Raw genomic sequence first — 115,343 nt, forward strand, 5'->3', positions numbered from 1 at the left:
GCTGCAAAGAGCGGAGCATCCCGACAACCCCATGCCGATTGACCGGCAAATCGAAGATTTTATTGAACGGGAAGCCAAGCAATTTGTGCAAAGTCTGGTCAATGGCCTGAGCCAAGCCGAGCAGCTCCATTTAAAAAAAGTATTGGACAGGATCAGAAAGATGGAAGGGGAAATCGGGAGAAAAGTGATTGAAAGAAAATTGTCCGAGACCAATAGAGACAGGCAGTTGTTAAGCAAAAAATTAAATATCTCCATGAGGACGCTCCGATATATTCTAAATGAGAAGTAACGAAAGCCTCAATGCGATTGTTCTATTTTGAACAAGATGAAACACCCGATCTGTTCCATTTCTATGCAAAGCGATATAAGCGCTTACAAAAAAAGCTGGCACAGCCGTTTATTTTCCATTGGCACGACTTTTGCTCTAGTTTTTATTGTCAAAAAATCAATGGATATAAGGAGGCTGTACAAATGATTTATGCACAACCGGGGCAAGCCGGCTCCAAAGTTACTTTTAAAAAGCGCTACGACAATTATATCGGGGGAAAATGGGTTGCGCCTGTCAAAGGGGAATATTTTGAGAACATCACGCCGGTAACAGGCCAGACTTTTTGCGAAGTGGCCCGTTCGACAGCGGAAGATATCGAATTGGCCCTGGATGCTGCCCATGCCGCCAAGGACGCCTGGGGACGCACATCGGCGGCCCAGCGCGCCTTGATTCTGCAAAAAATCGCCGACCGCATGGAAGCCAATCTGGAGCAGCTTGCCGTAGCCGAAACCTGGGATAACGGAAAGCCCGTCCGGGAAACGCTGGCTGCCGACCTTCCTTTGGCAATCGACCATTTCCGGTATTTTGCGGGCTGCATTCGCGCCCAGGAAGGAACGCTCGGAGAAGTGGACGGCGATACGGTTGCCTATCATTTCCATGAACCGTTAGGCGTCGTCGGACAAATCATCCCATGGAATTTCCCGCTGTTGATGGCTACATGGAAGATTGCGCCGGCGCTCGCTGCGGGCAACTGCATCGTGCTGAAGCCAGCGGAGCAAACGCCTGCTTCCATCCTGGTCCTGGCGGAGCTGATCGGCGATTTGCTGCCTCCAGGAGTATTGAATATCGTCAACGGCTTCGGGCTGGAAGCAGGCAAGCCTCTTGCTTCAAACAACCGCATCGCCAAGATCGCTTTTACAGGAGAAACGACGACAGGCCGCTTAATTATGCAATACGCATCACAAAACATTATTCCGGTTACGCTGGAATTGGGCGGCAAGTCTCCCAATCTCTTTTTTGAAGACGTTTTCGCCAAAGACGACGCGTTCTTGAATAAGGCCATCGAAGGGTTTGTGCTGTTCGCTCTGAACCAAGGCGAGATTTGCACCTGCCCGTCCCGCGCCCTGATTCAGGAATCGATTTACGAACCGTTCATCGAACGGGCATTAAAGCGCGTGGCTGCGATCAAGCAGGGTAATCCGCTCGATACCGAAACGATGATCGGAGCTCAGGCATCTTCGGAACAGGTGGAGAAAATTTTGTCCTATATCAGCATTGGCAAGCAGGAAGGTGCGGAATGTCTGATCGGCGGAAACAGAGCGTCGTTGAAAGGCGACCTGGAAGGCGGGTATTATATTGAGCCGACCGTGTTCAAAGGGCACAACAAAATGCGGATTTTCCAAGAAGAGATTTTCGGGCCGGTCGTTTCCGTAACGACGTTCAAAGATCAGGAGGAAGCGTTATCCATCGCCAATGACACCCTGTACGGGTTGGGGGCAGGGGTATGGACCCGCGATATCAATACAGCTTACCGTTTCGGAAGAGGCATACAGGCCGGCCGCGTATGGACCAACTGCTACCACGCTTATCCGGCGCACGCGGCATTCGGGGGCTACAAGGTTTCCGGGATTGGCCGTGAAACGCACAAAATGATGCTTTCCCATTACCAGCAGACGAAAAACCTGCTTGTCAGCTACAGCCCTGACGCTTTAGGATTCTTCTAAGAAGGTCATCGTCATGGAAGAAGTCCGAAAAGTTCTGGCCACTGACGCCGCTCTGGAACTGATCGAGTTTTTGAAAGCCAAATACGGTCCTGTCATGTTCCATCAATCGGGAGGGTGCTGCGATGGCAGCTCTCCGATGTGCTACCGCGAAGGCGAATTTCTGATCGGCGAATATGACGTGTTATTGGGGGAAATCGGCGGAGCCCGCTTTTATATGAGCCGGGCCCAATATGAATACTGGAAGTTTACGCAGTTAATCATTGATGTCGTTCCCGGCAGGGGAGGCATGTTCTCGCTGGAGGGACCGGAAGGACGCCGGTTCCTGACACGCTCCCGCGTTTTCACGGACGAAGAATTGAAGGCGCTTCAATTATAAGCAGGGGTAAATACAATACTATAGTCTAATGGCCATTTGAGGCAATGAATAGGGTACGCAAGGGGCAGGGGGATTTTCCTCCTGCCCCTTGCGTCGCTATTTTACATGCATAGTACAAGTTAAGAAACGAATACATTATGATGTCATGCGCGAAGGGAGAGATTCCAAATGATCAACCGACAGGAGGCCAAAACATATCGCTTGAATATTTTTTATGGCGAATCGGATTTGAATCGGATCATTGATGATTTGGCCAAACAAACGGTCCGGAAAAACGCGGGGGATTTTGTCTGCCGGGGAGTAAAAAAAAGCCGGGCGTTTAGACGAGCTGTGTAGTGGATGACGGGAAGAGGAGTATCATTCACCGGCCTTTTCCGGTTCGCTCCGAGAAATCCGTTTGATATATTCTGGAGGTCCGTAATGAGGGTTGCGAATGAGAAAGGAAATAAGACGGCCATTTACGTGAGGGTCAGTACGACGAAGGAAAGCCAAAAAGACAGTCCCGAGCATCAAGAAGCCGTTTGCCGGGAAAAAGCGCGTCAAATGGAATTGGAAGTTTTGGAACAATTCATCTATGAAGACAGGGATACGGGTACGACTATTGTTCATCGCCCTGCCATACAACAACTGATCCTGGATGCGAAAAGAGGGGAATTTCGAAATGTCATTTTTGCCTCATTATCGCGTTTTTCAAGAGATTCCCTGGATTCCTTATCGCTTAAACGAATATTGGTCGATACGCTTGGGATCAGATTGATTTCACTGGATGAAGGATTCGATTCTCTTATCGACTTGGACGAGTTAAAATTTCAGATCCTATCCGCAGTCAATCAGAAATTAAGCGAACAAATCAGCTTCAGCTCCCGTCGGGGAATAAGACAGTCCGCTCTGAAAGGAAATTTTATCGGAAGCGTGGCTCCTTATGGATATAAAAAAGTGATGATAGATAATAAGAAGACATTAATACCGGACGATCAGACCAAAGGAATTGTCCAATTAATATTTCAACTATACACCGCTCATAAAATGGGAGAGAAACAAATCGTTAAATATCTGAACGAAGAGAAGAAAATTGCTTCACCCAAAGGCGGTGTTTGGGGGCTTTCTTCCGTGCAGCGGATATTACAAAATGAAGCCTATACAGGAGTTAACGTATTCGGCAAGTATGAGTCCAAACTGATTTATAATAATACGGAGGATCTCTCGGACAGAACAAAGAAACTGGTCAAACGGGATCAAGAAAAATGGGAACGGGCAATTCATCCTGTGACTCATGAAGCGATCATCGATACAGAGCTGTTCAAACTGGCTCAAGAGATCCGGCTGCAGCGCGGTGGCGGGAAACGTGGCGGAATACGAAACAATAAAAATTTGTTTGCAGGTATTATACAATGCTCCCACTGCGGGGCGGCCATGGTCACCCTGCGGTCAAAAGGCCGGCAAACCCATCGCGAAGGCAAAGAATATCGATACTTGATTTGTTCCAAACGGAGGAGGCAAGGAGCTGCAGGATGCCATAATGATTATTGGCTTCCTTATCATCCGTTTAAAAAGGATTTGCTTGACATCATCTCCGATCATGTTGCGCAAAGCAGCTTGGCAGAAGATTTATTTGAAAAATATAAAGACTTATTGAACATCAATAATGACGATAGCGGTAAACAAATCCAATATGCTGAAAAGCAGCTTGAAAATCAACGCAAGCTATTATTTAAACTTCGAAAAGAAAAAATGCAGGGGACTTTGGACGAAAAGCAATATGAATTTGAGAAACAGCAATACGAAGCCGATATCTTTGCATTGGAAAAAAGGCTGGAAGAACTCAGGAATAACCATGAAAAGAAAAACAACTTGAATGAGTTATATGAGGAAGTCATGGATTCATTGGACGATTTGGTGACATTGAATTTCGATGACGAAGATGAATTTGAAGAACTCCGGTTGATTATTTTGAAATTAATTGAGCGGATTACCGTTGACCGCAAAGGAAACATTTCTGTTAAGACAACATTCGGACCCCAATGGAAAGATCTTGCTGCTCAGGAGGATGAAGCTGCCGGTGGGAAGCACTCATACTAAATGATGCCACTTTCAAACCACATCACGAATGTAATGCAAAAACTCAACGTAAAGGGACGTTCGCAGGCGGTTGTCGAGCTGATCAAGCTTGGGGAGTTACAGATCTGAAAAATTTCATTGACCCTAACAAAGCCTTCTTTTTGCGGTTCCTCTGCATAGAGGATCGTGAGACGAGGGCTTTTTGGTTTGGGGGAGAAAATTTGATATAAATACTTCAACATCTTACCCATTATGTGATATATTAGTACAGGACTAAAGTTCTAAAATATGCCAGCAGGAAAACCTGACGAAAGTAAGGAGGAACCAGATTTAGACTATTTTTGAGAACCCTTTATATAGATATGTATAGTAAGAAATGCCTATTAAGCATGAGATAATAAAACAAATGTATCATGAGGTGTACTGAATGAAGCTTACGATTGGCAAAAAAATGTTGGGTGGATTTCTTAGTGTTTCTTTACTTCTTGGAATCATTAGTTTTATATCGTATTACAACATCAAGAAGGTAGACGAATCCTATTCCGATTTGGTTGAGCGCCGGGTCATCATTTTATCCAATGCCAAGGATATGCAAATCAGTGCTTCGCGGCAAATTTCCGGTATGCGAGGGGTGTTGATGCAAGAAGAAGGTTCATCGGAGATAGTAGCAACCGCTATTAATGATCTGAGCGAGAAGATCAATGCTACCATCCAAATAGTTCAACGTGAAGAACTCAAGGCTAAATTACAAAAGCTGCAAATATTGAATGCCGATTTCAAATCGCAATCCGATGCGATAATCGCTTCGGTGAGAAGCAATCCCGAACAAGCTGTACGTCAATCAAACCAAGTTTTATTTCCATTAGCTAGAGAAATAAGGGACATGTCAGACCAAATCGCCAATGAACAAGCAAAATTGATGGAAGAAGCAAGTGCGGCTAACCGTCAGTTAGTAGACTCGGTTGTGACTACCGTTCTTTTTCTGAGTGTTTTTGCTTGTATTTTGGCCGTATTGATAGGGGTATATATTACTCGAATCATCAAAAAACCTATTTTAACTATAGCCGCCAGTGCAAAGGAAATTTCATCAGGGATTCTTACCGGGGACGATATTAAGGTGAAAAACCGCGATGAAATTGCGGATCTGGCAAACTCCTTCAATCAAATGAAGATGAACCTCCGGCATTTGATTGGTCAGGTAAGTAATAATGCCAAGCAGGTTAGTGCCACTTCACACGATTTATTTGAAAGTGCTGAACAGACCAGCAAAGCTACGGAGCAAATATCGATTGCCATTCAAGAGGTGGCATTGGGCTCTGAAAAACAGGTTCACAGCGCCGCGGAAGCGAATCAGGCGGCCGCTGAAATTTTAAGAGGAATGAATCAGGCGGCCTTGTCCATTCAATCTGTTGCTGATCTGACTACAACAGCTAACGAAAAAGCAACCGCTGGAAATAAAGTGGTGACGCAGGCTATGGAACAAATGAATGTTATGCAGCGCTCAGTGGGACACACCGCAGAGGTGATGAATGCGCTTGGCGAAAAGTCAAAAGAAATCGGTCATATTGTTCAGTTGATTACCGAAATATCCAATCAAACCAACCTGTTAGCTCTTAATGCTGCGATAGAAGCTGCGCGGGCCGGGGAACATGGAAGAGGTTTTGCTGTAGTTGCCGATGAAGTACGAAAATTAGCAGAACAATCCGGAGACGCGGCGGGCCAAATTCGTCAACTGATCGGCGAGGTTCAAGCGGAAGCGGACAAGGCTGTTCAATCGATGGACGAAGGGGCTACTGTTATACTTGAGGGTATTCAAATGGTTCATCAAAGCGGTGAAGCTTTCAGAGACATCGTCAAGGCGATCGAACAAGTTGCTGCCGAATCTCAAGAGGTATCTGCTATCATAGAACAAGTGAATTCAAGCTCACAAAGTATGGCGGAAATGATGGAAGGCGTGGCACATATCGCTGAACAATCGGCAGGAAATACACAGAACGTGGCTGCTTCAGCAGAAGAACAAAATGCCTCCATGGAAGAAATATCAGCCTCTGCGGAATCCTTAAGCAAGATGGCTCAAGATCTGCAGGAAATGATAAGTAAATTCAAAGTGTAATATCTATGATTCCTCAAAAGCTTTCTTTTTACGCTGCCTCTAAGTGGAGGGATCGTAAGACGGGGGCTTTTTTTTTGTTAATCGTTGCCTTAAAAAGTCATTTCCCATGCATATTGCAAACCGAAAATCAACATATTATTGGTAAATGAATGGTCTTGGGAAGGAAGTTTGTTATGAAATTTTGGACTGGATGTATAGCGGTGATGCTGATTCTTGGTTCCGTCTTGGTTGCTGAAGCGCAAGAAATTGCAATTCCGACCAAACAGGCTGCTATTGTTATTGACGATTTTGGTAACAACATGTTCGGAACCAAAGAGATGATGAACCTGCCTTTTCCGATTACCGTTGCGGTTATGCCATTTTTGCCAACGACCAAAAGGGATGCGGAATGGGCGCACCAAGCCGGTCATGAAGTGATAGTCCATATGCCGATGGAGCCCAAGTCAGGGAACAAAGACAAATGGCTTGGACCCGGGGCGATTACGACCGACCTCGCCGAAGAGGAAATCAGGCGGCGTATTAACGCCGCGATTGATGATGTTCCCCATGCTGTCGGCATCAATAATCACATGGGTTCAAAAGTGACGGCCGATGCTCGCATCATTCGCATCATACTGGAAGAATGCCAAAAAAGAGGGATGTATTTTCTGGACAGCCATACGAATTACCGGAGCATTGTTTCCAAAACGGCGTCAAAAGTCGGAGTCCCTTGTATTGAAAACCATATTTTCCTGGATGATATCAACACGAGGGAGCATATTTACAAGCAAATTACATTGCTTCAGGAGCATTTGAAGGACCATGACCAATGCGTAGCGATAGGGCATGTTGGAACCCGAAAGAAAACGGCAGCGGTTTTGGGAGATGTCATCCCTAAATTAAAGAAGGAAATTCAATTTTTGCCTGTATCCGCACTGGTCAAAAAACAGCCGCCCTTATAAGCAGCAAGCCGAGGGTCATCCGCTTGTTGTCTGCTAGTGGATCAAACGGCGGGCACCCCAATAATGCGCATCATAATAAGGCGTACCGAAAAGGGGAGTGATTTTGACTTCTTTGGTCCCTCCGTAGGTGCTTGCATGGAGTATTTTATTGTTCCCAAGATAGATGGCCACGTGAGAAACTCCGCTGGTATAGGTTCCGTACAGAAATACCAGATCGCCTTTGCGAAGATCGGATTTATTTACAGGCGTCCCCATTTGGCTGATCAATGCTGCAGAATGAGGAAGGTTGAATCCGTTTTGATTAAAGGCATATTGGACAAATCCCGAGCAGTCAAAAGCAACATACGGCGTATCTCCGCCAAATACATACGGTGTTCCAAGCTGTTTCAACCCCGTTGCAATGACGGCATCGGCTTTGGCTTCCCAGCTCTGTTTTTGAGCGGTGGAGCGGGGAAGATGGATCACCACGCCTGCATAAATGTTTTGCGGGTCCAGGTTAGGGTTGGCCGCTACCAGATCGGACAGTTTAATATTCAGCTTTTGCGAAACGGTCCAGAGCGTATCAGAGTCCGTGGCTATGTATTGATTGGGAGCGGTTGCAGCAGCGACTCCGCTAAATAAAAAGGTTCCGGCCAATACGGATGAAACGATCATTTTTTTCATTTGTTACCTCCTGTATGTTATTCTAGTTGCACTAACCATTCTATCAAGGATGAAGAAATAGAATAAAGGGGTAAATTCTGGAATCGGAAAAAGGAAACAAATGAGCGTTTTCACACGGTTTGGATGAGATAATGGATTTCATTAGCAAAATTCTATATAATGAATGGATAAGGGTTAAGGAGGGATAACCATGCGTATCAAGAATAAAGGCATACGGTTGTTTTTTTTGCTGTTCATTCTGCTTGCGCTGGCAGTGGCTTCGGTCAGTCCCTTCATTACTATCGATCCTATATCCAGAGGGTTGTCGTCATCCTTGGGACATTCAACGTATTCCTCAGGTACGATGGTTTTCCAGCAGGTCATGATGACATACCTGATCGCAGCTTTTTCTCTGGCTTGCTGTCGGGACCTGCTGAAATTCTTGTTGTTCCGAATGCCGATCAATCGTTTTGATTGTACGGTTCCTAAGCGGATGAGGAAGGTTCTGCTGTACCCGATCAAGTTTACTTCACATTTTGTGGCGTTTTGAAGCCTGCATGTTTGATCGATACATTACAATAACCGATTCGGATACAAAGTGAGCTTTCAGGAGGTCATTGATTATGCCAAATATCAGAGAAATCGATTTGCCCGGCATCGGCCGCAAATTTCAACTTATTACCCGTGGAGGAGACAAACTGGTCATCATTATCCACGACGACGGAAGAAGAGAACTTTATCATTTTGAACATGAAGATCCGGATGACAGCATTTCTATGGTAACTCTCGACGACGACGAAGCACGCATCATAGGCAGCATCATCGGCGGAATGAATTATAAGCCCAAAGCGCTGGAGACCATTGAAGTGGAACTGGATGATTTGACCATTGAATGGTACAAGGTCGAGCCGAACTACAAATGTGTCGGCCTGTCCATCGGGCAGTTGGAAATCAGGCAAAAGACGGGCACCAGCATTATTGCGGTGGTTGAGAAAGATCACAGCAAGAAAATCAATCCGGGTCCGGATTACGTGTTTAAAGCCGATTCCATGCTGATTGTTGCCGGAGAACGGAAACATTTAAAACTCCTCAAACAGATTTTGGTTAGCGGGAGTGAATAAGCATGGATCATACCGTTCTGGAGGTAGGTCTTGCTATTTCACTCATTGCTATCGCGGGCTTGTTATCCGCTAAACTGCGCTTTTCCGTTATCCCGTTTTACATTTTGGTCGGTATGGCGGTAGGTCCTCACGCCCCCAAAATCGGATTTTTCGATTTCCGCTTCATTGAGAGCGCGCCATTGATCGAATTCATGGGCCGTCTCGGAGTTCTTTTCCTCCTCTTTTATCTGGGACTGGAATTCTCTGTCGGCCGTTTGATTAAATCAGGTAAATCCATCGCCGTCGGCGGCACGATATACATCGCGATTAACTTTACTTTGGGCCTTCTGCTCGGCTGGATGCTGGCCCTTCCTGTAAAGGAAATATTAGTCGTTGCAGGGATAACCACGATTTCTTCAAGTGCCATTGTCGCTAAGGTTTTGGTAGATTTAAAAAGAACAGCTAACCCCGAAACCGAGATGATTCTTGGCATTATCATGTTCGAAGACGTATTTCTGGCTGTCTATATCTCGATCCTCTCCGGACTTGTCCTAAGCGGCGCTTCCTCGCTTGGCGGCGTATTGCTTTCCGCTTTAATGGCTTTGGGATTCATGCTCTTCTTTATCATCCTTGGCCGAAAGGCCGTACCATTCTTAAACCGTGCATTAAATATTCGATCCAATGAACTCTTCGCGCTTGTGATTTTTGGCACTTTGTTTTTGATTGCAGGCATTGGTGAAACAATTCACGTTGCCGAGGCCATCGGCGCGCTGCTGACCGGGCTGGTTCTGGCGGAGACAGAGCATATGAAGCGGATCGAGCACCTCATCCTTCCTTTTCGGGACTTCTTCGGAGCCGTGTTCTTCTTCAGTTTCGGCTTGTCGATTGATCCGCTTACTTTAGGCGGAGCCGTGTGGTACTCTCTGGCGGCCGTCGTCGTTACATTGATCGGAAACTTCATTGCAGGCATGCTCGCGGGGAAATACGCCGGCTTGTCATCCAAAGCGTCGGCGAACATCGGGCTTACGATTGTGTCACGTGGCGAGTTTTCCATCATTATGGCGAACATCGGCAAAGCGGGCGGATTGCTTGCGATTCTGCAGCCGTTTGCTGCGCTCTATGTATTGATTCTGGCGATCCTGGGACCGCTGCTGACTAAAGAATCCAAGCGGGTCTACACCATGCTGAACCGCATTATTCCGCTTGAGAATACAAAAAAAGAGCAGAAGACTCCTGCTCGGCAGATCGATGAATCTTGAAAATAAAAATGCAGATGAAAGATAAAGGCAGGCATCCGTACCTGCACATGCTGCTCCGGTATGGCTTGTTCGCAGCCGGTATCGTTCTCGTATCCGTAGGATTGGAGCTGTTTCTGAGACCCAATTGGATCGTGCCTGGCGGTGTTCAAGGCCTCTCGATCATGCTGGCGTATATCACCGAAATGCATATGGGGTTGTTTCTTTTTCTGCTTCACCTTCCGTTTGTTCTTCTCACGGGAGTGAGGCGAAAGGACATTTCCGCCTGGATGGCTTGGATCGGCCTGCTGCTGCTTACTTTCGTTACGATGCTGCTGCACCCCGTACCGCCGGTGACCGAGCATCCGCTCGCTGCATCGGTTGCCGGAGGACTGATGCTCGGGATCGGTACCGGAATGATGGTCAAATATGGTGCGCACACGGACGGAGTAAGGGAAACGGCAGTATGGTTAAAGAAAAAAACGAGGCTTTCCACCGCTGAGCTCGTGACTCTGATTCATATCGGCATTCTGGCTTTGGCCGGGTTCCTCTTTGGTTGGGAACAAGCTTTGTACTCCATTATTTCTTATTTCCTGGCTTACTGCTCGCTGCAGTTCATGCTAAGGAACCATTTTGATCTGATGATGGTGTGGATCAGGACCAATCATGCATCCGCCGTGAAAGAAAAGGTGTCCGAGGCATACGGCGATCAAGCGGTATGGGTATCTTCACCGGCTTATTCCAACACATCCCCGAATGAACTGTTTCTCATCATACCGCGTGAACTTATGACCCGGATCCAGCCGGTTCTGTCGAGCGCGGACCCTGAGGTCTCCGTGATTTTCACTCCGATCAAACCATCGGAAGCGGCGGAATATACGCGGCGATAGCGACAAAGAGGCACCCTCATGGGATGCCTCTTTGTCATTTATTTCTTTTTGAAAACGTTCATATTTTTATCAAAAAGCAGCCATGACTTTCAGGCCGTATGAATTGACAACCCTTTGAAAAGAATATACGATTAATTTTATATGCCTAACTATAACTTTGCAGTACCGGGCTGAGACCGTTGAAAGGCGCGGATCGCGCTTTTTCCAAGGGTTTTCTGTTGTCAAATGGTTTTTTTTGTGAAAAACCTGCGTAATCTGCCGGAAACCTGAATGTTTTGGGCATTTTCGGTGTATAATGGAATTATATCAACCTATTATAGTAAAATATACTTATATGCCTGACTGCAAGGTATCCAAGGAGGAAATGGATATGGATAACATCACATCTCTGTCGGAATTGCTGGCAGAGCAGAAGGCGTCGTCGTATATAGAAATTCCAGGGGTCGTCTCCAGAACATTCGGCCAAACGACGCTTTCTACAACATTGCCCATGAGCAAGCTTTTCGCCATCTATGAAGTGGATTTGGAGGTTCAGCGCTCCATCGTCCCGCAAAACTTGTCCAAAATGATGGACTATATCATGCTCTATCTGGATCACGGACAAGGGATTTATTTTCCGGGGATTATTTTGTCTGCCCGCGGTGCCGGTGAATATGATCCGGATTCACGCTTGTACAGACTTCAAGCCATCGAGAAACTGTACGTGGTCGACGGGCAGCATCGCTTGGCGGCATTCCGGCGTTTGATGGAAACGCTGCAAAGCGCTATGGCGCGGGCCAAAGACCGCAGAGAGTACGATCGTATGGAGGAGATTTCGGCGAAGCTGAGCAAGCTGTACACGTTCCCGATGTCCACGATGATTTATCTTGATATCAATGCGCGTCAAGAGCGCCAGCTGTTCTCGGATATCAATAAGCTCCCGCGCAAGATCGGCGGGAATTTGGCGGTTTTGAGAGAGCAGCGCAGATTTTATCATGTCCTTGCTTCCCGTTTGGCACTGGAGACAGAGGTGATGAAACAAATTCCGGTCGATATGTTTACCGAGCGTGGCAAAGGGCCGGAGTACCTGTTCTCTTATCACCTGCTGATCGAGATAATGATTGGTTTGTTTGAAGGGCGTTTGAAGTCAGCCGCCCGGAACAACGGGTATTACTTCGAGGATCAACAGGTGGAGGAGCACATGAAGCTGGCCGTCCATTACTTTGAGAGCCTGCTGAAGTATTTGCCTGCGCCGGAAAAAGGCGAATTGTGCTGGTCGGAGAACCTGCAAATCGCTCTGTCCATGTTCTTCCATGATGAAGTGACCAAAACCGGCACGTTTAACAAATATGCGCTTGACTATGCGCTTAAAATTTTGCCTCACATCGATTGGGATGCCATTTACACTGGGGATGAGAAAGACCGTTTGCCCAGACGCTCCCGCATTATGAAAGCATACCAGTATATTAAAGATTTTTATCAGGAGCACCATATGTTCCTGATTCGTGAAGACTCGCTTGCTGAACAAGTTTTCCAAACGGATAACACTAAGGAGGACGTTGGCTAATGGACGGCTTAAACCTACAAATGACGATCCATCCGTTTTGTGATCGTTTCGGACTTGCAACGGTAGCCATTCAAGTACAGGATTTGTTGAACTATACAACGATCGACCCGATGGTGCAGAGGAAGCTGAGCGCCGGTCAGCGCCGCAAAATTGCGAACTATTTGCAAGAACGCGATCTTGACCGCGTGTTTTTTGGCCCGGTTACGCTCAGCCTGCGGGATGTCAGCAGCTTGGCTAAGGCGGATAACGGTTTGTTCCTGCGCCCGGGTTCCAAGCTGAGCATACTTGACGGACAGCACCGTATTCTTGCGCTGGGGTATGTAGGCGAGCAAATGCTCAAAGAAGCCCGCAGCCTGGAAAAGAAGGTTGCCGCTTTGAAGATCAAGCATCGCAAGACGCCGGACAATGCGGAAATTGCCGCCGAGCTGGAACAGCTTGAAGGGCAGGTAGAGCAGTTGGAGCGCCGCCGTCTGGAGCTTATGGAAAGCGAGCTGGCGGTTCAGATTTATATCGGCCTTAGCGAAGAAGAAGAAAAGCAGCTGTTTGGAGACATTAACTCCAAGGTGCAGCTGGTAAGCAAGGAGCTCGGCCATTCGTTCGACTCCATCGACCCGCTCAACGTTGTTATTCAGCAGGTAGTGGATCATAACGTGTTCTTGAAGGGCGCGGGCGTGGAACGCAGGGCCAACCTGACCGCATACAACAAAAATTTCACTTCGTTCAGCTGGTTGTATTCTACGGCCACCATGTTGTTTACCGGGAAGATGCAGCCGTCTTATGAGCTGGCGCGTAAGATCAAGCAGGATCCTTCCACGTATATCGAGATTTTGCACCAGTTCTTTACCACGCTCATTCCGTTGATGCCGGAACAGCCTGGTCTGCCTCAGTACAGTTCGTCTTCGCGTGCCATGCAGGAGAGTATCGCGCTTTATGCGAACCGTTATTTGTTTGCGGACGGCAAATATGTGAAAAACTGGACGACCTGTTTGAACATTTTTGAAGGCTTCGACTGGACCCATGAAAACGAGCAGCTGATCGAACGTTTCGGGCTGCTTGACAATGGGAAGCTGAACCTCATTCATGAGAAATCGCTGCGCAAACACGCCAAACTGGTTGAATTGTTCCAGGAGATGCATGGCGACCCGGTCAATGAAGATGAAGCATCAGCATAATCGAAAATGAGAAAAGCTCCACGGCGACCCATAGGTTTCTGTGGAGCTTTTTTGGTTTTCGGAGCGATGTAAACTTAAACGCCGGTCAGTTTGTTGATGACCATAATTGCCGCACCGGTGGCAAGCGCATCTTCCCCCAAGGAGCCCTGGCTGAACACGACCTGGTACTTCGGATAGTAGTAGGTTCTTTGGATGGCGACGCGAGTGGCGGTATGGAAAAAACCGGGATGGCTGCCGATCAAAGCACCGCCGAGAATGACTTTCTCGGGATGCAGAATATTGAGCAAATTGGATAATCCGATGCCAAAATAAGTGGCGGCCTGAGTGAACAATTCGACGGTTAGAGGATCATTCTCGCGCAAAGCCTGTCCCAGATGAGCAAACGTGATTTTCTCCGGATCCGGCTCCAAACGGAGCAATAGGCTGTCACGCCCTTGCTTAAGCCGGCGCTGAGCCTGCCGCTCCAGCGCATGAATGGAGGCGTACGATTCCCAGGCGCCGAAATTGCCTTCATCCCACAGCCGGGTCCCGTCGGTTTGAATAATCATCTGCCCGACGGCTCCTTCCATGTCCACTGCCCCGTAAACGACCTGCCCGTTCGTCATCATGGCCGAGCGCAGGCCGACGCCGACATGAATATACAGCAGATGCCGATAATCCCGCCCGCGGTCGGACCAGGACTCTCCGATCAGGGCGGTATTGGCCCCGTTGTCGAGGAGAACGGGAAACCCGAGCCTCTGCCCCAGAACGTCGGTCACGTGCACCTGGTTCCAGCCCTCGGAAGGGAAATATAAGGGTTCCAGGATGGTGCCCGAGGCTCGATCGACCGGTCCTACCGCCCCGACACCCATGCCAAGCACTTTATTTGAGGAAATGCCGCGCCCGGACATCATCTTCTGCGCCGTCAAGACAATCTCATCAAACAGTACATCCGGACTAAGGCTCTCGGTCATCACCCAGGTTTTCGACTCCAGCTTGTTCATTTGCAGGTCGAAGAGCATCAGCTTGGAGTACATTCTGGATATATCCAGTCCGAACACATAGGCATAGTTGGGATTAATGGTGTATAGAATCGGCCTTCTGCCGCCTGTCGATTCTCCAAAGCCCGCCTCCAGGATCAGCCCTTGCGCCGTTAGCTCTTCAAGGGTTCGGGTCAGGGTGCTGCCGGTCAGGCCGCTCTTATCGAGGAGGTCGATTTTGGATACGGTTCCCACTTTTCGTATTTGTTCAAAAATATCTTTTGCTTTCCGGCCGGAAATTCTTCGTTCCAGGCTATCATGTTCCATGATCTTCCTCCGATGCCAGAATCATTGCTGATTAAAATATAATTATACTATACTCGTGACGGGTCGGAAACAATAACGTGATTTTTGAGGCCGTGTTCTGGTAAAATAGGGTGTAGTTTGCGGTATTCAATCGGCTGTATGAGATATGCGGGAAGGGACGATGGAGAGATGGCGGAGTGGTTTGAAAAGAGCTTTGGACAAGATTATTTGTTGGTATATAAACATCGTGATTTACAAGGGGCTTATGAAGAGGTTCATCGGATGATGGACTGGCTGGAGCTGCCGGAAGGAGCGAGAGTGCTTGATTTATGCTGTGGAATGGGCCGCCATTCGATGGCGCTTCATGACTTTGGCTTTCAGGTCACGGGAGTCGACCTTTCTGAGGTGCTTTTGGCAGAGGCGAAGAAGCTGGACAGGAAGGGCGAAGTGCGATGGATTCGTGGAGATATGCGCAGCGTGCCTTTGACGGAGCAGTTTGATGCGGTTGTTAATTTGTTTACGTCCTTCGGTTATTTTACCGAGCCTTCTGACAATGAAAGGGTATTAAGGGAAATTCAAAGACTGCTTAAACCGGAAGGACGTTTCATTATCGACTATTTGAATCCGTCTTATGTGGCCGCTCACCTCGTCCCGCATTCGGTGCGTACGGAAGGCGGGATTACCATCGACGAACGGCGTCGGATCGAGGATGGGTTCGTCCGGAAAACGATTGTGCTGCAGGATGAAAAGAACCGGGAAGAACGGGTTTATGATGAGCAGGTGAGGCTAATTGATCGGGAAACCTTTCTTCAGATGCTGAGCAGGGCGGGATTGGCTGTAGATGCCGTGTACGGCGGCTACGATGCTTCTCCATATGAGCCCGATGACTCCCAACGGATGATTTTTGTAGGCAGGAGGGAAGCGTAGGATGTCAAGTCGATTGTCGTTATCCACTACGGTTACGGAGCACGGCGATGTTCTGCAGGTGAAAGTTCCGCTTCCGTTTCCTTTGCGCTTTGTCAACAGCTATCTGCTGCCCGGGCCCGGCGGCTGGACATTGATCGATCCGGGCCTCCGGACGGAAGCGGCCGAATTGCTGTGGGAGTCGGTGCTCGCCGAACGTGGGATTCGTTTTGACCACATCGAGCGAATCGCGCTCACTCATCATCATCCCGACCATTATGGCCTGGCAGGATGGTTTCAGGAACGCTCGGGCGGCGCTCCCGTCTTGATGTCGCGGACGGCCTGGGAGCAAACCCGTCTCCTGTGGGGCGAGGGTCAGCCTATGACGGAAAAGCTGATGGCGCTGTTTCGAACCAACGGGCTGCCCGCGGAGCTGGAGAAGGCGGTGCGGGAGAATATGGACAGCTTCGTACAGGCCGTATCGCCGCAGCCGCAAGTCACCATTATTGATGAAGCGCAAAAAGTAAGGCTGGGCAAGGACGACTACGAGCCTATACATACGCCGGGGCATGCTTCCGGGCACCTGATCTTTTATCGTGCGGAGACGGCAACGATGTTTTGCGGCGACCATGTGCTGCCGCAAATTTCGCCTAATGTCAGCTATTTGCCCGGTATCGACGAGAACCCGCTTGCAAGCTATATGGCGAGCTTGGAGCTGATCAGCCGCTACGAGGTGCGCCTGGCGTTTCCGGGCCACCGGGAGCCGTTCGCTCATTTGCAGCAGCGGGCGAAGGAACTGATCGCTCATCACCGTCAGAGGCTTGAATCGATGCGTGTTCTCCTGACGCAGCCGCGTACGGCTTATGACGTATGCCGCGCCGCCTTCGGAGAGAAGCTGAGCACGCACCAGCTCCGGTTCGCTCTGTCGGAGACGGTGGCGCACCTGATCTGGCTGCGCGAACAAGGGGCGGCGCGGTGTACAGAGCGGGACGGCATCATCCGCTATGAGCAGCAATAAGCCGAGTGTGCCTGTTCCGGCGCGATAAGCAAGATCTGGTGCTTTCTGCATATTTTACTGCAAAATGGGAAATATGAGACCAGTAAGAAATGCAGAGCTCTTGCTCTCTGCCATGCGCAAAGGAAGGGGAAGGCTCAATGACAAAAGACGGCTTGCCGCCGAAAGGCGCATCGCTCCGGCTGCTGCTTCCGGTCATCGCATGCCTTGTTGCGGCAACCGGCTGCAGGGCATCTGATAACGAATCGATGAGGCCGCTTCCGTACGAAGGGGCGCGGCTGACGATGGCCGGAGTTGACGATGGTCCGGGAGGACTGCGCGTAACGACTTCGGAGCACTTCGCCCGCTTGGCGGGCGGGAAGCTGCAGACTTATGCGGCGGCGGAGCCGCGCTCGCAATCCTTTGCCACCTTCGCGGACGCAGCTTGGCAGTGGGAACAAAAAGCGTCTCCGCAATTTATTGCCGTCGGTGAAGCCTGGGTGCGTACTCACGGCTTCCCGGCATCCTGGGCCAAGCAGCTGCAGCGGCTTGGTGTGAGGCAAGGACGCAAGCCCTTGCTTGCCGTTGTGGAAGGCTCGGCCGAGCGATGGGTGCGCAGCCCCGGCGGAGCGGAAGGCGGTATGGCGCTGCTCGGCCAAAGCGGCTGGGCCTTAGACACGCTGGGCGCCTATGATTCCCGGTATGGCGACGACCTTGTCCTGCCTTATCTGCCTGCGGAGGCGTTATCCCGGTCGGGCGAGGGCAGCCGGAAGACAGCTCCTCAGGCCCTGCTGTTTAAAAATCAAAAGCTTGTCACCGTGCTTTCCGCCGGTCAAAGCGAACTGCTTTCCTGCTTGCGGGGTAGCGATCTGTCTCGGCTTGTTTGGCCGGGGACGGATCAGGCAGAATCCGCCGCCGGCAGATCCACAACGCTTCGGCAGGTCTCCTGCAGGGCGGATATAGCCGCCAATGGCGATTTAAAGCAGCCGAAGCTGAGGGTGGTTTTGACGGTATCGGCACTTTCGGACGGACGGTCAACCGCCGGGCAGTGGAAAGAAAGGCTGAAGCAGAAGGGGGCGGAGCTTATCCGTTCTCTGCAGGAGCTTCGGACCGACCCGCTGCGTCTGGGGGAAGCCGTCCGTAAGCAGTACAGCGGCTTATGGACGCAAGAACGATGGAGAGAAGCGCTGTCTCGGGCGGAAATCAAATTGGACGTCGACGTCAATTTACATGGAGGTATGTAAACAATGAATGCACGATATCCGTGGAAACTGGGAACGGTATGGTTCTTTGCACTGCTCCTCGCGTCATCTCTGTTTGCCTTAACGGCCTGCCAGAAGGATCAGACTACGCCCCCGCAGGGGCAAAATCAAAATCAAGGAGACCAGGCTGCCAACCCGCCGGCGGCTCAGGTGCAGCTTGTGCCGATCAGCTACACGGAGGCGGACAAGGAGAATATTCGAAATACTGCCAAGTTCACCGGAGTCGCTTCCATTTATGTACCGCAAAAAGCGGTTCCCGATGACAAGATCGACCAAGTGCAGGGCAACGGGAAGGTGATGACGGTGAAATTTAAACATATGGCTGTCCTGGAGTCGCCTGAAGAGCTCAGGCCGCCGGGGCAGGAGTCCGAGAAAGAAGTGAAGCTAAGTATTGGTACAGCCGACTGGTTAACGGTAAACGGACAGCGCGCGCTCTATCTGAAGCAGGGGGACACGTTTATCGCCATCCAGCCCCTCCAAGGCACTGCTCCGGAAGCCATAGAAGCCATTGCCGAAACGCTGGCGCCGCTCGAATAAACAGCCTGACCTGTAAACAAAGAGGGCGATGCTTCTCATCCATGAGAGGCATCGCCCTTGTTTTTACGGAGCGGTATTACCGCATTCCTTTCTCTTTTTCTTCCTGTTTGCGGTGTGCAATCCGACTGCTGGCCGATGCGGCGATGGCTCCGACGATATCGTCCAAAAACGTATGCTTGCGCTCGCCGTTTTTATCGTTAAGTTCTTTTACAATACCCGGTTTGAGCTTGTCGATATAGCCGAAATTCGTCAGACCGATGCTGCCGTATACGTTAACGATGGAGAGCGCCAGGATTTCATCGCAGCCGTAAAGCCCTTCATCGTTCTCGATCATTTCCTGCAGAGGGGACATCAGTTTGCCCTGCTCCGACAAGATATCCAGCTGAATGCCTGTCAGAATGGCATTTTGCACTTCCCGCTTGGACAACACCTGTTCCACGCTGGACAGGCATTCTTCCATCGTCAGGTTATCATAATAATCTTTTTGCAGAAAATACGTCAGTTCTGCAATATCCTCAGTCCGGACCCCGCGTTTCATAAGCCATTCACGGGAGGCTTCAGCCACTTCCTTGCTGTTCAAAGTGTATTTCATGAGGACGCCTCCTTCGTATTTTCGATCTGGCGATTCGCTTCTTTTTGGGGAAACACATTTTTTATTATAGGCTTCCAAGGACAGGAAAATCAAGGATTCTTCCGCTCTAAGAGCTAGAAAGGCAGATCCGAATGCGGCAGATAAATTATTGTCATAAACTTGTCTCTGTCTCGTATACATAGAGTAAAAAAAGGACAACACCCCGACAATCAAGGAGGAAAAGCAATGAAACAGTACAAATGGACACGGTGGGCCGCCGTTACCGGCATTGTGGTGCTGCTGGCTTCCGGCTGCTCGGAAGCGACAAAGGAACAATCCCAGCCGATCGATCCTCCACAGACCGGGACGGATGCCGGGGCCGCGGGGGCCAAAGCCGTCTTGGCTGCCATTGCCAATCCGATGCAGATTACGGTATATGCAAAGGATGAGAAAGGTTTTGTCGCACCTATTGCCTTACAGGTCGAGAAGACAGAAGGCACAGCCAAGAGAGCTCTGGAATATATGGTGGAAGGCGGGCCGTCACAAGGCCGGCTTCCGGCGGGCTTCACGAGTCTGCTGCCCAAAGGAACCGAAATTAAAGGCATCAATATTAAAGATAAGCTCGCTATCGTAGATTTCTCCAATTCCTTCACAGATTATAACCTGCAGGACGAAAGGAAAATATTGGAGGGCATTACTTGGACTCTTACGAGCTTTCCGACCGTGGACAAAGTGCAAATTCGCGTAGAGGGTAAGGCGCTGAAAGAAATGCCCGTCGGCGAAACGCCGTTGGACGAAGCGCTGACTCGGGAGATGGGCATCAACCTGGAGAAATCCGAACACGTGGAATACGGGCAGACGACTCCTGTGACCCTTTATTTCCTGAATCAAAATCAGGAAGAATACAGCTACTATGTGCCGGTGACCCGATTGATCAAGCGGACCGACGAGGTCACTGAAGCGGTTGTGCAGCAGCTTATAGCCGGTCCGAATGAGAAGACAGGCTTGAGCGCCGTGATGACGCCCGGCGCGGAGCTGCTCAAGGTTAGCAAAGCGGAGGATATCATCACGGTCAATTTCTCCGACAAGATGCTCGGACCGGATCATAAAGCTCCGGCCGAAGCGTTGAGAGCCGTTGTGCTTTCCTTGACGGAGAATGCGGGAGCGGCCACCAAAGTGCAAATTTTGGTCAACGGGAAAGCGGATGTGAGCACGACGGACAACCAAAGCTACGCGAAGCCGGTGTCCAGACCGCAGGCGGTCAATCAGATCAAATTATAAGTCTTATACTCACGAATATTTCCCCCTTTATGCGGCGGTGTCCGATAAAGGGGGAATTTTAACCAATTCTATTGATGAACAAGGGCGTCCTTAACGGAAATCGGTGCCGGTTGGTTTTCCGGATTTGCTCTGGTACAATAAGGAGCGTCAGAGCAAAAGGAGGAAGAAGCACTTGATGAGAAGCGACGGCCGAAGAGCCGATGAAACCAGGCCGGTAAAAATCACGGCGAATTATAATAAACATGCGGAAGGCTCCGTGCTCATCGAAGTGGGCGATACCAAGGTGATCTGTACCGCTACGATAGAAGAGCGGGTGCCCCCGTTTATGAAAGGGCAGGGCAAGGGCTGGGTAACGGCGGAATATTCGATGCTGCCCCGCGCGACCTCGGTCCGAAACCAGAGGGAATCGGCCAGAGGCAAGCTGGGCGGCCGAACCATGGAAATTCAGCGGTTGATTGGCCGTGCGCTGCGTTCTGTCGTTCAACTGGATGCGCTTGGAGAACGGTCCGTCACACTCGACTGCGACGTGATTCAAGCGGATGGCGGAACCCGTACGACGTCGATCACGGGGGCGTTTGTAGCGATGGCCATTGCGATCGATAAACTGGCAACCGACAAAAAATTAAGCCGTTTTCCGATCATTGATTTTCTTGGCTCGGTCAGTGTGGGCGTTATCCAGGAACAAGCGCTTCTTGATTTGAATTACGACGAAGATTCCAAGGCCAAGGTGGATATGAATGTGGTAATGACCGGCAGCGGCAAATTTGTAGAGGTTCAAGGGACAGGAGAGGAATCGCCGTTCTCCCGCAAAGAGCTCGATGAGCTGCTGTTGTTAGCTGAGCTTGGCATCCAATCCATGATCAGTGAACAGGAAAAAGTGCTCGGAGTGATCTCTGAACGGATCAGGGGGGCTGCCCATGCTGCTTACCGGGTCTGAAATCCTTATTGCAACGAAGAACGCTGGAAAGGTAAAAGAGTTCGAATCCCTCTTTCGGGACAAAGGCTTGACGGTTCGCAGCCTGCGGGATTACCCGGACATTCCGGACATCCCGGAGGATGGGGAAACGTTCGCGGCCAACGCGCTGATTAAAGCGAGGGCGATCGCCCTGCGGTTCGGAGTCGCGGTCGCTGCCGACGATTCCGGATTATGCGTAGATCGGCTGGACGGCGCTCCCGGAGTGTATTCCGCGCGTTACGCCGGAGAGCCGCCGGATGATGCGGCGAACAACCGCAAGCTGCTGGATGAACTGGGTAAGCGCGCAGCGCCTGCTCAAGGCCCCGCGCCGGGCGGGCCTGTATATCTCAGCCCGGCCCGGTTCGTGTGCGCCATAGCGCTTGTGGACAAGCATGGCGAGCCTGTAGCCGAGGTTGAAGGGGAATGCGAAGGCGTCATCATCGATTCGCCGAGGGGAGAACGGGGCTTCGGATACGACCCCCTCTTCTATGTGCCGGAGCTTGGCCGTACGCTTGCCGAGCTTACGATGGAGGAGAAAAACGCCTTGAGCCACCGCGGCCGTGCGCTGCGAAAGCTGTGGGACATGCTTGACCGCAAATAAATGACGGGACAAGCCTGCACGGTGAAACATTCCGGCAGTTCGTCCCGTCATTTTATTTAGAGGCCGATTTCCGTACGCCGTCAGCGAATGCCCACTTTGTAGGCGCGAAGCCAGGTGTCCACTTGGGCAAGGTAGGCCAAGAGCTGGGGTCCTGTCATCAGCTGTCCGAACCAGGGAAGGTCGAACCGGCTGCCGTCGTCCTCGGCTAACGCGCGGATTTTGGCGACATCGATAAATTGCAGCAGCGGCGAGGAGGAATCGTGCAAAATGTCCAGAACCCAGGAACGGACAGCCGACAAGTAATTTGGATTGTGTGTTTTCGGATACGGGCTTTTTTTACGGGTCAGCACGTCGTCGGGCAAGGAGCCCTTGAGCGCTTTCCGCAAAATGCCTTTTTCACGGTCGCCCGCTGTCTTGACTTCCCAGGGAATGTTCCAGACGTATTCAACGAGCCGGTGATCGCAAAAAGGTACGCGAACCTCAAGTCCCACCGCCATGCTCATCCGGTCCTTCCGGTCGAGCAGGGTCGGCATGAACCGGGTGATATTGAGATACGACATCTCGCGCATCCGGTTTTGCTTCCGGTTCTCGCCGGCAAGCCGCGGAACTTCGGATAACGCCTGGCGGTACCGTTCCTGAACATACTGCTCCGGCTTCACCCAATCGACAAAATCAGGCGACAGCAAAGCGATGCGCTCCGGAGTGGCGAGCGACCAGGGGAAGGTTTGCGCGTTCAGGGCATCGTCACGATGAAACCAGGGATAGCCGCCGAATATTTCATCCGCGGCCTCGCCGGAAATCGCCACCGTAGCGCCCTTTTTGATTTCCCGGCAGAACAAGTACAGCGAGCCGTCGACATCGGCCATCCCCGGCAAATCACGGGCGTACACTACATTTTTCAGGGAGTCTACAAGCTCCGGCGTATCAAATTCCAGCGCGTGATGAACGGTGCCCAAGTAATCCGTCATCCGTTGGATCCAGGGCGCATCGGCGTTCGGCTGGAAGGCGCTCGTTTTGAAATGCTTGTCATTATCCACGTAATCGATCGAGTAGGTATGCAGTGTGCCGAGCCCTTGCGCATGATAATGACGGGAAGCAAAAGACGTAAGCGCGCTGGAATCCAGTCCGCCCGAGAGCAGTGTGCAGACCGGCACGTCGGAAGCAAGCTGGCGTTGAACCGTATCCTCCAGAAGCTCACGCACCTTCCCGGCAGTGGCCTCGACGGTATCCTCGTGAGGCTTGCTTTCCAGCTTCCAGTAAGCGCGGATGCGAATGCCGTTCGCATCCAGGACCATGCAGTGGCCGGGCTTCAGCTCGTGCATATTTTTGTATACGCCGTGCCCGGGGGTACGCGCCGGTCCTAAAGCGAAGATCTCGGCCAGCCCCTCCCCGCTGATTTGGGCGGGAAAATCGGGATGTGCGAGAATGGCTTTAGGCTCCGAACCGAACAGAAGCCGTCCGTCCGTGTAGGAATAAAAAAACGGCTTGACGCCGAGCCGGTCGCGGGCCGCGAACAGAGTTTGCTCTTCATCATCCCAAACGGCGAAAGCAAAAATGCCGTTAAACCGATCCACGCAGGCCCGGCCCCATTCGATAAACGCCACGAGGAGCACCTCGGTGTCGCATGCGGTTAGAAAACGGTGGCCGCACAGCTCCAGTTCCTTTTTCAGCTCGGGGGCATTATACAGCTCACCGTTGTATACAAGGCTGTACGTATTGTCGCCTGCTCTCCGCGTCATCGGCTGCACGCCGTTCTCCGGGTCCATGACGCTCAGACGGCGGTGGCCGAGGGCGCAACGGGGCGTGATCCAGGTGCCGGAAGCGTCCGGACCGCGGGGGGCCAGCGTATCCGTCATATTTTCAAGAATGGACGGATACTGCGTCAAGTCTTTGTGCCAATCAATCCATCCCGTAATTCCACACATAGTCTTCATCCTTTCTGATCTCTGGAATTCCTCCAGGCTAACAAGCCTATCCAAGGAGCGACAGCAAGATGTTAAAGGTTATGCGGGAAAAACGCGATTCATGTCTGTCCGTAGCGGGCGGACGGCTCATAAACTTGACGAATAATTGGACAAACGATCGAATAAAAGTTACACTAAAGCGTATAAAACCATTGGGTAAGTTCTGCCTTGCGCGGCCTATGAAACAAAAAAGCGGAGTTTTGGTTCCCTTTTTTCATCACGGCGCAGGACAGGAAGGCAGAGAATCAACATGAAAGGTGGTCATAAGTATGAAAAAGACTTTATCGGAGCAGCAAAAGGAATATAAAGAAGCCAAGGAGCATTTTGAGAAAGTCAACAAAGAGTTCGAGCAAAAGCTGGCTACCACGAAGAAGCTGGGTACCGTAAACCAGGAAGTCATGGAGCGGCTTGTTGAAGATACCGGATTGCACACGGCCCTGAACCGTCTCGGAGCGGCGGAAGCTGCGCTTTTGAACTGGTCTCACCAGATGATTCAAAATGAACGCGACTACTTGCAAAACAAGGAAGCTGTCGACAGAATGTACGCCTTCATCGACAAAAATCCGCACATCAAGGCTCAATTGATCCAAGCCGCCATGAAAATGGACTAAGATCTGCGGACGAATGTCAAACCCCATACCAACGTACCAGTTGAAATTACATGCAGCCCGGATGGATGCCATCAGGGGCTTTTTTGTGATCAGCAGCCGCAGCAGGCAAATTTTGCTTTCGGCTTCTTTTTCGGGTACACTGGCATTCATAAGAAAGTCGCTTAAGGAAAGGCGGTGTCACATGAACGGACAATCGAACGATAATGTAATTCTATTTCCCAAAACCGTCGAGTACTATCAATATGAACTGACCCGTCTTCTGGAGTCGGAACAATACGGCGAAGCGATCAGGCTGCTGCGTTTCCTCCTTGCCTGCCAGTCCGGCGACGCAAGGGCGAGGGAAGAATGGCAATCGCTTCTGGATTGGCTGTATATGATGTTTCCCGATCTCATATTCAAACCCGAAAGCGACTTGGAGCAGGATCTGAGCGAGACGGATTTGCTGCGCGAGCATCTGAGCGCAAAAGGTGAACAGAGCATGGAGTATGCCCAAAAGCTGCTGGAAAGCCTGAAGGAACACAAGGACGTGGACAAGCTGATGCTGGCGCTGGATCAGCTCGCTTTTTTGGATCATCCGGATATTGATCAAGCCCTGCTCGATTGGCTTACGCAGATGCCGCTTCATCCCATTGTTCAATTCAAAACGCTCCAAACGTTAAAAAAGCGCGGTGTCACCGGTGTTGTGGCGCTCCATAAGAACGGGGAAACGGCGGAGGTCGATATCGAGGATACGCCTGCGGGTTTCGACCAGTTCCCTTCGCAAATTCAAGATATTATCCATCGGGTGCAGGAAATCAGCGAAACGCAGCACCCGGCTTTATCCTATTTTGCAGGGGAAACCTGGAACGAATTCCTCGCGTTTATTTACGGCACCTCGTTTTATGACCAAATGCTGAAGCAGGAAACCGATTGCGTGGATGTTTGGGCCGCAGCGCTGCACTTGACGCTGTTGGAGCATCTGTTTGAGGGCGGAGACAAAGCGGAAATTCTGGAGCAGTACGGCATTACGTCCGAATTGGCGTTTCAATGGGAGCAGGCGTACCGGTTGATGCAGCAGTTTGCCTCGACTGTATTTACCCGAAGGGTTTGATCGGCGTCTCTATCGTTTTGCAACATTCATTTATACCTTGAAAACGTAACTCATTCTAGTTATAATATAATGGTTATATCGAGAGGCTTGTCCTCAGTTCGTTGCGGTAACAAATCATGGATGGAACATTTTTGGAAGGGGAAAGCATAAAATGAAAGCAAGCTGGGAAAAAATAGAGAAGAACGTAGCCGTTCTTGATATTGAAGTCGAAGCGGAACAGGTGGCCGCCGCCCTGGACAAGGCATTCAAGAAAGTCGTACAAAAGGTGAATGTCCCGGGTTTCCGCAAGGGCAAAGTGCCCCGCGCCATTTTTGAATCCAAATTCGGTGTGGAGAGCTTGTATCAGGACGCGCTTGATATTATTTTGCCGGACGCCTATGTTGCAGCCGTGCAAGAAACAGGCATCGAGCCCATAGACCGTCCTGAAGTAGACGTCGAGCAGTTCGGCAAAGGACAAAGTTTGAAGTTCAAAGCCAAGGTTGCCGTAAAGCCGGAAGTGGAGCTTGGCGAATACAAGGGCATCGAGCTCGAAGCGGAAGAAGCTTCCGTAACGGCGGAAGAAGTCAACGAAGAGCTGGAAAGACTGCAAAAGCGTCATGCGGAGCTGATTCCGGTGGAAGAAGGCGCTGCGCAAAACGGCGACATTGTCGTGATCGATTTCGAGGGCTTTGTAGACGGCGCTGCATTTGAAGGCGGCAAAGCCGAAAGATATTCCCTGGAGCTCGGATCGAACAGCTTTATTCCTGGTTTTGAAGAGCAGCTGGTCGGTTTGGAGAAAGGCGGCGAGAAGGACATTACGGTTACCTTCCCCGAAAACTACCAGGCGGAAGAGCTGCAGGGCAAAGAAGCCGTATTCAAAATCAAGCTGCACGATATCAAGCGCAAAAACCTGCCGGAGCTTGACGACGAATTCGCTAAAGACGTCAGCGAGTTCGAAACGCTTGAAGAGTTCAAGGCTGATCTCGAAAGTAAGCTGAAAGAGCGCAAGCAAAACGAGATCAACGCAAAGAGAGAAGCTCAAGTGGTGGAGAAAGCTGCTGCAGCGGCTGAAGTTGAAATTCCTGAAGTCATGATCAATGACGAGGCCGATCAAATGGTTAAAGAATTTGAAGCCCGTCTGCGTACGCAAGGCATGAACATCGAGATGTACTACCAGTTTACCGGACAAAGCGTCGAGGACCTGAAAGGTCAAATGCGCGCCGACGCCGAGAAGCGCGTACGGAATAACCTGGTGCTCGAAGCCATTGCCAAGGCTGAGAACCTGGAAGCAACAGAAGAGGAAATCAATGCCGAGCTGGAGAATTTGTCCAAATTGTATGGCCGTTCCGCAGACGAGATCCGCAGCATCTTCACGTCCAACGGAAACATGCCTTCCCTGGTTCAGGACATTGTGAACCGTAAAACGGTTAAATTCCTGCTCGACAACAGCAAAACGGCGTAACGAGTAACGCTCATACCGCGTCACATACATTCAAAGGCACGTGTACTTCCATGCGTGCCTTTGTTTTACCCAAAAATTGCGTTTCTGCCGGCTGATGAATGCACATAAGAATGACATAGCAGTACAATAAGAAGTACATAGCTTTGCCTACGCCGTACATATGAACGTTGCGTAGTTGCGTACATAGCGGTATTTAGCCGCAAACGTTTAAACCGACATAAGAACGGCTTTGCTTTTAGTACATAGTAAGCTCACGGAGAGCGCATAATGAGCAGTAGGCGGTTGCCGTCGTTCAGCATGGCGATGGAAACGGCCGTGATGGTTGCAGGCGTGAGATGAGGGCGGGTTATTTGCATGAGAATGACTTTAGCCATTAAACGTGCTACAATGATTTTGTAAGTTCTTTGTATTGCATTAACGAAGTAGAGGGGTTGAGACGATGACTCTGGTACCTATGGTTGTAGAACAGGAAGGCCGCGGCGAACGCTCTTACGATATTTACTCGCGTTTGTTAAAGGATCGCATTATTTTCTTGGGCAGTGCGATCGATGACGATGTCGCCAACCTGGTTATAGCCCAATTGTTATTTTTGGCTGCAACGGATTCCGAGAAGGATATCCACTTGTACATTAACTCCCCTGGCGGTTCCGTTACCGCAGGAATGGGTATATATGATACAATGCAATATATCAAGCCGGACGTTTCGACCATTTGCGTCGGGATGGCTGCAAGTATGGGCTCGTTATTGTTAACCGCCGGGGCGCCGGGCAAACGCTTTGCTTTGCCGAACAGCGAGGTTATGATTCATCAACCGCTTGGAGGAGTTCGCGGTCAGGCATCGGACATTAAAATTCATGCCGACTGGATTATCAAGACCAAGCAGAAGCTGAATCAAATCTATGTGGAACGTACAGGACAGCCATACGAAAAAATCGAACGCGACACAGACCGTGACAATTTCATGAGTGCGGAGGAAGCTAAAGCATACGGGCTCATTGATGCGGTTATCACTCGCAGTGATTTGACATAGAAAAGGAGTGATCCCATGTTTAAATTTAACGACGAAAAAGGCCAGCTGAAATGCTCCTTTTGCGGCAAATCGCAAGAGCAGGTGCGCAAGCTGGTTGCCGGACCGGGCGTTTATATATGCGATGAATGTATTGAGCTTTGTACGGAAATCGTTGAGGAAGAATTGGGCCATGAAGAAGAGCTCGATCTGAAGGATGTACCCAAGCCGATGGAAATCCGGGCTATTTTGGATTCCTATGTTATCGGGCAGGAGCAGGCCAAAAAATCGCTCTCCGTTGCGGTTTACAACCATTACAAACGGATCAATACGCAGCAGGGCAAGCTGGATGATGTGGAGCTGCAAAAATCCAATATTGCGCTAGTGGGTCCGACCGGGAGCGGAAAAACGCTGCTGGCGCAAACGCTGGCCAAAATATTGAATGTGCCGTTTGCGATAGCAGATGCCACTTCACTCACCGAAGCCGGGTATGTAGGGGAAGATGTGGAAAACATTCTTTTGAAGCTGATCCAGGCTGCGGATTACGACGTCGAAAAAGCCGAACGCGGCATTATCTATATCGACGAGATCGACAAAGTGGCGCGCAAATCCGAAAACCCGTCCATCACACGCGATGTATCGGGCGAGGGTGTTCAGCAGGCGCTCCTCAAAATTCTTGAGGGTACGGTCGCTTCCGTTCCGCCGCAGGGCGGGCGCAAGCATCCGCATCAGGAATTCATCCAAATCGACACAACGAATATCCTGTTCATTTGCGGAGGAGCGTTTGATGGTTTGGAACAGATTATTAAACGCCGGATCGGCAAAAAAGTCATCGGGTTTGGTACGGATGGACACAAAGTCGATCTGAAGCCGGGCGAGTATTTGTCGCTTGTGCTGCCTGAGGATTTGCTGAAGTTCGGTTTAATTCCAGAATTTGTAGGCCGTATTCCGGTTATCTCCACACTGGAGCCGCTCGATGAAGCGGCGTTGATCCGGATTTTGACTGAACCGAAGAATGCGCTCGTCAAACAATATCAAAAGCTGCTTGAGATGGATAATGTTACGCTCGAGTTCGAGGACGAGGCGTTGGAAGAGATTGCCAAAGAGGCGATCAAGCGCAACACCGGGGCACGGGGCTTAAGAGCCATCATTGAAGGCATTATGCTCGACGTGATGTATGAAGCGCCTTCCCGTACCGAATCGTCCAAATGCGTTGTAACGAAGGAAGTGGTCCAAGCCAAGATCGCTCCGCAGATTACAGCCCTCGACGGCCAAACGGTGAAGAAAAAAGAAGAAAGCGCGTAAGCGCAGGATAAACAATAAAATCAAACACCTCCAATCCGCTGCCGAAAATTCCTTGTTTCACCCGTTCAGGGGCCAAGGAACACGCGCTTCGGAGCGGAGGATGTTTGGTATCATGGGAGAGAAGAAAACAGATGTTTCATAGAACGGAAACAATTCCGGTCAAAGTTGGAAATCTGACCATTGGCGGCAGCAACGACGTGATCATCCAAAGCATGTGCACGACCAAGACGGCGGATGTGAAGGCGACGGTAGCGGAGATTCATCGGCTCGAGGAAGCCGGCTGCCAGATCGTGCGCGTGACAGTAAACAATAAAGAAGCGGCGGAAGCCATTAAAGAGATCAAAAAGCAAATCTCTATTCCGCTTGTAGCCGATATCCATTTCGACTATCGTCTGGCGCTGCTGGCGATTGAGAACGGTATTGATAAGGTGAGAATCAACCCGGGGAACATTGGCCGCCGCGAGAAAGTGGAAGCCGTGGTCAGGGCTTGCAAAGAGCGGGGAATTCCGATTCGCATCGGTGTGAATGCCGGATCCCTGGAGAATCATCTTTTAGAAAAATATGGCTACCCGACTCCTGAAGCCATGGTTGAGAGTGCCTTGTACCATATTCAAATTTTGGAAGAGCTTGATTTTCATGATATCATCGTATCTCTTAAAGCCTCCGATGTACCTATGGCCATAGCCGCTTACACGAAAGCGGCGGCTGCATTCCGCTACCCGCTGCATCTGGGTATCACGGAAGCAGGAACATTATTCTCCGGAACGGTAAAAAGTGCCGCGGGTCTAGGGGCGCTGCTCAGTATGGGGATCGGTTCCACCATCCGTATCTCGCTTAGCGCGGATCCGGTGGAAGAAGTCAAAGTATGTCGCGAGCTTCTCAAATCATTCGGTTTGATCACGAATGCGGCCACGCTTGTTTCTTGTCCGACTTGCGGACGTCTTGACATTGATCTTTTCTCCATTGCCAATGAAGTTGAAGAATATATTTCCAAGCTGAAGGTACCGATTAAAGTTTCCGTGCTGGGTTGCGCCGTCAATGGCCCCGGCGAAGCTCGGGAAGCCGATATCGGAATTGCCGGAGCCCGTGGAGAAGGCTTGCTGTTCCGCTACGGCGAAATGATCCGCAAAGTCCCTGAAGCCGAACTCCTTTCCGAACTGAAGAAGGAAATCGATCATATTGTCGATCATTTTAATAAAACCGGTGAAATTCCCGGCAGAAAGCATCATGCCAATGCATAACAACGGCTTTAAACGAGAATGCCTTGGATCTGTCTTTTGCGAGACGGATACGAGGCTTTTTTTGCACCCTGCTTACATAAACGTATAAAAACGGGGATAAAGACCAATAACAAAATAAACCAAAGTCTAGGAGGGATTGGATGACGTCTTTAAATATTGTTCCAGCCCTATGGCAATATGATCGGCGATGGCTTGCTGCCAATCCGGCCGGACCAGCATTTCGCGGTCTTGATGATTCGTAATAAAACCCATCTCCACAATAACGGTAGGTATCCGGCAGTGCTTAAGCAGATAGTAAGTCTTTCCGTAGAAGGGTTTTTCGTGAATGCCGTACAAATGATTCAGCGAATGCTGAAGATGCTGGGCCAGCTGTTTGCTCTGCTCATTTTTTTGATGAAGAAGAATGGCTCCTCTTTTGGACGAATTTCTGGCCGAATTGACGTGTAAGCTGATCATCGCCTTAGGTTTGATTTCATTGGCCAAATGACTCCGCTGCGCCAAATCCTTCAAATGTCTCGATCTGCTTCTCAACCACAGATTTTCGCCGCTGAGCGCATAGTCTCCCGAACGGTTGAGAAGAACAATATAGCCTTTTTTCCGTAAAGCCTCGTAGGTTTTTTCGGCAATGGCCAAATTAATGTCCTTCTCCAACAGCTCCCCATACGAAGTTCCGCCGTCGATTCCTCCATGGCCTGCATCGATAATGACATCCACATTCGATATAGCCGGATGTTCGCTTATTGCATTAGGCTGCAAAAAGGAATCGGGAGCTGATGCCTGCACCTGCTGCACCTGCACCAAAAGTCCTGGCAACTTGGGCATAAGTAAGATCGATAGCGCTAATCCGAGTGATGCCATACGTTTAATGATGATTCGTGTGGCCATAAAACTCACCCCTGTCGTCCAATGAAATGTGCTGCCTTCTTTAGCATCCCCCAAAAAGTTTCTCGAGCTTTAGCGATTAATGCTACCACGACTGGGCAATAATACCATATATGTTATCAATGAAACTGCAACTGACCCCGGAAATATCCGCAAACAAAGCCCGGTCAGCTGAAATCATATGGAGGTCAAAACGCTATGAACATCAGTGTAGTTTTAATGGTGATCCAGTTGTTTTTTGCCATTGTAATCGGGATGTACTTTTGGAATTTGCTGCGCAATCAGCAAACGAACCGTACGGCCGTAGACAAAGAATCCAAGAAGGAACTGGAGAAGCTGCGCAAGCTTCGTTCCATCTCGCTCAATAAGCCCCTTGTAGAGAAAACACGCCCGTCATCGATGGAAGATATCGTTGGACAAAAAGAAGGTCTGCGCGCGCTGAAGGCCGCTTTATGCGGGGCTAACCCGCAGCATGTCATCATTTACGGGCCGCCGGGAGTAGGAAAGACGGCAGCTGCCCGTGTAGTGCTGGAAGAAGCGAAGAAGAATCCGGAATCCCCGTTTCGTCCCGACGCCAAATTTACGGAAATCGATGCGACCACGGCAAGATTTGACGAACGCGGCATTGCCGATCCTTTGATCGGCTCCGTTCATGATCCGATTTATCAGGGAGCCGGAGCCATGGGGGTTGCCGGTATTCCCCAGCCCAAGCCGGGTGCGGTGACCAAGGCGCACGGAGGAATATTGTTCATAGATGAAATCGGGGAATTACATCCACATCAGATGAATAAATTATTAAAGGTACTTGAAGATCGTAAAGTATTTCTTGAGAGCGCATATTATAATTCGGAAGACACGAATGTGCCGAGCTACATTCATGACGTGTTTCAGAACGGGCTGCCGGCAGATTTTCGGCTTGTCGGTGCTACGACGCGCAATCCGCAGGAGCTTCCTCCCGCCATCCGTTCCCGCTGCATGGAAATTTATTTTCGCCCGCTGCTGCCCGATGAGATTGGCATGATTGCCGCCAAAGCGCTCAAAAAAATCGGGTTTCCCGAGAACAGCGCAGCGATCGATGTGGTGAAAAAGTATGCGACCAACGGACGGGAAGCCGTTAATGTGATTCAGTTGGCGGCGGGCATGGCATTGACGGAACAGCGCCGCGAAGTGTCGGCGGCCGATATTGAATGGGTGGTCAACAGTTCTCAGCTTTCTCCGCGTCCGGAGAAAAAAATTCATTCGCAGCCTGAAATCGGTTTGGTGAACGGATTGGCCGTCTATGGCCCCAATATGGGAACGCTAATGGACATCGAGGTAACGGCAATCCCCGCGGCACAGCCGGGCGGCGGACAATTTACGATTACGGGTGTCGTGGATGAGGAAGAGATGGGAGGGGGCGCGCGGACGCTGCGGCGCAAGAGTATGGCTCGCGGCTCCGTAGAGAATGTGCTAACCGTTCTTCGAAGACTCAACATCAGGCCGCATGATTTCGATCTGCACATCAATTTTCCGGGAGGCATTCCGATTGACGGACCCTCTGCGGGAATTTCGATGGCTGTTGCCATCACATCGGCCATTAAACAAATTCCGGTGGACAACCATATCGCCATGACTGGCGAAATCAGCATTCACGGGAAAATAAAGCCTGTGGGAGGGGTTATTGCCAAGGTGGAAGCCGCTTTCCAGGCAGGAGCAAACAGGGTCATCATTCCCAAGGAGAACTGGCAGGAAATTTTTGCAGGTTTAAACGGTCTGGAGGTCATCCCCGTCGATTGCATTGAAGAGGCGCTGTATCATGCATTGGGCATGGAACTCCACGTTTCATCCGAATCCCTGGATTTGGTTCAGGAGCCCGCCTCTCCCGCTTCTGTAACAATACTGCACGCCGATGCGCTCGAATAGGGCGATTGGCGTCTCTTTTTGGATAAAGGCGCTGATTGGTGTTTTGAAAACAATTTTGATAAAATGTAAATCACAGCATGTATGTTAAGTCTGGAGGTGCTCGCCAATGGGACCGAGCAAACAGAAGGTGCGTCGTTTGCCGCTGCTTCCGCTGCGGGGATTGCTCGTCTATCCGAGCATGGTTCTACATTTGGACGTAGGCAGAGAGAAGTCGGTGCGTGCGCTCGAGAAAGCGATGGTCGAGGACAGCATGATCCTGCTGTGCTCGCAATCCGAAGTAAATATTGAAGAACCGAAGAACGAAGACATTTACCGGATCGGTACCATTGCCAAAGTACGTCAAATGCTCAAGCTACCCAACGGTACGATCAGGGTTCTTGTGGAAGGCGTCGTGCGCGCGGAAATCACCGAGTTTCTGGTCAATGACGAATATTATGAGGTTCACGTCAAGGAACTGCCCGAACAGGAAGTGTCCGATCCGGAAATCGATGCATTGATGCGTACCGTATTAAATCAATTCGAGCATTATATTAATCTTTCAAAGAAAGTGACCCCGGAGACGCTGGCCGCCGTCTCCGATATTGATGAGGCGGGAAGACTGGCGGACGTCATTTGCAGTCATCTATCTTTAAAAATTAAAGATAAACAAGAAATCCTGGAAACCGTGGATGTGCGTTTGCGGCTGGAAAAGCTGTTGAACATTCTGAACAACGAACGGGAAGTGCTGGAGCTCGAGCGCAAAATCAGCCAACGCGTCAAAAAACAAATGGAGAAGACGCAGAAGGAATATTACTTGCGCGAACAGATGAAGGCTATCCAGAAGGAGCTGGGGGACAAGGAAGGCCGCGCTGGTGAAGCGGAGGAGCTGCGCAGCCAGCTGGCGCAAAGCGAAGTGCCGGAGAAAGTAAAAGAGAAGATCGAAAAAGAAATCGATCGGCTTGAGAAAATGCCGGCTACATCGGCGGAAGGCTCGGTGATCCGCAATTACATCGATTGGCTGCTTGCCCTTCCCTGGTCGCATTCGACAGAAGACGATCTGGATATCCGCAAAGCGGAGGAAATCCTTAATCAGGACCATTATGGCTTGGAGAAGCCCAAGGAACGCGTTCTTGAATATTTGGCCGTACAGAAGCTGGTCAAAAAAATGAAAGGTCCGATTCTGTGTCTCGTAGGGCCTCCGGGCGTCGGGAAAACGTCGATTGCCCGCTCCATCGCACGCTCTTTGGAACGCGAATTCGTTCGAATTTCTTTGGGCGGAGTGCGGGACGAGGCTGAGATTCGGGGACACCGCCGTACTTATGTCGGCGCCATGCCGGGACGGATCATTCAGGGGATGAAAACGGCCGGGACCAACAACCCTGTTTTCCTGCTGGATGAAATCGACAAGATGGCGATGGATTTTCGCGGCGATCCGGCATCGGCGCTGCTGGAGGTCCTCGATCCGGAACAGAACAGCACGTTCAGCGATCACTATGTGGAAGTTCCTTTCGATCTATCCAAGGTGATGTTCATTACGACGGCCAATGGCGTGCACAATATTCCGAGACCGCTGCTGGACCGAATGGAAGTGCTGTATATCCCGGGCTATACCGAGATCGAGAAGCTGCATATCGCGCAAAATTATTTGCTTCCGAAGCAGCGGAAAGATCACGGGCTGACGGATGAGCAGCTGATCGTAGATGAAGCGGCGCTGATGAAAACGGTTCGCGAGTACACAAGGGAAGCCGGCGTCCGCAACCTGGAGCAGCAAATTTCATCGATTTGCCGAAAGGCCGCCAAGCAGGTCGTCGGCGGAACAGAAAGCGTGCACGTACAGGAGGACAATCTTAAAGAGTTCCTGGGTCAACCCAAATTCCGTTTTGGGATGGCGGAAGAAAAAGACCAAGTCGGAGCCGTCACGGGACTTGCCTGGACAGAAGTCGGCGGAGACACGCTGGTGATCGAAGTGACGGTCATGCCCGGCAACGGCAAGCTGACTTTGACGGGCAAGCTCGGCGATGTGATGAAAGAGTCCGCTCAGGCCGCATTCAGTTACACACGTTCGCGGGTTGAGCAGTTCCATATTCAAGCCGATTTTCATGAAAAATTTGATATTCATATACACATTCCGGAAGGAGCCATCCCGAAGGATGGGCCCTCTGCCGGAATTACGATGGGCACGGCGTTGGTCTCGGCGCTTACCGGTATACCTGTCTCCCGCCATGTGGCCATGACAGGAGAGATTACGCTTCGCGGCCGCGTGCTTCCGATCGGCGGATTGAAGGAAAAGTGCATGGCTGCCCACCGGGCAGGCATCCGTACGGTCATCTTGCCCAAAGATAATGAAAAGGACATTGAAGAAATACCCGAAAGTGTGCGCAGCGATTTGAACTTTATCCCTGTTTCCCACATGGACGAAGTTCTTGAACATGCTTTAGTCAAACCTGTAGGAGTCTAATATATATGCGCCGATTGAATCCGCTGCGCGGAGATCGGTTCGGATCAATCGGCATCCGTTAGAAATGAGTGAAATGGCATGAAAGTAAATCAGGCTGAATTTGTGATCAGTGCCGTCGGTCCAAGCCAATATCCTTCCGATGCCTTGCCGGAAATTGCTCTGGCAGGGCGTTCTAATGTCGGCAAATCTTCATTAATCAACCGTATGATCAACCGTAAAAATCTGGCCCGCACCAGCTCGAAGCCCGGCAAAACGCAGCAGCTTAACTATTACCGGATTAATACCGATTTATTTTTTGTCGATTTGCCCGGTTACGGCTATGCGCAGGTGTCCAAAACCGAACGGGAAAAGTGGGGGAAGTTCATCGAGGAGTACCTGCTGAAGCGGGAATATTTGCAGCTTGTGCTGCAGGTTATTGATCTTCGTCACCCGCCTTCGAAGGACGATCAGGCGATGTATGCCTGGCTCAAGCATAAAGGGGTTCCGGTGTGCCTCGTAGCCACGAAGGCGGACAAAATCCCGAAGGGCAAATGGCAGAAGCACATGAAGATCGTTAGAGAGACGCTGGGTGCGGACAAGTCCGACCCGCTTGTGCTGTTCTCTTCCGAAACGGGACTCGGTAAAGACGAGTTGTGGTCCGTCATCGAGCAGCGGATCGGAGACGGCGCAATATCGGAGCCTGAAGATGCAATAAATAACACCAAAGAAAATGAAAGCCGATAAAAGAAGAGCCCTGGTCTTGAACACAGGAAAGACTGCGGGCTGCTTCTTTTTGCCTTTTTACGGCATTGGTACGGGGAACTGCGAAACAAAGGGAGGGAGAAAGAGTTATTTACCCGTTCCCCCGGTCTTCTGAGGGGAAAAAGCGAATTTTTCTAATTTCCGGCGAAATACAAAACCTTGGGAGCAGGAATATTAAATAATTATGTAGTATAATGTATAGAGAACAACTGAAAATAGGCTCAAGCTTAGGTTCGAAAAAAATGAATCGAGGGATTTTTATGGCAAATAGGTTAGCGACTGAATACGTCAAAACCTGCCTAAAGTTAACGGAAGCCGAGATGACCCAATTCATTCAAATGTTTGTCGACCAGGGGGCTTCTTTGCAAGTCAAAGTTCTTGAAAATGGAAATCAAGAGGTTGTGCTGCAAGACGACGCTGGTGAAGAAATCGTCCTGCCGTTTGAGCGGCAAATGAATTTGTATGTATGTCAAGGCACTTGCCGGATGAAAAATAGAAATCTGGTTAACGCCATGCGAAAAGCAGTATCCGTCTTTAAAGGGGATGCTGTCGTTCACCGGATTTATCATGCTTACACCATGGTCTACACATATAAACAAGGCGCAGTCGTCAAGATTGTGGAGAAGGCGAAGAATGCCGAAAAAGTGGTTTATGAATTTAAGGATACGCTCGGTCAATTGGAGCATTTGTTCCATAAGAATGAGGTGGAGCAAGAGATCAGGTGGCTCAAGGAGCAAGTGAACAGCCTTCTTGACCTTCGCAATGAGATCACGGAAAATTACGTTCGCGACCAGATCGATGTCCGACTTCGCAAACTGACGCATCGTTTGTTTGTACTTGAAGCTTAAGATAATGCGTTTATTCATAGGAACTCTTTCCGGTTCGGCTTTGCTGTGCCGGGGAAGGGTTCCATTTGCATTTTTATACACCTTTGTTTATACCGGTTCCGGATATCGCCGTTACAGCCGCCAATGGGCTTGGGATGAAGGCCATCGTCAATTCACATGGGACATGTTTTGTACATATTTTGTTGTTGGGTGTTCACGGATGATAGGGAAAAACGAATTTGCAAAAAAAAGTATTGCATTTCTGGTCAATAGATGTTATTTTTATTTTCGTTGAAAAAATAATAGGAACCAGGATTCACTCAGGACATGTAATGTTGCGAGAGATTATTCCCTCGAGAAGTGAATGACGTAGGTCCTAGCGGATGAAATTTTCAAAACATTTTATTCCTAGGAAGGGGGAACCGGAAGATGGAATACTCAACTTTCGGAAGACACGTAGCTGTAGATACATGGGGAGTCGATTTCGAACTTCTCAATAATGCTGAATGGTTACAAGCACAAATGGTAGAAGCTGCCGAGGTTTGCGGGGCGACCGTTTTGTCGGTGCAGTCCAAGCAATTTGAACCACAAGGCGCAACGGTTCTTGTATTACTGTCAGAAAGTCATCTCTCCATTCATACGTATCCTGAGAAAGGCTTCGCAGCGCTCGATTGTTATACCTGTGGCGAGACGGTCGATCCTCAGCTAGCGATTGAACATATGCTCTCCGTTCTGAAGCCGGAGGTTGCACACGCTAAAAAACTGGTTCGCGGTGTGGGTGAACTGCAAGTCGAAACACCGGTATTGAAGCAAGCGGAATTGGTTAAATCATGAATTGAACATATCATAACCACGGAATCGTTTCCGTGGTTATTTCTTTTCATTCCCTCCCATACATATCAAGTAATTGCTTGGTTGAGAGGGGATTCGGCTGCATGCAGGCAGTCATCCGGAGGCCAAGAAAAAAATGAAGCCGGCAAGTATACGTCCCGGTATTCCGGAGGAAAATAGAAATGCGGTCTTGAACAAGAAAATTTTGAAAATAAGCCGTGAATGTGAAAAAAAGTTCATAAATTATGTCGAAGAAGCTCGGACAACTATGCTATAATAAATTCAATTTAAAAGGAGGAGGCAGGTGAACCAGATGCATATCGTCGTGGCAGGTTTAAATTATCGAACAGCGCCGGTATCGATCAGAGAAAAATTTGCATTCGCCGAGAAGGATTTGCCGCTGGCGCTGAAAGAGCTGAAGAACATCAAAAGCGTGATGGAATGCGTCATTGTGGCCACCTGCAACCGGACGGAATTATACGTTGTGGTTGACAGCCAGCATTTGTGCGGACATCTTTTACGGGGATTTATTGAAAAATGGTTCGATGTGCCGAAAGAGCAGTTCAATAAACATCTTTACGTTTTGGAGAATGAGAAAGCCATTGAGCATTTGTTCCGGGTGGCGAGCGGACTGGATTCGATGGTGATCGGTGAGACGCAAATTTTAGGCCAGGTTCGTGATGCTTTCCTTTTGGCACAGCAGGAGAAGACGACGGGTGTCTTGTTTAACACGCTGTTCAAGCAGGCTGTTACCATGGCTAAACGAGCGCACACCGAGACGGGAATCGGGGAAAATCCGGTATCTGTCAGCTATGCGGCGGTGGAACTCGGCAAACGCATCTTCGGGAGCTACCAGCGCAAGAAAGTGCTGATTATCGGCGCCGGGAAGATGAGCGAGCTGACGGTAAAGCATCTGTACGCCAACGGAGCGGATAAAGTCATCGTTGTGAACCGTACGCTAAGCCGGGCGCGGGAGCTTGCAGATAAGTTTAGCGGCGTCGCAAGCACGATGGACCGTTTGATGGCTCATCTCGAAGAGGCGGACATCGTCATCAGTTCCACAGGGGCGTCCGGTTATGTATTAACTGCCGGGCAGGTGTCTTCCATATTGCAGCGCCGCCGCTCCAGACCTCTGTTTATGATCGACATCGCCGTTCCGCGCGACCTGGATCCGCGTTTGGGTGAAATGCCGAATGTTTTCTTATATGACATTGACAATCTTCAATCCATCGTCAATTCCCATTTGGAAGAACGCCGGAAAGCGGCGGTACAGATTGAAGAGATGATAGGGATGGAGATCGCGGCTTTTGAACAGTGGACGAAGACGTTGGGTGTCAGTCCTGTTATTCAGGCGCTGCAAACGAAAGCGGCCTCCATTCATGAGGAAACCATGGACAGCTTGCTGAAGAAGCTGCCCGAATTGGATGAACGCGAATTGAAAGTGATTCGCAAATTAACCAAAAGCATTGTCAATCAAATACTGCGCGATCCCATTGTCCGTATTAAAGAAATGGCAGCCGAGCGTCATGGGGATGATGCGCTCGAAATGTTCACGAAAATTTTTGCCTTGGAAGAGCAGTTGGCCGAGCAAAAGCGGATGGAGCAAGCGGCGCAGAAGCAAGAAGAGGAAGCTGCGCAGGAGCGGATGAAAGAGGAGCTTCTTTCCAAGGTAAGGGCATCCGCCACGCCTGCTGATGTTCTGGCCAAAGCCTAACCGGAAAGGGAGGCCATGGTTACGCAAACTTGGTTGTATGATGCCATTATTTATATCTATGCCCTGAGCCTCCTGTTTTACTTCTCGGACTTTGTCGGTTCGAACCGAAGTGCAAAACGGATGGGAACAGGGTTGCTTTCTTTTGTATGGGTGTTGCAAACGGCATACTTGGTTTACAGCCTGGTAGAACATAGAAATTTATCGACCTTTTCGATGTTCGAAACGCTGTTTATTTTTTCTTGGCTGCTGGTGACTGTGTCCATTCTTATCAATCGTTTTTTTCGGATCGAATTGTTTGTCTTTTTGGTTAATGTGCTGGGATTTGCTGTGCTGGCGGCCAACTTTTTCAGCAGGCCGGGAATTTCTCCTACACTGTCGCATTGGAATATTAATGACGAGCTTTTATTCATTCATATTACGTTGGCGGTGGGAGGCTATGCAGCCTTCGTCGTCTCGGCGGTATTTTCCGGCATGTACTTGTTTTTACATCGCATGCTGAAGGAAAAGAAGTGGTCCCAGCAGATGCTGCGGCTTCCAAGCTTGGAGAAGACGGATCGCTATGCGTTTGTGGCTGCGGTGATCGGTGCTCCGCTGCTGCTGCTGAGCATTTCCCTTGGTATTGTATGGATTGCGCTTGAGGGTGATTTTACACTCTTTTTCGACTCTAAAGTAGTGAATTCATGGTTTGTTCTTTTGGCTTATGTTTTTTATTTATTTCAACGGATGCTGTTGAAAGCACCGGGCAACCGGCTGGCGCTTTGGAATTTGGCGGCATTCGTGATCACCCTGCTTAATTTCTTGCTGGCGAATTACTATTCCGGCTTTCACCAATGGTCGTAAGGGAGGAAGTGCGGATGGCGGCCAAATCCAATGGACCGGCTGCGGGACGGAAAGACGGAGCCAAAATATGGTACCCGGTGCTGCTTGATCTTGAGGACAAGCCGTGCCTTGTTGTCGGCGGCGGAAGGGTCGCCGAGCGTAAGGCTTGTACCCTCATGGAAGCCGGGGCGAGCGTGACAGTGGTCAGCCCGCGGCTTACCCCGCAATTGGAAGCGTGGGCGGAGCAAGGGCTTATACGGACGCAGCGTGAGGAATATACCGCCGGTCTTCCCGTACTGGCGCAGGCGTTTCTCGTGTTCGCCGCTACCGGCGATGCCGAGGTGAATGCGCAGGTATGTGCCGAAGCGGAAGCCCTCGGTAAGCTTGTGAATTCGGCCGATGATGCGGAGGCCGGAGGGTTTATTGTACCGGCGACCCTGAGGCGCGGCCGGTTGACGCTGGCGGTATCGACGGCAGGCGCAAGCCCATCGCTGGCCGCCAAAGTGCGCAGGCAGCTTGAAGACATGTTTGGAGAAGAGTACGCGCCGTATCTGGAGCTGATGCATGAACTGCGCATGACCGTCCAGACTGTCGTGTCCGATACGTCTGAACGCCAGGAGTTGTTTCGGGCCATGCTGGAGTGGAAGCTGCTTCCTTTGTTTAAGTCAGGGAGACTGCCATATGATCATCTCCGATCGGAGCTGCTGCGCCGCGTGGCGGAAGACCCGACAATCGACGGGATCTGCAGCATCGGAGATTGGTTGCTGAGTCTACAAAACGCTTGGAATGGGCATGAATGAAAAGAAAAAGAAGACCAGACGGATGGTTAAAATACTGTCTGATCACAAAGGGTTATTCAAGCGGGCTTCGCTCAGAAGCTTCTTAATTTATATCAGGTCATTAGCTATAAAGGCTGATTGAGTGGACAAGGGGTTGACCGAACGCATGCGTAAAATCGTTGTAGGTACCAGACAGAGCGCGCTCGCTCTGACACAAACCGGACAGGTGATCGATCATCTTAAGGAGTTGTGTGAGCGGAACGGCATCGAAGTGGAATTCGAATTGAAAAAAATCGTGACCAAAGGCGATCGGATTCTCGATGTAACGCTTTCCAAGGTAGGCGGTAAAGGCTTATTCGTTAAAGAAATTGAACAAGCGCTGCTCGATGGCGAAATCGATCTGGCGGTACATAGCATGAAGGACATGCCCTTCGAGCTTCCGGAAGGCTTGGTGATCGGCGCTATACCTGAACGGGAAGACCCTCGCGACGGGTTGATTACGATCGGGGGTCGGGGGTTGGACGACCTTCCCGAGGGGGCAAAGATCGGGACAAGCAGCTTGCGCCGCTCAAGCCAATTGCAAAACTATCGGCCGGACTTCCGGATCGAACCGGTAAGAGGCAACATCGATTCAAGGCTGGGCAAGCTGGAGACAGAAGGCTTCGACGCCATCGTGTTAGCCGCGGCCGGTTTGCGTCGTATTGGCTGGGAGGATCGGATCAGCGCATACCTGCCTCCCGAGTTGTGTCTCCCGGCCGTAGGACAGGGAGCGTTATGTATCGAGTGCCGCGGCGATAACGAATTCGTGCTGGATCTCCTGGCCGGGTACCGCCATGAGCCTACAGCGATTGCGGTAAGCGCGGAACGAAGCTTCCTGGGCCGCTTGAACGGCGGCTGCCAGGTTCCGATCGGGGCTTATGCCCAATTGGGCGAAGTGAACGCCGACGGTAAACCGGAAATCACGCTGACCGGTATGGTGGGATCGCCGGACGGCAAACGGATGTTAAAAGAAACAATGAACGGAACAGATCCGGAAAAGCTGGGATTAGCTTTAGCCGAGGCACTAATCGCCAAAGGAGCTGCAGAGCTGCTGTCCATAGCTGGGGAATAGGGGAGAAACGGTTGTGAATAAGGGTGTCGTTTATCTTGTCGGTGCCGGACCAGGGGATCCGAAGCTGATTACGTTGAGAGGCTTGGAGGCAATACAGCGGGCCGATGTGGTTGTTTACGACAGACTTGCCAGCCCGCGTCTACTGAAGCATATGAAGGCCGGTGCGGAGAAAATTTTTGTGGGCAAGCTGCCCGACAAGCATATGATGAAGCAGGAGGAAATTAACCGGCTGCTGGTCGACCTTGCGCTTCAAGGAAAGACCGTGACCCGGCTCAAGGGCGGAGATCCGAGCGTGTTCGGACGCGTGGGAGAGGAAGCGGAGCTGCTCGCGGACAACGGGATCAAGTTTGAAATTGTTCCCGGCATTACTTCCGCCATCGCCGTGCCGGCTTATGCCGGAATCCCGGTAACGCATCGCGATTTTACTTCTTCCTTTTCCATCGTGACGGGGCATGAATATAAAAATAAAACATACTCCAGCGTGAATTGGGATAACTTGTCGCAAGCGTCCGGCACACTTATTTTTTTAATGGGTGTGGCTAACCTAGAGCAAATATGCAACCGGCTGATTCATGGCGGCAAATCTCCGGAGACTCCTGTGGCGCTCATTCGATGGGGAACTTGGATGGAGCAGGAAACATTGACGGGAACATTGACGGATATCGCGGAAAAGGTGAGAGCAGCCAATTTTCAATCGCCGGCGGTTACGATCGTTGGCGAAGTCGTGAAGCTAAGAGACAAGCTCTCCTGGTTCGAGAAGAAGCCGCTCTTCGGACGGCGAATCCTGGTCACCCGTGCGCGCAGTCAAGCCAGTGATTTAGCCAACCAAATCGATGAACTGGGCGGAGAAGCGGTGGAGTTTCCGGTGATTCGTACACAGCAGACAACCGATCCCGCTGCTCAAGCGCTGCGGGATGACGCCATAAGCTCTGTGGAACAGTTTGACTGGATTATGTTTACAAGCGTAAACGGTGTGGAGTTTTTCTTTCAAAGAATGCGGGAGCTGCGTAAGGATATACGCTCTCTTGCGAAGGCGCGTATTGCGGCCGTCGGTCCGAAAACAGCGGAAGCGTTGGAGGAGCGAGGCCTGATGATTGAAACGATCCCTTCACGGTATCAAGGGGATGCGCTGCCCGAAGCATTGGCTGCCGAGCTGCAGCCGAATCAGCGTGTGCTTCTTCCTACAGCGAATATCGCCAGGGACGCGCTGCCTCATAAGCTCAAGGAACTCGGTTTGCATGTAACCAAAATCGATATGTATGAAACGGTGCTGGAAACCGATCACGGTGATGAAATCATCGAGCTGCTCAAGCAGGGTAAAATTCATATTGTCACGTTTACAAGCTCATCTACAGTAACAAATCTGCTTCGCGCATTAAAGGAGCTTGGCGAGCATGAGCCGGTTGAATTGCTCCGGGGCTGCAACATTGCTTGTATCGGTCCGTTAACCGCCCAAACTGCTTTGGATGCAGGACTGAATGTAGACTATATGGCCAAAGAAGCGACGGTTTCGTCGCTTGTGGCCAGCTTATATCAACAGGATAGCGGCGAATAAAGCCGACTAACCGCAGCTAGGAGGAGAACTTATGAGTTTCCCGCTCGTTCGAAATCGCAGACTGCGTACGTCCCACGCAATACGTAATCTGGTAAGAGAGCACGCTGTTTCCACGTATGATTTGATTTATCCGATATTTGTAACCCATGGTTCCGGAATTAAAGAAGAAATCAGCTCAATGCCGGGCGTATACCATCTGTCAATAGACCGGTTGGAAGAAGAAATTCGTGAAGTGACGGCTCTTGGTATTCAAGCCATTCTCTTGTTTGGCGTACCGGAGCATAAAGATGCTCACGGAAGCTCGGCTTATGACGCAAACGGCATCGTTCAGCAGGCTGCCCGCCGGATCAAAGAATGGAATCCCCAGCTTTTAGTCATTGCGGATACCTGTCTGTGCCAATTCACGGACCACGGCCACTGCGGCATCGTTCATTTTGATGAAGCCAAAGGGCGTGCCGAGGTGTTGAACGACCCTACGCTGGAGCTGCTCGTCAAAACGGCGGTGTCTCAAGCCGAAGCCGGTGCGGATATCATTGCACCGTCGAACATGATGGATGGTTTCGTGTATGCGATCCGTCAAGGGTTGGACGAAGCCGGCTATGAGCACGTGCCGATCATGTCTTATTCCGTCAAATATTCTTCTTCATTCTACGGACCGTTCCGTGATGCAGCCCATTCGGCGCCGCAGTTTGGCGACCGGAAGACGTATCAGATGGATCCCGCCAATTCCCGCGAAGCGCTGCGTGAAGCGGATGCCGATGTCGCGGAGGGCGCCGATTTTCTCATGGTGAAGCCGGCGCTCGCTTATATGGATATGATTCGGATGCTGCGCGACCGTTATGATCTTCCGATTGTCGCTTACAACGTCAGCGCGGAGTATTCCATGGTCAAAGCCGCGGCCGCACAGGGCTGGATCGATGAGAAGGCTATCGTGATGGAAACCATGGTCGGCTTTAAGCGGGCGGGCGCGGATCTGATCATTACTTATTTCGCCAAGGACATTGCCCGTTGGCTGAAAGAAGAATAACCGAATCGGTCTATCGTGTAATCAAACGTTTGTCTTCCAGCTCAGCTGCAGGACAAACGTTTTTTCATTAGATTTGCCGCCTTCATCGAAGGGGCCGGACGTTGGCCAATGGGATGACTGCCATGGCGGCTCTCCGTTCCCGGGATGAGCGAGATATTTTCCTTGAAATCAGCTGTCATACATTTGTCGGAAAACGGCGGCTGACATACGTTGTTACCTGCTTTCAAATAGGGCATAATGGAAAGTATACAACGGGAATGCGGAAAAGAGGAATCCAATATGAGCTATAATGATTTGTTTATCCGTGCTTGTAAAAAGCAGGAAGTGGATACGCTGCCGGTGTGGTATATGCGGCAGGCGGGACGGTATGACCCGGATTATCGCAAAATCAAGGAAAAATACAGCCTTCTTGAAATTTGCAGGCAGCCGGAGCTGGCGGCGGAAGTGACCATGATGCCGGTGAAAAAGCTTGGCGTCGATGCGGCGATTTTGTATTCGGATATCATGAATCCCGTCGCTTCGATCGGAATCGATTTTGATATTGTCAAAAATATCGGTCCGGTGATCCATAACCCGATTCGCACGTCTGCGGATGTGCAAAGGCTGAAGCCGATTCAGGTGGAGCAGGATTTATCACACGTCCTGAAGACGATTGAAATTCTGGTTGGAGAGCTGCAGGTTCCGCTCATTACGTTTGCGGGTGCGCCGTTTACCATTGCCAGCTATTTGATTGAAGGCAAGCCCTCCAAGAGCTACATCCGCACCAAAGGGCTGATGTACGGTGAACCGAAGATTTGGTTTGAGCTGATGGACAAATTGGGAGACATGGTCATTACATATCTGAAAGCCCATATCGCTTCCGGCGCCAAAGCGGTGCAATTGTTCGACAGCTGGGTCGGGGCGCTGTCTCCGGCCGATTATCAAACCTATGTGCTGCCGACGATCCGCCGTATTTTTGCCGAGATGGAATCTTATGAGGAGCCGAAAATTTATTTCCCGGGCGTCAGCTCCGGGGAGCTGCTGCCTTATCTACGGGATGTCCAGGCTGACGTTATCGGACTGGATTGGCGTGTTCCGATTGCAGAAGGACGTCGGCGCGTAGGCAGCCGGTTTGCGGTGCAGGGCAATTTGGACCCTTATGTGCTGACAGCTCCCATGTCCGTCATTGAGGCACAGGCTAAGGCCATTATCGATGAAGGCATTCAAAAGCCGGGGTACGTGTTCAATCTAGGGCACGGCTTGTTCCCGGAGGCTTCCTTGGAAAAGCTGAGGGAGCTCACAGCGTTTATCCATACGTACTCCCGTCAGGCGCTGAAAGCGCAGGGAACTTTCAAACAGGAAAGCGGTGTATAACATGAGTGCGACGGAGATCAAACGGATTGGTGTTCTTGTCTTGTCTTACGGAACGCCCAAAAGCATCGATGACATTGAAGCCTATTATACGCATATCCGGAGAGGGCATCCTCCGACGCCGGAGCAGCTGCAGGATTTGAAAAATCGCTATGAAGCGATTGTGGGAGGCGTATTTCCGCTTAGGGAGAACACCGACAAACAAGTGAAGGCTCTGGAGGACCGGTTGAACGAGAAATATCCGGACACCACGTTTATTTGCTATCAAGGCTTAAAGCACGCGGCCCCTTTTATAGAGGACGGCGTAGAGCAAATCGTTCAGGACGGACTTACGGAAGCGGTCGGCGTGGTGCTGGCTCCGCATTATTCCTCGATGAGCGTTGGGGGGTATATGAAACGGGCGCAAGCGAAGGCGGATGAGCTTGGTTTAAACATCCGGTTCGTTCGCAGCTACCATTTGCATCCCAAGCTGATCGAAGCTTTGGCGGAGCGGGTGGAAGAAGCCTTGAACCGATTCGAAGGGGTGGAGAAGGACCGGATCAAGGTGATTTTTACCGCACACAGCCTGCCGGAAAAAATACTCGAGATGAAAGATCCGTACCCTGAGCAGCTGCTGGAAACGTCCAGAGCGGTCGCCGCTAAGACGGGTCTGACGAATTGGCAGTTCGGCTGGCAGAGTGCGGGACAGACCGGAGAGCCATGGCTTGGTCCCGATGTCCTGGACGTGCTGCGCACCATCAAGCAGGAAAAGCAGGCGGAGCATGTACTGATCTGCCCGGTCGGATTTGTTTCCGATCATCTTGAAATTTTATACGACCTCGATATTGAAGCGCAGCTAACGGCTCGCGAGCTCGGACTGCATCTGGAACGTACCCGTTCCTTGAATACCGACCCGCTGTACATGGATGCGTTAAGCGACGTCGTTTACGCGCAGTTGGAGAGGAATTGATGGTATGGACGGCAATGCCAGACACGTCGTTATTGTTGGCGGAGGCATAACGGGGCTTAGCGCCGCTTATTATTTGAAGAAGAGTACGGCCGCCCCCTTGCGGATTACGGTGATGGAAAAAGGCGGGGCGTTCGGGGGGAAAATCGTCACATTAAAGCGGGACGGCTTCGTTATAGAGAAAGGCCCGGATTCGTTCCTGGCGCGAAAGCAGGCGATCATTGATTTAACCCGGGAGCTAGGGCTGGAGGACAAGCTGACCGGTACGAATCCCAACGCGAAAAAAACGTACATTCTATCGGGCGGGAAGCTTCACCGGATGCCTGACGGCCTTATGCTGGGAATTCCTACTCGGCTAGTTCCTTTCATGCGGACGGGTCTTCTGTCGCTGTCCGGCAAGGCGCGTGCCGCACTGGATTTGGCGCTGCCCAAACGAACATCGCCGGAAGACGAGTCGCTCGGGCACTTTTTAGAGCGGCGGCTGGGGGCGGAGGTGCTTGCGCAAATCGCCGAACCCCTGCTTGCCGGCATCTATGCAGGCGACACGTACAATTTGAGCTTAAGAGCGACCTTCCCGCAATTTCACTCGATTGAGCAGAAGCACCGCAGTCTGATCCTGGGCATGATGCAAAACCGGAAAGCGGGCGGCGAGGAAAGCCGGACGCTGCCCGAGGCCGCACGTAATACGATGTTCCTCACCTACAGGGATGGACTGGAGACACTGGTTGACGGGCTGCTGGAAGCGCTCGATGATGTGCGTCTTCTAAAGCATTGCGGTGTTTCGCGGGTGGAGAAGGCGGAGGAAGGTTACCGCGTCATTCGGGAAGACGGAGAGATAGAGGATGCGGCTGGTGTCATTATAGCGCTCCCTGCCTACGGCATAAGCGAAGTGCTCGGTTCCGGGGTTCCTGAAATACGGGAGCTGGACAGGATCGAATATGTCTCCGTCGCGAACGTTATCCTGGCATTCAATGCCGAGGACATGGTACGGGAGCTCGACGGTTCGGGATTTGTCGTGCCAAGGCGGGAAGGGCGGTTTATTACGGCTTGCACCTGGACGTCCAAGAAATGGCTGCATACCGCGCCTAGCGGCAAAGTGCTTCTGCGCTGCTATGTCGGACGTTTCGGAGACGACCGTTGGCTTCATATGACGGAGGACGAAGTTTTCCGTGAGGTACGTAAAGATTTGAGAGAAACGATGGGCATTACAGCCGAGCCGTTATTTATGGAAATGACGAAGCTGATGCGTTCGATGCCGCAATACCCTGTCGGCCATCTCGAGCTAATCGGCCGCGTTCGCCAAGGGTTGTCCGAGCGCATGCCCGGTGTGCTGGTGACGGGAGCGGCGTTCCAAGGCGTAGGGCTGCCGGATTGTATTCGTCAGGGAAAGGAAGCTGCGCAGCAAATGGCGGCACAGCTTCAGTAGCATTGGAAAAAGCCCGACCTCATCGGGCTTTACATTTTTTGATTAAAGGGAAGAAAAGATGTGGCGGCCTGCAATGGGAATGGTATAATGGCTGTGAGATTGTCCAGTTACCGGGATACCGGTTTTAAGATGGGTTTAAGTACAATTATAGAAAAAGGTGGGGCCTAAATGAACGAAAAGCGCAAACGTTCCGACACGCGTTCCGCTGAAGCTTTTGCGGAAGCCAAAAAATACATACCTGGCGGGGTGAACAGCCCGGTCCGCGCCTTCAAATCGGTCGGTCTCACACCGCTGTTTGTGGTTAAAGGAGCCGGTTCGCGTGTCTATGATGTGGACGGCAACGAGTTCATTGATTACATCGGATCCTGGGGTCCGCTTATTCTGGGACATGCTCATCCGGAAGTGATCGAGGCCGTAAAACGCACGGCGGAGCTCGGAACGAGCTTCGGAGCGCCAACAGAGCTGGAGACGGAAATGGCCAAGCTGGTGGTTGAACGGATTCCTTCGATCGAGGTTGTCCGGATGGTGAATTCCGGTACGGAGGCAACGATGAGCGCGCTTCGGCTGGCGAGAGGCTACACAGGCCGCAATAAAATCCTCAAGTTCGAGGGCTGCTACCACGGGCATGCGGACTCTCTGCTGATTAAGGCGGGTTCAGGAGTTGCCACGCTGAGCCTTCCGGATAGTCCGGGCGTACCGGAATCCGTAGCGGTCAATACGATAACGGTTCCATATAACGATCTGGCGTCGGTGCAGCTCGCGTTTGAAAAATTCGGTGAAGAAATCGCCGCGGTCATCGTCGAACCGGTAGCCGGTAACATGGGCGTCGTTCCGCCGCAGCCGGGCTTTCTTGAAGGTCTGCGTCAAACGACCTCCTCCTACGGCAGCCTGTTGATCTTCGACGAGGTCATGACCGGTTTTCGCGTCGGCTTACACAGCGCTCAAGGGCTCTACGGCATTACGCCGGATCTTACCTGTCTCGGCAAAATCATCGGCGGGGGTCTTCCGGTAGGCGCGTACGGCGGCAAACGGGAGATCATGGAGCATATTGCTCCGGCCGGACCGATTTATCAGGCGGGTACGCTGTCGGGTAATCCGCTTGCGATGGCAGCCGGCTACACGACGCTCAAGCTGCTGGGAGAGCCGGGCGTTTATGAGGAGCTGGAGCGGAAGTCCGCCAAATTGGAGCAGGGCTTCAGGAAAAACGCGGCCGAGCTGGGAATCCCGTCTACCATCAATCGCGTGGGCTCCATGGTATGTCCGTTTTTTACAGACACGAAAGTGATCAATTATGAGACGGCGAAACGTTCCGATCTGGACCGGTTTAACCGTTATTTTGCCTCACTGCTTGATGAAGGAGTCAGCATCGCCCCTTCGCAGTTCGAAGGGATGTTCGTGTCCGCCGCTCATACCGACGCGGATATCGATGCGACGATTGAAGCGCATTACCAGGCTTTGAAGCGCTTGTGAACCTTCAAACCGTTTTGGTCAAGAGACGCAACCCAATGAAGCCGCCCCGTATTCTTTCTGCATTGAGGAATACGGGGCGGCTTTGATTATCGTCAGCCTGGAACGGCTGCAGAGTTCGGCGGTTGCTGTTATTTTGCTGCAGGAACGGTTTCCGTCACGGTTCCGGCGGGAACTTTGCCGTTGGAGTCCCCGACAACAACAGGCGCCGGAGCCGGACCGGAAACCGGGGGAGGCCCGGTTTTGTCCACAGGGACGCCGCTGCCATCCGTGTTTTCCGTTTCTTTCTGTCCTGCAGGGGCAGGCGAGGGGGAGGAAGCGTCTCCCTCATGGGCACCGCTTTGCTTTGGCGGCGCCGTTCCGGCGGCGGTGCGGGTTTTGCCGCTGTCGTCCCGCTGATTTCCGCCCGCTGCGGGCTTGGTCTCTGCTGATGCGGACCCGCTTTTCGCTTTTTCACCGCCCGGGGATTTGGCAGGTACGGCAGCACGGGTTTGTTGTTGGCGCGCTTTCTTCTCCGCCTGTTCCCGCAAATATTCGGGATGGTCATGGGAGCCGCCCGGATCGATTTTATCGATGCCGTCCCAGACACGGTTGGCGACAACGGATGACGGATTGTCATAAACGAGAAACGCGGACGGCAGTCTGCGCTCGCCATAGCGGCTGGACGGATGGGTAATCAGCTCGCCCCCGACTACCATCTCGGAGGAGGCTCCGCCATCCAGATTTCCGGCGTTGACGGCCCCTTCGTTGAGAAGCAAATCTTGAACCTCCTTCAAGGTGGCTCCTACGCTGTTCGCCTGGCGGCCGTCGATGACGATGAAGATGACGGTTCCGTCGGTTCTTTGCCCGACGGCTGTCCGCGGCGCACGGCCCCATCCGCCGTCGCCGCTTGTAATAAGCGGCTTGCCGTTGGCAATCAGCCTTGGATAAAACGAAACGGCTTCGGATATCCCCATATCCCTCAGCTCGAAAATATTATATTTGCCGATGACTAGCTTCCCTTCCCTGGTAAAGCCGACAATATGCTGCGGAATACTTCCGTCTTGATCCGTGAAGACGATATCGCCGCCCGAAATGATGACACCGATGGCCGCAAAGCCGTTGCCCAGTCCCTCCGGATCATCGAAGCTACCTCCGTTGACGCCGGCTACAGCACCGGTACGGGTAACCATGGACGTGATTCGTTCCCCTTCCCCAGGCTTGGATGGGGTCATGACGCGGATCGATTTGGGATCGTATACGTACAACTTTTTTCCTTTCCATAACGGTCCCGAAATATCCTCTACTTTAATCAGTTCGTCTGCGGAGCGGCGGTTTCCGATGTTCACCATGCCCAGATCCTGCTTTTCCCTGGCGGCATCCTCAATCGCGTTCTGCATTTTTTGAACCAGTAAGTCCCGCCGCTCGGCTCCGACAAAAATCCAGGCCCAGCTCCGGTGCTGCGTGGTAATGACCGTTTCTGCGAGCCGTTCCCTTATTTCGCTTCCCGGCTTGGTCAAAAATAAAAAACTGGAGACCCCAAAGGCGAACAGAGCGACCCCAAACAGCGTTCTCTTCAGCCTGCCCCAGTTACGAATGGTCCGCAAGACAGTAACCAATCGAAGTCTCTCCTGTTATTGATGTAATGGAAAATGAACATAGGTCAAATCATATATTTTCCTCACATTCTATCATAATAAAGAAACCATGAATAGAGATTTGATATAGCAAAATAGAGGAAGTCCCGGAAGTATAACTGCTTTGAGAAAAAGCTGCGTTTTGGTAGAATTGACGATAGGTCAACGGATGGAGGAAGTTACGTGCTCTTGAAAAAATACAGTTTTTATGGAATTACCCTGGAAATGATTATCGTCATGGGGCTGTTCTTTGTCCTGCTTTTGGTCATCATGGCGGCGGCGGGGATGGAGCGGAAACGCCGCCGAAAGCATCTTGCTGCCGACGGTGCCAAGGAGGATTCCCCGAGATGAATGCGCGGCGCCGCAAAGGGGAGTGGCTTGAATGGACAGTCAAACGGGACGTGCATTCCATAGAAGATATCCGCGAGGAACTGGTTGAAACGATAGGCGGCCGATTTCTTACAAAGCTGAACCGTTCCGGCGGTATTCAATGGAAAGGACGCAGGGTGATGCTCCGCTTGTTTCCCGAGGAAACGCTCCAATATGAGCCGGAATGGGCGGACATCGAAGTGCTGTATGAGGACGATTTCAGCCTTGTGGTAAACAAGCCGCCGGGTATGAAGGTGCATCCTACGCGGGAGGGGGAGTCCGGTACGCTGCTTCACGCGCTGGGTTGGCATCTGGAATCGACGGGACAGCGCTGCCGTCCGCGACCTATTCACCGGCTGGACGAGGATACGACAGGACCGGTGCTGGCGGCCAAGAACGAATGGGCGCAATATCGGTTGGATGAAGCGATGCGGGACAAACGCGTAGAGCGGATATACGTCGCTCTGGTTCAAGGACATCCTTCCGACAACAGCGGCATGATCGACGCGCCGATCGGACGCGACAGGCACCATGCGACGAGAAGACGGGTATCCCGAACGGGGGATGCGGCAGTGACACGTTACGAGGTTTTGGAAAGGTTGCGTTCTGCCTCGCTTGTACGATTAAGGCTGGAGACGGGCAGAACGCACCAAATCCGCGTTCACATGAGCCATTTGGGACATCCCCTGTTGGGAGACCTGCTTTACGGCGGCCGGGCGGCGGGCATGGCCAGGCAAGCGCTGCACGGGGATGTGCTGATGTTTCCGGAGCCGCTCACGGGCGAAAGGGTGCAGGTGCGCGCGCCTTGGCCCGAAGACTTTGCGGCTCTTTATGAACAATTGAAAAAATAGTAGTCATGCTCCTCCCGCAGCAGCCATATAAATTGTAAAGACCAATGCGCTGACGATCTTTTCTTTTTTACGGAAAGGTGCAATAGGGAAGGGAGGAAGTTACTTTGACGAATCAGCATAACGGGATTAGGTTTGACATTTACGAGCGTGTGCATTTATCCGAAGGTGTGCTGGGTATCAAGGAACTGGAAGGGGTAGAGCTGACTCCTCACATTCAAGTGCTTCCACAAGGAGAACAAGCCGTGCTTCGCGGCAATTTGCTTTTGACGGGGACGTACGTCGATGAGCATGATCGGCCGGAACAGACGCTGCAGCATTTAATTCCGGTAGAAATTACGCTGCCGCTGAATCGTGTACAGCATGTCGAGGACATTGCCGTTGAAATCGAAAATTTCGACGTGGATTTGCTGTCGGAGCGAAGCTTGAATGTGACGGGAGTATTGTCGCTTGGAGGCATCGAGATCGTTTCGAGATCGGAATCCGAACCCTGGAGGGAAGCCGAAGAAGAGGTCGTGTTTATTCACGAGGTCTCGGAGCACCGTTCGGGAGTACAGGATGAATGGCCGTCGGCCATAAATTCCTCTGCAGAGGCCATCCCTCAAAGGGAACAAGCTCCGGCATCGGAGGTGCGGCAGGAGGCGGATGAGCCAATCAACCGGCACGAACCGGTTGCCAAAACCAGTGAACCGGTAAAGGAAGAAAAGCCGGTACAGGAGCCCAAAGCTGCGGAGACCGCCAAGCCGGAAGAAAAGCCGGTGCAGGATCTCAAAGCTGCGGAGGACGCCAAGACGGAAGACTTTGCCGCTGAAGCGGAGACCGATACGGATGAGAAAAAAGAATTGAAAGTCGCCGTGGGCAGCAAAAAAACGTCTGAAGCACCCGAATCCTCCACGGAGCCGGTCTACAAATCCTTTGGGCTGGCATCGCTGTTGAATTTTGCTTCCAAAAAATCGGATTCAAGGCCGCCGGAGGATGGACAGCCGACGCAGCAGGAGCTGTCGCCTTCCGAAAAAGCAGAATGGAAAAATTTGCTCCTTCATTCCGATCGCGAGCAGCAGCAATTCAAGAAGCTTCGGATGTGCATTGTGCAAAAGGAAGAAACGCTTGAAACGATTGCCAAACGCTATGATCTGAATCCGAGAGAAATCGCGCTCTACAACCGGCTCGGAGAAGGCGAATTAACGGAAGGACAAATTGTCTACATACCGAAATAAGGCTCAAAAATCCCCGATCCGGCCTAAACAGGCTTGAACGGGGATTTTTTTGGTTATACTTGTCTTAAGGCCAGTCTCAGAATAGGCGGGAGTAAAAACGGTTCTTGTATTGACTCTCACCTGATGATTGTTTATCATAGTACGCATAGATGCAGTAATAACGTTGAAAGGGAATAGTAGACAGCGAACCCTTCAGAGAGCGGAGCCGGCAAGAGGCTGGAAGGTTCCGCAGGACGTACCTGTTGAAGTCGCCCCGGAGTTGCCGAATTGAAAGCGAACCCTAGATTCGGCCGGTTACAGCCGTTATCTGTTTGAGTGCCGTATTTTGACCGGAGAGGACTCCGCGAGAATTTATGCCTAAGTACGGAATAAAGGTGGTACCACGGAAGCGAGAGCCTTTCGTCCTTTGCGGCGAAAGGTTTTTTGATGTGCTGCGGTGATGCGTTTATGCGAAAGATGCGTCCCTGCGACATATAGCCCCAACTGAATTCGAAAGCATATGGAGGTATTGCTGGTTATGGATGAAACAAAACAAGCGGCGGCGCCGGCTACGTCGATGCCGACAACGTACGATCCCAAAGAATCCGAGAAAAAATGGTATGATTACTGGCTGAAGGGCGGCTATTTTCAAGCGGGACAGCGTAAGGACGCGAAGCCTTACACGATCGTCATTCCGCCGCCGAACGTGACCGGTATGCTACATATCGGCCATGCGCTGGATTTTACGCTGCAGGACATCATGATTCGGACCAAACGGATGCAGGGCTATGACGCGTTATGGCTTCCGGGCTCCGATCATGCGGGAATCGCTACCCAAACGAAGGTGGAACAAAAGCTTCGCGAGGAAGGCGTGACGCGTTACGATCTCGGCCGGGAGAAATTCCTGGAGAAAGTATGGGAATGGAAGGAGCATTATGCCGGTACGATCCGTGAGCAGTGGGCCAAAATGGGCTTCTCGCTGGACTATTCCAGAGAACGGTTTACGCTGGACGCAGGATTGTCCAAGGCGGTGCGCGAAGTATTCGTGCGTCTATATGAAAAGGGCCTGATCTATCGCGGCAAATATATCATCAACTGGGACCCGGCCGCCCGTACGGCGCTATCGGATATTGAAGTGGAGTACAAAGAAGTGCAGGGTGCGCTCTACCATTTGAAATATCCGGTCAAAGACAGCGATGAATATATCGTCGTGGCGACGACGCGTCCGGAAACCATGCTGGGCGATACCGCGGTGGCGGTGCATCCGGAGGATGAGCGTTACAAGCACCTGATCGGAAAAACGCTTGTCCTGCCGATCATCGGAAGAGAAATTCCGATTATCGCCGACGAGTATGTGGAAAAAGAATTCGGAAGCGGCGCCGTCAAGATTACGCCGGCGCATGACCCGAACGATTTTGAGGTGGGCAAGCGCCACGATTTGCCGCAGGTGCTCGTGATGGACGAATCCGGCACCATGAATGCGAACGCGGGAAAATATCAGGGGCTCGACCGCTTCGATTGCCGCAAGCAAATCGTTGCCGATATGAAAGAGCTGGGTGTGCTGATCAAAATCGAAGAGCATGTGCATCAGGTCGGCCACAGCGAACGCAGCGGCGCCGTCGTGGAGCCATATTTGTCGACGCAGTGGTTTGTGAAAATGAAGCCGCTGGCGGAGCGTGCCGTAGAGGCCCAGAAATCCGCACAAGGCGTCCATTTTGTGCCGGACCGGTTTGAAAAAATCTATTTGCACTGGATCGAGAACGTGCGCGACTGGTGCATTTCGCGCCAACTTTGGTGGGGCCACCGGATTCCGGCGTGGTACTGCGGCGACTGCAGCGAGATCATCGTCTCCCGCGAAGATGCGACCGTGTGTCCGAAGTGCGGCGGCACACACCTAAAGCAGGATGAGGATGTGCTTGATACCTGGTTCAGCTCCGCGCTGTGGCCGTTTTCTACTCTCGGCTGGCCGGAACAAACGGAAGACATGAAGCGTTATTACCCGACGGACCTGCTGGTAACGGGCTACGATATTATTTATTTCTGGGTCGCCCGCATGATTTTCAGCGGACTGGAGTTCACGGACAGCATACCTTTCAAGGATGTGCTCATTCACGGTTTGGTGCGCGATGCGGAAGGGCGTAAAATGTCCAAATCGCTCGGCAACGGCGTTGACCCGCTTGAAGTCATTGAGAAATACGGCGCCGATGCGATGCGCTTTATGATTTCAACAGGCTCCACGCCGGGGCAGGATCTTCGCTTCCGTTGGGAGAAGGTAGAGCAGGCACGTAACTTTGCGAATAAAATTTGGAACGCATCGCGTTTTGCGCTGATGAATCTCGGAGATTTCAAAGTTTCCGATATCGATTTGAGCGGAGAACTGGGTACGGCGGACCGGTGGATACTGCACCGTTTGAACGAAACCGTGCGGGATGTGACGAGACTGATTGATGCGTATGAGTTCGGCGAAACGGGACGTCTGCTGTACAACTTCATTTGGGATGATCTGTGCGACTGGTATATCGAATTCAGCAAGCTGTCCTTGTACGGAAACGATGAGGCGGCCAAGAAGACGACGAAATCCGTACTCGCTTATGTGCTTGACCGGACTCAGCGCCTGATCCACCCGTTCATGCCGTTCATCAGCGAAGAGATCTGGCAGCATTTGCCGCATGAAGGCGAGACCATCACGCTGGCTGCCTGGCCGGCATTCGAAGCGCGCTTTGAGGCTCCGGAGGCTGTGCGCGAAATGGAGCTGCTGATGGATATCATCCGTACCGTCCGCAACATCCGCGCCGAAGTGAACGTGCCGATGAGCAAGAAGGTGGATTTGCTTGTGAAGCCGGCCGGCGCCGAATTCCTTGCTATCCTGCAGCGCAACGAAGAATATGTGCGCCGGTTCTGCAATACGTCATCTCTGGAAATCAATTTGGAGTTAACGTCTCCGGACAAAGCGATGACAGGAATTGTAACCGGAGCGGAGCTGTACTTGCCGCTGGCGGGCCTGATCGATATCGCTCAGGAAATCGCGCGGCTGGAAAAAGAACTCGGGACGCTTCATAACGAGGTGGCCCGCATCGAGAAAAAGCTGTCAAACCAAGGCTTTATAGCGAAGGCTCCGGCTAAAGTGATCGAAGAAGAAAAGGCAAAGCTTGCCGATTACGCCGATAAACGGGATAAAGTGAATGCCCGTCTGGCGGAGCTGAAAGGGTGAACTTGCGATGAGCGAAGACAGGCAATCTGCTCCGGCAGGATCGTTCCAGACGGCTAAAGAAGCGGTGGACTGGCTCGTAAGATACATTCCTCTGGCGGGCATCAAGCCGGGTTTGGAACGGATGGAGAAGCTCATGGAGCTGCTCGATTATCCGCATCGCCGGTTAAAATTTATCCATGTGGCCGGAACGAACGGCAAAGGCTCGGTATGCGCCTATCTGTCGGAAGTGATTCGCCAGTGCGGATACGATGTGGGGACCTTCACGTCCCCTTATATCGAGAGCTATAACGAGCGCATCCGAATCAATGGGCAGAACATATCCGACGAAGATCTGCTTCAGGTCATCAATAAAATCAAGCCCGTGGTCGACCAAGTGGCGGCAGAGTACGGGCAGCCCTCGATGTTCGAGATTTCCACCGTTGCGGCGATTGAATATTTTGCGCGTATGGCCTATCCCGATTTCGTCGTTTGGGAAACGGGCCTGGGCGGACGATTGGATTCGACCAATATCGTTACTCCGCTGGTTTCGGTGATCACCAACATCGGTTATGATCACATGGATTATTTGGGAGAAACGCTGGAACAAATCGCAGCGGAGAAAGCGGGCATCATCAAGTCCGGCGTTCCGGTCGTAAGTGCGGTGAAGCAGCCGGAGGTTGTGGATGTCATTGAGCGGAAGGCCAAAGAAAAGAACAGCAAGCTGTATTTGCTGGGGCGGGAATTCCGCTATGATACGGTCTCGTCAAAAGAAGATGAACAGACGTTTCACTTCCGGGGATTGTTCCGGGACATACCGGACGTGAAGATCTCTTTGAACGGGTTGCATCAAATCGAGAATGCATCCGTCACTCTGATGACGATTGAAGTCCTGCGTCAATATTATGCTTTCATTGTAGACGATGAGGATCTGTATCTCGCTATGAAACGGACGCAGTGGGCAGGACGTCTCGAAATGATATCTGCGAAACCGAGGATTTTGATCGACGGCGCGCACAATCCGGAGGGAGCCGAATCGCTGGCAAAAACGCTGAAAGAGACATATTCTTTTAAAAACCTCCATTTTGTCATGGGAATGCTCGATAACAAGAATCATTCCGGCTATTTTAGGCATATACTGCCAATAGTGGATACTCTCATCCTTACCGAGCCGGATTGGCATAAGAAGGCCTCGGCGGAATCGCTTGCCGGACTGGCTAGAGCTATGCTGCAAGAGCATGGCCGAAGTGACGTGGAAGTGATCGTGGAGCCTGACTGGAGGGCGGCGCTCGAGCGAGCCAAGGGCTTGGCGGAAGAGGACGACCTTACCGTCGTCTCGGGCACGTTATATTTGATAGGGGATGTTCGTTCCTGGATCAAGCATAAATCCGATTCTGAAAAAGGCTGGTGAGAACGCGAGTGAATACATCGGAGCACATCCATTTTATCGGCATCGGAGGCTACGGCATGAGCGCCATTGCCAAAGTGATGCTGGAAATGGGCTACCAAGTTTCGGGATCCGATTTGGCTCAGCAGGAGCTTACAGAGAAGCTGGCGGCCAAGGGGGCGCAGGTGTTCATTGGACACGAAGCGCAGAACGTGAAGGGAGCGGACGTCGTCGTATACTCTACGGCGCTGTCCAAAGATAACGTAGAAATGGTCGCGGCTGAAGAGCTGAACATCCCGATTTTGCACCGGGCTCAAATGCTGGCGAGACTGATGAATGCGAAGAAGGGCATTGCGGTAGCGGGAGCGCACGGAAAGACAACGACGTCATCCATGATTGCCCTGGTGCTGGAACGTTGCGGACAGGACCCGACCTTCATCATCGGCGGGGAAATCATGAACGTCGGAAGCAACGCCAAAGCGGGCAAGGGTGAATGGGTTGTCGCGGAAGCCGATGAAAGCGACGGTTCATTCCTGCAGTATCAGCCTTCCATCGCTTTGGTCAACAATATCGAGGCGGACCATCTTGAAAACTATGACGGCAACTTTGAAAATCTGAAATATGCCTATGCCCGGTTCTTAAGCCAGGTGAAGAAAGACGGCAAAGCGGTTGTTTGCAAGGATGATGTCTATTTGCGCGATATGATTCCGCAAATCAAGAGCAAGGTCATCACCTATGCGATCGAAACGGAAGCCGATGTGATGGCACGGAACATCTGTCTTGGCGACAGGAAGGTTACGTTTGAATTGGTGCGGGAGGGGAACGTGCTTGGTACGGTTCGTTTATCCGTGCCCGGCAAGCATAATGTGTATAATGCGATGGCTACGATCATTACCTGCATGGAAGCGGGTCTGACGTTCGAACAGGTAGCCGAAGCGATTACGGAATTCCGCGGAGCCAAGCGGCGGTTTCAGGTGCTTGGGGAAGTGGACGGCATTCTGGTCATCGATGATTATGCGCATCATCCAACTGAAATCGAAGCCACGATTCAAGCGGCCAAAGCGACGGGTAAACGCATTATCGCCGTTTTTCAGCCACAGAGATACACTCGTACGTATTTCCTGTTTGAGCAGTTCAGCCGGGCGTTCCCGGATGCCGACGAAGTGATCATCACGGACATCTATTCCCCGGCGGGGGAAAAGCAGATCGAAGGGATCAGCTCCGCCAATCTGGTGGAACTGATCCGTAAGAACAGCAACCCGAACGTGCGGTATATACCGACAAAGGAACAGGTGCAAAGCTATTTGTTCGATACCGTAAATCCGGGAGACCTGGTGCTGACCATGGGGGCAGGCGATATTTGGAAAGCGGCCGACGGTTTGGCCAAATCTCTTATGGAGCGTGCAAAGCAAAACTAAATTTGCAAAGCGAAGCCTTCGGTCCATCCTGCCGCGTGCAGGACGGTATGGTGCCGGAGGCTTCTTTATGTACAGTTCTATTTCCTCTTTAACTCTCATAGTCTAGTAATAAGATCATGGACAAGGGAGAGTTGACGCCGGTGAACAAAGCCAGGATGACGTTTCGTTTCAATGACCAAAAGCCGCGTGAGAAGCAGGAGCAAAGTGAACAGGGCGGTCGGCGCGATCAGCTTATGGAGCGGGAGAATAAGGAACAGGCAAAGGGGATTCCGATGAGTACAGAGGAATACCGTGTTATAGAAGAACGACCCGGGCAAGGGCCGGCAATGGGCAATGAGGAACGCAAACCTGTCGAGGTCAGACCTTTGAACGAATATACCACCGATTTTGGCGGCTGGCACAGCTCATTCGATACGGACACCTACCGGATTGAAGAGAGTATCCCGCCATCGGAGAAGTTGAGGGCCGATCCGGAATCGGGATACGTGGAACGGGAATGGAATCGGGGACGGGGGCAGACGCGGGAGTACAGGGCTTATAAGACCAAAGACTCATTCTACTATCCGAACCCGTCCGGCGGAAACTCATGGATGAAAATCGCCGCCTCGGTAACGGGGGCTGTCGTGACGGGCGTCGCTTTCGGTTTTTTGGTGCTCTCTATGTTCTCCGGAGACGTCTCCGACTACGGGAAGGTACAACCCGTGGGCGGGACGACAGCGCCGCAGCAGCAGGATAATGCCGCTGTACAGGATGGCAACAGCGGTGCAGCGAAAGCGCCGAATGCGGCCGTGAATGAAGCCGTGGCCGACTTGGCTGTCAACCTTCCTGCCAAAACATATTCTTTTCTGCAGGGAGGCGTCTTCAGTAGCTCCCAGAGTGCGGATTCGGCTGTAACCGATTTTCGCCAGAAGGGGCTTGCTGCGGTCAGCGATGCGGGGGAAAAGTTCCCTGTATACGTAGGCATGGCTCTGAGCCGGGATGAAGCGCTTGAGCTTACCCGGACGTTTCAGCAGAGACAGCTTGAGGTGATGATCAAGCCATTTGACATTCCGGCCGCAGCCAAAATCAAATGGAAAGGCAATCAGATCCATTTGTTTGAAAGCTATATGAGCCAGGGAAATGAGCTGGTACAGCAGATTGCATCGCAGACGGTCGTACAGCTGGGCAAAGAAAAACCGGAGGCGCTCGATCCGAAGGCGCTGCAGTCCATCAAAGCGACCCACCAGAGCTGGGCTGGCACGGCTTCGGCCGTCAGCGACGGTTTAGGGGAGGTTGGCCGGGCGTCGCTTCCCAAAATGAACAGCGCGCTCAATACCGCCGTAGTTTCGCTTGAGGAATATAATAAGAATCCGTCGCAGGCTCTCCTTTGGGAAGCTCAGTCCGCTTTAATGCAGTATCTCGTGGCCGAGAAGGCGCTGCTGAACAGCGCTTCGGTACAATAAAAAAAGCAAGCTCACCTCTGATTCGCCGTGACGAATGAAAGGTGAGCTTGTTTTATTCATGTACGATATGAAGAGCCGATTTACCGTCCGTTTTACCGTCAACCCCAAGCAGATACAAGGCACTGGCGTCCCTGATAGGGTTACTTGCGGCTTGCTATGTAGCGGTCGATCAGTGCGGCGGATTCGGCCCGTGTCATGGAGCGTTCAGGCTCAAATCGCTCTGCCGTTACACCGTCAATCCAGCCGGCCTGCTTCAACGCGGCTACCTCTCCCTCCGCCCAGTAACCTGCTGGTATGTCTTTGAACGGCCGCTGCGAGCCCGGCGCAAGCTCAATCAGCGGCAGCTTCGCGAGCCGCTGGAACAGCGCGGCCACCTCCGCCCGGGTCACGGGCTGGTCGGGCCGCAGCGTGCCGTCGGGGTAGCCCTCCAGCACGCCGGCCTTCACCGCCCTGTCCAGGTCGGCGAAGGCCCAATGCCCCGCGTTCACGTCGCGGAACGCGGCAGCCCCCTGCGCGGCGTCGCATCCGCCGTCGCGGTAGACGGCGCCGGCGACCGTGTCCTTGCCGCCGTCGCCGCAAGCGCCCCCTGCCGGCTTCGCCGCCGGCAGGTCGAATATGCGTCCGAGCAGCGTCATCCATTCCGCTCTCGTCAGCATGCGGTCCGGCTCGAAGTTCTTGCCGACGCCCTCCACCACGCCCTGCGCATTCAACCGCAGGATGGCTTCGCGCGCCCAGTGTCCCCGGGTGTCGGGGAACTGTATATTCGGCGGCAAATAAGCTTCAATGCCGCTGGCAATGCCCTGAGCCATGATTTGGCGCATCTGATTCGATGCCAGGAGAGCCGCATCCTCAGGGTTCGACAGGAACGCCGTCTCCACGAGGATGCTCGGAATGTTGCCCATACGTACGACATAGACCGCGCTCGGTACAATGCCCCGGTTTTCCAGCCCCGCCGTTTGGACGAGGGAGTTCAGCACCTTGGTCGCCAGCTCCCGGCTTTGAGGCGTAAGGGCCCTCATCTCGGGACTTGCAGGATAGCTCGATTGAGGATACGCATCGTCATAATAAAGCACCATCGCACCGCGCGTTCCGGGACTGGAGATCGAATTCGCGTGGATGGAAACAAACAAATCCGCATGCTGCGCCTTCGTAAAGTCGACCCGTTCCTTCAGGGTGAGATACACATCGGAATCCCTTGTCATCGTAACCTCGTATCCCCGCTGTATCAGGAGATCTCTCAGCTTGCGGGATATGTCCAGATTGACCGTTTTCTCCTGAAGACCGTTTACGCCAATGGCGCCGGGGTCACGGCCTCCGTGACCGGCATCGACGACAATTTTCGCGGCCATCGCCTGGCCGGGCAGCACCAGAAGACCCAGCGCCAAAATAGCGGTGCGCATCCACGGTTTTCGCAACGGCTTGCCTTTTTTTCTTACCATGATCCAAGTTCACCTTTTCTTCCGTAAGCAGATAGCATTCCTCATAATTCCTTTCCAGACAATACTCGTTCGTCGCCACGGACAAGTGTGATATAATAGCCAGTGGCATACATAGAAAATCAGATTAGTAATTTTTTCCCGAAAGAGGTATCCTACACTTGAAAAAGAATATGCTTACGCTCATTCTCTTCCTGATTGTCGGATTGGTTGCCGGAACGCTGGTCGGCCAGCTTCTTGCCCCATATCCGGGATTGTCGTTCCTGACCAAGTCGGTGCCGCTGAGCTGGCAGCCTAAAGCCGATCTGATTGTGATCCAATACGATCTGGATCTTCAGATCCGTCTGAATCTGATCAGCATTGCGGGCTTGGCGCTCGGATTCTGGGTGCATCGCAGGCTGTAGACAAGGAGCTGTCCGCTTCCGGTGAAGGAAGCGGATCGGCATGCGCGTTTCACATAGAGGATTCATCAGGCTTCATTCGTTTTTCCTTCATCCGTCATGTCCGGACAGCCGGGGATTTTCGGGGACAAACCACCATATAAAATTTCGAAACGAGGGAACGTTTTATGTCGATAACCACAACCAAAACGCTGATTCTGGCTTCCTCATCCCCGCGGCGGCAGGAGCTGATCCGCTCCTTGCAGCTGCCCTATCAAATCATCGCCAGCGACGCGGACGAAACGATAGAAGCGGGACTTGCGCCGGAACACATTGTGGAGCGGCTATCCGGTCGCAAAGCGTCGGCTGTATACGAACGTTGTAAAGCGGATCGTTCGGGGGTCAGGGACGGCATTATCATCGGTTCGGATACGATCGTCGTTTTGAACGGTGAAACGCTCGGCAAGCCAAAGGACGAAGAAGACGCTTTCCGCATGCTGAAGTCCCTGCAGGGAAGGGAGCACCATGTCTACAGCGGCGTGGCCTGCATCGATTTGCAGACCGGGGAGAGGCATGTAGACCATCAGCGGACGTCCGTTTGGATGAAGGCACTCACGGATGAACGAATTCGTCGTTATATCGCAACGGGAGAGCCAAAGGACAAAGCCGGAGCCTATGGCATTCAAGGACTCGGCGCTACCCTTGTGGAGAGAATCGAGGGCGATTATTTTACCGTCGTGGGTCTTCCGATGTCGCTGCTCTCCGATATGCTCGAACGTTTTTCTGTGGCTGTTTTTTGAGAGGGTGTCATGATATAATGGATGCTCGAACAAAGACTATATGAAAGAGGGGAATGCATGGAATCGCTCAATTATACATTGCGCGATGTCCCAAACGAAGAACGACCTAGAGAACGCATGATACAGTATGGGGCTCAAGCATTAAGCAACGCGGAGCTGCTTGCGATTTTGCTCAGAACGGGCACGTTTCAGGAATCGGCCGTCCATGTCGCGCATCGGTTATTGAAGGAAAGCGGCGGGCTGAGGAGCCTGACCGACATGAGCATCGAGCAGTTCACCCAAATCAAAGGGATCGGCGCGGCCAAAGCGCTGCAGATTCAAGCGGGCATCGAGCTGGGCCGCAGGCTTGCCCGAAGCGCCATGAACGAAACGGTTACGATTCGATCTCCGCAGGATGTGGCGTCAGTTTTGATGGAGGATATGCGTTATTTGCAAAAAGAGCATTTTGTTTGTCTGTTTCTGAATACCAAAAATCATGTGATCGGTCAGGAGACCGTATCGATGGGCAGTCTGAATGCGTCCATCGTTCATCCCCGCGAGGTGTTCCGCGCAGCCATTAAGCGCAGCAGCGCTTCCATTGTTTGCGCTCATAATCACCCGAGCGGCGATCCGACTCCGAGTCCGGAAGATGTCCAAATTACGAAGCGGCTTGTGCAAGCAGGCGACATCGTAGGGATCGATGTGCTGGATCACATCGTGATCGGCGATCAACGCTTCGTAAGTTTGAAGGAGCTTGGATTGATGTAATATAATAAGTAAGGCTTCTTGATCAAAGACGATTCGGCAAAGCTGCACGGAGGTTGCGGCGGGGGCTTTTCTGAAAGCATCAGAAAGCGAATCCCTCCGAATCTTATTTTGACGGTCAGAGGATTATAATGCCAAATCACGGAATTGGATGGGCTTATGTTGGGAATGACGCTTCATACTTAAGGCGGTACCTGAAATAAGCGGCTGAAAATCCGTTTTTTTAATCAAAATTGAAAACTAATTCCGCGGAATGCGCGTCTTTTAATAGAGAAGGGAGCACCAACCATGTTCGGAGGATTTACAAAAGATCTGGGGATTGACCTGGGGACGGCCAACACATTGGTTTATGTCAAAGGCAAAGGTATCGTCGTTCGCGAGCCTTCTGTCGTTGCACTTCGCACCGATACGAAAACCATCGAAGCGGTAGGCAACGACGCAAAGAAAATGATCGGGCGCACACCGGGCAACATTCGGGCCATCCGTCCGATGAAAGACGGTGTGATTGCCGATTTTGACACAACGGCGACGATGATCAAATATTTTATACGTCAAGCGCAAAAGCAGCGCTTTTTGTTTCAGCGTCACCCCAGCGTGATGGTGTGTGTTCCGTCCGGGATCACTGCAGTGGAAAAACGCGCGGTGGAGGATGCGACGCGGCAGGCCGGAGCCCGCGACGCCTATACGATCGAGGAGCCGTTCGCAGCGGCGATCGGCGCCGATTTGCCGGTATGGGAGCCGACCGGCAGCATGGTGGTCGATATTGGCGGCGGTACGACCGAGGTGGCCGTCATTTCCCTCGGAGGTATTGTCACAAGCCGTTCCATTCGTGTAGCCGGCGATGAGATGGACGAGGCGATTATTCAATATATCAAACGCACCTACAATTTGATGATCGGTGAGAGGACGTCGGAGCAAATCAAGGTGGAGATCGGTTCCGCGCTGCCGTTGGACCCGCCGCAGAGATTTGAAATCCGGGGCCGGGATCTGGTGACGGGGCTGCCCAAAACGATGTCCGTGACCTCGGATGAAATTACCGAAGCTCTTGCAGATACGGTGAACAGCATTGTGGATGCCGTAAAGATAACCCTTGAGAAATGTCCTCCGGAGCTTGCGGCCGACATCATGGATCGGGGTATTGTGCTCACGGGCGGCGGAGGCTTGCTTCGCAATCTGGACAAGCTGCTTTCCCGTGAAACGGGGATGCCTGTGCTGGTGGCCGACAATCCGCTCGATTGCGTTGCGATCGGCACAGGGAGGGCGCTTGACAACATTCACTTGTTCAAGACGAGGTCCGGTCCTGCCGTCAAAGCCCGGCGTTAAAAATTACAGCCTCTCGTATTGGAAGGTGTAAGCATTGAGATTAATGGGGAATAAGAGGCTGCTCTTGCTGATGCTGGGCCTGATTTGCTTTATTGTGCTGATGGGTCTTACGTCCGGGCAGCGAAATTATAATACATGGCCGGAAAAGTTTCTGAAGGATACCATTTCTTGGACCCAGGGACTGGTGTACAAGCCTGTCGGCGCCATCGTCGGGTTTTTTCAAAATATCGGACAGCTGCGTACCATCTATGAAGAAAATCAGGTGCTGCGTCAGACGTTGACCAAGTATGCCCGCGATACGACCCGATTGAACGACCTCGAGCAGCAGAACAAACGGCTGCAGGATGCTCTGGGTTTTACCGAACGGCAGAAGCAAATGAACGATTATAAATTCCGGATAGCCGAGGTCGTTTATTTCAATCAGGGCAATAAGATGATGACGGTCAATCTGGGCGAAAAGGACGGAATCCGGCCCAATATGGCCGTCATGTCGGTGGAGGGCCTGATCGGAAGGGTGGTCGGCGTATCTTCTTTTTATTCCGACGTACAGCTGCTTACCGGAATTGACGACAAAGCGGCGCTGGAGTCCAAAGCGATCTCCGTAACGGTGAAGGGCAAGGAGAACGAATCGTTCGGCTTCATTGAGACGTTCGATTCTGATTCGCAGACGCTGCTGATGACCAAGATTGATCCGAAGGATCCGATTCAGCCCGGCGATACGGTCATTACTTCGGGAAGAGGTCTGGTATTCCCGAGCGGCATCGAAGTAGGAAAGGTGGTCGAGAAAAAGCAAGGCGAATTCGGCATCACCTACGTGGCCAACATTCAGCCTTTCGCTTCGTTTAACCATCTTCGCGAAGTGTTCGTCGTAGAAGTGCCCGAGCTGGGTGAGTCGTCATGAATCATACGAAGCTTTGGTTGATTTTGGGCGGTCTGTTTTTACTTGAGAGCAGCCTGGTGCCTTGGTTGATTCCAACAGCCTGGCAAACGAAGGTATATGTCGTTCCGCACCTCCTGCTGGTCATTGTTCTATATATCGGGCTGTATGTTCATCGTCATACGGCACTTATGTTCGGACTTATTTTCGGTATGCTGCAGGATTTCATTCATTATTCACCCATGCTCGGCCCGGTTTCGTTCGGACTTGGTCTCTCCGGTTATTTGGCCGGTCTCCTGCAGGGCCGGGTGTATTCCAGCATCGTGATCAGCATGCTTGTGATCGGTATGGGAAATTTGTTTTACGATTCGGTCATATTCGGTTTGTATCGTTTGTTTCGCGTTATTCATACGGAGTTCCAGTGGGTATTCTTTTATCAAATGCTGCCGAGCATGCTGATTAACCTGCTGTTTGCGCTTGCTGTTTATGTTCCGATACGGAAGCTGTTTGAGGGACTTTCTTTAAAGCAGAGGAAAGAAGAATAATTTTCTGCGGAGGAGCAGGAGAACGCCGTCGCCAAGCCGAATTGTATAGGCTTAGGGGGTAAGAGCGGTTATGTCTGCAAATAAGCATCATGTGACGATAAAAGGCGTAAAAGACGGACTCGTATTTTTGCTTGACGATACCTGCGAGTTCTCTGATGTCCTAGCGGAATTAAAACACAAGCTGGAAAAAACGCATCAACAGATTTTGACCGGGCCGATCATTCATGTGCATGTGAAGCTGGGAAGCCGCGCGGTAACGGAAGAGCAGAAAGAACAGGTACGCAGCATCATCAGCTGCAGAGGCAACCTGCTGGTCCAATCGGTCGAAACGCAGGACCCGTCGCTGGAAAGAACGGAACCGGACCCGGGGAACGTCAAATTGGTAAGGGGAATGGTACGATCGGGACAGACGCTTTCGCATGAAGGGAATATTTTGTTCTTAGGAGACGTGAACCCGGGCGGAACCATTCTCAGCTCGGGAAGCATCTATATTATGGGCTCGCTGCGCGGTATGGCGCATGCGGGCGTGGACGGGGATGAGAAGGCTGTCATCGCAGCTTCTCATATGCGGCCTACGCAGCTTAGAATTGCAGGAATTATCAGCCGTCCCCCGGATGAGTGGGATCTTAGCGACAGCTTCGATACTTATATGGAGTTCGCTTATGTAAAAGACGGTAAAATGGAGATCGACAAAATCCATCACTTGTACAAGTTCGGGTTATTTGGGCGCACTTGAAGGATAAGGAGAGGAACCTATGGGAGACGCAATCGTCATTACTTCAGGCAAGGGGGGCGTTGGCAAAACGACGACGTCCGCCAATATCGGGACGGCTTTGGCGCTGCAGGGGAAGAAGGTCGTGATGGTGGATACGGACATCGGTCTCCGCAACCTCGATGTGGTCATGGGTCTCGAAAACCGGATCATTTATGATTTGATCGACGTGGCCGAAGGCCGCTGCCGTCTGCCGCAAGCTTTGGTGAAAGACAAGCGGTTTGACGAGCTTTATATGCTGCCTGCGGCACAGACAAAGGATAAGCATGCGGTATCGCCCGACGCGGTGAGACAAATTGTACTGGAGCTCAAACGCGATTTCGATTATGTGATTATCGACTGTCCGGCAGGTATCGAGCAGGGCTTCAAGAACGCAGTGGCAGGGGCCGACAAAGCGATCGTCGTGACTACGCCGGAAAACGCCGCCGTACGGGACGCAGACCGGATTATCGGGCTGCTTGAGAAAGAGCCGAATGTGGAGTCGCCGAAGCTCGTCATCAACCGGATTCGCCCGAACATGGTCAAAAAAGGGGAAATGCTCGATATCGATGAGATCTGTTCCGTGCTGGCCATCGACCTGTTGGGCATCGTGCCTGACGATGAATATGTCATTAAAACGGCGAATATCGGAGAGCCTACGGTCATGAACCCGAACTCGCGCGCCGCTATTGCCTACCGGAACATTGCACGCCGTATTCTTGGAGATTCCGTTCCGCTGATGCCTATGGAAGAAAAAACCGGTGTCTTCACTCGAATGAAAAAGTTTCTTGGGATAGGATGACGCAAGGTGCTGCACAAACTAAAAAAAATCGACTTCACCATCGTGCTTATCCTTATTTCTTTCATGGTGATCAGTACGCTTCTGCTTTATAGCGCGACGAGATATAATCACTCCGAAGTATTCGACCCTGTGAAGCTGACGGTGATCTATATTATTTCGCTTACCGCCTTTTTCGTTACGACCCTTTTGGATTACAGAGTGTTGGCGAAAATCTGGTATTATTTATATGGTATCGGAATTTTTCTGTTGGTTGCCGTTTATTTCTTCGGCGCCAGAATTAACGGAGCAAGAGGCTGGTTCAAGCTGCCGTTTGGACTTGATTTTCAGCCGGTCGAGCTCGTGAAGATCATTTTGATCATTAGTTTAGCGGCTTTTATGGCGCGCAACAAGGGGGAGACGCTGGGATTGACTCAGGATGTCCTCCCGATCCTCCTGCTCGGCATACTGCCCATTGGCTTGGTCGTCATTCAGCCGGACCTGGGTAATGCGATAATATTGGGCGTTATCCTGCTCGGCATGATTTGGATCGGCAACATCCGTTGGACGCACGGTGTTATTGGCGGGGGCTTGATTGTCGGGTTCGCTTATCTGTTTTTATATTTATTCAAGCTGTACCACGATCCCCTGAAGGAATTCCTTGTGGCCAAAGGCATATCCACGCACTGGATGCCGAGGATTCTTACCTTAATCGATCCTTCCGCCGCGACCAACGATGCGAAATATCATGTGGACAATGCGATTCGCGCCATTGGCTCCGGATCCTTGGTAGGGGAAAGCTATCTGCAGGGAACATCCATTCACAGCGGGTTTATTCCCGTTGCCTATACGGATTCCATCTTTGTAGTGGTAGGAGAAGAGTTCGGTTTTGTCGGCTCTTCGATTTTGCTGCTTATGTATTTTGTCCTGATTTACCGCATGATTCTGATTTGTCTTTATTGTAATAATTATACCGGCTCATACATGATTATCGGCATTGTCTCCATGCTGGTCTATCAAGTGTTCCAGAATGTCGGAATGATGATCGGCATTATGCCGCTCACGGGAATTACGCTTCCCTTCATCAGCTACGGGGGCACCTCGCTGCTGATTAATATGGTCGCGATGGGATTGGTGATGAGCGTCCGTCTGCATGACGATAAACTGCTCGATGAGGAATGATGCGGCATCGGCAAATTCGGAAGTAAAGGGACTTTGCGGCAAGTGGTCCGCCAAGTCCTTTTGGCATGCCGTCATCATCGCTAATTCTAAAAGCAGGGTGGGGAGCCGTGTTCACGGCGCCTCATCCTTTTTCATTATAAGGTGCGGAAAAGGACCGCAAACCTTCTTGCTGCCGAGTGCCGTTGGAACTCGTATATTTGCGGGTACAAGCTCATAGGATGGAATAGGCAAGCTCTTGCGGCAAGGGGGAGTATTGGGATGGAGACGAGGAAAAACGTTCGCGAGCGGCGGATGGAAAAAATCCGTAAGCTTCAGGAAGGCGGTCCGCGCCGTAGGTATGGGGGGCCGGAACCTTCTTATATGGAATTTCCGGCCGAGAGGAGCTTAAATGGGCCGGAAATGGATTGGGGCAGGGCGATAGAACATCGGCATGATCCCGAGGTGGAATGGAAGCGCAAGCTGCAGCGGGAGTGGTCGCGGTATGAGCATTCCTACGAAGAAAACGGCGGAGGCCCGTCAGAGCCTCGGACAAACCGTTTGGCCGTCCGAATCATGCTGAGCGGTGTTTTATTTGCTTTGGTGTGGGGCATGTTTCAAGTGGAGCACCCGTTGGCTAATAAAGGAAAAGAAGTGGTAACGGGCGCGCTGACGGAGTCGATCGACACAGCCTTCCTCTCCGCTTGGTATGAGGTTACGTTCGGCAGCGTACCGTCCTTCCTGCCCGTATTCGATTCGTCAAAGCATCAGGATGCGCAGAAAGTGTCCGCTGGCTCCAGGCATTATTTCCCTCCTGTCCAGGGGAAATTGATCGCTGCCTTTACTCCCGTTCAAGGAGGAGTACTTGTAGAGGCAAAGACGGGAACCCCGGTATCGGCTCTGGACACGGGGCTCGTTACCTTTGCGGGGCTGAGGGAGGATACGGGGTTTACGGTCGTTCTTCGCCACTCGTCAGGCATGGAATCGGTCTATGGGCAGCTGGAGCAGGGGAAAGTGAAAGTCGGGGATTGGATCAAAGGAGGAGAAACGATCGGAACGGTATCCCCGCCGCGGCAGGGACAATCGTCCGGATCGCTTTATTTTGCCGTTTCAAAAGACGGCAATCCTGTCGATCCGACGGACGTGGTCCCTTTTGATTAGGGGAAAAAGGCTGTCCTGGAATGTCTGGTACGGGGTCAAATACCGTTTTCACCCGCTCTTTTCCATCATGCTGCTGATCTCCGTGCTGACGGGATATTTTATCGAAACAGCTACCTTATTCGGCATCGTATTTATTCATGAAATGGGCCATGTCGTTGCCGCCAAAAGCTTCGGCTGGCGTGTGAAGGAAGTACAGCTTCTGCCTTTCGGCGGGGTGGCGGTAGTAGAGGAGCCGGGCGGCGTACCCGCCGTCCAGGATCTGGTTGTTGCCTTGGCCGGACCTCTGCAGAACCTTTGGATGATGCTGGTCGCGGTTGTGCTTACGGCTTATGGCCTGCTCCCGGCGGAATGGGGAGCCTATTTTGTCAAAGCGAATCTGCTTATTGCGCTTTTTAATCTTCTGCCGGTGCTGCCGCTGGACGGCGGGAAGGTCATGCAGACACTGGTCGGATTATGGCTGCCCTACCAAAAGACGCTGCAGGTTGCCGCCGTAGCCAGCCTGCTGCTCAGTGTGCTGCTGATCGCCGCATCCGCCTTTCATTTGTCGACGGAGCAGGGCGGCATTCAGCTCAACTGGCTGATGATTGGTTTATTTTTATGCTTCTCGAATTGGTACGAGTTACGGGGACTTCCTTACCGGTTCATGCGTTTTTTGGTTCACAGGGAGTCGCGGCTCAAAAAAGCATGGGTGCAGGGGGCCCCCGCCGGACCGATTGTGGTTCACGGCCGGCGCAAAGTGGCGGACGTGGTGCGTTTGTTTATGCGGGATCGCTATCATTTGATTTATGTGCTTGACGATCACGGGTATATCAGCCATGTTTTACCCGAACGTACGCTGCTCGAATCTTATTTTGACGAGACAAAAAGAGGAAGGGCGGTTTCCGAGCTTTTCGTCTGAGGAATATGGTACAATAAGGCCGAGGTGTTGCTGGACATGAAACGGATATGGGTCAATAGCGATGATGAGCATACCGAGGTCGCCGTTCTGGAGAGCGGCAAGCTGATGGAATATTATAAAGGAAAGCGGAATCAGGGCCAGCTGGCCGGCAACATTTATATCGGGCTGGTCGTCCGGGTGCTGCAGGGCATGCAGTCGGCCTTTGTCGATGTCGGCCTTGAGAAGAACGGATTCCTGTATATCGACGATGTATTGCCGGCCCATATGGACAGGCAGCCGAAGGAAAAGCCGTCCATTCATGATTTGGTCAAGGAAGGACAGCAAATTATGGTACAAGTCGTCAAGGAACCTGTCGGAAATAAAGGTGCCAAGGTGACGACGCACTATTCCATCCCGGGCCGTTACGGGGTGTACATGCCGCATGCCGATTATATCGGCGTCTCACGCAAGATTGAAAACCCGGCGGACAGGGACCGGCTGAAACGGATAGCGGAGCGGCATTTACAACCTGGCGAAGGCTTTGTCGTACGGACGGCGGCTCTCAGGGAATCGGAAGAAGCGCTTGCCGCCGACCTGATCGAGCTGCGCGGACGCTACCGCCAGCTGGAGGAAGCCGCCAAGCTGGACGCGCCGGCGCCGCGTTTGCTATACAGCGATTTGGAGATGCTTCCCAGACTCATTCGCGATTTGTTCCGGGACGATGTTCAGGAGCTCATTGTGACCTCCGAACGAACGCTGCAGGAAATTCGCGGACTGATTCCCGCCGGTTCTTCAGGGCTTGCGGACAGAGTGAAGCTGCAGTCGGCAACGGATCGGTCCATCGGGGAATCGGTTGCCAGGCAGCTGGAGAACGGGTTGAAACGCAAGGTATGGCTGGATAACGGGGGGTATTTGATTATAGACCGGACAGAAGCGCTGACCGTATTTGATGTGAATACGGGGAAATATACCGGAACGATCGATTTGGAGCGCACGGTGTTCGATACGAACATGGAGGCGGCGCGGGAAATTGCCCGGCTCCTGCGGCTGAGAGATATCGGGGGACTGATCATCATTGATTTTATCGATATGGAAACGGACGATTACCGGCAAGCGGTGCTTGAAGAGCTCATTCGGGAAACGAGGAAGGACCGTACCAAAACGGTGGTTGTCGGCTGGACTAGGCTTGGTCTTGTTGAACTGACCCGCAAAAAGGTCCGCGACAGCATGGAAACGACAGCGCCGGAGCCGTGTTCGGCTTGCGGCGGCAGCGGCTTTGCCGATTTCATAAAATAGGCGTTGCATTGAAAGACCGTTATGTGATAAGATATTTTAGTGTGTTGCTATAGCATGCTGTAACCGCGCGAAGCGGGTCATGAAGCATAAGGCCTTAAAGGTCTTATCACCTGGCTTTAGGCGAGTCTGAGACATGGGGAGGTGCAACAATGTACGCAATTATTGAAACAGGTGGAAAGCAGTACAAGGTTCAGGAAGGCGATGTTGTATACGTCGAGAAGCTGAACGCAGGCGAAGGCGAAGCGGTGAAATTTGACCGTGTGCTGGCCGTTTCCAAAGATAGCGGTTTGGTGGTTGGCGCTCCGCTGGTTTCCGGCGCTTCGGTTTCCGGGAAAGTGGAGAAGCACGGCAAAGGCGAGAAAATCATCGTTTACAAGTATAAAGCGAAGAAAAACTATCGCCGCAAGCAAGGTCATCGTCAACCTTACACGAAAGTTGTCATCGAGAAGATCGAGGCGTAAGAAACCGTGATTCGGATCGAGATTTATCGTGGACAGGACGGACGGATTGAACGCTTTAGCGTGGAAGGTCATGCAGAGTATGACGAACCCGGTAAGGATATTGTCTGTGCCGGTGTCTCTGCCGTTACTGTCGGGGCGGTAAATGCCGTTGAAGCTTTAACGGGACACGTGCTGGGCACCGATATGGAGCATGGTTTGCTTCTGGTGACCATTCCCAAAGAGCTGGAAGCGGAAATTGACGCAAAGATGCAGCTACTGCTGGAAGGTATGGTAGTCATGCTGCAAACCATAGAACAATCGTATGGCGCATATATAGCAATAACATATCATTGAAGTAAGGAGGTAGTCAGACATGTTGCAATTAAATCTTCAGTTGTTCGCATCCAAGAAGGGTGTAGGTTCCACGAAGAACGGCCGTGACAGTATTGCGAAGCGTCTTGGCGTGAAGCGTGCCGACGGGCAAAAGGTAACGGCAGGCAGCATCCTGGTGCGTCAACGCGGAACGAAAATTCACCCGGGCAACAATGTGGGTATCGGCTCCGACGATACGCTTTTTGCAAAGGTTGAAGGCATTGTGAAATTCGAGCGTTATGGCCGCGACCGCAAGAAAGTGAGCGTCTACCCTGTGACGACTGCTCCGGTAGCCGCCGCGGTAGAAGTGTAAATTACCCGTCAACGACCAAAACCCTGGCGATCGATGTTCGCCGGGGTTTTTCTGCTTCTGAAACGGATTTGTTGCCGGGGACTGAGTCGTCGGATGAAGGTCCGGTTTGAACGGTTTGGACAATAGGATGAGTTTTGATGGCCGAAATGATATACTGTATGGATGAAGGATGAACCGGAAACGGAGAGATAAAGGCATGACATTGGAACCTCAAGGCCGTACCTCTATAACCGATCCCTTGAATGACGATCCGGACCAGCGTATACTTCGTTTGTTTAACCACTACCGTCACGATTGGATGAACGATATTCAAATTCTCATGGGATACGTGCAGTTAAAAAAGTATGATAAATTATCACCGTTAATGGAGAAAATAAAAGCGAAAGTACAACAGGAAAGCTATATTTCCAAGCTGGGAATTCCCCATCTGATCCTGCATCTGCTGACATTTCAAGCCGAGGTGAAGGAGCTTGCGCTTGACATCCGGTTAGAAGAAGAAGTTCACCTTTCGGAGTTGGAGTATCCGGAGGCATCCGCCGAAGAGATTATTGCGGTGCTTGATGCATTTAAAGAAGAGGCGACAGCTTCAATGGAAGATGAAAGCTTTCTTGTTCTTCGTCTAAGCCGCGAAGGGCAGCGGCTGCTGCTGACGGCTGTATATGAAGGAGCTTACATCAACGAGCGCATAGCACAAAAGGAAGCGCAGCTAAATGCCAAACGGCTGGCTGAAGGCGGTTCAAAGCTCGAGGCGCAAAATGGGGAACGTAAGATCGTATGGAAGCTTTATTGGACCTACGCGGATGTGATACATAAAGAGGGTGACTGTGATGTTTGTTGATAAGGCCAAGATTTATGTGAAGGGCGGCGACGGAGGCGACGGATTGGTTGCTTTCCGGAGGGAAAAGTACGTTCCGGAAGGCGGTCCCGCAGGAGGCGACGGAGGCGACGGAGGCGACGTCATTTTTCGTGTTGATGAGGGACTTCGTACCTTGGTTGATTTTCGCTATCAAAAGCATTTTAAAGCGCAGCGCGGCGAAAAAGGCCGCAACAAAAGCCAGCACGGAGCGAATGCGGAGGATCTGATTGTACGAGTGCCTCCGGGCACCGTTGTTATCGATGATGATACGCAGGAAATCATCGCCGATCTGACGCGGCACGGCCAAGAGGTCGTTGTTGCCAAAGGAGGACGCGGCGGCCGTGGGAATACCCGCTTTGCGACGGCGAACAATACGGCTCCCGAAATCGCTGAGAACGGTGAGGAAGGCGAAGAGCGCTGGGTGGTGCTGGAGCTCAAGGTAATGGCCGACGTGGGCCTGGTAGGCTTTCCGAGCGTGGGGAAATCGACCCTGTTATCCGTTGTATCCGGGGCCAAGCCGAAGATCGGGGCGTACCATTTTACGACGCTTACGCCAAATTTGGGCGTTGTCGAGGTCGGGGACGGACGCAGTTTTGTGATGGCCGATCTTCCGGGCCTTATCGAAGGGGCGCACGAAGGCGTCGGCCTGGGGCACGAATTTTTGCGTCATGTCGAGCGCACCCGCATCATCGTCCATGTCGTGGATATGGCGGGTACGGAAGGCCGCGATCCTTTCGAGGATTGGGAAAAAATCAACGGTGAGCTGAAACTTTATAACGCCAAGCTGGAAGAACGCCCTCAGATCATTGCAGCCAATAAAATGGATATGCCCGGTGCGGAGGAGCATTTGGCCGAGTTTAAGCGGCGGCTTGCCGAAACGGGCCGTGATGTGACGATATGCCCGATCTCGGCTATAGCGAAAAGCGGTGTGCAGGAATTGCTGTATAAAGTGGCCGACCAGCTGGAAACGATTCCTGAAATGCCTCTGGTGGAAGAATTGGCTGACTTATCGGAGCGTAAGGTATATCGGCTGGAAAGGGAAGAAGGGGAAGACTTTACCATTCGCCGGGATAACGAGGCTTTTGTTATTGAAAGTCCAAGTATAGAGAAACTGATCAAACGGACCAACTTCAGCACTCATGAATCCGTTATGCGATTTGCCCGTATTTTAAGAAAGAAAGGGATCGACGCAGCACTTCGCGAACGCGGCGCCAAGGATGGTCAAACGATCCGAATCGGTGATTATGAATTTGAGTTCGTGGAGCAGGAATAGGATGACCGATAGCGAACTTGCCGCCAACACCAATCTTTCATGTCACAAACATGTTAGGTTGGTGTTTTTTATTGTGAATAAACACGTACATTAATATTTAGAATTGAATCTAATGTTCGTCAATAAACAGAAATAAGTAGTAAAATATGAATCATTAAAATATTCATCAAGAAAAACATGAACTTTTTTTCGGGAAACCTATTGAACTTTCTGTTTTCCGATTGTATAGTATAACCATGTAATTAATCTTTACACAAACTAGACAAAAAGAGAGAAAACAAGGTAAAATTATGGGAGGTAGAGTGGAGTGGATCTAAAAAACTTTCGCAAGGCAGGTCATTTCCCAAGTTTATTGTCATCATTCCTCTATTTTGATGTCAGTTTTATGATTTGGGTTCTTTGCGGGGCGCTTTCGCTGTACATTACTAAGGATTTTAACCTGACGGATGCCCAGAAAGCGACGATGGTCGCCATTCCGACGCTCGGCGGCTCCCTGTTCCGGATTCCGATGGGGATTCTGGCCGATCGGATCGGCTCCCGGAAAGCAGGCATCATCGGGATGGTGCTGACGATCATTCCGCTTCTGTGGGGTTGGCTTGGCGGCACAAGCTTCAGCCAGCTGCAAGCTCTGGGCTTTCTTCTGGGTATTGCGGGAGCAAGCTTCGCCGTATCCCTCTCTCTGGCCAGCCGCTGGTATCCGCCGCAGTATCAAGGGCTTGCGATGGGAATCGCCGGAGCAGGCAACAGCGGTACGGCACTGGCAACCTTCTTTGGACCGCAGCTGGCGGCCTCGTACGGTTGGCACAACGTATTCGGAATGGCGATCATTCCGCTTGTTCTCGTACTGATCGCATTTACCCTGATGGCAAAGGACAGTCCGAATCAGCCGGAACCCAAAAAGCTTAAGGATTATTTAGCCGCCTTCAAATATGCCGACACCTGGTGGTTTTGCGTATTCTATGCCGTTACGTTCGGAGGATTCGTCGGATTTTCCAGTTATTTCAGCATTTTCTTTTACGATGTGTACGGGGATCAAACGGTACAGGGCGGAATTACCCGGGTGGAAGTCGGCTATCTTGTGACGATTACGGTCATTGCCGGCAGCTTCTTCCGGCCGGTCGGAGGCTATATCGCCGACCGTATTGGCGGCATGCGCTTCATGCTGGGGTTGTATTCGGCCGTGGCGCTCTGCGCTTTCGCCATCTCGACAATGCCGGGCTCCTTTATGGTTATGCTGGTATTGACAAGTATTATGATGGCATGCCTGGGCATGGGCAACGGCTCGCTGTTCCAGATCGTGCCTCAACGCTTTCCTAAAGAAATCGGAGTGGTGACGGGGATCATAGGGGCAGCGGGCGGTTTGGGCGGATTCTTGCTGCCCAACAACATATTGGGTCCGTTAAAGCAGGCGACGGGAACACACGTGACCGGCTTTATCGTGGTGGCTTCCATCGTACTGGTCGTTACGCTTGTGTTTTACGCGGTGACCCGCAGCTGGAGGAAGTCCTGGGCTACGACGGACTCGGGCGTCAATTTTTAATCGAAAGCTACTTAGGTGAACGATAAGGTGCGTGAAAGAACGATGAGCGAATTTCTGAGGCATTTTCAAAAGAGGCAGGCTGCTTTGGCATCCAGAGAAAAACCGGTCAAAACCGAATGCCCTTACTGCAGTGTGCAATGCACGATGAATCTGCATGAGGAAAAGTCGATCATGGTAAGCCGCTATTCGGTCACCCCGAACAAGGAGGATCCGGTTACGGACGGCAGGCTCTGCGTCAAGGGGTTGAACGCGCATGTGCATGCGACCCACGACCGGAGGCTGCGATACCCGATGATCCGGATCGGCGGTACGCTCAGTCCTGTATCCTGGGATCAGGCGCTGGAGAGGGTGAAAGCGGAAATCGAAGGCATAAGACAGCAGTACGGTAACGATGCCATTGGCGTCTATGGCGGCGGTTCATTATCAAATGAAGAAAGCTATTTGCTGGGGAAATTCGCGCGGGTCGCATTGCAGACCAAATATATCGATTACAACGGCCGCTTCTGCATGTCGGCGGCCGCCGGGGCGTCGAACCTCACCTTCGGTGTGGATCGCGGGCTGACGAATCCGCTGTCGGAGGTGCCGTTAGCCAAATGCATTATTCTGGCGGGCACGAACATTGCCGAATGCCAACCGACGATTATGCCGTATTTTCGCAAGGCAAGGCAGGAGGGCTGTAAAATCATCGTGATCGATCCGCGGGAAACGGCAACCTGCTCCATTGCGGATCTTCATCTAAAGATCAAACCCGGCTACGATGCGGCCCTTGTGAACGGGCTGCTCAAGGTCATTGTGGAGGAAGGGTATGTCGATCATGCTTTTGTGAAGGAGCGGACGAACGGGTTTGCGGAGCTCGCGGATCATTTGATGCAGGTTTCCCTGGACGAGGTTGCCGAGCTTACCGGGATTCCTTCCCGGCTGATTGTCGAAGCGGCCCGGATGTACGGGCAGGCGGAGACGGGGATGGTTTTCACGGCGCGGGGCGTAGAGCAGCATGCCAGCGGAGTCGCCAACGTCAGAAATTTCCTCAACCTGGTGCTGCTGACGGGAAAAATCGGAAAGCCCGGCTGCGGGTATGGAGCGATTACAGGTCAGGCCAACGGACAAGGAGGACGCGAGCATGGTCAGAAGGCGGACCAGCTTCCGGGCTACCGCTTGATAGAAAATCCCGAACACCGGGCTTACATTGCCAAGGTTTGGGGAATCCCGGAAGAAGAGCTGCCCCGTCAAGGGGTGTCCGCCTATGAAATGATGGAGGCGATTGACCGGGGAGAGATCAAGGGCCTGATTGTTCTTGCGTCCAATCCGGTCGTATCGAATCCGAACAGTCATTTGGTCGAACGGGCGCTGAAAAAGCTCAAATTTTTGCTTGTTATCGATCTGTTCGAAACGGAAACGGCAAGGCATGCGCATATGCTGCTGCCGGGTTCTTCCTATCTGGAGGATGAAGGCACCATCACACAGTTGGAGGGCAGGGTCATGGTGCGTCGGGCGATCAGGCCGCTGCCCGGCGAAGCGCGGTTGGATTGGAAAATTCTTTGTGACATCGCGGAGGTTCTCGGTAAGGGGCCATATTTCCGGTACGCAAGTGTCGAGGATATTTTTAACGAGCTGAGACTGGCCTCCAAAGGAGGAAAAGCGGATTATTACGGGATGACCTACGATCGGATCGAGAAGGAAAGCGGGATATTCTGGCCGTGTCCGGAGAAGGCGCATCCGGGGACGCCCCGGCTGTTCGAACGGCGCTTTGCACATGAAGACGGCCGGGCGCGGCTTGCACCCATAGCGCATCAGAGCCCGAAAGAACCAGCCAGCAGGAAATATCCTTTTCTGCTGACGACAGGCCGGGTGCTGCAGCATTATTTATCCGGTGTACAGACCCGCAGCACGCCGGAGCTGAACTCCAGATATCCCGAGCCGCTGCTGGAGATTCATCCCCAAACGGCGGGGGAGATCGGACTGATCAATGGCGGCCATGCCAAGGTAGCCTCGAAGCGGGGGGAGATCCGGCTCAAAGTGAAATATTCCGCCAAAATCCGTCAGGACACCGTGTTTGTCGCTTTTCATTGGGGTGATGATCTGAGCATTAATCGGCTGACTAATCCGGCGCTTGATCCGGCCTGCCGCATGCCGGAGTTCAAAGTATGCGCGGTAAACATTATGCCGGGTTAATTTGTAGGCGCGTCTTCACGCGCTCTTTTCCATTTTTGTTTAGACTTTCCCGGGGGAGGAGACCATCATGAAGCAATGGATTAAAACGGTAGGCACCGGAAAAACGGGTTCAAGGCATTTAACCTACGACGAGGCGGTAGCCGCCGCTCATGCCATCGCCCGCGGCGAGTCTACGGATGCGCAAACGGCGGCCTTCCTGATGGCCATGCGGATGAAGGGCGAGGCGGATGAGGAGATGATGGGTTTCATCGATGTGTTTCGCAAATATTCCCTGCCGTACCGTTCTTTTTCGCATTCGTTGAACTGTGCCGGACCTTACGATGGAAGGGTGTACTTTCCCGTGACGATCCCTGTCAGTTTGCTGCTGGCATCCGTCGGGTTCCCGCAGGTGCTGCACGGCAGCGATTCACTCCCTCCGAAGCTCGGGCAATCGTTGAAAGAGCTTCTTGAAGGCTTGGGGATTCGGGTCGGACTGCAGGCGAAGGAGTGGGAAATGATCTTTATGAGCATCAATATCGGATTTATATGGACCGACCTGATCTGTCCGCCCTTTGGCCGCGTAAGGCATGTGAGGGAGCAGATGGGGCTCAGAACCTTTTTCAATACAGTGGAGAAAGTGATCAATCCGGTGCATTCGCTCAATATCATTATCGGAGTCAATCATAAGACGGCGATTGATCATCTGATCCATCTGCTGCCGAAATCGGGCTTCGAGACCGCCTACATTGTGCAAGGTATGGAGGGATCCGAGGATTTGCCCATCTACAAGAACAGCTCCATCCGTAAAGTAACGCCTTGGGGCGATGAAGCGAGCACGATCGATCCGGCCACCTTCGGCTTTCACGGGGTCCCGCTTGAAAAATGCGGCAAAGAGCGGCAGCTTCAGCTGTTGACCCGAATCGTACAAGGAGACGATTCCCCGGAAATTGCCAATGAGCGGGATCATGTGATCTTTAATGCCGGACTTCGTTTGTATTGGTTCGATAAGGTGGGATCGTATGAGGAAGGCTTTCAGCTCGCACGATCGCTGCTGCAGCGCAAGGAAGCGCAGAAGCTGCTGGACAAATGGCGCGATTTAAGCAGCCGAAGCGACTATGGAGGACGGCTTCAGGCGAACGGATGAATAAAGTGAATCGGACGCTGTAGTGCTTGATTTGCCGGGCCTGCGGCCCGGCTTTGTCAAGAGGCTTACACTACGGCAAGCCAAGCCCGGCCGTTTCGGAAGCGCACCTCCACCGGCATCTCGTAGAAGTCGGATAGCGTACCGTCGGTAAGCAGCTTCCCGGTTTCTCCGGCTGCGAACATCTCACCGCGGCGCAGCAGGAGGACGTGGGTGAAGACGGGCAGAATTTCCTCCGTATGATGCGTGACATAGAGCATGGTAGGGGCATCAGGCCGCTCCGCCAGGCCCGCAATGCTCGACAGTAGCTGCTCCCGTGCAAAGAGATCGAGTCCGTTACAGGGTTCGTCGAGAATCAGCAGCCGTGGATTGGCCATCAATGCACGGGCGATCAACAGCTTCTGCTTCTCCCCTTGGGAGCACGTTTGGTATGTCCGGTCCCACAGATGGGAGCAGCCCAGCCGCTTCATCAGCTCCGAGGCTTGTTCATAGTCCTTCTCGTCGGGTTTATCGTATAAACCGATGGTGGCGTATTTGCCGCTCAGTACAACGACCTGCGCTTTATCGCTAGCGTATAGTTTTTCCTGGAGCGAGGAACTGACCCAGCCGATCGATTTGCGCATCTCCCGCAGATCGACGGACCCGTACGTTTCCCCAAGAATGCTGATGACGCCTGTGGTTGGCCACAAATAGCCTGTAATCATATTCAGCAGCGTTGTTTTACCGGAGCCGTTGAGCCCGAGCAAAGCCCAATGCTCTCCTTTGCGGACCTTCCATTCGATGCCGCTCAGCAGCGTTTTGTCGTCCCGGCGGTAGCTGAGATTTTTCACTTCAATCGTATAGGCCGTATTCACAACTGTTTTTCTCCTCTCTTCTTGTCCGATGTTCTCCCTCAAGCGCTTTTACTTTATTCAAGCAGCGGCCGGGCTCTTTTTCAAGCCGCCGCCTGCTCACACCTGCTGCGGGTCCGCCAGTTCGGTCCAGTGAACCGTTGCCTTTCCGTCTCCGTCATAACCGGCCGTTCCAACCCACACATGACGGCTTGGACCCCGTTCTAAATAATGCTCCAGCAAACGATGAAAAATAAAAGGGATTTCGCGGTTCAGCACCTGTTCGCGGGGGATCCAATGGAGTTCCCCTTCTTCCGTCAGGCCCACGTCGCGCCGCAGGGCGCTGGCTGTATAAATAAACTGCTGCCGGACCTCCTTCTGGTTCAGTCGAAGCAGGATGTACTGCAGCCTGAGGTCGGCGATATCTTCGGGAAGCAGTCCCGTCTCCTCGTGAATTTCTCTGAGGATGGCGGCTTGAGGGTCATTGATTTCCTCCGGCTCCAAATGTCCTCCGACTGCGGCCCACAGACCTGGTGAAAGGGTGCGTGTCAGTGACCTTTTCATCATCAGCAAATCATTATCGTGAAAAAGAAGCGCAGTAGCGATCATGCGGGCTCGAATCAATCCGGCTCTCTCCTTTTGGCGCATTTATACTTCTTTACCAATTTATCATATTTTACATGGGAAAGCCTATTGCCCGAACACTGCTTTTTACGTTATAATGTCCACTAGGTAAAAACAATCGTCTTTATAGAGAGGACTGTTACCGTGCCGGACAAACATGTCGCAGAGGAAAAGACGGATGGCGTCGAGCGTTATTTCTTGGTGCGCGAGGATATTTTGCCGGAGGCGCTGATCAAGACGGTGCAAGCCAAGGAGCTTCTGGCCCGCGGAGAAGTGAAGACGATTCACGAAGCGGTGGAGCAGGTCGAGCTGAGCCGGAGCGCCTTCTATAAATACAAGGATGGCATTTACCCGTTAAGCAAGCTCGACCGTGAGCGGATCGTCACGATCTCCATGGATTTGGAACACCGTTCGGGTATTTTGTCCCGGGTTCTTGCCCTAATTGCGGGACTCGAGGGCAATGTGCTGACGATTCACCAGACGATTCCGCTTCAAGGAGTGGCCAATGTGGTCATTTCCGTGGAAACGTCCATGATGGGCGAGAATGTCGCTTTTCTGCTTGACAAGCTGCGGAGCCAGGAAGGCGTCAGCCGCGCCGCGGTTGTCGGGCAGGGCTAATGATAAGGAGGAAGCGTATGAAACCGATCAAAGTAGGATTACTTGGTCTCGGTACCGTAGGAACCGGGGTCGTTCGCATTGTAGAAAACCATCAGCACGATCTGCTCAGCCAGTCAGGGTCTCCGATTGAAATCGCTAAAATATTGGTGCAGAATAAAAACAAGACCCGCAATATCAGCGTGTCTTCGGATATACTGACGGAAAATCCGTGGGATGTGGTCGAAAACCCGGAAATCGACGTCATTGTTGAAGTCATGGGCGGCATTGAGCTGTCGAAGAAGCTTATTCTGACCGCCCTTGATCACGGCAAGCATATCGTTACGGCCAATAAGGATTTGATGGCGCTGCACGGGCCGGAGATCTTGGCGAGGGCGGCGGAAAAACGATGCGACGTGTTCTATGAAGCGAGCGTAGCCGGAGGCATTCCGATTATCCGTACGCTGGTCGAGGGCTTTACGTCCGACCGGATTACGAAGATCATGGGAATTGTCAACGGTACGACCAACTATATTTTGACGAAAATGAGCCAGGAAGGCGCGGCTTATGAGGATGTGCTTAAGGAGGCACAGCAGCTCGGGTATGCCGAGGCTGATCCGACCTCCGACGTGGAAGGATTCGATGCCGCAAGGAAAATGACCATTCTGAGCACACTCGGCTTCCGGGCGAACGTGGCGCTCTCCGATGTAGAAGTAAGAGGCATTTCGAAGGTAAGCAAGGAAGATATTGCCTATGGCAAGCGTCTCGGTTATGAAGTGAAGCTGCTCGGCATTGCCGAGCGTCAGGACGACGCTATCAGCATCAGCGTGCAGCCGACCATGGTCAAGCATTCGCATCCGCTCGCATCGGTTAATGGCGTATTTAACGCCGTATACGTGTACGGTGAAGCGGTAGGCGAAACAATGTTTTACGGCCCGGGCGCAGGCGAAATGCCGACGGCGACCTCGGTGGTGGCCGATCTTGTGGCGGTCGTCCGGAATTTGAATCTCGGGATCAACGGCCGCCGCGGATTCGTCCCTTACAAAGAAAAGAAGCTCAAAACCGACGAACAGATCGTCTCGAAAAACTTTATCCTGCTCCATGTAGAGGATAAGGCGGGCGTATTGGCGCAAATTACCCAGGTGTTCGCCGAATACGAAGTCAGCCTGGAGTCGGTGCTGCAGCACCCGAATCGCACGAATTCGCTGGCTGAAATTATTGTCATTACCCACGACGCCAACAAAGCCGCTATGACTAAAGTGCTGAAGCGGTTCGAGTCGATGGACGTCGTTCAAGCGATCAAGAGCGTATATCGGGTTGAAGGCTAATCATTTTTTAAGATACGTTGGACTGCTGCGAAAGTATAGCGCGGGAGAGCCGATGATCAGCAAAGGCTTTTGAAGCGGCGGATGGAAGCGATTCGGAAGCCGAAAGGGTAGGAGCGATTAAGAAATGGAGAACAGCAGCAGGAAAGTACTCGTTAAGGTGCCGGCCAGCACGGCGAATCTGGGCCCCGGCTTCGATACGCTGGGCATGGCGCTGGACTTGTATGCATGGATTGAGATGGGCTTTGCCGAACAAACCGTCATTGAGTTCTTCGGTGATCAGGTCAAGGGTGTGCCGGCGGATAAGAGCAACCTTATCTATAAGGTGGCGCAGATGGTGTTCGAGCGGGCCGGTGTAAGCCACCCGGAGCTGTACATCGGCATGTACAGCGAAATTCCGTTGACACGCGGCCTCGGCAGCAGCGCATCGGCCATTGTGGGGGCGCTCGCTGCGGCCAACGCGCTCATCGGCAGTCCGCTGTCCGATGACGAGCTGTTTCAAATGGCGACGGGCTTGGAGCAGCACCCCGACAACGTCGGGGCGTCGCTGTTCGGCGGACTTGTCGTCGCCTTCTGGGACGGCACGCGGGCGGAGCACATTCGCGTGGAACCGCACGGACAGCTGGAAGTGCTGGTCGCCATCCCTCACTTCCAACTGTCGACGGAAAAGGCGCGGGGCGTACTGCCGCGCAAGCAGAGCCTCGAGAATGCCGTTTTCAACGTCGGCCATTCGTCGCTGCTTGTCGCCGCCCTGTGCACCGGGCGGCTCGATATGATCGCATGCGCCATGAAGGACGCGCTGCATCAGCCTTACCGGGCGGCTCTTGTGCCCGGTCTGGGTCAAATTCTCGACGAAGCGACGGACCGCGGCGCCTTGGGCGTGGCTCTTAGCGGCGCGGGTCCGACGATCCTCGCGCTCGTTGACCGGAGAAGCTCCCGCAAAGCGGAGCTGGAGCGGTTCATGGTGGACACGCTGAAGAAGGAGGGGATCGACGCCACGACCATGTGGCTGAACCCGGACAAGCACGGTGTACAAGTGCACCCGTTGACACCTGAAGATGAAAGGTGTACATTACTGGAAAAGATAAAAGGAGAGGTCCGTGCATGAAGCGAGTATCCCTCCTGGGTCCAGGCACGTTCACCGAGGAATCCGCCCATTACTTTCTCGGCAAAGACGGGTTTGAATATGTGAACTGCAAGCTGATCGCCGATGTATTCCGCGCGACCGTGGACGGAACGACCGATTTCAGCGTCATTCCGATCGAGAATACCTTCGAGGGCTCGGTCAGCCTGCATGTGGATTGGCTGGTCCATGATGTGGACCTGCCGATTCAAGCGGAATGGGTATACCCGATATCCATTAATCTGCTTTCCATTCCTGCTGTGGAGAATGAGCCTGACGCATTCGAGAAGGGCTGCGGCCGGATCCGCAAAATCTATTCACACGGTGTGACGCTGGCCCAGTGTCAAAAGTTTTTGCGTGAGCATCTGCCGCATGTGGAGCTGGAGCAGGTCGGCAGCAACGGCGAAGCCGCCAGGCTGGTGAGGGAGCTGAATGACCCGGCTATAGCGGCGCTGGCTCCTCAGGCCGCGGGCGAGCTGTACCGTTTGCAGACGCTTGCCGCAGGCGTACAGGATCATCAGAACAACTACACCCGGTTCGTACTGATCGGCCGCGAGAAGCCGGTCATGAAAACATCGGCCGGCTGCAAAACGACAATCCTCGTGACGCTGCCCGAGGATTACCCGGGCGCACTGCACCAGGTGCTGTCCGCGTTTGCCTGGAGACGGATCAACTTGTCCAAAATCGAGTCGCGTCCAACCAAGAAAAAGCTGGGGAATTATTTTTTTTATATCGACATTGAGGCTTCTATGGACTCCGTATTGCTCCCGGCAGCGCTTCAAGAAATTGAAGCGATCGGCTGTCAGGTGCGCATCCTGGGTTGTTACCCGACTTACTCCTATGAGCCCGAAACTTCGGAGGTGTAATCAGACGTGGCGCAAGTCATCTACCTAAATGGGGAATACGTCAACAAAGAAGACGCGAAAGTATCGGTTTACGATCATGGTTTTTTGTATGGCGACGGCATTTTTGAAGGGATTCGGATTTACAACGGGAACATTTTTAAATGCAAGGAGCATCTGGACCGGTTGTATGACTCGGCCAAATCGATCATGCTCGACATTCCTTTGAAGCAGGACGAGATGCAGGCCGTTCTCGCGGAAACGATTCGCCGCAACGGGCTGCGGGACGGATATATTCGTCTGGTGGTTTCCCGGGGTCCCGGGGACCTGGGACTTGACCCGAGACGCTCGCCCAAAGCGAATGTAATCATCATTGTGGAACAGCTGTCGATTTATCCGGAAGAAGCTTATGTGAACGGTCTGAAAACGGTATCCGTCTCGACACGGCGCAACGTTCCGGATGCGCTCAACCCGAAGATCAAATCGCTGAACTACCTGAACAACATTTTGGTCAAAATCCAGGCGAACCTGGCCGGCGTAGGCGAAGCGATCATGCTCAATTCCCAAGGTTATGTGGCCGAAGGTTCATCGGACAATATCTTCATCGTGAAGCGCGGCGTTGTATATACTCCGCCTTGCTATTGCGGTGCGCTGGAAGGCATTACGCGTGGCGCCATTATCGAAATTTGCGGCAAATTGGGGTATACGGTCAAAGAAGAGCCGTTCACCCTGCATGACGTCTATGTGGCGGACGAGGTGTTCTTTACCGGTACAGCGGCGGAGGTCATCGCGGTTCGCGAAGTCGATGCCCGCATCATCGGCGAAGGCAAAGCCGGTCCAATCACCACCCACCTGCTGAAGGAATTCCGCAAGCTGGTCGAGATTGACGGCCTGAAGGTTTACGAATAATGGATAAGCGAGGACCCGTCTAAGACGGGTTCTTTTTGTTATCCCGGAAAAAGCCGCGATTTTTTCTGGAATTTGATGGTCAAATGCCCACTTTGCTGCATAAACTGTAATATCATTTTGTTTCGCATCGTTTGCGTGCGGCGAGACACAGCGGACGTTACCCGAACGATCATACTTCCGCAAAATTTGAAGGAGGTTTATGCAGTGAAGATTCATATCGTAAAAAAAGGCGACTCTCTCTATGAGATCGCTCAAAAGTACCATGTCGAGCTCGACAAGCTGATTGCGGCTAATCCGCACATCCCTGACCCGAACGTGCTTGACATCGGCACGAAGGTGAAAATCCCTGCTTCGCCGAAATCGATTACGCCGCCGACGGATTATTTGTATAAACACATCGCCGTGCAGGGGGATTCGCTCTGGAAGTTGGGTAAAGCGTGGGGTATTCCGCTGGCAGATATGATCGCCGCCAACCCGCAGCTCAAAAACCCTAATGTTTTGATGACAGGCGAAGCCATTTATATTCCGAAGCTGAGTGCGGCCCCGTCACAGAAGCTGAGTACGGGCGTCAAACCGAAAGCGGACACGTCTCAGATTATTCCCGAAGCTCCGCTTCCGGTGGAAGAACCGCCGGCAGCGGAGCAGGAGGCAGAAAAGCCGAGCATAGAGATTCAGCAGGAGCCTTCCAAGGAGCAGCCGAATGTGCTCCAGGCGGAAAAGACTCCCGAACAGCCTAACGTAGAGATACAGCAGCAGCCTTCCAAGGAGCAGCCGAATGTGCCGCACATTCAGTCGGCCCCGCAGTGGCCTTATGTGGAGAAACAGAAGGAGACTTCGAAAGAGCAGCCGAATGTACCGCACATCCAGGCGATCCCGCAGATACCGAACGTGGGAATACAGCAGGAGCCTACGAAAGAACAGCCGAGTGTGCCGCACATCCAGTCGGTTCCGCAGTGGCCGAACGTAGGGATATTGCAAGAGCCTTCGAAAGAGCAGCCGAATATACAGCACATCCAGTCGGTCCCGCAGTGGCCTAACGTGGGAATACAGCAGGAGCCTTCGAAGGAACAGCCGAATGTGCCGCACATCCAGTCGATCCCGCAGTGGCCGAACATAGGTATACAGCAGGTGCCCTCGTATGAGCAGCCGAATGTGCCGTACCTCCAGTCGATTCCGCAGTGGCCGAACGTAGGTATACAGCAGGTGCCCTCGTATGAGCAGCCGAATGTGCCGTACCTCCAGGCGATTCCGCAGTGGCCGAATGTGGGTATACAGCAGGTGCCCTCGTATGAGCAGCCGAATGTGCCGTACCTCCAGTCGATTCCGCAGTGGCCGAATGTGGGGATACAGCAGGTGTCCTCGTATGAACAGCCGAATGTGCCGTATATCCAGTCGGCCCCGCAGTGGCCGAATGTGGGGATACAGCAGGAGCCTTCCAAGGAGCAGCCGAATGTGTCGTACATTCAGTCGGCCCCGCAGTGGCCGAACGTAGGTATACAGCAGGAGCCTTCCAAGGAGCAGCCGAATGTGCCGTACATCCAGTCGGCCCCGCAGTGGCCGAACGTAGGCATACAGCAGGAGCCTTCCAAGGAGCAGCCGAATGTGCCGTACATTCAGTCGGCCCCGCAGTGGCCGAACGTAGGTATACAGCAGGAGTCTTCCAAGGAGCAGCCGAATGTGCCGTATATCCAGTCGGCCCCGCAGTGGCCGAACGTAGGCATACAGCAGGAGTCTTCAAACGAGCAGCCGAATGTTTCTCCATTTGACGCCATTCCGCAAATCCCTTACTTGGGCGTCCAGCAAGCGCCAGCCATACAGCTTTCCAATATCTCGCCCTCTTTTGGGGTTCCGCAGTGGCCGAATACAGCGCATGCACTGACGGCAGTGGAGAGCAATGAGCCGTTCGGGTTACATGAGGCTGTCTTGCCTCATTACACGGTGCCGCAATCGGATTGGCAGACGGGGATTCATTCGGGAGCGGGGAACCTGCCGCCTTCTTCCGATTTGTTTCAGCAATATCATGTGCCGGCGACGGAAGTCATGGCTCACGATACGGAATCGTCCAAAAGCAAAGGAAAAGAAGAAGAATGGAAGCAGCCGGAGCACCTGCCGTTGCCGCCCGTGCATACAATGCCGACGGCCGAATCGCTTCCTGCGCTGCCGAATCTGCCTTCAAGCGCGGAGATCCCGTATTATACTCCCCATGCGCCTCTTCCTTCATTTCCTTACGTGGAAGGACCGCATTTGGGAGGAGGTTGCGGATGCGGCAAGGGTCAGCCTCAACTTCCCTACGCGTTGCCTTTGGCGGCAGGCTATCCCGGTATTCCTACGGCGGGAGATCCGTTCTTATCGTATCCGATTCATCCTTATGGCGTGCCGATAGCGCCTTACGGAACCGGTGGTTATTCTTCATTCGAGCCGTTAGCGGCAGTCAACGCTTATCCGGGAATTTCGCCGTACGCGGACACGGCCGGTCCGGGATCTCCCCTTAATGTACCCTATCCCTGGGGCGGGCAGGACTGGGGCGGGCAGGAGGCTTACGGTTACCATGACCAATCCAAAGGGGATAAGGAAAAATCCCGGGAGGAGAAGGCGGAGGTTTCTCAAACGGGACCTCAGCCGGTTCCCAGGCAGTCCAAAGCCTCTGCGAAACGGAAATCGCCGCGCGTTTCGATCAGCAGTCTGATCAAACGCCATAACCGAAGAACACGGAAAACGGAAACAGTGAGAAAGGCGTCTCCTTGGATAAATAATTAAAATGCAAGGGGGTGTCCCATAAGTCACCGAGGTGACGGGGGTACCCCTTTTTCATTTTTGTAAAACAAAGGCTCTGTTAAAGGTACATGTTGATATTTGATACCTGCCCAAATCTTTATATAATTAACATAGGAACAAGTATTCGGGGGGGTTATAGGTGAGCAAAGCGTTTAGAAACTTGTTAAAATATATCGACAAATTACCACACACCCAAAAAGAGCAAGTCTATCAATGGGTTAAACGCTATGTCGAGCCTTCTTCCTCTGCTGGTGGTCGTTTAATCAATGAAATAAGAGAAACTCGCTTCAAGGAAGGATTTGAATGTCCTCATTGTTCATCAGAACACGTTGTTCGGTTCGGAAAATATAATGGTCGACAACGGTATCGCTGTAAATGTTGTGGCAAAACCTTCACTGACACAACCAATACCGTCTTGTACCGTACCCGAAAAGGCAACGAATGGATTACATTTGTTGATTGTATGTTCAAAGGATATTCCCTGCGAAAATCGGCTGAAGTCGTAGGAGTTACTTGGGTTACACTTTTTTATTGGAGACACAAACTGTTAAACGCCTTGAAACAAATGGATTTTGACCATTTTGAAGGTATCGTTGAAATTGACGAGACCTATTTCCTGTACTCTCAAAAGGGGCAACGTGGCATTACTGACCGTAAACCTCGCAAACGTGGCGGTAAATCCAAGCATAGAGGGATTAGCCACGAACAGGTTTGTGTTCTTGTTGCCAGAGACCGTACAAAAGCAACTGTCTCCAAAGTTGCTTGTATGGGTCGGGTTGTGAAAACTAAGGTTGATAATATGATTGGTTCTAAACTAACTTCTGATAATGTACTCGTTACTGATGCTTGGATAGCTTACAAAACCTATGCAAAAGAAAAAGGTTTAGAGCATTACCGAATTAAATCAAATGACGGTAAGCACGTTATTAAAGGCTTGTATCACATCCAGAATGTAAATGGTCTCCATTCTCGTATGAAACAATGGATAGACCGCTTTAAAGGTGTGGCTACAAAGTATCTTGACAACTACCTTGCGTGGTTCTTGTTTGTAGATAGTCGTAGTAACGAAAGCACTAATCAGCATATTAAAGAATTTCTATTAACATCATTTGTTTATGAAATGACTGACACTTATGACAGTTTGAGGCTATCAAAATTCAATGTGTAATCCTTATTCAATTAACGAAGCGGATTTGCTCAACAAGAAGTCACAATAGGAATGTTCTCCTGCTGTAAAATATAATTAGACGTATTAATGTTCCAGAAAATAAAACAAAAATCAGAGGATTAATATCCATTAGCAGATAAATGTGAATAATGATGATTTATATTTGGGAGGGTATAAATGAAAGACTTCTTGAATGAAATTCGAAGACCAATAAATATATCGCTATCAAGAAAATTTTTATATTTGACTTTAATATTTATCGCAGGGATTATTTTAGGCATAATTTCAAAGTTACTTGATGAAACCGCCAGTAATTTATTACCATATTTTCTTGAAACGTTGGATTTAAGGAACTTCTTTTCTCGTATGGGGGTTTGGATTTTCCTTGCGGTGCTAATATCTGTGTATTGCAAATCACCTATTAGGTCTGCTATAAATGTTTTTTTGTTTTTTGTAGGCATGGTAGGTAGCTATTATCTTTATACTATTTTGATAGCTGGTTTTTTTCCTAAATCATATATGATGATTTGGATTATCATGACTATTATCTCGCCATTTTTGGCTTTTGTATGTTGGTATGCAAAAGGGAAAGGTATAATTGCTATTTCTATTTCATCTATAATAATTATGTTTATTTCAAGACAGACTTTTGCATTTGGGTTTTGGTATTTTGATATTTTAAACACTTTGGAATTGTTGCTCTGGATAGCCACGATTTTTGTTTTATATCAGTCTCCAAAACAGATAAGCAAAGTGACTACCATAGGATTGCTTCTTTACTTTGTAACTGCTCAAACAAATTTATTCTGGGGAATGTTGTAGGAACCCCTAATGCCTTGGGGTTTCCTTTATTTTGATATAATTATCAACATTGAAATATAACAGAGCCAAAACAAAAAGAAGCCAAACCTTGGTAAAATGGAAGTGACGAGCAACCATTCAAAGGAGGGCTTCTTTTGTACATTCAATATAACACAGCCGTCATCCGCTGGGGGGCCAGATTCAGATTTTTATGCCCAAAATATGACTGAACGGAATGAAGCCGATCTCGCGGCTGTCCTTACTGTGATTGCGATTGTCTCCCATCACGAAAATATTTCCTTCCGGCACAGTCCACTTCCGATTGGGCTCAGGCTGCATGGCTTCTTTCAAATACGGCTCTTCCAGCAACTCGCCGTTTCGGTACAGCTTGCTGTTTTTGAGCTCGAGCACGTCTCCGGGCTTACCGATGACACGCTTCACATACATGTTCGGATCGTTATCCCCGCGAATCAAACGAAGCAGCGGATGCTCGAGCACATCGTCCTTGAAGGAACGCACGCGGTCGACCCTGCTGTCTATGATAACAATGTCGCCGTAATCGGGCTGGTAACCAAACGTATGCGACAGCTTGGATACATAAATACGCTGTTCGTTATGCAGAGTGGGATCCATGGAATGGCCCAGTACTTTCGTCGGTTGGAATACAAACAAACCGATCAAAATCGTCAGCACGAATGCGGCGGCAAGAGAGCGAACCCAGGCCCAAATTTCTTTCATGACCGGTTGCATCGGGAACGGATCCTTCCTTTCAGTGTGTTAGTTGCTGGTTTCGTCCTAAGTATACATCCAAATAGTATAAGAGTCGATCCTTACGGGAAAAATAGTAAAAACAATCCAGCATTTAAAGACAGAAGGGGATCGAATGAATTTGCTCAGCTTCTGGAACCAGTTTAAAAAACAATTGAAAAAAAAGCTGCGTGTCAGGCGCCGTTGGATGAATTTGGCGGGTTTTCTGTTTGTGGCAGGCACACTTGCCGCCGGCTTCTGGCTGTTCAGTGACCGGTTGGCGGGACCTGCGGCTTGGAAAGAGCAGGAACAAGCAGTATTCGGCCGGAACATGAAGGAATTTAGGCAGCCGGAGGATGAGGTCCTTAAGATGGTGGCGGGAATGGACGGCCAAAGGGAGGCCTACATGAAAAAAGCTTATGTATGCGGCGAGGAGTTTCAACGGCTCGGTATGATGAGCTCGACGGATATATTGGCCTATCACCGGACACATCCGTCCTATAAGGTCAGCCTGGATGAAGGAAACAAAGTCTATTTTACGGAAACGGTGGACGACTTGTCTCCACAGTGTAAAGAAAACGCCTACTTCGGACTGGATACAAAAGGGAATCTTTCTCTGTTCGAGGGCGTGCCTGGATCCGGCGGGGAAAGTATAATCCGGACGTTTTTCCAGCTAAACATTGAGCACTTGGAAAGCAGTCTTCCGCGGGAAACGGTGAAGCAGCTGTATCGCGGAATCCGGGTAAGAGATCTGGATGATTACAACAGCGTGCTCTCGACTTTGAGCGATTACGCGATGGAAGAGACGGAGAATGTGCTGCAAAAATCATCCAATCGTTAGCCGGTCGGGCAGGACTGCAAATCAATGCCGTGCTGCAACCTTTCCACGGGAAGTTGCGTTTATTTAGGTAAGGATGAGACGCTTCATCCGACACTTGGATCGGAAGGGGATGGCGTGATGAAACGAGCCGTATTACTTGGTCTGCTTGCGGCCGGTCTGCTTGTTCTTTCGGCCTGCACTCCGAAAGCGCCCGGCCATGTCCCGCCTTCCCCGGAAAACCCGGCAGCGCAGCCGACTGATGCCGATGCTCCAAATAAAGAGGGGCAAGCATCGGATGTGGCGGAACAAGCCCGCAAAGCCGTTCAAGCGCTGAAGGAAAAGAATCTGAAGCTCTTGTCCGGTTTGGCGCTCCCGGACAAGGGAATCCGGTTTTCGCCTTACGGGTTTGTCGACACCCGGAATGATCTTGTGGTCAAGCCGGAGCAGCTCAAGGAGCTATTTACCGTCAAAACCGTTTATGAGTGGGGCGTTTACGACGGATCGGGCGAACCGATCCGACTGACTTTTGCTGATTACTATGCCAAATTTATTTATGACGCGGATTTTGCAAAAGCGCACCAAACCGCTGTCAATCGGCAGATCGGGCAAGGCACGACGCGTTCCAATCTCACGGAAGTGTATCCCCCGGACCGGTACTCGTTTGTCGAGTTCCATTTTGAGGGCTTCGAGGCGCAGTTTGAGGGCCTTGACTGGAGGAGTCTGCGGCTCGTTTTTGAAAAAAACAATAACATTTGGCAATTGGTCGGGATCATTCACGACCAGTGGACTATATAACCGGAGGGATGGCTGTGGCCGCCCTTTTTTTGCTGTGCGGAGATCTTTATGAAAGCTGTGGTTGCTCCGGAAGCAAATCTGATATAATTGAAAAATGTCAGGATTAGGGAAGAAGGCGATCCAAAGGAGAGGAGGGCGGCTATGCAACCGGGCGCGCATTGCCTGCTGCACAAGCCTTGCAGCCGGTGCGGACAAACGAAATATTATCTTCAGTTTCCCACCAAAGGCTCCAGAAGATCTCGGAACGGGGCAAGAAAAAATATTTGCCGCAAGTGTGCGAGAAAGAAAGCAAAGCCGAAGCTTTCGGATATTGAAGCGCTTGGCGTGAAGAAGCCGACGCATGCCGGTGCTGCGGAAACGATGGAGACACCGGCGAGACGGTTAGCCCCTCCTGCTCCGCCTCCTTCAAGCAAAGAAGGCGCGGCAAAGCTGCTTCGGCGGGACCGGCAGGGCATCATCCGGATGAGAGGAAAAAGCAATAACGGCAAGCGGTGGATTCAGGACATCGATTGGAGCTTGGCGGTGCTGCTCGTGGAGCAGCGGGCTGCAGTTGTCTTGAATCCCTACATGATCCGGAGACTGTACAGCAACGACGATTTCCGCAAAATGATCCTGCAGCGGGATAGATACACCTGCTACTACTGCGGTAAAATCGGCGATACGATCGATCACATCGTGCCGAAATCCAAGGGCGGCCATACCACGCCTGTCAACTGCGTTTGTTCCTGCTACGACTGTAATCAGAGCAAAGCCGACCAAGACGCGGACCGCTTTATCGGAGGGCGCGTTTCGGAAGGAAGAAGAGAATAATCTTCGTTTATTTGTTGCTAATCCGCCGGTTTCATTCAAGCCTCCAGAACTTTTTCGGCTTACTGAACGTTTTGCCGCACGGCGTATTCATCCCTCTCATTATCTGATATAATGGCAATGGAATACATATGTTCGCTTATTGGAAAAGCGGCGAAAAGAGCAGAGCAGGGGAGTTGCGCAAAGGTGCGGATTTTAGGCATTGATCCCGGGATCGCCATTGTCGGTTTCGGATTTATAGATAAACAAGGACATAGGCTGGTGCCGGTCCAATACGGCTCGATCCAAACGGAAGCCCATACGGCTGAATCCCTACGCCTGAAGCAAATCTATGAAGCGGCAGTTCAACTGATAGATAAATACAAGCCTGATGCGGTGGCGATAGAGAAGTTGTTTTTCAACCGCAATGTTACGACGGCTTTAACCGTTGGTCAGGCGCGCGGCGTGCTGATGCTGGCTGCGGAGCAGAAGGGCCTGCCAATTGGAGAATATACTCCGCTTCAAGTGAAGCAGGCGATTGTCGGTTATGGAAAGGCGGAAAAGAAGCAGGTACAGGAGATGGTGCGGATGTTTCTGCATCTAACCGCAGTGCCCAAGCCCGATGACGTGGCCGATGCCCTGGCCGTCGCGATCTGCCACGCTCATTCCTCAGCTTTACAACAAAAATTGAACGGAGCCTATAAACGATGATTGACTTTTTGAGAGGAACGGTAGCCCACCGGGAAGCAGATTACGTCGTGCTGGACGTGCAAGGCGTGGGGTACCGTGTTTTTTGCGCCAATCCTTATGCCGTAGCCTCTGGAAAGGACGGCGGCGAAGTCACGATGTACATCCATTATCATGTACGGGAGGACGCGCACCTGCTTTTCGGGTTTACGTCCCGGGAGGAGCAGTCGCTCTTTCGCCTCCTGCTGGATGTCAACGGCATCGGTCCGAAGGTGGCCATCGGCGTGCTTGCCGGCGGACGTCCGGAAGTGATTGCTTCGGCCATACGGCAGGAAAACCTTGCGTTTCTCACGAAGCTTCCGGGAATCGGGAAGAAAACGGCGCAGCGGATGGTGCTTGATCTCAAGGATAAGCTTGGGGCATTATCCTCTGCCGATGAAAGCTCTGCCGTTCACGGCATAGAGGTTGCGGCGGCTGCCCTGGCAGGCGGCGGGGCTTGGGCCGAGGCCAAAGCGGCGCTGCTGGCGCTCGGATACACCGAAGCGGAAGCGGACCGGGCCGGCCAAATCGTCAAGCCGAAGCTCAAGGGTGATGAAACGGCGGATGCCGTAACGAAGCTAGCCCTGCAGGCGCTGTATCAGCAATCCCTGATGAAATGAGAACACCCGGATAAGGGCTTGCCCGCCAGGCAGGCTTGAACCCGGAGAAAGGAGCTGCAAGATGGAAGACCGCATCATTTCGGCAAACCTGATGATGGAAGACCAGGGGATGGAGTTCAGTCTACGGCCAAGGTACTTGGCGGAATATATCGGCCAATCGCAGGCGAAGGAAAATTTGAAGGTTTACATAGAGGCGGCCAAAATGCGCAAAGAGGCGCTTGACCATGTGCTGCTGTACGGCCCTCCCGGCCTGGGCAAGACGACGTTGTCCAACATTATCGCCAATGAGCTGGGCGTCAATCTGCGCACGACATCGGGACCTGCGATTGAGCGTCCTGGCGATTTGGCCGCCATTCTGACGAATTTACAGGAAGGCGACGTGCTGTTCATCGATGAGATTCACCGGCTTCACCGGACGGTGGAAGAGGTGCTCTATCCTGCAATGGAGGATTACGCGCTCGATATTATCATCGGCAAAGGACCCAGCGCCCGTTCGGTGAGGCTGGATCTGCCGCCGTTTACGCTTGTGGGCGCCACGACCCGCGTGGGGCTGCTGTCGGCGCCTCTGAGGGACCGCTTCGGCGTCGTAAGCCGCTTGGAGTACTATACGGTGGATGAACTTTCTTACATCGTCAGCCGGACCGCTGACATTTTGCAGGTTGAGATCATCGGCGAAGCCTCCCGCGAGATCGGGATGCGTTCCCGCGGTACGCCACGGATCGCCAACCGGCTGCTGAAGCGCGTCCGCGATTTCGCACAAGTCAAGGGGGACGGCATCATCACGCTGGAGATCACCCGGGCGGCCCTTGCCAGCATTCAAGTCGACGCGCTCGGCTTGGACGAAATCGACCATAAAATGCTCCGCGCCATTATTCTCGGCTTTCAGGGCGGCCCGGTCGGACTGGATACGATAGCCGCTTCGATCGGTGAAGAAAGCCAAACGATCGAAGATGTATACGAGCCGTATTTGCTGCAAATCGGCTTTCTTCAACGCACCCCGCGCGGCCGCATGGTAACGGCCAGCGCATGCAAGCATCTGGGGCTGCCTATGCCCAGCCGTTCCTGACCTGACGGAGAGGGACGAGTAACCGTACGGTTGGAAAGGGGAATATTCATGATGAAAGGTATCAAACGGCCGTTCTTGTCGGAGGAAGCGTCTTCGGGAGCTTCCAATCAGACCGTACGACCGCTTTGCGGCATCGTGTTGAAAATGACGGCTGCGGCGGCGCTGCTGCTGTCCGGAAGCATCGGTGCGCCGGAAGCCGCTCTGGCTGCGGCGCCGGCCATTCCGGCAGCACAAGCGGCCGTACCGAAGCTGGATACGATCCGTGTCGCGCTGTTTATTGACACGGGCAAATACGTCAGCCGTGCGTCAGCCGTGACGCTGTCCGCCGATGCCGGACTGACGCTGAGCCTGCGGGGAGCCGCGGGCGTCACGCCTGCCTATCAGGCGGCGGCGAAGGAACAGGTCCGTGTGTCCGCGGACGGCTATTATGCGCTGCTGCCGGAAACGGCCAGCGCCGCTGAAGCCCGGACACAAGCGCAGCAGGCCGCGGCTGGCGGAGCCGATGCCGGCATCGTGCAGAACACAGCGCGGGGCAAGCAGGCCTATCGCGTATATCTTGGTCCTTTCGCGACCAAGGAAGAGGCGGCCGCAGCCGCGGCAGCGAGGCCGGGCGCGGTACTCGCGGGCCCGCTGCGCTGGAATGCGGGCACGTATGCCGCAGCCGCGGAAGCACAGGCGCAGGCGGCAGCCATCGCGCAGGCCGGGTTCGACGCCAACGTAGCGCAGCTGAGCGCAGGAAGCTATGCCGTGCTGGTCGGCGGCGCCGCAGACAGCGCGGGGCTTGAAGCACTAAGGGCCCAAATCGCTGCGGCGCTGCCTGCGGTAGTACTGACGCCGATGGATGCCGCTCAGGGCTATGTGCTTCTGCGCACGGAGCTTGCCGCCGATGCCGATAGTGCAGCGCAGCCGCTGACCGCAATGGTCTTCGGCGGAAACGCAAAGCTGTGGGCGGCTTCCAACGATCCTCAGGGTGCAGTCTATGTCAAAGAGCGCTTTGGGCGGATGTACCGCGGCGGCCTCGAACTGTCTCTTCACAACCATAGGCTGGCCGTGATCAATGAGCTGCCTTTCCAGCAGTATTTGTATGCGGTTCTCGGCTCCGAGCTCAACCCGGCTTGGCCTATAGAAGCGCTGAAGGCTCAGGCGGTCGCCGCTCGCACCTATGCGCTGAAGCAAGGCGTGAAGTATCAGATCGCCCATGTTTCGGATACGACACTGGACCAATCCTACAAAGGCATGGCCGTGGAATTTCCGGCTGCGCTCCAGGCGGTCGATTCAACGGCCGGAGAGGTGCTGACTTATAACAATGCTCTGATCGATCCGCTTTACTATTCCAATGCAGGCGGGCAAACGGCAGACTCCACCGAGGTGTGGGGCAATGAAGTAGCTTACCTGAAAAGCGTTTCTTCTCAGGATAAGGGAGCCGAAGAGGGCAAAAAGAAGTGGTACCGTATCGTGCTTCCCAATGGCATGTCCGGGTATATTCATTCCGATTATGCGCGGGATACGGGACTGAAAAACCCGGCAGGCCTGCCTTATTACGAATCCGTGCAGGACGGGGTGAATGTCCGCCCGGCTCCTTATGTGGATAATGCAGGCAATGCGGCGGTGTTTAAGGTCGATGTCCGTGACCGTTTCGTTGTGATCGGCGAGGAAACGGAATCCAACGCCTATGCCTGGATTCGCGGGCCTTATGAGGCATCGGAGATGAAAAAGCGGTTAGGTTCCGCGATGACCGCGGGGGGGGAGCTGCAACGGCTGGAAGTAACGAAGCGCGGCGTTTCCGGAAGGGCGCTTGAGGTTGCGGCGAACGGGCAGCCGCTGGCTGCCGCATATCCCGATGCGCTTCGGACGCTTCTGGGAGGATTGCCCAGCACGAAGTTTGAAATTGAAGAAACAGGACGGTATACTATATTGGGAGCGGACGGAACCGTTCGTACCCAATCCTCCTCCGCACAGCCGGTTTATACTTCAGGAGGGGGTCAGACGGTGCAGGAGCACCGCGATGAGGAGCTGTTCTTGCTGAACGCGGACGGAACGGTTCGGGTTGCAACCCGGAGCCCGCAGTTTGTTTTTCGGGGAACCGGCTTTGGCCATGGTTTGGGCATGTCCCAATGGGGGGCCAAAGGGTATGCGGAGCTCGGCTACGATTACCACAAAATACTCCAGACTTACTATATAGGGGTCTCGATTTCCAAGGGATGAAGCGATAACGATGCAGGTAGATTTGTTCGATTACGATCTCCCCGAGTCGCTGATTGCGCAGACGCCGCTTGCCGATCGCACGGCATCGCGGCTTCTGACGCTCGATAAGCGCACCGGACGGATCGGTCACCACAGGTTTGAACAATTGGAGCAATATTTGCAAGCCGGGGATGTGCTGGTGTTAAACGACACAAGGGTCATTCCAGCCCGGCTTTTTGGCGTGAAGGCGGATACGGGCGCAAAGGCGGAGGTACTGCTGCTGAAGCCGTTGGAAGGGGACCGCTGGGAAGCGCTGGTCCGTCCCGCCAAACGGCTGAAAGTGGGCGCACGCCTTCATTTTGGCGGCGAAACCGGCGAACAAGACTCTGCGCCGCTGCTGACGGCCACGGTTGAATCCGAAGGCGATATGGGCAGCCGGGTGCTTCAATTTAGCTACAAAGGCATTTTTAATGAAATTTTGGACAGGCTCGGTCATATGCCGCTGCCGCCTTACATTAAAGAACAGCTTCCCGAGAAGGAGCGCTACCAGACGGTGTACGCCAAACACCGGGGGTCAGCTGCAGCGCCGACGGCAGGGCTTCATTTTACAGAGGAATATTTGCATAGGCTGGAACAAAAAGGTATACAATTAGCCTATGTTACGCTGCATGTCGGGCTGGGCACCTTTCGGCCGGTCTCCGTCGAAAACGTGGAAGAGCATGAAATGCATAAAGAGTATTATGAGGTTTCCGAAAAGACGGCCGAAGTAGTCAATGCGGCCAGGCAAAAGGGAGGACGGGTTGTCGCTGTAGGCACGACCTCGGCCAGAACGCTGGAATCGGCCGCGCGAGAAGACGGTACTTTGGTGTCCGGAAAGGGGTGGACAGGTATTTTTATATACCCCGGCTACCCATTTCGTATTGTCGATGCGCTGCTTACCAACTTTCATTTGCCCAAATCGACATTGTTGATGCTGATCAGTGCCCTTGCAGGAAGAGAACGTGTACTGGCCGCTTACAAAGAAGCCGTGGAGCGGGAATACCGCTTTTTCAGCTTCGGCGACGCCATGTTCATTTATTAGATCGAGGCAATGCCCGGAAAGAAGTGATTTTTAATGGCTATCACCTATGAACATATCAAAACGTGCAAACAATCCGGAGCCAGACTCGGCCGGGTTCATACCCCGCACGGGATCGTGGAGACTCCGGCCTTCATGCCGGTAGGCACACAGGCCACCGTAAAAACGATGAGTCCCGAAGAACTCAAGGAGATGGATGCGCACATCGTTCTCAGCAATACGTATCACTTGTTTCTCCGTCCCGGACACGACATCGTGAAAGCGGCGGGAGGGCTGCACCGGTTTATGAACTGGGACAGGCCGATACTGACCGACAGCGGCGGATTTCAAGTGTTCAGTCTTAGCGAAATGCGCAAAATCAGCGAAGAAGGCGTGCAGTTCCGCTCGCATCTGAACGGGGACAAGCTGTTTATTTCTCCGGAAAAATCGATTGAAATCCAGAATGCGCTCGGCGCCGATATTATTATGGCTTTCGATGAATGCCCTCCGTATCCGGCGGATCACAGCTATGCCAAACAATCGCTGGAACGGACGACCCGTTGGGCGGAACGCTGCTTGAAAGCGCACAGCCGGCCGGAGGAGCAAGGGCTTTTTGCCATCGTTCAAGGGGGCATGTACGAAGATTTACGCAAACAAAGCGCCGCCGAGTTGACTTCCATGGATTTCCCGGGGTATGCTATTGGAGGGCTGAGTGTGGGCGAACCGAAGCATCTGATGTTTGAGGTGCTGGATTATACTGTTCCTCTGCTGCCTTTCGGCAAGCCCCGTTATTTGATGGGTGTAGGTTCCCCGGATGCGCTGATAGAAGGCGCCATTCGCGGCATCGATATGTTCGATTGCGTTCTTCCGACGCGCATTGCCCGTAACGGGACCGTGATGACCAGCTCTGGAAGGCTTGTGATCCGAAATGCCAAATTTGCGGAAGATTTCGGCCCGCTTGATCCGGAATGTTCCTGTTACACCTGCCGCAACTATTCCCGCGCCTACGTCCGTCACTTGATTAAGGCCGATGAAACGTTCGGTATCCGGCTTACGACGTATCATAACCTCCATTTTTTATTAGAGTTGATGCGTGGGGTGCGCCAGGCGATTCGCGAGGACCGGCTGCTTGATTTTCGCGACGAGTTCTTCGCCCGATACGGAATCGACGAAAACAGCAAAGGGTTTTAACCAATATTACATAGATATTACAAGAAAGGGGAAAAGTTAATGTGGTTAGCGGCAAGTGATGCTGCAGCGGCACCGGGAATCGAGGGATACTTGGTTACTTACGGTCCGCTTGTTTTGATGTTTGTCGTCCTGTACTTTTTACTTATTCGTCCTCAGCAAAAACGCCAGAAGGCACGCAATATGATGCTGAGCAATTTGAAAAAAGGGGACAAGGTCGTTACCATCGGAGGTTTGCATGGTACGATTATCGAACTGACGGACGATACGGTCATCCTGCGCGTCAATGACGTGACAAAGCTGACATTCGAACGTTCTGCGGTGAACACCGTACAGAGCTCGTCAGGTTCGGCGGAATAAAACAACTTGGCAGCGGGATATCCCGCCGCAAATAAAAGCCCGTTCTATCGCGATTGACGCGAGGCACGGGCTTTTATTTAATTTAAATCACCGTTTCAAATTCACCCCGATCATACCGCCGATGGCTCCGGACGGCACCGCCAATCCCGCCAAAATCAACGTGTCCTTTGTAAGCCCCGAGTCATAAGCCAAAAAGCCGACAAGCCAAACCACGGCGACGTACAAGGCTCCGAGCAGTATGCCTTGATACCAGCCTCTGCTGCCGCTTCGCTTTCCGGATACCATCCCTCCGATCAGCATGGCCAAACTATGAATCATCCAGGTTGTTTTGCGCCAAGAGTCTTCCGGAATATCGGTTGCGAGCAAGATGAGCGAGGCGATCAGCGTGCCGATCAGCATAACACCGACAGCATACGTTAATCCGGATAACAAGGGTGATTTTTTCATAGTCACCTCATTCCTCCTAATCCGATCCGTGATCCCCTGAAGTATGGTTCAGGGCTGCAAGCTCGCTCCTGCTCGCCGGGACAAGAGGCGCTGCACCGCAAGCTCGCTGCTTCACTCCCATTGTATGGGCATGTACCAGAAAATAGTACAGGTTCCTCAGACAATTACCAACAATTCTCCCGCATGACAAGCAGCGGCCAAGGTCAAAATATTCCCTGAAGAGTAACCGGGAGGAAGAGCCAATGGAGATATGGACATTATTTGTTCGAACAGTCTTGGTCTATCTGATCGTGTTCTTGATGATGCGGATTATGGGGAAAAGGGAAATAGGCAAGCTGTCTGTTTTCGACCTTGTCATTTCCATTATGATCGCGGAGATTGCCGTGTTCGTGCTGGAGGACTTGAACAAGCCGATGCTGGAGGGGATTCTTCCCATGGTGACGCTCGTGGCTATCCAGCTTCTCATTGCGTATATTTCATTGAAAAGCGAGAAATTACGCCGGTGGTTTGAAGGCAAGCCGTCGGCCATCATTGACGGCGGCAAGCTGAACCGTGAAGAGATGCACAAGCAGCGCTACAATCTTGACGATCTGCTGCTTCAGCTTCGTGAGAATAAGGTGATGAACGTGGCCGATGTGGAATTTGCCGTTCTGGAGCCTTCGGGCAAGCTGACGATCTCGGAAAAGAAAGATCATCTGGATCGCTCCTCGACAGGACAGGCGTCCATTCGTTATGAAGGCCTGCCGCTTCCGCTGATCATGGATGGAAAAGTGCAGGACGAGAGTCTTCAGAAGCTGGGAAAAACAAGGTTTTGGCTGAAGCATGAGCTGCAGTCTTTAGGGGTAAAGGATTTTAAAGAAGTATTTTTTTGCTCGATCGATCATCGGGGCAAATGGTTTATCGATAAAAAAAAATAAAATGCGGCGTACAGCTTTACTTTACGAACCTTTTGCCGAGCCAGATGACACGGAACAAATCATTTCGGTCGATGAGCCTCACCAGGATGGCCAAAAGCAGATAGATGATCATACCGATGATACATGCGGCAAAAAAGCGGGCAAAACCATCTGAGATCCAATTCGATTGCATGACGGTGTGACTTGCGAATGCCGTGCCCGCCATGCAGAAGGCTGCTTTTATGAAATCGGAAAGCTGCATCCGGAAATGCAGAAGCCGTACGATGCTGTGCCAGTGCAGGGTTGTAACGAGCATAATATTGACCGTAATGGCAATGACGGCACCCAAGATTCCGTATTCAGGACGGCTGGCCAGAAAATAGATCAGCGACAGCTTGACTGCTGATCCGATGAGCGTATTCATTAGAGCGCTTCCGGGTCTTTCGAGCGCCTGCAAGGCGGCCTGAAGCGGGGCCTGGAAGTAAATGAACAGGGCAGCCGGGGCCATCATCTTCAGCATGGAACCGACTCCGGGCTGACCGTACATATATAAGCATATCGGTTCGGCCAGAACGTACATTAATACCGCGAAGGGGGCGCCCGTTACCAAAGCGAGCTTTAGCGATTGGTGCAGCCGCATATGAATGGTGAGCATATCGTTCTTGGCGGCGGCTTCCGATAACGACGGCACCAGCGATACGGCAAGCGAGAAAGTAAGGGCGCTCGGCAGCATGAGTACGGGAATGACCATCCCTTGTAGTGCTCCGTATTGCGCTGTCGCAAGCCCTGTGGCGATACCGGCCATGGCCAGGCTTTGAACGATCAGAACCGATTCCAGAAAGTATGAACCCGAGCCCACCAGCTTGCTCCCGGTGATGGGGACAGCCAGCTTAAAGATCTGCTTCAGATTGGCGATACGTGAAAGCGAGCGGTGGGAACCGATTTGTCCGCGGGGCGTGCGCTGCTTGCGGCTCTGGCGGTAATACAGGATCAGGACGAGCAGGGCGCAAATTTCTCCCGCCACCACCCCGACCATCGCTCCGGCAGCGGCGTATTCGATCCCGTAAGGAAGCATCCAATAAGCGAAGGCCAGAACGGTTATGATCCGAACGATGGTTTCCATGACTTGAGAGAGCGCTGTCGGAATCATATCTTGGCGTCCTTGAAAATATCCGCGAAAGACAGAGGATACAGCGACAAAGAGAACGATTGGCGTCATGCACAGGAACGTAAAGTATACGCGCGGGTCGGTAAACAGGTGGTCGGTGATCCAGCGCGCGCCAAAGAAGATCACTGCCGTAAACAGGATGCCGAGTAAGAGAGCCACGGCAAGGGCCAAGCGAAATATGCTTTTGGCACGCGCCTCGTTTCCTTCCGCTTCGGCGGCGGCGACCAGCTTGGCCACCGCAATCGGGATCCCGCCCGTTACGACGGTAAGTATAACCACGAGGAATGGCCAGCCCATTTGATAGAGACCGATGCCTTCGGGACCTATGACCCTGGGAAGGGCTATCCGCGGAATAAACCCCAGGATACGGTTAATGATACCGGCTGCAAGCAGTATGAGCGTACCTTTGATAAACGATTGTTTTGTCAAGGGAATGACCTTCTTTCTTTCCCATGGGCTTGGACCCTGGTGTTACTAAATGGATATGCATAACCTGTCCTTGCGCATGCAACAATTTTTCTGAGTGCGGAAATACCGGCGGCGGCAGGAAAACGAACGGCGGCAGCGAATAGGTAGTTAAGACAAGGCTTCGCATGCGGGAGGGATGCTGGATGGATAAAGACGAATGGAAGCCGGGTCATAGCGGCATAGACCCGGAACCGGATGAACAAGGTCCGGAGGAAGCGGCGGATTCGGCTTCCGAAAGGAAGGCCGAAAGCATGGTGCCTTATATGGAGCTTCATTACATGGGAGCCGCAGCCGCAGCGGAAGCCGGGGAGCAAGAAATGGCGGAGCACGATACAAAACGGCCGTCGGCCGAAGACGCGGAAGCAGACAAGGAAGAATCAGATGCGAGCAGCTCCGGTACCGGAGAAGAAGGAACCGGGGAAGACGAGGAATTGAACCGGGTGATTGAAGATCTATGCCGCAGTAAAGCTCAGGAATTCCGTATGCTCGGTTACGAGCATGTGACCGGCCAGGAAATTTGGGAATGCGTAAGCGACAAATACAACAAGACCGGCATCCCGCCGCTGCACCGGATCGTGAACGATATCCTGTCTCTCAAAGTGACGCAATTTATGAATTGGATGACGATGAGCATATATAAGGACAACGCCCATTTTCGATGATAAATGGGCTTCTTTTTTTGCACTGCTCCCCCTATCTGCTACAGCTCTCCTTAAATTGACTCGATTTTCGCAGGTAGGTATAATAGGAATATTGAGTTTGGAAGGAGATAGCTATGGACATCAAAAGAATCGTGGCGTTTTTCGTGAGTGTAGCGATCGTCTTCGCTGCAGCCATTTGGACGAGTCCTCATCTTGTAAGCAATATAAAGTTGGGTCTTGACTTAAAAGGCGGTTTTGAAATCCTGTACGTTGCCGAACCGGTTGAACCGGGACAGCAGGTGACCAAGGAGTCGCTGCTTGAAACCGCCCGGAGCATCGAACAAAGGGCAAACGCTCAGAAGGTAAGCGAGCCAGAAGTGACTACGGAGGGAAAAGACCGGATTCGTGTGCGGCTCGCCGGTATTGAGAATGAAGCCGAGGTCCGGGAGATATTGAAGAAGCCTGCGGAGCTGTCTTTCCGCGGTCCGGATGGCACCAAGGAAATGGTCGGGAGCGACTTTGAAGTCGGTGCCGCCAAACTCGGCTTCGACGAGGCGAACAGACCGCTCGTTAATATTAAAGTAAAAGATCCCGAGAAATTTCGTCAGGTGACGCAGAAGCTGCTCGGGCAGCCGCTTGCGATCTATTTGGACGAGGTGGAGCTATCGGCTCCGATCGTACGCCAGGTACTGACGGACGGCACGGCCACGATCAGCGGCAACTACACGTATGAAGAAGCAAAGAAAATTGCCGACACGATCAACCTCGGCGCGCTTCCGCTAAAGCTTACGGAAAAGTATACGCAATCCGTCGGGGCATCGCTTGGCCAGCTGTCGCTGCAGCAAACCGTTAAAGCGAGCATCATCGCATCCATATTGATCGTTTTGTTCATGATCGTGTATTACCGGGTGCCCGGATTGGTTGCATCCATCACCATCGTGACTTTTATCTGGTTAATGCTGCTTGTCATCTACCTGATGAAGGCCACATTGACGCTTCCGGGCATCGCCGCATTTGTTCTGGGGGTCGGAATGGCGGTGGACGCCAACATTATTACCTATGAGCGGATCAGGGAAGAACTGCGCAGCGGCAAGAGCATTATGTCCTCGCTGAAAGCGGGCTCCCGTCACTCGTTCCGTACCATACTGGATGCCAATCTTACGACAATTCTTGCCGGAGCTGTACTTTATTTCCTTGGAACGGGCGCGATTCAAGGGTTTGCACTGACACTGATTTTTACCATTTTGGTGAGCGTATTGACGAACGTCTTCTTCTCAAGATGGCTGTTAACCCTTCTCGTACGCAGCAACATTGTAAAAAAACCAGCTTATTTTGGGGTAAAGGAGTCCGAAATCAATGCTCTATAACGCCAAATATGATTTAATGAAGCACCGCAGGAAATTTTTTGGCATCTCAATAGCCATCACCGTCATCGGAATCGTTATGATGCTGATATTCGGTTTGAATCTCGGGGTCGATTTCAAAGCGGGTACGACGCTTGATATCTCAACGGGAGGCAAGGCGATTCAGCAGTCGCAAGCTGTTGAACTCGTCAGAAGCGCCGGTCTGGAGACAGCGACACCCCCCGTTGTTGGAGGAGCGGCCGGGGACCGGGTCACGCTGCGTTTCGATAAGGAGCTCACTACCCAGGAAATCGATCAGATCGAGGCCAGCTTCAAAACGGCATTCGGGGATCAAATTTCCAAGGAAGAAAACACGGTGGATACGGAATTAGCCAAAGAACTGGCGCTGAAAGCCATTTATGCGGTATTGATTGCCAGCTTGGGGATTATGCTTTATGTAAGCATTCGTTTCGAATGGCGTTTTGCTGTTGGAGCGATCGCCGCACTGCTTCATGATGCGTTTATGGTCATAGCTATATTCTCCATTTTCCAGTTAGAGGTCAATTTGCCGTTTGTCGCGGCCGTACTGACCGTTGTCGGTTACTCTATTAACGATACGATCGTTATTTTCGATCGAATTCGTGAAAACATGCGGTTTGCCAAGGTGAAGACCTTTGACGATTTGTCCCAGGTCGTTAACCGCAGTATTTGGCAAACGATGACTCGTTCTATCAATACGGTGCTGACCGTCCTGATTGCGGCGGTGCTGCTGTTCGTTATGGGAAGCGAATCCATTCGCCTTTTCTCGCTTGCCATGATTATCGGGCTTATAAGCGGTATGTATTCTTCCATCATTATCGCAAGCCCGATCTGGCTGGTATTGAAATCCAAGACGTTAGGTGCTAACAAGAAAGCCGCAGCTTAAGCGGTTTAGCAAGCGCGGCCGCGCGAAACGGCGAGTTTCGGCGGCCTTTCTATCAATATCATGGAGGAGTGGCCCCATGACGGAAGAACGAAGCAAACAAGCGGCCGCCCACGTGCGGATCGGTATAGCAGGCCATCTCGCCTTGGCGGTCTTGAAGGGCACGGCAGGATATTTGTCACAAAGTAAAGCGTTGATTGCGGACGCGCTCCATTCCGCATCGGATGCATTCAGCTCCATCGCGGTTTTACGCCCCGCCGCCAAAAGGTTTTCGGATGGAGACCTTGATTACGGGCAGATCAAAGCCATATCGAAAGGGTCAATCCTGATCGCGGTACTGCTGCTTATTTTGGGCCTGGAAACGGGTATTTCTTCCATAAAATCGGTTTATTACGGTGTCGACAAGGCGCCTGAGGCCTTCGCTCTGATCATTATCGTTATCTCTATTGCGGTTAAGGAAGCACTGTTTCAATTTAAATACCGGAGGGACAAAAAGCTTTCCGGACATGAACGAACCTCCGGCGCAAGCAAGCACCGCTCTGATTTGTATGCCTCCATTGCCGCGTTTATCGGTGTCTCGGGTGCGCTGCTTGGCTATTACCTGGGAAATACTGCGCTTTATTATCTTGATCCGCTGGCCGGGCTGGTCATTGGGGGGCTTATCGTTCGCACGGGATATCAACTTCTGATAGAATCGATACATGACAAGCACGGCCATGAGCTGCATCAAGAGGATTCGGCGGAGATGCTTGATACGGTTCAGCGCGTGAAGGGAGTCATCACGATCGATGATTTGCGCGCAAGGGAACACGGCCATTACGTCATCGTCGAGATCAAAATCAGCGTAAACCCCCGAATCAGCATTCAGGAAGGCCACGATATCGCGAAGATTATCAAATTTACACTGATGAAGCGTTTTATTCATGTATCTGACGTTTTCGTTCATGTGAGCCCGTACGATCCCGGATATCCATACAAAAATCATGACTTGCAGGCCGACGAAATGCCTACACTGCTTCACTAAATGATGGGAGGGAAGGCATGCTACCAACAAAAGCCAGATGGAGTATCGGCAGCGTAGATCCAAAAGCGGCAGATGCGCTTTCCCAAGCATTGAATGTTTCGCCGCTCATTGCCCGTCTGCTTGCGGTACGAGGCTTGACGGATATCGGACTTGCCGCCCGATTTTTACATGGAGGAACGGATCAGACCCATGATCCGTTCCTTTTAGATGGTATGGCCGATGCTGTAAAACGTATTCGCCGGGCCATGGAGGCCGGCGAGAAGATCCGTGTGTACGGTGATTACGACGCGGACGGAGTAAGCAGCACGACACTGATGGTTCATCTGCTGCGACAAATGAACTGCCGCTTTGACTATTACATACCCCATCGGATCCATGAAGGATATGGACTGAATATCGCCGCGTTGGACGCGGCTAAAGAGCAGGGAGTCAAGCTGATCGTAACCGTGGATACCGGGATCAGCGCTGTGGAGCAAATTGCATATGCCAATTCGATTGGTCTTGATGTGGTGGTCACCGACCATCACGAACCGCCGGATGTGCTGCCGCCGGCGTATGCTATCATCAATCCCAAGAAGCCCGGGTGTCCTTATCCGTTCAAGCAGCTTGCAGGCGTGGGCGTGGCGCTGAAGCTGGCGCAAGCGATCTTGGGACGTTGGCCGGAAGAGCTGCTGGAATTTGCGGCGATTGGGACAGTAGCTGATTTGATGCCGCTGACGGAAGAAAACCGCATCATTGTCAAGCAAGGACTGGAGCGGATGCGGCAGACTGCGAATTTTGGTATCCGGGCGCTTTTTCGTGTGGCGGGAATCCCGCTGAAGGACGTAAATTCCACTCATATCGGTTTTGCTCTTGCTCCGCGCATTAATGCAAGCGGGCGTCTGCTCAGTGCGGATACATCCGTAAGACTGCTTACGGCGACCAGCGAGCAGGAAGCGGAAGAACTTGCGGTTGAATTGGACCAGTTGAACAAAGAACGGCAGCGCATCGTGGACGAGATGGCAAAACAGGCCGTTGCGATGGTCGAAGAGCAGCGCAGCGTGGACGGAGAACTCCCCAAGGCGATTGTGCTTGCCCAGGAGGATTGGAATGTCGGCGTCATCGGTATTGTTGCTTCGAAAATCGTCGACAAATATTACCTTCCGACAATCATACTGGGGATCGACAAAGAAACGGGGATGGCGAAAGGCTCTGCACGTTCGATAGCCGGGTTCGATATGTACCGGGCGCTTACCCATTGCCAGGATCTGATGGAGCATTACGGGGGGCACCAAATGGCTGCCGGAATGACGCTGGCGCGGGAGCATCTGCCTGAGCTTGCGCGGCGAATGTCGGCATTGGCGATGGAGTGGCTCGCTCCGGAGGATTTTATTCCCGTGATGCATGCGGACATGCTTTGTGAATTTAGCGAAGTCGATCTGGAAAGCATCCGCCAATTGGAGCTGCTCGGTCCGTTTGGCATGGGCAATCCTTCACCCCGGTTCGTATTCAAGGAACTGGCGCTAAAAGATATGCGTACGATAGGGAAAGAACAGCAGCACTTAAAGCTGTCCTTGCAGTGCGCAAGAAACGAGACGGCCGCTGCTGTAGATGCCGTCGGCTTCGGCAAAGGGCAGCTGGCTGAATGGATTTCCCCATCCGCCTCCATCGACGTTCTTGGCGAGCTGTCCGTCAACGAATGGAACGGGGTGCAGCGGCCTCAGATCATGATTCAAGACTTGGGGGTTCATCGCGTCCAATTGTTTGATTGGCGCGGGACGCCAAGGCCCGACCGGAAGCTGTCGGAGCTGTGCGGACGGCTTAAACGGCACCCTCAGGGAGCTGGACGGCCGCCGGCCGTGGTGGTGTTCGGTCCGGAGCCGCCCCCTAACCTGAAACCGTCCGGAGCCGGCTTTGCTCTCTGGTGTGCCTCATTGCACGGCCGGTTCCGTCCGTGCAATGAGGCCGCCAAGGACAACGCATTATCCGAGGCGCATGATGTGATGCTGTATTCGCTGCCGGATCGAATGGAGCAGCTTGACGCTCTGGCGGCGGAGGCCGCATCGGTTCAACGGTATTACGCCGCTTTCGGCGGCACGGAAGAAGATAAGCAATCCGGGATCTTACCCGGCCGGGATATGTTTAAATCGGTTTACGGCGCGGTCATGGCATTGAAGCCGAAACCCGCGAGCGCAGAATGGACAGCCAGGCGTTCCGGAGTGCCGCTTCCGCTGACCCGTTTCATATTGGATGTATTTACAGAATTGGACTTGATGGAATCTCTGGGTGACGGCTATAGGATCATTGAGTCAACGGAGAAGAAGGATTTGACCGCTTCTTTACTTTATCAAAGCCGGATGAAGCGGCAGGATGTGGAGCAGGAACTGATGTACTCGTCAGCAAAGGAACTGCTGTCAAGGCTCTTTGCCCGGCATAAGCAAACCCAAACCATGTTGGAGGGAATCATATGAATTTCAAGGAACATATTCGAGTGATTGAGGACTTTCCTCAGCCGGGGATCAGCTTTAAGGATATTACCACTTTGCTAAAGGACGGAAAGGTATACAGGGAAGTGATCGCCGAAATGACAAGACGTCTGGAAGGCGTTCAGATCGATTGTATTGCCGGCCCGGAAGCGCGCGGATTTGTCATTGGAGCTCCTTTGGCCGTGGCGCTGGGCGTAGGCTTTATCCCGATCCGCAAAAGCGGAAAGCTGCCGGGTGAAACGATCGAGGCGGATTATGCTCTTGAATATGGCAAAGACAAATTGTCCATGCATAAAGATGCCATTGCGCCGGGACAAAAAGTGCTGATTGCAGACGATCTTCTCGCTACGGGCGGCACAATCGCGACTTCGATAAATCTGGTCAAGCAGCTTGGCGGCGAAGTTATCGGCGCGGCTTTTCTGATTGAACTGCTGGAGTTGAAGGGAAGAGAGAAGCTGGAGGGCATCGAAGTGCTCTCGCTGGTGCAATATTGATATAAACAGCGTGTCCATCCATTCGCCATCCTTGAAATCGCGCCGGGCGTGACAGATGCCGTGGCAGAAGTTCTTCAGGGCGAATATCCTAAAGCAGCACAAAAAGCCTATTCCTTACGAATAGGTTTTTTGTCTTTCCCAAGGAAAGGCGGAACCAAAGGATGGCTGGGGAATTGCCGGCAAGGCATATTGTGATCGGAAGTCAGCAGCTGAAGCAGCTGCAAAAGAATGTATGGAGCGACCGGTATGTTCAAGCGGTCATGACGGCGGGCGGGAACAAGGCGAACATACAAATCCGTTATCGGGGCGGACATACGCGGGAGTACCCGAAGCGTTCGTACGAGGTAATACGCGGAGGCAAAACGTATCATTACAACGCGGAATATGACGATCCCTCCCTGATTCGCAATGCGCTTTCTTTCCGGTTTTTCAATTGGATTGGTGTTCCGGGCCCGGCGACGAAGCACTGCTTGCTTTTTGTTAACGGGGTGTGCTTAGGCGTTTACCTCGAAATCGAGGGGGTGGACCGGTCGTTCTTTCGCCAGCGGGGAATCTCTGTTCAATCGCTCTTTTATGCGGTGAACGATCATGCGAATTTCGATCTGCTAAAGCCCGGATCGAAACGGAGGAAGGCGGAGCTGTTCTCGGGCTATCAGCAAATCATGGGCAACCCTGCGGACAGGCGGAAGCTGAAAAGGTTCATCCATCGGCTGAATACAACGAAAGGCGCCCATGAACTGAAGGCTTATCTATATCGCAGAATCGATATCGATAATTATCTGCGATGGCTTGCCGGAGCTGTGCTGACGGGGAATTACGACGGATTCGAACAAAACTATGCGATATACCGTCATAGGGCTGCGCAAAAATACAGGATGATTCCATGGGATTATGAGGGAACATGGGGCCGCAACTGTTACGGAAAGCCTTGCGGCAGTGATTTGGTACGAATTACGGGCTATAATCGGCTGACACGCAAGCTGCTGCAATATGCTGAAGTACGCAGGAAATACAAACGGCTGTTGGTCAAGCTGCTGCAAACCGAGTTTACCGTATCCCGGATTCTTCCGGCTGCCGAATCCATGCATAACCAAATCAAGCCTTATATGAAATGGGAGCCGGTAAGGAAATGGCCTATTCATGTGTTTGACGGGGAACTGCAGTTCATTCGCAAATATATCGAAGAGCGTCGTACCCTGGTGACCGAGGCGATAAAAGAGCTTTGACCCAAACGGCGGACAGCGCACCGTCAGAAGACAGTGAGCTGTTTTTTTGTGCCCGAAAAAAAGCAGGATGCATGGCCTTCATTGCCATTGAAATCGCTTGCGTTTAAGAGAAAAACGGCTAAGCTGGTTCTATTTGGCGCGCAAAATGTCGGTTTGTCCCGTATTTTCTTGACGGAGAGCCTATTCCAAGGGCATAATGGATTAAAATCAATTTAAGGGAATGGATGGACGGATGGGGATAGAGCAGCTTCTTGAGAAGGCATCCACATATTTAAAAGAGTATGATTTGAACCGGATACGCGAGGCTTACGAGTTTGCCGATCAGGCC

108 protein-coding genes, 1 pseudogene and 2 other annotated features (2 of these 111 running past the window's edge) are annotated in these 115,343 nt (G+C 52.1%); of the genes and pseudogenes, 96 read left to right on the plus strand and 13 right to left on the minus strand.

Annotated features, from left to right (window positions below):
* The 8 genes and pseudogenes from BLT35_RS04485 to BLT35_RS04515 all read left to right on the plus strand — a co-directional run.
* On the plus strand, positions 1-289 hold the 3' portion of the coding sequence (locus BLT35_RS04485; RefSeq protein WP_074727113.1) for a sigma-54-dependent transcriptional regulator. The gene continues 1,160 nt to the left of window position 1, outside the view; the window shows 289 of its 1,449 coding nt (coding positions 1,161-1,449); its start codon lies beyond the left edge, outside the window; the stop codon is at positions 287-289.
* Between the two features lie 182 nt (positions 290-471).
* Positions 472-1,992, plus strand: a complete 1,521-nt coding sequence (gene adh, locus BLT35_RS04490; protein ID WP_074727114.1) for an aldehyde dehydrogenase — start codon at positions 472-474, stop codon at positions 1,990-1,992.
* A gap of 13 nt (positions 1,993-2,005) precedes the next feature.
* A complete protein-coding gene (locus BLT35_RS04495; protein WP_054818982.1) occupies positions 2,006-2,368 on the plus strand; it encodes a DUF779 domain-containing protein in 363 nt (120 codons plus the stop codon).
* A 168-nt stretch (positions 2,369-2,536) separates the two neighbouring features.
* Complete coding sequence (locus BLT35_RS26755; RefSeq protein ID WP_175471925.1) at positions 2,537-2,704, plus strand: hypothetical protein; 168 nt, start codon at positions 2,537-2,539, stop codon at positions 2,702-2,704.
* A gap of 84 nt (positions 2,705-2,788) precedes the next feature.
* Positions 2,789-4,447, plus strand: a complete 1,659-nt coding sequence (locus BLT35_RS04500) for a recombinase family protein (RefSeq protein WP_074727115.1) — start codon at positions 2,789-2,791, stop codon at positions 4,445-4,447.
* A gap of 15 nt (positions 4,448-4,462) precedes the next feature.
* Positions 4,463-4,555, plus strand: a pseudogene (locus BLT35_RS04505) (LuxR C-terminal-related transcriptional regulator); the annotation flags it as partial.
* A 298-nt stretch (positions 4,556-4,853) separates the two neighbouring features.
* A complete protein-coding gene (locus tag BLT35_RS04510) occupies positions 4,854-6,539 on the plus strand; it encodes a methyl-accepting chemotaxis protein (protein WP_074727116.1) in 1,686 nt (561 codons plus the stop codon).
* A gap of 173 nt (positions 6,540-6,712) precedes the next feature.
* Positions 6,713-7,480 carry a divergent polysaccharide deacetylase family protein gene (locus BLT35_RS04515; RefSeq protein ID WP_235594135.1) on the plus strand — a complete coding sequence of 256 codons (768 nt, stop codon included), beginning with the start codon at positions 6,713-6,715 and terminating at the stop codon, positions 7,478-7,480.
* A gap of 33 nt (positions 7,481-7,513) precedes the next feature.
* Here the strand turns inward: BLT35_RS04515 and BLT35_RS04520 are convergent, their stop codons facing one another.
* Positions 7,514-8,143 carry a C40 family peptidase gene (locus tag BLT35_RS04520; protein WP_074727117.1) on the minus strand — a complete coding sequence of 210 codons (630 nt, stop codon included), beginning with the start codon at positions 8,141-8,143 and terminating at the stop codon, positions 7,514-7,516.
* A 190-nt stretch (positions 8,144-8,333) separates the two neighbouring features.
* Between BLT35_RS04520 and BLT35_RS04525 the strand changes: the two genes are divergently transcribed.
* The 6 genes from BLT35_RS04525 (at position 8,334) to BLT35_RS04550 (ending at position 14,065) form a co-directional block, all read left to right on the plus strand.
* A complete protein-coding gene (locus BLT35_RS04525) occupies positions 8,334-8,672 on the plus strand; it encodes a hypothetical protein (protein WP_054818987.1) in 339 nt (112 codons plus the stop codon).
* A 73-nt stretch (positions 8,673-8,745) separates the two neighbouring features.
* A complete protein-coding gene (locus BLT35_RS04530; RefSeq protein ID WP_062409284.1) occupies positions 8,746-9,243 on the plus strand; it encodes a cation:proton antiporter regulatory subunit in 498 nt (165 codons plus the stop codon).
* Positions 9,244-9,245: 2 nt separating this feature from the next.
* Entirely contained in the window at positions 9,246-10,481 is a 1,236-nt protein-coding gene (locus BLT35_RS04535; protein ID WP_074727118.1) for a cation:proton antiporter, read from the plus strand.
* Positions 10,478-11,347, plus strand: a complete 870-nt coding sequence (locus tag BLT35_RS04540) for a YitT family protein (protein ID WP_074727119.1) — start codon at positions 10,478-10,480, stop codon at positions 11,345-11,347. Before BLT35_RS04535 ends, BLT35_RS04540 begins: the two co-directional genes overlap by 4 nt.
* A 370-nt stretch (positions 11,348-11,717) precedes the next feature.
* Complete coding sequence (locus BLT35_RS04545) at positions 11,718-12,893, plus strand: DNA sulfur modification protein DndB (RefSeq protein WP_054818989.1); 1,176 nt, start codon at positions 11,718-11,720, stop codon at positions 12,891-12,893.
* Positions 12,893-14,065 carry a DNA sulfur modification protein DndB gene (locus BLT35_RS04550; protein ID WP_074727120.1) on the plus strand — a complete coding sequence of 391 codons (1,173 nt, stop codon included), beginning with the start codon at positions 12,893-12,895 and terminating at the stop codon, positions 14,063-14,065. The genes BLT35_RS04545 and BLT35_RS04550 overlap by 1 nt, the downstream gene beginning before the upstream one ends.
* A 74-nt stretch (positions 14,066-14,139) precedes the next feature.
* Here the strand turns inward: BLT35_RS04550 and BLT35_RS04555 are convergent, their stop codons facing one another.
* Positions 14,140-15,351 carry an ROK family protein gene (locus BLT35_RS04555; RefSeq protein WP_074727121.1) on the minus strand — a complete coding sequence of 404 codons (1,212 nt, stop codon included), beginning with the start codon at positions 15,349-15,351 and terminating at the stop codon, positions 14,140-14,142.
* A gap of 168 nt (positions 15,352-15,519) precedes the next feature.
* On the opposite strand from BLT35_RS04555, the gene BLT35_RS04560 reads away from it, so the two are divergent.
* The 4 genes from BLT35_RS04560 (at position 15,520) to BLT35_RS04575 (ending at position 19,026) form a co-directional block, all read left to right on the plus strand.
* Positions 15,520-16,257 (plus strand): class I SAM-dependent methyltransferase, encoded by a 738-nt coding sequence (locus BLT35_RS04560; protein WP_074727122.1) that lies wholly within the window; start codon positions 15,520-15,522, stop codon positions 16,255-16,257.
* Position 16,258: 1 nt separating this feature from the next.
* A complete protein-coding gene (locus BLT35_RS04565; RefSeq protein ID WP_074727123.1) occupies positions 16,259-17,251 on the plus strand; it encodes an MBL fold metallo-hydrolase in 993 nt (330 codons plus the stop codon).
* A 137-nt stretch (positions 17,252-17,388) separates the two neighbouring features.
* A complete protein-coding gene (locus BLT35_RS04570) occupies positions 17,389-18,471 on the plus strand; it encodes a Ger(x)C family spore germination C-terminal domain-containing protein (RefSeq protein WP_074727124.1) in 1,083 nt (360 codons plus the stop codon).
* A 3-nt stretch (positions 18,472-18,474) separates the two neighbouring features.
* Positions 18,475-19,026 (plus strand): hypothetical protein, encoded by a 552-nt coding sequence (locus BLT35_RS04575; protein ID WP_074727125.1) that lies wholly within the window; start codon positions 18,475-18,477, stop codon positions 19,024-19,026.
* 76 nt (positions 19,027-19,102) lie between these two features.
* Here BLT35_RS04575 and BLT35_RS04580 read toward each other — a convergent pair whose 3' ends face one another.
* The gene (locus BLT35_RS04580) at positions 19,103-19,618 is read right to left on the minus strand and encodes a phosphatidylglycerophosphatase A family protein (RefSeq protein WP_054818994.1); all 516 of its coding nucleotides are present in this window, start codon (positions 19,616-19,618) and stop codon (positions 19,103-19,105) included.
* A 225-nt stretch (positions 19,619-19,843) separates the two neighbouring features.
* Between BLT35_RS04580 and BLT35_RS04585 the strand changes: the two genes are divergently transcribed.
* The 3 genes from BLT35_RS04585 (at position 19,844) to BLT35_RS04595 (ending at position 22,434) form a co-directional block, all read left to right on the plus strand.
* Positions 19,844-20,878 carry a GerMN domain-containing protein gene (locus tag BLT35_RS04585; protein WP_074727126.1) on the plus strand — a complete coding sequence of 345 codons (1,035 nt, stop codon included), beginning with the start codon at positions 19,844-19,846 and terminating at the stop codon, positions 20,876-20,878.
* 175 nt (positions 20,879-21,053) lie between these two features.
* Positions 21,054-21,815, plus strand: a complete 762-nt coding sequence (gene rph, locus BLT35_RS04590) for a ribonuclease PH (RefSeq protein WP_074727127.1) — start codon at positions 21,054-21,056, stop codon at positions 21,813-21,815.
* Positions 21,796-22,434 carry an XTP/dITP diphosphatase gene (locus BLT35_RS04595; protein WP_074727128.1) on the plus strand — a complete coding sequence of 213 codons (639 nt, stop codon included), beginning with the start codon at positions 21,796-21,798 and terminating at the stop codon, positions 22,432-22,434. Before rph ends, BLT35_RS04595 begins: the two co-directional genes overlap by 20 nt.
* 80 nt (positions 22,435-22,514) lie before the next feature.
* Here BLT35_RS04595 and asnB read toward each other — a convergent pair whose 3' ends face one another.
* Positions 22,515-24,359 (minus strand): asparagine synthase (glutamine-hydrolyzing), encoded by a 1,845-nt coding sequence (gene asnB / locus BLT35_RS04600; protein ID WP_074727129.1) that lies wholly within the window; start codon positions 24,357-24,359, stop codon positions 22,515-22,517.
* Positions 24,360-24,667: 308 nt separating this feature from the next.
* Between asnB and BLT35_RS04610 the strand changes: the two genes are divergently transcribed.
* The 3 genes from BLT35_RS04610 to tig all read left to right on the plus strand — a co-directional run bounded on the left by BLT35_RS04610 (position 24,668) and on the right by tig (position 27,540).
* Complete coding sequence (locus tag BLT35_RS04610) at positions 24,668-25,009, plus strand: hypothetical protein (protein ID WP_054819242.1); 342 nt, start codon at positions 24,668-24,670, stop codon at positions 25,007-25,009.
* A gap of 181 nt (positions 25,010-25,190) precedes the next feature.
* Positions 25,191-26,099, plus strand: a complete 909-nt coding sequence (locus BLT35_RS04615; protein WP_074727130.1) for a hypothetical protein — start codon at positions 25,191-25,193, stop codon at positions 26,097-26,099.
* Between the two features lie 151 nt (positions 26,100-26,250).
* A complete protein-coding gene (gene tig, locus BLT35_RS04620; RefSeq protein WP_074727131.1) occupies positions 26,251-27,540 on the plus strand; it encodes a trigger factor in 1,290 nt (429 codons plus the stop codon).
* A gap of 251 nt (positions 27,541-27,791) precedes the next feature.
* Here tig and BLT35_RS27765 read toward each other — a convergent pair whose 3' ends face one another.
* Positions 27,792-27,914, minus strand: a complete 123-nt coding sequence (locus BLT35_RS27765) for a hypothetical protein (RefSeq protein WP_302848183.1) — start codon at positions 27,912-27,914, stop codon at positions 27,792-27,794.
* A gap of 65 nt (positions 27,915-27,979) precedes the next feature.
* On the opposite strand from BLT35_RS27765, the gene clpP reads away from it, so the two are divergent.
* The 3 genes from clpP to ispG all read left to right on the plus strand — a co-directional run bounded on the left by clpP (position 27,980) and on the right by ispG (position 31,092).
* Complete coding sequence (clpP, locus tag BLT35_RS04625) at positions 27,980-28,570, plus strand: ATP-dependent Clp endopeptidase proteolytic subunit ClpP (protein ID WP_054819243.1); 591 nt, start codon at positions 27,980-27,982, stop codon at positions 28,568-28,570.
* Between the two features lie 15 nt (positions 28,571-28,585).
* A complete protein-coding gene (gene clpX, locus BLT35_RS04630) occupies positions 28,586-29,851 on the plus strand; it encodes an ATP-dependent protease ATP-binding subunit ClpX (RefSeq protein WP_062409271.1) in 1,266 nt (421 codons plus the stop codon).
* Between the two features lie 131 nt (positions 29,852-29,982).
* A complete protein-coding gene (ispG, locus tag BLT35_RS04635; protein ID WP_054819244.1) occupies positions 29,983-31,092 on the plus strand; it encodes a flavodoxin-dependent (E)-4-hydroxy-3-methylbut-2-enyl-diphosphate synthase in 1,110 nt (369 codons plus the stop codon).
* 126 nt (positions 31,093-31,218) lie between these two features.
* Here the strand turns inward: ispG and BLT35_RS04640 are convergent, their stop codons facing one another.
* Positions 31,219-31,977 (minus strand): N-acetylmuramoyl-L-alanine amidase family protein, encoded by a 759-nt coding sequence (locus BLT35_RS04640; RefSeq protein ID WP_083351185.1) that lies wholly within the window; start codon positions 31,975-31,977, stop codon positions 31,219-31,221.
* Positions 31,978-32,172: 195 nt separating this feature from the next.
* Here BLT35_RS04640 and lonB point away from each other — a divergent pair, with 195 nt between their 5' ends.
* The 15 genes from lonB to hemL all read left to right on the plus strand — a co-directional run bounded on the left by lonB (position 32,173) and on the right by hemL (position 50,909).
* Positions 32,173-33,876, plus strand: coding sequence for an ATP-dependent protease LonB (gene lonB / locus BLT35_RS04645; RefSeq protein ID WP_074727132.1), 1,704 nt, complete (start codon positions 32,173-32,175; stop codon positions 33,874-33,876).
* Positions 33,877-33,982: 106 nt separating this feature from the next.
* Positions 33,983-36,313: an endopeptidase La gene (gene lon, locus BLT35_RS04650; protein WP_074727133.1), complete on the plus strand. Its 2,331-nt coding sequence runs from the start codon at positions 33,983-33,985 to the stop codon at positions 36,311-36,313.
* Between the two features lie 78 nt (positions 36,314-36,391).
* Positions 36,392-37,036, plus strand: coding sequence for a ribosome biogenesis GTP-binding protein YihA/YsxC (gene yihA, locus BLT35_RS04655; protein WP_074727134.1), 645 nt, complete (start codon positions 36,392-36,394; stop codon positions 37,034-37,036).
* A 278-nt stretch (positions 37,037-37,314) separates the two neighbouring features.
* Positions 37,315-37,902 (plus strand): hypothetical protein, encoded by a 588-nt coding sequence (locus tag BLT35_RS04660; RefSeq protein WP_054819245.1) that lies wholly within the window; start codon positions 37,315-37,317, stop codon positions 37,900-37,902.
* Positions 37,903-38,310: 408 nt separating this feature from the next.
* On the plus strand, positions 38,311-38,715 hold the full coding sequence (gene speD, locus BLT35_RS04665; RefSeq protein WP_074727135.1) for an adenosylmethionine decarboxylase: 405 nt from the start codon (positions 38,311-38,313) through the stop codon (positions 38,713-38,715).
* A 310-nt stretch (positions 38,716-39,025) separates the two neighbouring features.
* The gene (hemA, locus tag BLT35_RS04670; RefSeq protein ID WP_074727136.1) at positions 39,026-40,426 is read left to right on the plus strand and encodes a glutamyl-tRNA reductase; all 1,401 of its coding nucleotides are present in this window, start codon (positions 39,026-39,028) and stop codon (positions 40,424-40,426) included.
* Between the two features lie 15 nt (positions 40,427-40,441).
* On the plus strand, positions 40,442-41,266 hold the full coding sequence (gene ccsA / locus BLT35_RS04675) for a cytochrome c biogenesis protein CcsA (RefSeq protein ID WP_062409264.1): 825 nt from the start codon (positions 40,442-40,444) through the stop codon (positions 41,264-41,266).
* Between the two features lie 14 nt (positions 41,267-41,280).
* Positions 41,281-42,045 (plus strand): precorrin-2 dehydrogenase/sirohydrochlorin ferrochelatase family protein, encoded by a 765-nt coding sequence (locus tag BLT35_RS04680; RefSeq protein WP_074727137.1) that lies wholly within the window; start codon positions 41,281-41,283, stop codon positions 42,043-42,045.
* Between the two features lie 145 nt (positions 42,046-42,190).
* Complete coding sequence (hemC, locus tag BLT35_RS04685) at positions 42,191-43,135, plus strand: hydroxymethylbilane synthase (protein WP_074727138.1); 945 nt, start codon at positions 42,191-42,193, stop codon at positions 43,133-43,135.
* Positions 43,136-43,148: 13 nt separating this feature from the next.
* Positions 43,149-44,690 carry a uroporphyrinogen-III C-methyltransferase gene (gene cobA / locus BLT35_RS04690; RefSeq protein ID WP_139170766.1) on the plus strand — a complete coding sequence of 514 codons (1,542 nt, stop codon included), beginning with the start codon at positions 43,149-43,151 and terminating at the stop codon, positions 44,688-44,690.
* A gap of 31 nt (positions 44,691-44,721) precedes the next feature.
* Positions 44,722-45,717: a porphobilinogen synthase gene (gene hemB, locus BLT35_RS04695; RefSeq protein ID WP_054819247.1), complete on the plus strand. Its 996-nt coding sequence runs from the start codon at positions 44,722-44,724 to the stop codon at positions 45,715-45,717.
* A 279-nt stretch (positions 45,718-45,996) separates the two neighbouring features.
* Positions 45,997-47,070: a uroporphyrinogen decarboxylase gene (hemE, locus tag BLT35_RS04700; RefSeq protein WP_062409260.1), complete on the plus strand. Its 1,074-nt coding sequence runs from the start codon at positions 45,997-45,999 to the stop codon at positions 47,068-47,070.
* A 1-nt stretch (position 47,071) separates the two neighbouring features.
* Positions 47,072-48,016 carry a ferrochelatase gene (hemH, locus tag BLT35_RS04705; protein WP_054819249.1) on the plus strand — a complete coding sequence of 315 codons (945 nt, stop codon included), beginning with the start codon at positions 47,072-47,074 and terminating at the stop codon, positions 48,014-48,016.
* Positions 48,017-48,020: 4 nt separating this feature from the next.
* Positions 48,021-49,439: a protoporphyrinogen oxidase gene (gene hemG / locus BLT35_RS04710; protein WP_074727140.1), complete on the plus strand. Its 1,419-nt coding sequence runs from the start codon at positions 48,021-48,023 to the stop codon at positions 49,437-49,439.
* 168 nt (positions 49,440-49,607) lie between these two features.
* Complete coding sequence (gene hemL / locus BLT35_RS04715) at positions 49,608-50,909, plus strand: glutamate-1-semialdehyde 2,1-aminomutase (protein ID WP_074727141.1); 1,302 nt, start codon at positions 49,608-49,610, stop codon at positions 50,907-50,909.
* Between the two features lie 128 nt (positions 50,910-51,037).
* On the opposite strand, the gene BLT35_RS04720 is transcribed toward hemL, so the two are convergent.
* Positions 51,038-52,504, minus strand: coding sequence for a phosphodiester glycosidase family protein (locus BLT35_RS04720; protein ID WP_254777508.1), 1,467 nt, complete (start codon positions 52,502-52,504; stop codon positions 51,038-51,040).
* Positions 52,505-52,705: 201 nt separating this feature from the next.
* Here BLT35_RS04720 and BLT35_RS26765 point away from each other — a divergent pair, with 201 nt between their 5' ends.
* The 7 genes from BLT35_RS26765 to BLT35_RS04750 all read left to right on the plus strand — a co-directional run bounded on the left by BLT35_RS26765 (position 52,706) and on the right by BLT35_RS04750 (position 62,369).
* Complete coding sequence (locus BLT35_RS26765) at positions 52,706-52,873, plus strand: hypothetical protein (protein ID WP_160327385.1); 168 nt, start codon at positions 52,706-52,708, stop codon at positions 52,871-52,873.
* On the plus strand, positions 52,870-53,742 hold the full coding sequence (locus BLT35_RS04725) for an RluA family pseudouridine synthase (RefSeq protein WP_074727142.1): 873 nt from the start codon (positions 52,870-52,872) through the stop codon (positions 53,740-53,742). The genes BLT35_RS26765 and BLT35_RS04725 overlap by 4 nt, the downstream gene beginning before the upstream one ends.
* Positions 53,743-53,846: 104 nt before the next feature.
* Positions 53,847-54,956 carry a LysM peptidoglycan-binding domain-containing protein gene (locus BLT35_RS04730; RefSeq protein ID WP_074727143.1) on the plus strand — a complete coding sequence of 370 codons (1,110 nt, stop codon included), beginning with the start codon at positions 53,847-53,849 and terminating at the stop codon, positions 54,954-54,956.
* Positions 54,957-55,110: 154 nt separating this feature from the next.
* Positions 55,111-55,366, plus strand: a binding site (T-box leader).
* Between the two features lie 107 nt (positions 55,367-55,473).
* A complete protein-coding gene (locus BLT35_RS04735) occupies positions 55,474-58,146 on the plus strand; it encodes a valine--tRNA ligase (protein ID WP_074727144.1) in 2,673 nt (890 codons plus the stop codon).
* Between the two features lie 7 nt (positions 58,147-58,153).
* Positions 58,154-59,533 (plus strand): bifunctional folylpolyglutamate synthase/dihydrofolate synthase, encoded by a 1,380-nt coding sequence (locus BLT35_RS04740; protein ID WP_074727145.1) that lies wholly within the window; start codon positions 58,154-58,156, stop codon positions 59,531-59,533.
* Between the two features lie 8 nt (positions 59,534-59,541).
* A complete protein-coding gene (gene murC / locus BLT35_RS04745; protein ID WP_074727146.1) occupies positions 59,542-60,927 on the plus strand; it encodes a UDP-N-acetylmuramate--L-alanine ligase in 1,386 nt (461 codons plus the stop codon).
* A 140-nt stretch (positions 60,928-61,067) separates the two neighbouring features.
* Positions 61,068-62,369, plus strand: a complete 1,302-nt coding sequence (locus BLT35_RS04750) for a hypothetical protein (protein WP_074727147.1) — start codon at positions 61,068-61,070, stop codon at positions 62,367-62,369.
* A gap of 140 nt (positions 62,370-62,509) precedes the next feature.
* On the opposite strand, the gene BLT35_RS04755 is transcribed toward BLT35_RS04750, so the two are convergent.
* Positions 62,510-63,808, minus strand: coding sequence for an N-acetylmuramoyl-L-alanine amidase (locus BLT35_RS04755; RefSeq protein ID WP_254777509.1), 1,299 nt, complete (start codon positions 63,806-63,808; stop codon positions 62,510-62,512).
* Between the two features lie 158 nt (positions 63,809-63,966).
* On the opposite strand from BLT35_RS04755, the gene BLT35_RS04760 reads away from it, so the two are divergent.
* The 20 genes from BLT35_RS04760 (at position 63,967) to BLT35_RS04855 (ending at position 82,584) form a co-directional block, all read left to right on the plus strand.
* Positions 63,967-64,209 carry a DUF4321 domain-containing protein gene (locus tag BLT35_RS04760; protein ID WP_062409252.1) on the plus strand — a complete coding sequence of 81 codons (243 nt, stop codon included), beginning with the start codon at positions 63,967-63,969 and terminating at the stop codon, positions 64,207-64,209.
* 164 nt (positions 64,210-64,373) lie between these two features.
* The gene (locus tag BLT35_RS04765) at positions 64,374-64,985 is read left to right on the plus strand and encodes a Maf family protein (protein ID WP_074727148.1); all 612 of its coding nucleotides are present in this window, start codon (positions 64,374-64,376) and stop codon (positions 64,983-64,985) included.
* Between the two features lie 57 nt (positions 64,986-65,042).
* On the plus strand, positions 65,043-65,732 hold the full coding sequence (gene radC, locus BLT35_RS04770; RefSeq protein WP_074727149.1) for a RadC family protein: 690 nt from the start codon (positions 65,043-65,045) through the stop codon (positions 65,730-65,732).
* A 285-nt stretch (positions 65,733-66,017) separates the two neighbouring features.
* Entirely contained in the window at positions 66,018-67,052 is a 1,035-nt protein-coding gene (locus BLT35_RS04775; RefSeq protein ID WP_054819697.1) for a rod shape-determining protein, read from the plus strand.
* A gap of 43 nt (positions 67,053-67,095) precedes the next feature.
* On the plus strand, positions 67,096-67,953 hold the full coding sequence (mreC, locus tag BLT35_RS04780; protein WP_083351186.1) for a rod shape-determining protein MreC: 858 nt from the start codon (positions 67,096-67,098) through the stop codon (positions 67,951-67,953).
* The gene (gene mreD, locus BLT35_RS04785; protein WP_074727151.1) at positions 67,950-68,474 is read left to right on the plus strand and encodes a rod shape-determining protein MreD; all 525 of its coding nucleotides are present in this window, start codon (positions 67,950-67,952) and stop codon (positions 68,472-68,474) included. Before mreC ends, mreD begins: the two co-directional genes overlap by 4 nt.
* Before the next feature lie 70 nt (positions 68,475-68,544).
* The gene (gene minC, locus BLT35_RS04790) at positions 68,545-69,210 is read left to right on the plus strand and encodes a septum site-determining protein MinC (protein ID WP_062409251.1); all 666 of its coding nucleotides are present in this window, start codon (positions 68,545-68,547) and stop codon (positions 69,208-69,210) included.
* A gap of 19 nt (positions 69,211-69,229) precedes the next feature.
* Positions 69,230-70,027, plus strand: a complete 798-nt coding sequence (minD, locus tag BLT35_RS04795; protein ID WP_062409250.1) for a septum site-determining protein MinD — start codon at positions 69,230-69,232, stop codon at positions 70,025-70,027.
* Positions 70,028-70,033: 6 nt separating this feature from the next.
* Positions 70,034-71,185 (plus strand): FtsW/RodA/SpoVE family cell cycle protein, encoded by a 1,152-nt coding sequence (locus BLT35_RS04800; protein ID WP_074727152.1) that lies wholly within the window; start codon positions 70,034-70,036, stop codon positions 71,183-71,185.
* Positions 71,186-71,443: 258 nt separating this feature from the next.
* Positions 71,444-72,322: a M23 family metallopeptidase gene (locus tag BLT35_RS04805; protein WP_074727153.1), complete on the plus strand. Its 879-nt coding sequence runs from the start codon at positions 71,444-71,446 to the stop codon at positions 72,320-72,322.
* A complete protein-coding gene (locus BLT35_RS04810) occupies positions 72,315-73,220 on the plus strand; it encodes a M50 family metallopeptidase (RefSeq protein WP_074727154.1) in 906 nt (301 codons plus the stop codon). Before BLT35_RS04805 ends, BLT35_RS04810 begins: the two co-directional genes overlap by 8 nt.
* A 36-nt stretch (positions 73,221-73,256) precedes the next feature.
* Positions 73,257-74,495, plus strand: coding sequence for an Rne/Rng family ribonuclease (locus BLT35_RS04815; protein ID WP_174350156.1), 1,239 nt, complete (start codon positions 73,257-73,259; stop codon positions 74,493-74,495).
* Between the two features lie 51 nt (positions 74,496-74,546).
* Positions 74,547-74,633: a sequence feature (ribosomal protein L21 leader region), on the plus strand.
* 11 nt (positions 74,634-74,644) lie between these two features.
* Entirely contained in the window at positions 74,645-74,956 is a 312-nt protein-coding gene (gene rplU, locus BLT35_RS04820; RefSeq protein ID WP_054819703.1) for a 50S ribosomal protein L21, read from the plus strand.
* 6 nt (positions 74,957-74,962) lie between these two features.
* Positions 74,963-75,289 carry a ribosomal-processing cysteine protease Prp gene (locus BLT35_RS04825; RefSeq protein ID WP_054819704.1) on the plus strand — a complete coding sequence of 109 codons (327 nt, stop codon included), beginning with the start codon at positions 74,963-74,965 and terminating at the stop codon, positions 75,287-75,289.
* A gap of 19 nt (positions 75,290-75,308) precedes the next feature.
* Positions 75,309-75,620: a 50S ribosomal protein L27 gene (gene rpmA, locus BLT35_RS04830; RefSeq protein ID WP_054819705.1), complete on the plus strand. Its 312-nt coding sequence runs from the start codon at positions 75,309-75,311 to the stop codon at positions 75,618-75,620.
* Between the two features lie 196 nt (positions 75,621-75,816).
* Positions 75,817-76,458, plus strand: a complete 642-nt coding sequence (locus BLT35_RS04835; protein WP_254777510.1) for a Spo0B domain-containing protein — start codon at positions 75,817-75,819, stop codon at positions 76,456-76,458.
* Positions 76,448-77,749, plus strand: coding sequence for a GTPase ObgE (obgE, locus tag BLT35_RS04840; protein WP_074727156.1), 1,302 nt, complete (start codon positions 76,448-76,450; stop codon positions 77,747-77,749). Before BLT35_RS04835 ends, obgE begins: the two co-directional genes overlap by 11 nt.
* A 307-nt stretch (positions 77,750-78,056) precedes the next feature.
* Positions 78,057-79,289 carry an MFS transporter gene (locus BLT35_RS04845; RefSeq protein WP_074727157.1) on the plus strand — a complete coding sequence of 411 codons (1,233 nt, stop codon included), beginning with the start codon at positions 78,057-78,059 and terminating at the stop codon, positions 79,287-79,289.
* Between the two features lie 42 nt (positions 79,290-79,331).
* Complete coding sequence (gene nasC / locus BLT35_RS04850; protein WP_074727216.1) at positions 79,332-81,461, plus strand: assimilatory nitrate reductase catalytic subunit NasC; 2,130 nt, start codon at positions 79,332-79,334, stop codon at positions 81,459-81,461.
* A 67-nt stretch (positions 81,462-81,528) separates the two neighbouring features.
* On the plus strand, positions 81,529-82,584 hold the full coding sequence (locus BLT35_RS04855; protein WP_054819707.1) for an anthranilate phosphoribosyltransferase: 1,056 nt from the start codon (positions 81,529-81,531) through the stop codon (positions 82,582-82,584).
* 65 nt (positions 82,585-82,649) lie between these two features.
* Here BLT35_RS04855 and BLT35_RS04860 read toward each other — a convergent pair whose 3' ends face one another.
* A complete protein-coding gene (locus BLT35_RS04860) occupies positions 82,650-83,435 on the minus strand; it encodes an ABC transporter ATP-binding protein (protein ID WP_074727158.1) in 786 nt (261 codons plus the stop codon).
* 96 nt (positions 83,436-83,531) lie between these two features.
* The gene (locus tag BLT35_RS04865; protein WP_074727159.1) at positions 83,532-84,035 is read right to left on the minus strand and encodes an NUDIX domain-containing protein; all 504 of its coding nucleotides are present in this window, start codon (positions 84,033-84,035) and stop codon (positions 83,532-83,534) included.
* Positions 84,036-84,179: 144 nt separating this feature from the next.
* Here BLT35_RS04865 and BLT35_RS04870 point away from each other — a divergent pair, with 144 nt between their 5' ends.
* The 8 genes from BLT35_RS04870 (at position 84,180) to BLT35_RS04905 (ending at position 93,593) form a co-directional block, all read left to right on the plus strand.
* Positions 84,180-84,653 carry an ACT domain-containing protein gene (locus BLT35_RS04870; protein WP_054819709.1) on the plus strand — a complete coding sequence of 158 codons (474 nt, stop codon included), beginning with the start codon at positions 84,180-84,182 and terminating at the stop codon, positions 84,651-84,653.
* A 17-nt stretch (positions 84,654-84,670) separates the two neighbouring features.
* Complete coding sequence (locus BLT35_RS04875; RefSeq protein WP_062409245.1) at positions 84,671-85,957, plus strand: homoserine dehydrogenase; 1,287 nt, start codon at positions 84,671-84,673, stop codon at positions 85,955-85,957.
* Between the two features lie 124 nt (positions 85,958-86,081).
* Positions 86,082-87,062: a homoserine kinase gene (gene thrB, locus BLT35_RS04880; RefSeq protein WP_074727160.1), complete on the plus strand. Its 981-nt coding sequence runs from the start codon at positions 86,082-86,084 to the stop codon at positions 87,060-87,062.
* Complete coding sequence (pheA, locus tag BLT35_RS04885; protein ID WP_074727161.1) at positions 87,059-87,943, plus strand: prephenate dehydratase; 885 nt, start codon at positions 87,059-87,061, stop codon at positions 87,941-87,943. The genes thrB and pheA overlap by 4 nt, the downstream gene beginning before the upstream one ends.
* Positions 87,944-87,949: 6 nt before the next feature.
* Complete coding sequence (gene ilvE, locus BLT35_RS04890; RefSeq protein ID WP_062409242.1) at positions 87,950-88,828, plus strand: branched-chain-amino-acid transaminase; 879 nt, start codon at positions 87,950-87,952, stop codon at positions 88,826-88,828.
* Between the two features lie 204 nt (positions 88,829-89,032).
* Positions 89,033-91,585, plus strand: coding sequence for a LysM peptidoglycan-binding domain-containing protein (locus BLT35_RS04895; RefSeq protein WP_074727162.1), 2,553 nt, complete (start codon positions 89,033-89,035; stop codon positions 91,583-91,585).
* Positions 91,586-91,742: 157 nt separating this feature from the next.
* Positions 91,743-92,771: an IS1595-like element ISPana1 family transposase gene (locus BLT35_RS04900; protein WP_074727163.1), complete on the plus strand. Its 1,029-nt coding sequence runs from the start codon at positions 91,743-91,745 to the stop codon at positions 92,769-92,771.
* 177 nt (positions 92,772-92,948) lie between these two features.
* Positions 92,949-93,593: a DUF6518 family protein gene (locus BLT35_RS04905; RefSeq protein WP_074727164.1), complete on the plus strand. Its 645-nt coding sequence runs from the start codon at positions 92,949-92,951 to the stop codon at positions 93,591-93,593.
* A 180-nt stretch (positions 93,594-93,773) separates the two neighbouring features.
* On the opposite strand, the gene lepB is transcribed toward BLT35_RS04905, so the two are convergent.
* Positions 93,774-94,310 (minus strand): signal peptidase I, encoded by a 537-nt coding sequence (gene lepB, locus BLT35_RS04910; RefSeq protein ID WP_175471930.1) that lies wholly within the window; start codon positions 94,308-94,310, stop codon positions 93,774-93,776.
* A gap of 145 nt (positions 94,311-94,455) precedes the next feature.
* Here lepB and BLT35_RS04915 point away from each other — a divergent pair, with 145 nt between their 5' ends.
* From BLT35_RS04915 to yajC, 10 genes are all read left to right on the plus strand, one after another.
* The gene (locus tag BLT35_RS04915) at positions 94,456-95,160 is read left to right on the plus strand and encodes a BofC C-terminal domain-containing protein (RefSeq protein ID WP_054820292.1); all 705 of its coding nucleotides are present in this window, start codon (positions 94,456-94,458) and stop codon (positions 95,158-95,160) included.
* Between the two features lie 117 nt (positions 95,161-95,277).
* A complete protein-coding gene (locus BLT35_RS04920) occupies positions 95,278-95,934 on the plus strand; it encodes a hypothetical protein (protein ID WP_083351189.1) in 657 nt (218 codons plus the stop codon).
* Positions 95,935-96,075: 141 nt separating this feature from the next.
* The gene (locus BLT35_RS04925; RefSeq protein ID WP_074727166.1) at positions 96,076-96,744 is read left to right on the plus strand and encodes an HNH endonuclease; all 669 of its coding nucleotides are present in this window, start codon (positions 96,076-96,078) and stop codon (positions 96,742-96,744) included.
* Between the two features lie 183 nt (positions 96,745-96,927).
* Positions 96,928-97,431, plus strand: coding sequence for a crossover junction endodeoxyribonuclease RuvC (gene ruvC, locus BLT35_RS04930; RefSeq protein WP_074727167.1), 504 nt, complete (start codon positions 96,928-96,930; stop codon positions 97,429-97,431).
* Positions 97,428-98,066 (plus strand): Holliday junction branch migration protein RuvA, encoded by a 639-nt coding sequence (gene ruvA, locus BLT35_RS04935; RefSeq protein ID WP_062409232.1) that lies wholly within the window; start codon positions 97,428-97,430, stop codon positions 98,064-98,066. Before ruvC ends, ruvA begins: the two co-directional genes overlap by 4 nt.
* A gap of 61 nt (positions 98,067-98,127) precedes the next feature.
* Positions 98,128-99,132, plus strand: coding sequence for a Holliday junction branch migration DNA helicase RuvB (gene ruvB / locus BLT35_RS04940; protein WP_062409231.1), 1,005 nt, complete (start codon positions 98,128-98,130; stop codon positions 99,130-99,132).
* Between the two features lie 48 nt (positions 99,133-99,180).
* The gene (locus BLT35_RS04945) at positions 99,181-101,337 is read left to right on the plus strand and encodes a SpoIID/LytB domain-containing protein (RefSeq protein ID WP_254777511.1); all 2,157 of its coding nucleotides are present in this window, start codon (positions 99,181-99,183) and stop codon (positions 101,335-101,337) included.
* 10 nt (positions 101,338-101,347) lie between these two features.
* On the plus strand, positions 101,348-102,397 hold the full coding sequence (gene queA / locus BLT35_RS04950) for a tRNA preQ1(34) S-adenosylmethionine ribosyltransferase-isomerase QueA (protein WP_054819013.1): 1,050 nt from the start codon (positions 101,348-101,350) through the stop codon (positions 102,395-102,397).
* Between the two features lie 33 nt (positions 102,398-102,430).
* On the plus strand, positions 102,431-103,564 hold the full coding sequence (gene tgt, locus BLT35_RS04955) for a tRNA guanosine(34) transglycosylase Tgt (RefSeq protein WP_074727168.1): 1,134 nt from the start codon (positions 102,431-102,433) through the stop codon (positions 103,562-103,564).
* A gap of 39 nt (positions 103,565-103,603) precedes the next feature.
* Positions 103,604-103,921: a preprotein translocase subunit YajC gene (gene yajC, locus BLT35_RS04960; RefSeq protein WP_062409229.1), complete on the plus strand. Its 318-nt coding sequence runs from the start codon at positions 103,604-103,606 to the stop codon at positions 103,919-103,921.
* A gap of 87 nt (positions 103,922-104,008) precedes the next feature.
* On the opposite strand, the gene BLT35_RS04965 is transcribed toward yajC, so the two are convergent.
* The gene (locus BLT35_RS04965; RefSeq protein ID WP_062409228.1) at positions 104,009-104,368 is read right to left on the minus strand and encodes a TIGR04086 family membrane protein; all 360 of its coding nucleotides are present in this window, start codon (positions 104,366-104,368) and stop codon (positions 104,009-104,011) included.
* A 242-nt stretch (positions 104,369-104,610) separates the two neighbouring features.
* On the opposite strand from BLT35_RS04965, the gene BLT35_RS04970 reads away from it, so the two are divergent.
* A complete protein-coding gene (locus tag BLT35_RS04970; RefSeq protein ID WP_074727169.1) occupies positions 104,611-105,285 on the plus strand; it encodes a DUF421 domain-containing protein in 675 nt (224 codons plus the stop codon).
* Between the two features lie 16 nt (positions 105,286-105,301).
* Here BLT35_RS04970 and spoVB read toward each other — a convergent pair whose 3' ends face one another.
* Positions 105,302-106,861, minus strand: a complete 1,560-nt coding sequence (gene spoVB, locus BLT35_RS04975; RefSeq protein WP_062409226.1) for a stage V sporulation protein B — start codon at positions 106,859-106,861, stop codon at positions 105,302-105,304.
* Positions 106,862-107,043: 182 nt separating this feature from the next.
* Here spoVB and BLT35_RS27875 point away from each other — a divergent pair, with 182 nt between their 5' ends.
* From BLT35_RS27875 to BLT35_RS05015, 8 genes are all read left to right on the plus strand, one after another.
* Positions 107,044-107,562 (plus strand): post-transcriptional regulator, encoded by a 519-nt coding sequence (locus BLT35_RS27875; RefSeq protein ID WP_367888773.1) that lies wholly within the window; start codon positions 107,044-107,046, stop codon positions 107,560-107,562.
* A gap of 113 nt (positions 107,563-107,675) precedes the next feature.
* On the plus strand, positions 107,676-108,908 hold the full coding sequence (gene secD / locus BLT35_RS04985) for a protein translocase subunit SecD (RefSeq protein ID WP_074727170.1): 1,233 nt from the start codon (positions 107,676-107,678) through the stop codon (positions 108,906-108,908).
* Positions 108,898-109,809 (plus strand): protein translocase subunit SecF, encoded by a 912-nt coding sequence (gene secF, locus BLT35_RS04990; RefSeq protein ID WP_074727171.1) that lies wholly within the window; start codon positions 108,898-108,900, stop codon positions 109,807-109,809. Before secD ends, secF begins: the two co-directional genes overlap by 11 nt.
* A gap of 76 nt (positions 109,810-109,885) precedes the next feature.
* Positions 109,886-110,830: a cation diffusion facilitator family transporter gene (locus BLT35_RS04995; RefSeq protein WP_074727172.1), complete on the plus strand. Its 945-nt coding sequence runs from the start codon at positions 109,886-109,888 to the stop codon at positions 110,828-110,830.
* 17 nt (positions 110,831-110,847) lie between these two features.
* On the plus strand, positions 110,848-113,280 hold the full coding sequence (recJ, locus tag BLT35_RS05000; RefSeq protein ID WP_074727173.1) for a single-stranded-DNA-specific exonuclease RecJ: 2,433 nt from the start codon (positions 110,848-110,850) through the stop codon (positions 113,278-113,280).
* Entirely contained in the window at positions 113,277-113,789 is a 513-nt protein-coding gene (locus BLT35_RS05005) for an adenine phosphoribosyltransferase (protein ID WP_074727174.1), read from the plus strand. The genes recJ and BLT35_RS05005 overlap by 4 nt, the downstream gene beginning before the upstream one ends.
* A 161-nt stretch (positions 113,790-113,950) precedes the next feature.
* Complete coding sequence (locus BLT35_RS05010) at positions 113,951-115,015, plus strand: CotH kinase family protein (RefSeq protein ID WP_074727175.1); 1,065 nt, start codon at positions 113,951-113,953, stop codon at positions 115,013-115,015.
* Positions 115,016-115,247: 232 nt separating this feature from the next.
* Positions 115,248-115,343, plus strand: partial view of a RelA/SpoT family protein gene (locus tag BLT35_RS05015; RefSeq protein ID WP_062409223.1) — the start only. The gene runs 2,097 nt beyond the window's last position; the window shows 96 of its 2,193 coding nt (coding positions 1-96); it begins with the start codon at positions 115,248-115,250; its stop codon lies off the right edge, out of view.

It is taken from the genome of Paenibacillus naphthalenovorans (assembly GCF_900099895.1).
Taxonomy (GTDB): domain Bacteria; phylum Bacillota; class Bacilli; order Paenibacillales; family NBRC-103111; genus Paenibacillus_G; species Paenibacillus_G naphthalenovorans.

What these genes read in the sequence shown, in the direction of transcription:
- hemH (WP_054819249.1), top strand. Translation starts at nt 47,072, where the DNA reads ATGAGTGCGACGGAGATCAAACGGATTGGTGTTCTTGTCTTGTCTTAC.
- BLT35_RS04550 (WP_074727120.1), top strand. Translation starts at nt 12,893, where the DNA reads ATGGACGGCTTAAACCTACAAATGACGATCCATCCGTTTTGTGATCGT.
- BLT35_RS05005 (WP_074727174.1), top strand. Translation starts at nt 113,277, where the DNA reads ATGAATTTCAAGGAACATATTCGAGTGATTGAGGACTTTCCTCAGCCG.
- BLT35_RS04740 (WP_074727145.1), top strand. Translation starts at nt 58,154, where the DNA reads ATGAGCGAAGACAGGCAATCTGCTCCGGCAGGATCGTTCCAGACGGCT.
- BLT35_RS04595 (WP_074727128.1), top strand. Translation starts at nt 21,796, where the DNA reads ATGCTGCTTACCGGGTCTGAAATCCTTATTGCAACGAAGAACGCTGGA.
- yihA (WP_074727134.1), top strand. Translation starts at nt 36,392, where the DNA reads ATGAAAGTAAATCAGGCTGAATTTGTGATCAGTGCCGTCGGTCCAAGC.
- BLT35_RS04875 (WP_062409245.1), top strand. Translation starts at nt 84,671, where the DNA reads ATGAAACCGATCAAAGTAGGATTACTTGGTCTCGGTACCGTAGGAACC.
- BLT35_RS04570 (WP_074727124.1), top strand. Translation starts at nt 17,389, where the DNA reads ATGACAAAAGACGGCTTGCCGCCGAAAGGCGCATCGCTCCGGCTGCTG.
- BLT35_RS27875 (WP_367888773.1), top strand. Translation starts at nt 107,044, where the DNA reads ATGGATAAAGACGAATGGAAGCCGGGTCATAGCGGCATAGACCCGGAA.
- BLT35_RS04565 (WP_074727123.1), top strand. Translation starts at nt 16,259, where the DNA reads ATGTCAAGTCGATTGTCGTTATCCACTACGGTTACGGAGCACGGCGAT.
- tgt (WP_074727168.1), top strand. Translation starts at nt 102,431, where the DNA reads ATGGCTATCACCTATGAACATATCAAAACGTGCAAACAATCCGGAGCC.
- BLT35_RS04545 (WP_054818989.1), top strand. Translation starts at nt 11,718, where the DNA reads ATGGATAACATCACATCTCTGTCGGAATTGCTGGCAGAGCAGAAGGCG.
- BLT35_RS27765 (WP_302848183.1), bottom strand. Translation starts at nt 27,914, where the DNA reads ATGGCTAAAGTCATTCTCATGCAAATAACCCGCCCTCATCTCACGCCT.
- clpX (WP_062409271.1), top strand. Translation starts at nt 28,586, where the DNA reads ATGTTTAAATTTAACGACGAAAAAGGCCAGCTGAAATGCTCCTTTTGC.
- BLT35_RS04500 (WP_074727115.1), top strand. Translation starts at nt 2,789, where the DNA reads ATGAGGGTTGCGAATGAGAAAGGAAATAAGACGGCCATTTACGTGAGG.
- BLT35_RS04585 (WP_074727126.1), top strand. Translation starts at nt 19,844, where the DNA reads ATGAAACAGTACAAATGGACACGGTGGGCCGCCGTTACCGGCATTGTG.
- lon (WP_074727133.1), top strand. Translation starts at nt 33,983, where the DNA reads ATGGGACCGAGCAAACAGAAGGTGCGTCGTTTGCCGCTGCTTCCGCTG.
- BLT35_RS04610 (WP_054819242.1), top strand. Translation starts at nt 24,668, where the DNA reads ATGAAAAAGACTTTATCGGAGCAGCAAAAGGAATATAAAGAAGCCAAG.
- BLT35_RS04945 (WP_254777511.1), top strand. Translation starts at nt 99,181, where the DNA reads ATGATGAAAGGTATCAAACGGCCGTTCTTGTCGGAGGAAGCGTCTTCG.
- adh (WP_074727114.1), top strand. Translation starts at nt 472, where the DNA reads ATGATTTATGCACAACCGGGGCAAGCCGGCTCCAAAGTTACTTTTAAA.
- BLT35_RS26755 (WP_175471925.1), top strand. Translation starts at nt 2,537, where the DNA reads ATGATCAACCGACAGGAGGCCAAAACATATCGCTTGAATATTTTTTAT.
- BLT35_RS04970 (WP_074727169.1), top strand. Translation starts at nt 104,611, where the DNA reads ATGGAGATATGGACATTATTTGTTCGAACAGTCTTGGTCTATCTGATC.
- asnB (WP_074727129.1), bottom strand. Translation starts at nt 24,359, where the DNA reads ATGTGTGGAATTACGGGATGGATTGATTGGCACAAAGACTTGACGCAG.
- BLT35_RS04855 (WP_054819707.1), top strand. Translation starts at nt 81,529, where the DNA reads ATGAAGCAATGGATTAAAACGGTAGGCACCGGAAAAACGGGTTCAAGG.
- BLT35_RS04735 (WP_074727144.1), top strand. Translation starts at nt 55,474, where the DNA reads ATGGATGAAACAAAACAAGCGGCGGCGCCGGCTACGTCGATGCCGACA.
- mreD (WP_074727151.1), top strand. Translation starts at nt 67,950, where the DNA reads ATGAATCATACGAAGCTTTGGTTGATTTTGGGCGGTCTGTTTTTACTT.
- obgE (WP_074727156.1), top strand. Translation starts at nt 76,448, where the DNA reads ATGTTTGTTGATAAGGCCAAGATTTATGTGAAGGGCGGCGACGGAGGC.
- speD (WP_074727135.1), top strand. Translation starts at nt 38,311, where the DNA reads ATGGAATACTCAACTTTCGGAAGACACGTAGCTGTAGATACATGGGGA.
- BLT35_RS04560 (WP_074727122.1), top strand. Translation starts at nt 15,520, where the DNA reads ATGGCGGAGTGGTTTGAAAAGAGCTTTGGACAAGATTATTTGTTGGTA.
- BLT35_RS04520 (WP_074727117.1), bottom strand. Translation starts at nt 8,143, where the DNA reads ATGAAAAAAATGATCGTTTCATCCGTATTGGCCGGAACCTTTTTATTT.
- rph (WP_074727127.1), top strand. Translation starts at nt 21,054, where the DNA reads ATGAGAAGCGACGGCCGAAGAGCCGATGAAACCAGGCCGGTAAAAATC.
- nasC (WP_074727216.1), top strand. Translation starts at nt 79,332, where the DNA reads ATGAGCGAATTTCTGAGGCATTTTCAAAAGAGGCAGGCTGCTTTGGCA.
- BLT35_RS04580 (WP_054818994.1), bottom strand. Translation starts at nt 19,618, where the DNA reads ATGAAATACACTTTGAACAGCAAGGAAGTGGCTGAAGCCTCCCGTGAA.
- tig (WP_074727131.1), top strand. Translation starts at nt 26,251, where the DNA reads ATGAAAGCAAGCTGGGAAAAAATAGAGAAGAACGTAGCCGTTCTTGAT.
- BLT35_RS04905 (WP_074727164.1), top strand. Translation starts at nt 92,949, where the DNA reads ATGAAAGACTTCTTGAATGAAATTCGAAGACCAATAAATATATCGCTA.
- BLT35_RS04525 (WP_054818987.1), top strand. Translation starts at nt 8,334, where the DNA reads ATGCGTATCAAGAATAAAGGCATACGGTTGTTTTTTTTGCTGTTCATT.
- recJ (WP_074727173.1), top strand. Translation starts at nt 110,848, where the DNA reads ATGCTACCAACAAAAGCCAGATGGAGTATCGGCAGCGTAGATCCAAAA.
- BLT35_RS04815 (WP_174350156.1), top strand. Translation starts at nt 73,257, where the DNA reads ATGAAACGGATATGGGTCAATAGCGATGATGAGCATACCGAGGTCGCC.
- BLT35_RS05010 (WP_074727175.1), top strand. Translation starts at nt 113,951, where the DNA reads ATGGCTGGGGAATTGCCGGCAAGGCATATTGTGATCGGAAGTCAGCAG.
- BLT35_RS04915 (WP_054820292.1), top strand. Translation starts at nt 94,456, where the DNA reads ATGAATTTGCTCAGCTTCTGGAACCAGTTTAAAAAACAATTGAAAAAA.
- BLT35_RS04615 (WP_074727130.1), top strand. Translation starts at nt 25,191, where the DNA reads ATGAACGGACAATCGAACGATAATGTAATTCTATTTCCCAAAACCGTC.
- hemB (WP_054819247.1), top strand. Translation starts at nt 44,722, where the DNA reads ATGAGTTTCCCGCTCGTTCGAAATCGCAGACTGCGTACGTCCCACGCA.
- secD (WP_074727170.1), top strand. Translation starts at nt 107,676, where the DNA reads ATGGACATCAAAAGAATCGTGGCGTTTTTCGTGAGTGTAGCGATCGTC.
- hemG (WP_074727140.1), top strand. Translation starts at nt 48,021, where the DNA reads ATGGACGGCAATGCCAGACACGTCGTTATTGTTGGCGGAGGCATAACG.
- ccsA (WP_062409264.1), top strand. Translation starts at nt 40,442, where the DNA reads ATGGTTACGCAAACTTGGTTGTATGATGCCATTATTTATATCTATGCC.
- rpmA (WP_054819705.1), top strand. Translation starts at nt 75,309, where the DNA reads ATGTTGCAATTAAATCTTCAGTTGTTCGCATCCAAGAAGGGTGTAGGT.
- lepB (WP_175471930.1), bottom strand. Translation starts at nt 94,310, where the DNA reads ATGAAAGAAATTTGGGCCTGGGTTCGCTCTCTTGCCGCCGCATTCGTG.
- BLT35_RS04805 (WP_074727153.1), top strand. Translation starts at nt 71,444, where the DNA reads ATGGAGACGAGGAAAAACGTTCGCGAGCGGCGGATGGAAAAAATCCGT.
- BLT35_RS04660 (WP_054819245.1), top strand. Translation starts at nt 37,315, where the DNA reads ATGGCAAATAGGTTAGCGACTGAATACGTCAAAACCTGCCTAAAGTTA.
- BLT35_RS04755 (WP_254777509.1), bottom strand. Translation starts at nt 63,808, where the DNA reads ATGGTAAGAAAAAAAGGCAAGCCGTTGCGAAAACCGTGGATGCGCACC.
- BLT35_RS04775 (WP_054819697.1), top strand. Translation starts at nt 66,018, where the DNA reads ATGTTCGGAGGATTTACAAAAGATCTGGGGATTGACCTGGGGACGGCC.
- thrB (WP_074727160.1), top strand. Translation starts at nt 86,082, where the DNA reads ATGGAGAACAGCAGCAGGAAAGTACTCGTTAAGGTGCCGGCCAGCACG.
- BLT35_RS04995 (WP_074727172.1), top strand. Translation starts at nt 109,886, where the DNA reads ATGACGGAAGAACGAAGCAAACAAGCGGCCGCCCACGTGCGGATCGGT.
- BLT35_RS04510 (WP_074727116.1), top strand. Translation starts at nt 4,854, where the DNA reads ATGAAGCTTACGATTGGCAAAAAAATGTTGGGTGGATTTCTTAGTGTT.
- BLT35_RS04575 (WP_074727125.1), top strand. Translation starts at nt 18,475, where the DNA reads ATGAATGCACGATATCCGTGGAAACTGGGAACGGTATGGTTCTTTGCA.
- hemA (WP_074727136.1), top strand. Translation starts at nt 39,026, where the DNA reads ATGCATATCGTCGTGGCAGGTTTAAATTATCGAACAGCGCCGGTATCG.
- BLT35_RS04640 (WP_083351185.1), bottom strand. Translation starts at nt 31,977, where the DNA reads ATGGCCACACGAATCATCATTAAACGTATGGCATCACTCGGATTAGCG.
- hemE (WP_062409260.1), top strand. Translation starts at nt 45,997, where the DNA reads ATGAGCTATAATGATTTGTTTATCCGTGCTTGTAAAAAGCAGGAAGTG.
- minC (WP_062409251.1), top strand. Translation starts at nt 68,545, where the DNA reads ATGTCTGCAAATAAGCATCATGTGACGATAAAAGGCGTAAAAGACGGA.
- BLT35_RS04535 (WP_074727118.1), top strand. Translation starts at nt 9,246, where the DNA reads ATGGATCATACCGTTCTGGAGGTAGGTCTTGCTATTTCACTCATTGCT.
- rplU (WP_054819703.1), top strand. Translation starts at nt 74,645, where the DNA reads ATGTACGCAATTATTGAAACAGGTGGAAAGCAGTACAAGGTTCAGGAA.
- minD (WP_062409250.1), top strand. Translation starts at nt 69,230, where the DNA reads ATGGGAGACGCAATCGTCATTACTTCAGGCAAGGGGGGCGTTGGCAAA.
- BLT35_RS04925 (WP_074727166.1), top strand. Translation starts at nt 96,076, where the DNA reads ATGCAACCGGGCGCGCATTGCCTGCTGCACAAGCCTTGCAGCCGGTGC.
- secF (WP_074727171.1), top strand. Translation starts at nt 108,898, where the DNA reads ATGCTCTATAACGCCAAATATGATTTAATGAAGCACCGCAGGAAATTT.
- BLT35_RS04530 (WP_062409284.1), top strand. Translation starts at nt 8,746, where the DNA reads ATGCCAAATATCAGAGAAATCGATTTGCCCGGCATCGGCCGCAAATTT.
- BLT35_RS04765 (WP_074727148.1), top strand. Translation starts at nt 64,374, where the DNA reads ATGTCGATAACCACAACCAAAACGCTGATTCTGGCTTCCTCATCCCCG.
- queA (WP_054819013.1), top strand. Translation starts at nt 101,348, where the DNA reads ATGCAGGTAGATTTGTTCGATTACGATCTCCCCGAGTCGCTGATTGCG.
- ruvB (WP_062409231.1), top strand. Translation starts at nt 98,128, where the DNA reads ATGGAAGACCGCATCATTTCGGCAAACCTGATGATGGAAGACCAGGGG.
- BLT35_RS04680 (WP_074727137.1), top strand. Translation starts at nt 41,281, where the DNA reads ATGGCGGCCAAATCCAATGGACCGGCTGCGGGACGGAAAGACGGAGCC.
- pheA (WP_074727161.1), top strand. Translation starts at nt 87,059, where the DNA reads ATGAAGCGAGTATCCCTCCTGGGTCCAGGCACGTTCACCGAGGAATCC.
- ruvA (WP_062409232.1), top strand. Translation starts at nt 97,428, where the DNA reads ATGATTGACTTTTTGAGAGGAACGGTAGCCCACCGGGAAGCAGATTAC.
- radC (WP_074727149.1), top strand. Translation starts at nt 65,043, where the DNA reads ATGGAATCGCTCAATTATACATTGCGCGATGTCCCAAACGAAGAACGA.
- lonB (WP_074727132.1), top strand. Translation starts at nt 32,173, where the DNA reads ATGAACATCAGTGTAGTTTTAATGGTGATCCAGTTGTTTTTTGCCATT.
- BLT35_RS04965 (WP_062409228.1), bottom strand. Translation starts at nt 104,368, where the DNA reads ATGAAAAAATCACCCTTGTTATCCGGATTAACGTATGCTGTCGGTGTT.
- clpP (WP_054819243.1), top strand. Translation starts at nt 27,980, where the DNA reads ATGACTCTGGTACCTATGGTTGTAGAACAGGAAGGCCGCGGCGAACGC.
- BLT35_RS04515 (WP_235594135.1), top strand. Translation starts at nt 6,713, where the DNA reads ATGAAATTTTGGACTGGATGTATAGCGGTGATGCTGATTCTTGGTTCC.
- hemL (WP_074727141.1), top strand. Translation starts at nt 49,608, where the DNA reads ATGAACGAAAAGCGCAAACGTTCCGACACGCGTTCCGCTGAAGCTTTT.
- BLT35_RS04555 (WP_074727121.1), bottom strand. Translation starts at nt 15,351, where the DNA reads ATGGAACATGATAGCCTGGAACGAAGAATTTCCGGCCGGAAAGCAAAA.
- BLT35_RS04835 (WP_254777510.1), top strand. Translation starts at nt 75,817, where the DNA reads ATGACATTGGAACCTCAAGGCCGTACCTCTATAACCGATCCCTTGAAT.
- ispG (WP_054819244.1), top strand. Translation starts at nt 29,983, where the DNA reads ATGTTTCATAGAACGGAAACAATTCCGGTCAAAGTTGGAAATCTGACC.
- yajC (WP_062409229.1), top strand. Translation starts at nt 103,604, where the DNA reads ATGTGGTTAGCGGCAAGTGATGCTGCAGCGGCACCGGGAATCGAGGGA.
- BLT35_RS04725 (WP_074727142.1), top strand. Translation starts at nt 52,870, where the DNA reads ATGAATGCGCGGCGCCGCAAAGGGGAGTGGCTTGAATGGACAGTCAAA.
- BLT35_RS04920 (WP_083351189.1), top strand. Translation starts at nt 95,278, where the DNA reads ATGAAACGAGCCGTATTACTTGGTCTGCTTGCGGCCGGTCTGCTTGTT.
- BLT35_RS04495 (WP_054818982.1), top strand. Translation starts at nt 2,006, where the DNA reads ATGGAAGAAGTCCGAAAAGTTCTGGCCACTGACGCCGCTCTGGAACTG.
- mreC (WP_083351186.1), top strand. Translation starts at nt 67,096, where the DNA reads ATGGGGAATAAGAGGCTGCTCTTGCTGATGCTGGGCCTGATTTGCTTT.
- hemC (WP_074727138.1), top strand. Translation starts at nt 42,191, where the DNA reads ATGCGTAAAATCGTTGTAGGTACCAGACAGAGCGCGCTCGCTCTGACA.